Genomic DNA, 115,343 nt, shown 5'->3' with positions numbered 1-115,343 from the left:
TTGGTATCGAAACAACCTTCTATTTGGTTTAGATAAGTAAACTCAGCTTTCTTAACCAGAGATGGTTTATCTTCGCCCTCTCTTACATGCGCAAATACTGGGTGTGAAATCAGGTTTTGCTCTGTTGAAAAAATAACACCATACCCACCCAAGCCGAGCTTTAACTTTCGCAGTGAAGATGTAAGGTGATCAAGTGACACATCTGATGGGATAACTCCCAAAGCAGCTTGACCCGATTTTTTTGCTTGCTCAGATGCATAAAATGGCACCGAATACGTTGTCATTAATACATTGTTCTGAGGCTCATAATAGGGCTCGGTCCAAATTGCGCCCTCTTTAAGTGGACGATGATACCAACTAAACTCAACATCAGGTTTATCATAATCTACTAAATCAAATTTGCGTTCGACTCCGGTTAATCTTTCATAATAAGGGCTAAAGTAACGGGTATATTTATCGTATTGGTAAGGGTGAAAAGTGACATTGAGGGAAAACAACTCAGGGTTGGTATCAAACTCATATTGCAATAACTCAGGTGCATATCGTTTATCCTCAAGCGCAGTTATTTTGCTCTCAAACTCATCAACAAACGTCATGGTTAATGCCAGTTTGTCACCAATCTGCTTGGCAGCATCAAGGGTTTGCTGTTTAACTTGCTGACGAACATCTACCTTAAAACGACTATGCTTTTGATAAATTGCAAAAGTGGCATAAAGCGCACTTAGAACACTAAACAAAAGACAAAATATTAAAAGTGGTGTGTGCAGCCTATTAGAAAAGGCCTTTGCAGCTTTTACACCCGTTACAGCAGGATTATCCATGTTCAATTTTCTTTATATTAGTTGTAAAACCAGATAATGCTGATTCTACAAAGGTGAAGACACTGTTTGTAATTGCTTGAGCCTTAAATCTATCGCGCGAATTTCGTCTTTCAACTTATTTTTAAGATAGGTTAAGCCTTGCTTGATATCCTCATTTGCTCGAGATACAAAGCCTTTAATCGACGAGCCTAAGATTTCACAAAAGCGCTTGAACAGGTAAACAATACCAGCAATCAATAAGCCTACAACATTCACCAATACAATTAACGCTGCTAATACGAATTTAATTAACTTAGTTAAGATTTTTACCAAATAACTAAATGCTTTTTTGGCAACCGCTAACATTTTATCCATAAATTTACGCAGATCTGACTTAGCACCTTCTACTTTTCGTTTTAGTTCTGCATTGCCTTTTAGCGGGTCATTAAAAGTAAAATCAATTTCTTCTACACTTTTTAAACGTTTTACAAAGTTGGCTTTTACTTTAAGCAATTCTTTTTCTTTAGCGCCCTGCTCTGGTGCCTTTGTTTTATCATTATATTCTTTGATATTTTTAATGGTATTTTTAGTATCCCAAATTGCTTTACCAGTTTTATAGGTAACTTGGGTGACTGCATTCACAGAGCTACCTGTTTTTGTAACCATTTCAAACGTATCTAAACCAGCACTAAAGCCGCCTGAAAGAATGGAGACTGAGTTCATCACAATTTGGCCTGTTTTAGTGCGTGAACTTAACTTTCTAAAATCTAATTGGGTTAAGTCTACTTCTGGGTTTTGTTTTTTTGCTTTGACAAAACTATGAATTAACGTAGCAAACGACGACAAGACATCAAATACTTTTATCCAGCGAAATACGCACAAAATAATGGTTGCGCCAAATGACGCAATGGTCGCTACCGTTGCCGTTACCGCAGATAAAATACCTGTAGTCAGCTCTTGTGTATATTTTAATAGCTTGGCCCTGTTTGCTTTACCACTAAAGCCAATATCAAACGCCCCTTGTTTACGCGTTTCCTTATCTATTAAGCCAATCACTTTATAGGTGTTATAGATGTCTTTAAGTGGTGTCATCCAACCTGAGCGCTCGATGATTATTTGTTGTTGCTTTGCTCGTTGAGCAATTGGCACAAGCTGGTCGAGCTTATCCATATCGAAGTTTTCTAAATTAGCACCACCTTGCATTACCTCAAGCTGTGTTTTGGCAAAAATCAGCATCTGTTTCTTCATTATCAGACCAATTTCTCGAAAGTCTTCTTTTAATGCTTGAAGCATTTGCCATATCAATTTTTCAACACTGTCTTTTGTGTTTTCTTTCGCTAAGGGGTGGTGAACTAATGGGGCAAAAGCAACATCTTTGAAGTAATCGGTCAATTTACCGTAATCAGCAACTACTTTTTGCTCTTTATAAGTTTGTAAAAAACACTGGATCTTACTGTTATAGGGGCCTTGAACGGTATCAAATAAAAGCTGTACGTCTTTTTCTGATAATTTAGAAGTACGGTTTTGAGTGATCAATTGCTTTGTCTGTTGCCATTGAAAACAAAAGCTTTCCCATTGATTATCACTAAGATAAAACAGCCACTCGAAATTATCTAAGCTATCCATCGATTGCTTTTTGAATTCCTCAATACTGCCCACTTTAGTGGTCAGTTTGTCAATGGCTTTCAAAAACGAACGATTCTTGTTCGATCGAAATGAATTGATCTGTTTCATAATTTCATCAAGCCGACGAAGCTTGTTGTAATTCGTTTTATCAACAATATGAAATACTTTTCCGACTTTACGAGCCGCTAAATTGAGTGATCGAGATAAAGACATATTTTTATTATTAGATTAATGATTAGTTAATGAATATAACTGCTAATCGTGGAATGTCTACCCCGATCAGTAGTTCATTAAGGTGCTACAGCTAAATTATTGAACTCACAGGAAACGCATTGAGCTGACCTTTTACAACAAAAGAGTTTCCCATTAACACATCAAAATGATGCCGGTTCACTATGTCATTTTGCTTGTATTTTTTTTGTAACGCTAATCCAGTAAATATTGAATTCAGTTGTTTTTCATTTGTTGACTTAATTCGCTTAACCGCATCGATTTTTCCAAACCACCCATTAGTGCTCTTGGTATAGGATTTACTTTGCATTTTGCTAAAAAGCTGCTCTTTTGCGAGCATAATTTTATAACAACCTATGAGCTGATCTTGTGTGAGTGCATTAATGCTATTGGGTTTGAACTGGCAGCCCCAACTTAATAATGTTTTAAAGGCAAAGTCACGTGTTACATATCCAGGATTACTCAACATGGTGTGTGTTATAGGTTGCTCTTGCCCATCTTCGGCAGCATTGCCAACGAGTGTGCCATGTCGACCTGGCATAAATGTGGTGTAAAACTTTGTTTTAGCATGCAATTCAGGCATTCTCGCTTTAAAACCACTGGAGCGTTCATCTTCAGCAAAAACAGCGACAAAATGCGATACATTTGCACCGAGTTTTTTGTAATCTTTAAACGGATTAATCCCGCCTGGAACAGGATCTAATGCGAAAATATTGACCTTAATGTGATTTGTCATTGGGTGCTTGTTAAGAATGTTTGCAAACTCAAAACAACTCACTCCACCGCGGCTCCAGCCAATTAAGTTAACCTGAGTGAGTGGTGATTTTTCACGCGCCATTTTGATACGTGCCACCAATGCTTTCATATGTGCTTGTAGGTCTTGACTAAGTGCATCAACCTCTTGTTGCCATTTATTATAAGCAGAAGACTTACTGTTGGTTATCGCACCTAAACCACCTAAAGTATACTTGGCAGGCCGACTTGCTTGTAGTAATTGCTTTGCACGTTTAGTGGTCTCCTCACTTGTTTGTGCAAAGGGAAAACCAAGCACGACACTCAATGCATGTTGCATATTGCTAGCTATGCCAGAACCAAATATTGGCGCAAGTGCCCCACCATAATAACTTTTACTAAATTTAATAAATTCTGTTTCATTGCCACTACCAACACCATCAACTATTAAGTAGTCCTGATATTCAATACCTGATGCGTGCTTAGCCAGTGTACTCACCAACTCGCCTTGGTGAAAAATATGCTTTTTGTTGTAATCACGTTGATTAGACGAAGTGCCGCAAAAAAATATGGTAAATGTACTCATGCTTTACCCACCTAATAATCGGTAACTAGTATTAATTTTTTCAAGTGACATAGCCAGCTGTTGTAATGCATTTCGTTCAGACTGCGCTGCTACATTTAGCTGATTCATTGCTGGGCGCCTTGGGCTTGAACGATGGGTTGCATCAAGTTGTTGTAACCATTTATGTGTCGGATAAAGTACATCTCGTTGAATAATTTCAAGGCGCTTGGATAGATAACCAAGAATGGCATCTATCGCCTTACAATTCTTAGCTGGTTGCATGGTTTTTAAGTTGCTACCACAATACTTTCCATACGCCATGATTCCTTTATCGATCGATTTAGTAATGTCATGCCGTCTACCAAATTTAACCCAACTCGCTTTTTTCCATTGGGTTAATGTGATTGGTTGCGTATCAAGTTGGTTGAGTTGTTTACTAAAACTGTTATAGCCCAACAAGGTTTTATTCAAAATGCGCCAATCAAGGGTTTTTAGCTGCATTTCAAGCTTTCGCATTTCAACCAGAGGATCGTGCTGTTTTGTAGTAGTTTTTGAGAGCTGCGACTTACCAAACAACTCGACCTGATCCAATACACTGACACCCCGTTTAACACTCGTACTTGCTTTGTTGAGTTTGGCTTTATTAAATAATTCAACTTGGTCTAGCACACTTGTACCCGATTTAATTACAGTGTCTGAGTGTGTCAATTTTGATTTATTAAATCGTGTGATTTCGTCTAGTAAACCCAAACCACGTTTTTCTTTTGTCGTCACGTGATTTAAGGCCGATTTATTAAACTCCCTGACCTCTTCAAGCAGTGTCTTGTCCTTTTTTTGCGATACTTTTTTAAGTGAGGCAGTATCAAACTCTTGGATTTGCTGTAAAAATGGCACAGGACCAACATCTAGCGACTTTTCTTTTAAGCCTTTAAGTTTAATCTTGCGTGTTTTTAGGTATTTTTCTGCACGTTTCTTCAGTTCTTCAAATTGCGACAAATTAGTGTCGCAAACTGACAGCCATGTCGCCATATCGGTGTTATCCCTAACCATGGCAAACAAGGTAGAGTCCGTAGCATTAATAATTAAATATGCGGCAACGAGTGGATCTTTTAACAGTTCATCAGAAAGGTAGGGATTATGCTTATTTATTTGTGACAACAAGCGATTTATTTTGCGCGTGTAATAATACTCTTTTGCCAGCACAGCGATTTTTTGTACATAAAAAGCGGTGAGAGACAATACTTTGGCAACATTACCAGGGATGGTAATACTTGACGCCAATGCAAGATTGTTTTCAATTGCACTAATCAGTTGCTTGGCGGCATTTGCCATCGAAAGTAAAAATTCATTATTAATAAATGTTTTAAGTGCTAAATTAATTTGATAGCTTTTACTGGCAATGGTCATTGTTTTGCTATCTTTAAAGCGCTGATAACACGCATCAGCAGCAGTTTTAACGGCTTTGACATAACCTTCAACCGACTTTGCGGCCGCAACTAAGGCATTGATCCCCGGTAAAATAGCAATGCAAATTTCAGCAACCAAACTTATTAATAAATCACGGATACTGCGCCAACAATCCTTAACAAACTGCAAAAAGTCATTCGCAACCTTTTTGAGAAAATTAATAATAGTGATAGCAACGTCTTTTACCCATTTATATTTACTTTCTACAGAGGTTGCTTCAACACTACCCGATTTAACTTGATTAGCAATATCACTGGCAATACGGTGGATTTTACCGGACTCTTGGCGTTGTTCTTCGTTGTATTGGCTCTTTATCTCAGCATCTTGTTTCTTCTTCTCTTGCTGAGTTGACTTAATATCTTTATAGGCCTGCTTTGCAATATCTTTTACATCATCTTTATACAGAAATTTTGCCTTAGCACCATACAATATTCGCACACAGTCACGCTTAGACTCGCGTTGCAAAAGTAACGTAAAATCGTCGCAATCTTGGTCTTCAAGCTTTGGGAATAATGCATTATGTAAACGTTCTATTGGCCGATTTTTACCTTCAATATTTCGTTTACTTGAACGCCAACCATCTTGTTTATAGTACTTGTCTTCTTTACTAAGTTGCCAAATAAAGTAAGCGCTTTTTAGCGCTTTAAGATTAGGGGTATTAGGATTTGAGTTATATGTTTTTATACAGCTATCTACTTTTTTTAGCTGTTTTCCGCGCGGATACCTTACACCTATGTAGGTATCGCTTTGCCACTGGCCTAAACTAGGTATTAAAGAGGTGGGCATTATTTCTCCTCAGTAAATCAGTTTATGAATCAATCATAGCCAATAAAATAGCAGCATTAATTGCATGACCAACCATATTATCTGGTGGCAAAACGACAGGTAATTCTGGCGCAACAATCGATCCCGTACCGGACCAAAAAACAGAATAACCGAGCCAACCGGGGGCGGTATCTAAACCAATGCGCTCTGCAAGTTGTTGCGCCCTGATACGGAGTGTTTCATTGGGCGAGCTTAACCAATTAGTAACGCATTCAAGTATAGGATCATTTTTACTACCTGGATGCTGCTGAAGCACAAAAAGCCCCCAGCGAATTGCACTCATAACAGGTAAACCGTGCGCGATTAGCTGAATGGCGTCACGAGTGAGCTCAGCTTGCTGTAATTGCTCAATTGCATAAGCTGGTTGCCAATTTGGCTGTAATAGCGCATTAGCAGGCTCAGAAGGTTGGTACTTTGCCAAGATAGGCGCAATTGTAGCTTGCTTTAACTCACTAATAATTGCGTTTGTGATTATTTCCATTGTCTCAACCTAGTTTATCTTAACCAGTGCACCGGTAATTTCAGCCATCGCAGCACCACTTAATTTTGCCATTGCTGTCGAGGTGACCTGCGCTCCTGCCGTACCTTCAAGCTTAGCAATGGCTGTCGACTTAACATTTGCACCTGCTGTGCCTTCTAAATTAGCTTGCGCTGTTGCCTTGATATCAACATTCGCATTGGCACTGATTTTGGTAGATGCGTTACTTGAAGTCGTTAGATTCATCGCCGAGATTTTTGTATCTTGACTGGATTTTAACTCAATACTTGATGCATCGATTTTCACACCTGAACTGCTAATAGTAATTTTGTTACTGCCCACTTTTAGCTCTATTTGGCTATCACCCTCTAACGTGATTTTATCTGCTTTCAAGCTGTAATTATTTTTAACCGAGATGGTTTGCGAATCTTCAATGGTTGTTTTTTGCGTTTTCTTTATGGTTAATGCATCTTCAGCATTAATTAATGTTGTTGCATTATTGGCGACAGTGACTAAAAGATCTTTACCCGAAGTAAGTGATAACTTTTCTTCACCTTTCTTATCATCAAAGCAAATTTCATGAGCCGTATCTTCTGCCAGCCCCGTTTTTATTGTCGATTGTGTCGCATCTTTTTGTGCATAAGGCGGTTTTGTATTGCCATTGTAAACACTGCCAATCACTATCGGCTGGTCAATATCACCGTTAATAAAATCGACCAGAACTTCGTCGCCAATTCTTGGGATAAACTGCATTCCTGCATTAACACCCGCCGTTTGTTGCATAACACGCAAATAACAACTGGTCGACTTTGTATCACTCACATCCCATAAAAAGTGCACTTTAATACGGCCGTCTTTGTCTTGGTTAATCTCACCTTTGCTATCAAATGATCCACTATCAGCAACAACAATCGCATTCGATATGCCATTATTTTTAGGCTTTTTAGGGTATCGCGGTGTCAATGGTAGTTTAGGATCACGGCAGATTACTTTACATTCATAACTGGTGGCTAGATTTGCTTGCGTAACTTCAATCGTGTGATGGCATGCAAGCACATTGTAGTCATTTTGCCATTGTGTATTTGGGTGACTCTTGACGGATAATTTAGCCCCAACGAGAACAACATTCGCATCTGTTATCATCTCAATATTTTGCGTCTCTGCTTGGTTAGCGTCATTTAATTGCTTTACCAAGGTTGAACTATCACTGTAATCGCCTTTGTCAGTGCTTAGAGCAAAATACTCAAAGTTTTTATTATTACTTGTCGAAACAGTGGTGGAAGAGACCGTTGCAGAGCCAGACTCTGTTTTCGCTTTATCATAGTTATAGCCTGATAAAGAGATTGTCTTAGCCGTAAGCGCCTTTTGTGGCTCAAACTTACTCATTAACAAATTACTTGCTGACTTTGTTAATGCATGATCAAACTTCGCTAAATTATTAGCACTAAAAGGCGCGCTGGCATTTTGAATTACTAAGGTATGCTTACCTTCATCTTGTGTAAAATAAAATACCACACCGGCTTCAGCCATAATGCGAATCACAAAGTCATAGTCAGTTTCATTGTACTGTGTGCAGTATTCTTTTTTGGTTGAAGGCATTGCACCAAATTTATAGGCACCTTTAAACCCTGCATTATCAAAAATATCAGATAAAATATCTTTAACTGATTGTGATTGATAGATACGATAAGTGCGGCAAAATTTAAGTAGAGACAACCAAGCATTGACAGTTACTTGAAAACTACGCACCGTCTGTGCATTCGCTTCAGATTCTTTTACTTCGGTAACATACCCGTTATATTGCAATAACTTATTAGGTCGTCCTGCGACGTCTTGATACCAGCTTATTGAGAGGGTTTTACCTAGTTCATCAAACACATCTTCGCCATCAGTAACTAACTGAGCGATTACTGTAAATCCTTGATTTAAAATATCATCTACACTACAGCCACTTAACCTGTATTCTTTTCCTTGCTCCGTTTTTGCAACAAGGTAGCTTGTTTCACCTGCTATATATGTATCCATAACACTCTCTTTTAACGTTACTTATTGTAATAACGTCGATGGTATTTCTAGCTGAGCAAAAAAATGTGGATTTAAAATATTATTTTTATCATTAATACCTTTAACCGCTATATCCACACTTTGCTTATCATTGTAAGGAATACGTAATACATTGCTGTTAGTACTTGTTTGATATTCACTAATCAGGCGATAAATCCCCCAAACACCTTGGTACTCAAATTGCTTTTTCTGATTATTAAGATCGCTCAGCGTTAGCGTTAACTTACTATCTGCAAATTCTTTAGGCCAGTTAACCGTTTTGGGGATTTCAGGGCCATGAGTATAATGCAATGCGCTGTCGCCAGTTTGCAGCATAAACGCGGCTAATTCTGGTGACATGCTCTTTGCAGATAAGTTTACTGAAACCTGAAGCTCATTATTTCGTCCATAAAGGCGTTTTTGTAACTTTAAATATTGGTCAATAAACCGCTCAACATCACTGTTTAAGGTTATCACTGAGTTTTTATCGAAAATAGCCAATTGTTTAGCATTGCCGACACTCACAAAATTGCGTAATACTGTTTCATTAAATGTATTTACCGAACTCTGCGGTGCAAAATAGGTAGCCATTTCTGAGAGAGGTAAATCATTGCCTTGTCGATTAAATGGATAATAGGGGGCGACATTTTTCTGATAAGGCAATTTAACTGCATCGAGCCACGCTTGCTGTAAGTATGCAGTCACTTTATCTTGAATATGCGCAGCAGATTGCGCAAGTACCATGTCTATCAGTTGACGGACTGGCGGTTCAGAAAAGTTAGTCAGCCACAATCCAGAGAAATCATTAAAGCGAGTTTCACTGCTTAACTGATTGAAATACGTTAACCCAGGTATAACGTCATTATCTGCTTTTGCTAACCACAGCTTTAGTGCCGAGAGTTGCTTCACCAGAATTTGATATTCATTGCTAATCACTTCACGGTCACCGCTAATCAAGGTGTTCTGAGAAAATGCCTGAGCAATTTTTTCACTGATCTCATTATGCTCTTGTGCTTGCGCGATAGCGAGCGACTGTTCAGGATTGAGCAATCCACTGGCAGCGTTTGCCACTTTATCTAGCTTTTTAGCTTTAGCAGCCAACTTTTTCGGCGCTTTGGCGGCACTATCTGTTTTTTCAAAACTCGGAATATCCACCGCTGGTATAACAATATAGTTTCTTAGTGTGCTGTATAATTGCACTAGCGGCGACTTTTGTTTTTCAGTTAAAGCTGATAATACTGGGCCTAACGAAAGGTCATCAGCTAACGCTATTTGTTGGTAATATTGTCGCCAAAAGCTGATGTAGTCATTGATGTAGCGATATTTTAAATAATTTCCAATACGGGTTAACTCACGACTTGAGGGTTTCGTTTTAAAGAAACCGTGATTGTCCTTCACCAGCTTTTTCATAAAGTCTGACTCTGGTACAAAAGACAATTGTTGCATTGCTGCAGGCGTAAATAACTGAGGCACAAGAAAACTCGAACTGCTTCCGCTTACTTTAAACAAGGCTTTTTGCACTTTTTCATCGCCGAGTAACGCATTTCTAATATCGATTAATCGAGCAAAATCTGGCAGCTGTTTAACATATTTATACATCAACTGATTGGGGTCTTGTAATGCTAACTGGCTATCAACAATTGCCAATAACTCATCATTAGTTTTAATTTTACTGTAACCAAGCTGATAGTAATCATTAATTAGCGCGATAAAATTTTGCGCTTCAACTTCATCTAATACACCGCCATCATTTAAAGAATGAAGCATATAATTAATCACAACATCTTGATTTTCAGCTGCTGCAAATGACTCGTAAACATCTTTAGTGTTAATAACCTTCAAATAATCTTCCAATTCAAGGTAAACAAAAAGCTCTTCTTCTAAGTAATTCATCAGCACAGGTTCCAGCGCTAATTTTAACTGCTCTTTATACAGTGCTTGGTAGTGCGATTCCCTTTCAATGGAAGTTAAAACGGGTAAAGCAAACCATGGCTTTTTTTGTTGTTCCTTAATAAATTGAGCATAAGCAATACGCAGAACAGTTAGCGGCTCAATGATTGTGGCAGGATCGGTAATGTCATACACACTGTCGTTTAGCGACTCTCGATACTGAGCGTGAACATCACTAAATTCGGTATGTAATGATTCATTATATATAAAGGCTTTCCAACCAACCCAAGACGCGAATGCAAAGGCCGAAATACCTGTCACAAACAACATGAATTGATTCATAAAGTGCTTTATCACGCGACGCTTATTTGTGGGCGCTGAGTCGGATAATGGCAAGACTTGTGCAGCAAAGGTTTTCGTCAGTTCAACTTTGGGTTTCAAATTAGCATCTTGCAATACTGGCAGCATCGTTTGATTAATTTCAATTAAGGTATGTGCCGTTGCAAGATTAACCCGATGCTCCGTAAACTCTGATTCCACAAAATGGAAACTAGTTAATTTAAAAGGTGATTCTAGTCCATTGAAGTCCATTAAATCGGATACAAAAGACTCAATTGCAAGCTTTAAATATTGTAGCTGCATTGACCCAAGCAGTTGTTTGCGTTTGAAAGTCTCATCAATTTGCAGTGACACTTGGTGAATATTGCTAATGAAAAGTTTTTTGAATAAGGCATCACACGCTTGTGATAACGTGTTTTGAATTGTTTGCCCTTGGTCAGTCAAATCAAAGGTTAAGTCATCTAAGTCGGCTTGCAAATGCAAACTCTCAGCAAGTCCATCGAGTTTATTAATGCCACATAAAAACAAATGAAGTGGGACTTTTACCCCATTACGTATAAAAATAGTTTCGAGTTGCGATTTAAGATCCGTTAAGAAATCTTGTTTAGCTTTTTGCGAACGCTGAATCAAACTAAAGGCATCTGTTAGCAGTAATACGCCATTTAGCGCTTGCTTTGGGCGAATGTAATTAAGCCAAGCCAAAAAGTTTTCACGTGTTTGGTTTTCTGATGTTTTGAGGTGCCAAATTAACGCGCCTTTAACATGATACAACTCGATTTCAGCGGGTATATTGGCAAGACTGACACGATTAAACTGTGCAAAGTTCTCACTTACGCCATCTTCGGAAACCACCAAGTACCAAGCGGTCTTATAAAGGTTAGAGTCCAGCTTTAACTTTCGCTGCGCGCCCTGGATTAATAATGTGTACTGTTTAAACTGGTTGCGTTTATGCACGCCTCGCATCAATCGCTGATTGATACTTGGCAACAAAATAACTAAAAGACCGATAAGTGCAAAAGCAAGGCACCACACATAAAGGCCAAGTGAATATTCCATCACCGCATTTACAATAGCAACTACGATAGCGATAGTGATCAGAGTAGCCCCACTCCAGAGGCGGATTAGGGAACGATTCACTGATACTCCTTAATATAAGGGGAAACTTGGCAAATATCTGACAAAAAATCACTCGCAAGCTTTGCCTGGGTATAGCCATTTGCAATATACCCAACGCGTTGACGCTCACTATCGGCCTCAATTACCAAAGCATAGCTTTCATTACTACACTGCGTTTGCAACCTTACTGCTCGAGAAAGTTCATAAAATGCACCAATTTGAACAAAGTAACGGGTAATTGCAGTTGCTTGTTCTGGCACTATTACTTCTCTTTTGTCTATTTCAATTGGTTTTTCATCACCAACTCGTTTCTCTTGGTAACGATGCTGTTCAAGGTATTGCGTGTTTTCAATAAATACTTTCTTAGGTTGAAGTTGTTCAATGTGATTCAATGTGCTTTTAGCCATATCATCATATTCAAGGTGCTGCTTCTGATAAATTGTACCGACGTAATAATTGTAAGAAACTAAGCCAATGGCGAGTAAAACAACAATAAACAAGGAGAAAGGAACAATAGAAACGCCTTTGAATAAGCCAAAGCTGAGGTGTGAACGCAATGCTTTAGTCCGTTCTTGTTGATTGGTTTTAGGCGCTTTAAATCCTGCTAGCTCAGAAATTGCAAAATTAACATCCGCTATTATTTTGTTAAGTTGTGCGTGCTGTTGATTGTTAAACTGGCCTTTAAAGCCAAGCTGAAGAAGCAAGTAACATATTTTAATCAGCTCCAAGTGTTTTTTCGGAAACTCCATTAGTTGTTTAAGCAAACTAAAAAACGTTTCCCCACTATTTCGAATGCCAAATAGCTGACTTACAAGGGTGTTGTTCTGCCATTGAGTTGTGTCTAACGCACACTCATAACTAACGCGCTCATCAAAATAAGCGGCCCATAAGAAACATAACTTATCGAGTAAAGCTGGCGCCACATTTTCATCACGCCCACGACGTTTCAATTCTTTTAATTCGAGTACTAATTTATCGCGCAAATTATCGAGTGATTTCGCGTCATCTAACGAGCCAATCGCATCTATCATTGGCATCAATGGTAAACTTAGGCGCAATAAAGCTTCTTCCTGCCATTCAAATTCAGTCAGTAAGTCTTTAAGCGCTGTATTTTTTTCATCAACCAATGAAAACTGATTTACGGTATAACTCGCAATTTGCATATTAATTAATTAAAAATAGTTTTACGTCATCAATATAAATACGTGCATCAATATGTAATGCAAGCATCTCTTTATTTTCTAATACCTTTTGCCACAACACATCATCAATATTCACTTGAAAGTAGCTTGTAGCTGCTTGCTCTTTTAGTTCAGGGGGTGAAAAAGGTAACGCAGTGACGCTTACCCCCTGAGTGGCGTTCTTAATACATTCAACAATGCTCTTGTTACCCGCCAACTTAAAGCCCGTTTCAAACACTTCTTTGGCGATAGTCTTCTCTGAAGTGACGGCAATAATCACACGTTGCGCTTGTCTTACTTCGAGTTGCTTGATTTTTGCAAGCAACATACGACGGCTATCAAACAGAGATTTATCCCACAAATATTCGATGACATTTTGTTGTTGATTAATCGAAAGCTTATCTTTAATACGCGAAATAACTGTATGAAACTCTTTAAATAAGCTCTCAAAAGTAAGCGGAGTCCAAGGCGTACGCAGCTCAAAATCAATGCTTAACAAAGCTGCCTCGAACTGTTTTAGTTCATAGAAAAAACGGCCTAATTTGTAGTGCTGAGTTCGCTGAGTTGCTTCCAGCCAAGGTAACCAATGGTAGATAACCATCAATAGTTGCTGCTCTTTAAATAACACTGCCGCATTTTGCGTTTCGACCATTGCATTTAATCGGGTGATCAACTGATTAGCTTTCGCGTTAGCGAGGGTTTCGAGTTCTTTGATACGTTCTAATAAAATATCCGCAGCACCTAAACTGAGACAGTCAGGAATAAAAGCGCGATCAATAACCAACTCACCGTTACCGTTCACTTCCAATACTTTACCCACGGCTAATTTAACAAAGCCATCTAAGTTGTCTTGCTCTAACTGTAATGTGATATTGAGGGATGCTTGCTCAACCTCTAACTCGGCTTGCTCACTAGATGTAAAATCGAACACTTTAGTAAAGTCTGTACGATACCTAGAGGTCGCTAATTGATTATTAAAGCTATCATTGCCGATCAGCATAATTGGCACTGTGAGATAAATCATTTGGTCGATGACCCCCTCTGGGATCTCCAAGGCAATCTCACTCGCTAGTTTAAAATATTGCCCGTCAGGTAAAATGCCTTCACAGGCTTGAATTGAAAACTGACCTAGTTTTAACAATGCATCATTTATTTTTAAGCGGGTTAACCCACAATGCGGAGAAAACTCTGCCGTCGTCAAACGGCTGTAATCTTGAACAACCCCTTCTAAATGGCTATCCATTTGTTGAAAATGTTGTGGATAGAGAAATGTTCCTTCACGCCATACAATTTTATTATTCACTTTTATGATCCCCAACTGAACAGACTATCCCACCAACTCGGCTCTGATATTACATTGAAGGTTACATTAGTGCCTTGAATACCCAACCATAGAACAGTTTCTTTAGATATATCTTCAGGCAATGTGATCAACGCCGTCGCGGCACTATTTTGATAGTCAGAAAACTCAACAAGCACGGCCAAATGACGAACACCTGGTAAAAGCTCAATGGTTTTAAACTCTTCGGTAGATGGCATGACAGGATACCATCTCTGACGCTCGATTAATTGCTCAGCTAAAACAGATTTATCACTGTTAAACAAGGTAATAAAGTCGCTTTGTAAGAAGCGATCTGACTTTTCTAATTGATAAAGACGAATAGCAACAGGATTGGCCGTATTATTTGACCAATTAAGTTCACTATTTGTCTCTAGCTTTAACTGAACAGGTAACGAGAAACGTTGTAATATATCGTTACTTGAACAGCCGGTAAGCGTTAGCAATAGTATTGTAATTATTATTTTTGCATGCATTCGATTAACAGCGCTTTAAATTGTCGTTTAAAGTGGCCTTCCCTTTGCTTTCGTTGGTAATAGTTCTTATACGCAAGCCATTGCTTGTTATTCCAACGCGACGGCGGCCCAACCATATCTTCAATTATATCTGGATCGAACTCTTTAATAAATTCATCCACAATCCCATCTAACATCATAAGCAATTGTTTTTGCTGTATCCATGGATTTTGCGATACTTCTAATAGCTTATCTAATTTTTTTTCAACTGACTGTGTATTATTGCTCGATGGTATTGCAACATCTGCTTCTTGATAAGCCTGATAATCAACAAACTCATCTTCTTGTGATTGCGTGTGCTGCTCTGCAACTTGATCTAATTCACTTTCAAGATCAGCAAATATATTACTTGCATCAAACTCAACGCCAGAAACCGTGTCATAAAAGTCGGATCTCTCTTCTGTCGTCTTAGTCGGTGCAGGGCTCTGAGCTTCATCGATGGTATTATCATTTGAAAACAGCAGAGTATAACCATGAACTGCTATTACATCTCCATCATTAAGTGTCACAGAAGAGTTTGCGATTTGCGGACGCTGATTAACTGTGATCCCTTCTACCTTAATAATTAGTTTATAGCAGCTCTGTTGTTTATCTTGTTTGACACAAAAATAAACAGTGCTAATGTCCTGATTCGGTTCAACAGCCGGTAAAATAAGATCACATTCTATCGATCCCCCAAGTGCAACGCCTGACTCTCCAACGATCGCCATACGGGAAAGTAAACGAACGTCATCTGGGCACTCTGTCACTTGTAACATTGCAGAGTTCATCGCTTATTTCCTTCCATTGTGCACAATACAATTTGATGATGCAGTATTAAATGACTGTAGAAATGTTGGATGCTCATTCAAAAAAGCCTTAGAAAATAGAACCCCAAGCGCCATTTTCCCATAAAATTGGCGCGAAAACCGAGTGCTTTGCAAGTTTTGTTTTGCTAATTCATATTCGAATTCTTTTTCATCCAATAAAATTGCATCAACTTCATGGCTCACAAGCAATTTAACAAGTTCTTGAGCATTACGTGGTTTTTTTTGCACATTGTAACCACTCCGTTTAAGCGCAAGCCATTCATCAGAGCCAAAATCAGCGGCCACTTTATACTTTTGATAAAGTGGATTTGTTTGCGCTATATCTATTTTGGGACCCGTAAAATACCAATAGAGGTTTTTCGAAGCTAACGGCGTAGAAAGTTCACCAAACTCATTTCTTGATGGACTTGCCGCGACTGCAAAAATGGCGTCTAAGTTACCAGTACGAAGTCTTAACTCAACATCAACCCAATCACTAAATTCAGCGCGATAAGCTGTTTCCATTCGATTAAAAGCACATTTAATTTGACGAATTACGTCTCCTTGCACCGTGCCATTTTCAATATAGTGATAAGGAAACGCATGATGCGTTGCTAGACGGACTTTTTCCTGCCCAAATAATGTTTTTGATGATAATGCTAATAACATCAAAAACATTGAAATCAAAACTCTCTTCATTCAGGCTTATTCTACTGTAAGTTGGAAGTCCGATGCATCGGCAAGACCCGAAATGGTTACATTGCTAATTGCGTCACCATTGCTAATTCTTTCAATACACTTTTCAGCCAATAATGGCATAAGGTTGCGATTCATTATTTGTTCAATTGCACGGCCACCAATCGTTGGTTCATTCCCCTTAGCAACCACATAGTCAATAAATGATTGATCATAACTCAATGATGCACCATAAGTTTCTTCAAGCTTTTGCGCAATACGCTTTAATGAAATACCTGCAATTTGTGCCAACTCATCGGTATTTAACGCGTAATAAGGAATGATGTTGCATCGTCCGAGGAATGCTGGCTTAAAATATTCTTGCAGTGCGGGACGAATATGGTCAACTAATTCAATTAATTCGGGCCTTGATTGCTGTTCATCACAATAATCAACAATTGCACTATCTGCGGCATTGGAGGTCATAATGATTAAGGTATTGCGAAAATCAATATTTCGCCCCTCACTATCTTGGATACAGCCTTTATCAAAAATTTGATAAAAAATATCGTGCACACTTGGGTGAGCTTTTTCCATTTCATCTAGGAGTAAAACACAATATGGGTTGCGTCTAATTGCTTCAGTCAGCACACCACCTTTACCGTAGCCCACGTATCCAGCTGGAGAACCAAGCAACATAGATACTTTGTGTGCTTCTTTAAATTCAGTCATGTTAATGACTGTCATATCTTGCTCACCACCAAACAATTGATCAGCAAGGGTTAACGCTGTTTCCGATTTACCAACACCACTTGGCCCACACATAAGGAAGACACCGACAGGCTTACGTTTATCTGTAAGTCCAGCGCGCGACACTCGAATACTTTTTGCGAGTTCATGCATTGCGTGTGATTGACCAATAATACGTTGATGAAGTGAATCTTCTAAAGAAAGTAATTTTGCAACTTCATCTTTTAATAAATTACCAATTGGGATCCCTGTCCAAGCACCAATTACCTCAGCAATAGTTTGTTCATCAACAATTGCATGCACCATTGGTGACTCACCCTGCAATGCTTTTAGCTTTTCAAGTAACGCGAGGAAATCCCCTTGTTTATCACCTTTTTGAATCGCACTAAGCTCAGCCACAAGCGTTTTTTCTTGTTCCCATTGCTCTTTAATGGTTTCTAGCTCGGCTTCCAATTTTACTTTTTCAGCTTGCTTTTCACTGATTGTTGGCGATTGATTATCCAACATATCGTTTTCTTTATTTAACGAGACTAATTCGTTTTCAAGATACCTAATAGCTTGTTCTGTTTTCTCTAGCTGAGCTGGTTTTGCACTTTGGGTCAGTGCAATTCTGGCACAAGAGGTGTCTAAAATGCTGATTGCTTTGTCAGGTAATTTTCTGCTTGGAAGGTAGCGAATAGATAAATTTACTGCGGCTTCTAACGCTGCCTCAGTAATAAATACGTTATGATGCTTTTTCAGAGATTCAGCCACCCCTCTTAACATTTGCAATGCATCTGTTTCATTAGGTTCTTCAACTTTAACTACCTGGAAACGACGGGTAAGTGCAGGATCTTTCTCAAAATATTTTTTGTATTCTTCCCAAGTGGTTGCCGCAAGTGTTCTAAACTCTCCGCGCGCCAGCGCAGGTTTTAATAAGTTGGCCGCATCATTTTGACCTTCTGCACCACCTGCACCAATTAATGTATGTGCTTCATCGATAAAAACGACAATTGGCACATCCGAATTTTTAACTTCGTTAATAACGTCCTTAAGGCGATTTTCAAATTCACCTTTAACACTTGCGCCCGCTTGCAGCAGGCCCAAATCAAGCGAATGTATTTGTACACCAGCCAGTACTGGCGGTACCTCATCATTTGCAATTTTCTGCGCTAACCCTTCAACAACTGCTGTTTTACCAACGCCTGGTTCCCCGACAAAAATCGGATTATTTTGACGTTTACGGCATAAGATATCGATTGCTAAACGCACTTCATCAGAACGACCAGAAACAATGTCTAACTCACCATTTTTAGCTGCTTGGGTTAAATTAACTGTATATTTGTCTAAAGCACCATTAACCACTGAGGAAGTAACCTCAGCAGCTTGCCCTGCTGCAGGTTTATTTGCTTTGATCGATAACGATTTTATGTATTCTTTTAGACTTTCAATCGAAACGTTTGCCAACGACTTAAAGTGATGTCTGTTTAAGGATAATGGATCGGTTTGAAGTAGAGCGAGTAATAAATGTAAACCAACAACTGAGCTATGAGAAAATTCAACAGACGCAATTAACCAAGCAGACTTAATAAGCTCGATTACATCAGGGCTAATCGTTGGTTGTCCTGAATGAGTGCGTTCTAAACTCGCAAGCGCTTTATCTAATTCACTGCTTAGTGCTGCTAAATCAACTTTTTGCGATTCAAGAAACTGCTGAAGCTTTGGATCTCGACCTTGTAATAAACTTGAAAGCCAGTGCTCAACTTCGATGGCACCAACTTGTGCTTTCATCGCGTCTGCGGCAGCATACTCTAATGCATTCTTTAAGTTATTATCTAAAAAAGAAATGAGCTTTGAAATTGATATTTGTGACATAAAAATCCTTTTAGCTCTAAAGAGCCCTTACGGTTCGTTGACTGGTTCCGCGTTGAGACGCTAAGTTTGAATTAACCCCTAGCAATAACGTGTGTTGCTTATCTTTTGAAAGTGCCAAACACGATTGTTCTGAACCAGTATATTCAGCCTCAACGTTAACTACAACTTCGTGATTAACATAATGGTTACAAATTAATTTAATTGTTGATAAAACATCCACTGCAGCGCTGCTTTGCTGTTCAAGTTCAGTAAAAAATGTTGCATCATCTATCTTTACAGTAATATTCAGCTTTCGCCCAAGCTGCATAAATGACTCACCGATTATTGCCCCTTGCCCGAGTTTGCACTGACCAAGTCGCCCCCTCGCCTCTCGGGGTATGCGCTTCTTTTCCAATGTATTCAAATTAATAGCAAATTCAAATGGAAAATAATACGCAAGCAAAAGCTTCAAGTTAGCAAGGGAGTTTCCCTCTGCCCGGACGATTAATGTCGCAGGCAGCATATTTAAACCAGTATAGTGTTCGCTTAATGCTTTAAAGTAGCTTTGTTTTAATGTTTCTTGCTGCTGTAAGGTTTCGCATTGCTCGGCACGGTAAACAATAGAATTAAATGTATCGAGCTTGACTGTTTGCTTAACCAACACATCATCAAAAATTGCAATAAATCGTAAATAAGCACGGTTCGATTTAAGGTAAGCTTCTTTTAACCAATCAAGAATAAAATTAGGCAAACCACCATTGATACCAAATAACGAGGCTTGATTGGAGCGTACGACCAAGTGACTATCAGGTAGCTGAGTATATTTAATATATTTGTCGTGATACTGATTGGAAAATAAGTCTTGCTTATAGCTAATCTTCTTAACACCAAGAATACGAGCTAGACGATTAAAATGCAGTGTTGATTTTACTTTGTTAAGTGCTTTTTGCCTTAGCTGCATACTCGCTCTCCTAACTGTGCATCAAACACTTTGGTTGGCCAATTAAAACTTGTGTATGAAACCATAAGCTGGCAGCAGCGATCAAAAGCAGTTTGTGCTAAGAAGAAATCATTTAACAACTCAATAAACAAAGAGTAATCTGCATTCAACTCTGAATTATCGAGTGTAATCTCTATTTTCATACCCGGCACAAACACCATTCTACCCTCGAGTAAAAAAGGTGAATTAATCTTTTTTGCAGTCACATCATAAATAACATTTAACTCATGATGTGTTGCATTGGTATTTATAAAAAGACGTAAAAAACCTTTTAAGCTTTCCTTGGCATTCTCAACAGTAAGTAACTGAGACATATTAAAAGACAGCAGCTTCAGCATATTCCAATAATTTTGCTCATCCGTTGAGACAAGGTTCGGTTGAATCGCCACACCACCGACTGTGAATTCGCCAGCTAACGCTTCTTCCGTATTTACAATAATTTGATTGCCCACGTGGACCTTATTAGCTAAAAACGCATCAAAGCAAGTAATCTCAGAGTACGCTGTAAAACCATTTTGTAAGGTATCACTCGACTTGTTCAGAGGAAAAATAAGGTGTTTCACTTCCTGACCAGAAAGCGCTTTAATATTGCGACCTCGGCCAAGCTTAGTTGTTTGAGACCAATACAATTGTTGATTAAAATCAGTTGCTTCTTTACCTAAAATTGGCGGGATTTCAGTAGCACCCTCATTGCCAATGCGAAAAACGCGGTCAATCGAATAGACTTGAATATGAGACTGACTTGCATCGGCAATAACTGGATAAGATAGTTCTTGGTAATTAACCCGAATTGGCTCAGAAGTTTGATGAAATAAATTACTAAATAACGTCTTATTTATCTTCACTTCGAGTTTCTTTTCTTCCACTAAAGCGGAGCCAAGTTCATTCAAATAAAAGTCTAAATACACTCTCTGGCCCGGCTCAACAGCAATGTCATAAGGGTTGCGCACAATAAAAAAATGACGCTTTTCAGGAATAGAAAAGTATTCTTTTAGTTTGAAATAAATAGGAATTTCATGTTTTGCGATTGGCGAAACAATAAAGTCATTATCAATTACCAATGGTTTAAAGTTTTCACGTCCAAGTGACACAGACTGGTCTTGATTATCGATTGTAATAGCAACGTCGAGCAATGCATGGTTAATGATATCCGCAACATTTCGACCTATTGACTCATTACTAAAATGTAATTGTAAGGGTTGAGAAAGCACTTGCTTCATATCAACTTCTAAACTAATTGGATCAAGTGCAACGCGTAAACAATAAAGTGCATGCTTAGTGTCTAAATTTTCTGGGATCGCATGCTCAAAGGGGGTTTGTTCAAGTTTGAATGAGCTTATCTCAACTGGGCTAAAGGTAATTGGTAAAGAATTACACAAGGTTACTTGTGTGTTCTCATCACCTTTATTAATCACATCAATCTCAACCTCAACTTTTTTGTCAAGAAAGACGGGTTTATTAAAGTCATCTGGATTTGGTTTAAAATGCGCTTTTACAACAGTCGGCAGTGTGCGAAATAAATTGGGCGAGACTATCTGTGCAAACTCTTCGATATGCCTTGTGCGTAACGAATCAATTTGAATAGCGTTTTTAGCTGACACCCAAGCAAAACTGTCAACTAATCGTGTTACATTAGGATCTTCTTGTCCTTTGTCATTTAAATTGATGTGTTCGGCTTCTCGTCTAAAACGCTTTCGAAAACCCTCTAACCCGCTTCTGATACTCGCAAGTTCATCCTCAAAATGTTTTAACATGCGATTAATCATAATTGGTATCGTTCTCTATCATTACTGTCATTTTTGTTAGGTTGATATCAGTATCAAATTGTAATAATTCTTTTTTCCCGTTAACTGTTAACATGGCAGACACTTCAAATTTTAGCGTATTAGTTAATTTAGACTTGCTCGCCTCATCAACATAGCTGACATTAATGTCTTCTAATCGCGGTTCAAATTGCATGATTTTTGTTTTTATTCTAAGTGCAATTTGTTGCCCTGAGTTTAAACGACTAAATAGCGCCATATCTTCTAAGCCAAAACACAGGTTAGAATCGTCACTCAAACTACCATCACCTTGATGTAAACTCGCTGCTTCTGTTTTTAAAATAAGTCCAATATTGTGATGAATTGACAACACAAGTTCATCCATCGAATTTGTTTTAACTTCCTCTTGGTCGAGGTAAAAAGCACTAAAAAATGACATTTATTCAACCGCCGTAGAAAGACTAACCATACTTGCCACACGGTCGTATTGATACTGTGGTACTAAATCAATTTGGCAACTGTAGCGTTTTAATGAACCCGGTTCTTCATTTACTGTTACTTTCGCAGTGCGCAGTGGCATCCCCGCTAATGTGACTTCATCATTCACAATTGAGTTAGAACAGTATTGTTCTAACCAGTGACTGATTCTGTTTTCACAATCATGGGGTTCCATTGATGCACCAATCATTTGCCTTAGTTGTAATTTCACATAATGCGCTATGCGGCTAATCATCAGAGTAGTTTGAATAAGAAAGCGATTTTCTCCCTCTACCTCTAGTTTCACCGAATTATTAGATTGAAAAAAGTATCGATTATTTAAAGGATTGTGGAAAATAGGAATGAGCCCTAATTGGGATAAAAAAGCGGCGGTAGATGCTGATAAGTGGATTTTAAATTTTGGTGGTACCGCAGATTTTAAACCGTAATTTTTTATTGAGCTTCCACCTGATGAATCAAGTTTTCGAGATTTTAAAAAACCAAACCAACGCACGCGATTATATTCAACAATCACATTTTTTAAAAAGGTAGTTGCAGCATTACCCCATTTGTAAGTTTGCGTTTCACTCTCGTTAAACACAAACCCCGCTGGATAAAATTCATAACTTTCACGAATAGCGACTTTGTTAAACACCAAACCTAGAAAGTGGCTATTTGCGCTTTCTCTTAAGCGATGCCAAGTATCAAAATCATGATCGGTCAGTACACGGCTTACTTTTTCAAAGTCTGCAAGGTACTGCTCCCCTTGTGCTCCTAAAAAGCCATCATCCGCATCCAGAATAATTGGGCACAAACTCTTTTCACCCAATGCAGACAAGAGTTCGAGAGTGTAGAGATCATCGAACTCATTCTCATAATCAAACTCTAACGTAATATTGTGGTCAACAACAATTAAACCATAGGGCTCACCGCCTAAGGTATTAAATTCTTTATTCGCAATTAAATTGTAAAGACGGGAATGGGAGACCGAGGTTGAAATATTAAGATCTTGAGAAATTTCTTGCCACGAAATATTAAAAATACGGACTTTAATTACTTTATAGTTAACCGGCAAATTAACAAGCTCATGTAAGTTTAACCAACGTGCTTCAAGTTCTTGAAACTTTGGATTCGACATTACCTGTGAAAGCTGTTCACTAATTAAACGATCAATTTCTGCAATCAAATGACATACTAAGGCTTTTGATTGATCAATTGAGGCCGTCTGATTGCTCGGCAACACAAAGTTATCCTTGTTGTTATTCTTTTAAATCAAAAGCGAGGTACAAAATGCACCTCGCTAAATAGCAACTCACAAATGAGTTGGAGTTGCTAATAGAGTGGGTTAACCAGGTAAACTTGCAACCATACGAACTGATGTTGTAAGTTCTTCCATTTGTAACCACGGTCTTAAATGCGCTACCGCCGAGTATGCACCTGGGCGACCAGGTTGCTCAATAACAGAAATTTGCGCTTCTGCAAGCGGCGTTTTAGCACGCTCTTCATTACCCATTGCACCTGAGTTAGTGTACATAGCAATCCACTCACTCATTTGCTTTTGGATATCACTTGCTTCCATATTAGAGCCGATATTATCGCGACCCATTACTTTTAAGTAATGTGCAATTCGGCTACTTGCCATAATGTAAGGTAAACGCGCTGAAATTGCTGCATTTGCCGTTGCATCTGGGTCAGTATACTCTTTTGGCTTTTGTGTCGTTTGGCCACCAAGGAAAACGGCATAATCAGAATTTTTGTAATGAACAAGTGGTAAGAAACCTAAGTCGCTTAACTCTTTTTCACGTTCATCCGTCAGATTAACCTCTGTAGGACACTGCTGCGTAATATCGCCTGAGTCTGTTAGATAAGTCAGGTTAGGTAACGCTTCTACTTTACCGCCGTTATCCATACCACGAATTGCTGTACACCAACCATACGCTTCAAATGCGTTATTCATGTTCAACGCCATATCGTATGCAGCATTTGACCAAACAATTTCATCATTACTTGCTGGTTTTGGATTACCTGCGTTATCGTTTGCCAGCTCTTCAAAGTTAAATGACTTAATCTTTTTACCTTTAAAGCCGTACGGTAAACGAGCCATAGTACGAGGCAGTGTTAATGCGACATAACGTGCATCATCACTCTCACGGAATGAGTTCCATGACGCGTAACTTGGTGAATCAAATGCAGGTGCAATTGGTTTACCTTCACTAAACGTTGAGAAGCTGCTTAGCTCAAACATCTCTGGCGATGCTGCAGCAATGAATGGCGCATGACTTGCCGCTGCCACTTCACCCATATAACGAAGTAATGCAACGTCTTCATCAGATTGAGAAAACTCATAGTCACCTAATAGTAAACCATAAGGTTCACCACCCGCTGTACCATATTCGTGTTGGTAAAGTGAGTTAAATAGCGGGCTACGGTCAACCGCAGGTGCATCTTCAAATTGTTCTAATAACTCGTCCTTTGAGATATTAAGTAACTTCACCTTTTGAGATGTACCAAGCGCACTATTACGGATCAGTTTTTGTAAACCTAACCAAGAACCTTCCAGCTGTTGAAAGTTATCTTTTTGCATAATTTGAGATAGCTGCTCAGACATTTTTTGGTCAATGGCAGCAACCGCATTAGCGATGGTATCAGTTAGGTTTTTATCCCAAGTTACCGTTCCAGACATCGCTTCTTTGGTTAGCGATGTTAATAGCTCTTTTGTTCTATCAGGTGCAGTTTGGCTTGTTGCACTAATAGCACGGTCAAGGAATGAAAGGCTTTCACCTTCAGCTGCACCGCCTTGTTGTAATTCTTCAGACATTATTCTTCTCCCTTAACACCAAGCTCTTCCGAAAGTGAGCTAAGTGAGTCAGCACTTTGCAGAATGTCTTTTAACAATTTTTCGAAATCGCGAGAACGATCAGCCTTGCTCAGTAATTCATTTAACTGATTACGAGTTTCAAGTAATTTTTTCAGCGGCTCAATGCGTTGAACTAATGCATCTGGTTCAAAGTCTTTCATCGATTCAAATTCAAGATTCACTTCGAACTGGCTGTCATCATTTTCAATAACATTATCAACTTTTAGTGATAATTCAGGCTTGATGCGGCCAAGAACTTCATCGAAATTATCTTGATCAACTTGAATAAATTCACGATCTTCTACTTCTTTTGGATCTTCTTTATCACCTGAGAAATTACCTAATACGGCTGAAACAAAAGGAAGTTCTTTCTTCTCTGTTGCGCCATTAGTTTCTACGTCATAAGTAATACTTACTCGGTTTTTACTAACGCGCTTATGTTGCGAATTAAGTGCCATTATTAATTACCTTATTTTAAGTCTGCCGCAGAAGTTAACTGGTTGCCAGTTGCATCGTACTTAACAGAAGCTGCTTTCTCTAACTTACCACCTTCATCTTCTACGAAGAAGATTTGTTCAATTTTAGTATATGTTAGCGAGAAAGATTCGCTTGGTTGGCTGCCATCGCTGCCTGAAATACTAAAGTTAGCCATACGAGCTTCTTCTAAAGAGATTACAAAGTAAGGAACAATACCTTTACCATCACGAGATGGTTTAGTCATTACCAGCTCAACTGTTTTACCGTCTGCACCTGGTTGGAATAAGTATGTTAATAGGTATGGTGTTGCACCATCGTACCCTTTAGAAATACTGATTTCACCTAAAGCAACCATACCGTTGTCTTGGTTGTTCGCATTACCAATATCCACTGATACGCCGCGCATAGCGCCCCAAGATAGACTATCTACTGCAAACCAGCCTTTTTTGCTGTTAAGATCAGCTACAGTTGCAGCGCCTTTGATGCTATCGTTACCATCGATTCTCATGAAGATTGATGCCATCTTACATTCTCCTTAAATATTTATTATTTTGCCCTACTCTACGTAGCAGCAATCTTTACTATTTTTTACCACAGAGGTCCCGAACTAGATGTAGAATCATCTTTCGGTTCTTCCGCTTTAACTGTTTCAGCTTGAACAACCTGCTGACTAACTGTTTCTTCAGATGTTTGCTGAACTTCAGCCACTGCAACTACTGGTGTAGGCTCTGCGATGTCTTCGTTTAGCAATTCGCCTAAATCATTATCAACCCCTGTCAATTTTCTAATTTCCGCCAGCTCCGGGGATTCTTTTTTAATTAACTCTGTTAATAGTTCAGAAAATGACATATTGCCCCATCTAATTGCGCGAGCAATTAAATAAGGAATTGGTGAATGTGGTTCCGTTTTTTTGAAAAAAACAGCGATACGATTTAAGTCTTCGAGCGCTGTTTCTCTTGTGTAGGCTTGCTGCGACATGACAGGCGCCTGAACTGATGTAACAATCGTTTGAGTAGGTTGTTGTTCGCTAGCTTCGCTGACATTGCTACTAGTAGATGTCGAAGATTCAGTTGATTCAGACGAACTTGATTCAACAACGCTCTCTTCTTTTTTTGCTACATCTGGAAAGAAGTACTGATACATCAGTTTAACTTGCTTTAGATTATCTCTGATAAAACGAAAGCCAAGTAAAGAAAGACCGTTCTGGTTTCTATATCCATTGATGAATAAATCAACTGCACTTATTTTTTCGTCAAGGGCAATAATCGTATTAAAGTTGTCTATCAAACGCTGTTTATTAGATTGCAACTTAGCGACAAATTCTGACTTGGTCTTTTCGAGTTTTCCTGACTTTTGGTCTGATAAATAGTCACTAAAAGTATAATCATCTAAAAGCGGAAATTGCATTAATGGGATATTGATTAATCCAGAGTTAGGGCTATCACCCGTAAACTGCTCTAATGAACGAGTTTGATTCTCGCAATGCTTTATCGCAACTTGATCTGACTCAAGTTTTGCAACTTTCTTTTCTGGTAACTTTGGATGAATATTGTCAGTGAGTTTGTTTAGAGCAAATAAAAAATCATCTAGTCCTTCATTTAGTGCTGAAAGATTTTCTTTTTTATAGGCTAATGCGGATAACCACCAAACAAAAACCTCAATATCACGAGCGTCTTCTTTTAGTGTAACTGCACAAGCTTGCTGCAGTTTTTCCCAGTCCTCACGATTTTCCCGTTGAAGATCTAAGTCTTGTGCAGAAGTTGGTGTTTCAAATAATTTACGTAAGCTTGATTGAGCTACATTTAATAGATTTCTAAGTTCACGAAACTTAGTTCGTTCCTCTCTTAAATATATCCCAGCGTCTAACTCAGTGTCGTCGGTATAGAGCAACATAAAAGTTTAGACTCGTCCCTATTTCTTTATTATTTATTCTAAGGATTATTTTGGAGCATAATTGAATAAAGTCAAGGTTAGTTTGACCTAGTTAGCACACCTCCAACCTCTAATATTTTATTATTAAAACAAGGTTTTCACGGTTTTTATACTATTTTGAATTGGAGGAAATTTGCTCTGTTTTAAACAATTTAAAATTTAATCCCCTAATACCAATCAAGGTTAAAAATGCTTGCTACTTTAGAAATTTTGAAAGCTGACAGCTATAGTTATTACAACCAGCCAATCGCTTTTGGCTAGTTCCTTTTAAATCACCAATTTTAAAACAAAATAGGGAACCAAGTTAAAGAAAACAACCAATACTTTATAAAACGCAAAATACTGCACGTAGAGCAGATTCAAAGATTTATGTTCAACATTAAAAAGTTGACTATGAATCGTTACAATCGATTGTCTAAATAGTAATAATAACACCGCACTGACACTTAATATAATCAGATTAATAACTGTTGCCCAACCTAAAAAACTAACAATTTGCTCACTCGACATAATAGTTCTTCCCTTTTAATTCATTGTTTTAAACTAATTGTAGGTTTATTTCATCACAATACCTTACTAGCCTTTAGAGTAAAACAGTGATACTTATTTTAGAAAAATAAAATGGTAGTGATTTTAGATACTTTATTTTTTCGTAGTTACTGATATAGTACTGTATAAAACAACAGTTAAGAAGGTGCGAAATGGCCGTTGAGGTATGTTACAAAGTAGTTAGGGATGGAGTGGAACGTATGACATTTACATCAAAGAAAGATGCTGACGCATATGACAAAATGTTAGATATCGCTGAAGCACTTGAAACCATGTTAGGTGAAGTTGATGTTCCACTTAGTGAACAACAAAATGAAGCGTTAGCGCTAGAAATGGCGAAACGCAAAGACCAATTTATTGCAGCGTTGAAAGGTGGTAAACCTACCCCGCCAAATAATAAAGCAAAAGTTACTGACATTAAGAAAGTCAGTTAATAAAAAAGCCACCCAATCGGGTGGCTTTTTTATTCTCATCAATTTTACTTGATTACGGTTGCTACGGCATCTGCAAAGTAATTGATGTTTGCTTTGCTCACTCCAGCAACATTAACGCGGCTTGAACCAACGATATAAATTGAATACTCTTTTTGTAAGCGTTCGATTTGTTCCGGCGTAATACTCAAGAAAGAAAACATACCATGCTGCTTTTCAATAAATGAAAAATCCTGTGCAACACCTCGGCTATGAAGCGCTTCAACAATGGTACTACGTAATCCATTAATACGATTACGCATTTCAGCTAATTCCTGATGCCACTCCGCTGTCAGCTCTTCACTGCCAAGAATCGTATCAACAATCGTTGCACCATGTGCAGGTGGCATCGAGTAAATACTGCGAACCACACTTAACAGCACTGAGTTGGCAATATCAGCAACCGCGCTTGATTCAGAAATAATCGAACATGCACCAATACGTTCACGGTATAAACCAAAGTTTTTAGAACATGACGAACAAATAATCATTTCATCAACAGTTGCAGCAAGTAATCGAAGGCCCGCTGAATCATCTTCTAGGCTGGTACCAAAACCTTGATAAGCAATATCCACTAAAGGTGTAAAACCTACTTCTTTAGCAAGGTCAGCAACTTGTTGCCATTGCTCAGCATTTAAGTCCATGCCACTTGGATTATGACAACATGCGTGAAGTAAAACGATATCACCTTTAGGTACCGTTTTAAGTGTCGCCATCATCTCGTCAAACAATAAGCCCTTATTTTCGTAATCGTAATATGGGTATTCTTTTACCGTTAAGCCCGCAGCTGAAAATAAGCCAATGTGATTAGCCCATGTTGGTGTTGTTACCCAAACACTTGCCTGCGGGTTTGCTTTTGCAATAAATTCTGCCGCAACACGCAGTGCCCCTGTACCACCTGGTGCTTGAGCAGTTCTTACACGGTTTGCTAAAAGCGCCGGATGTTCGCCAAGCAGAAGAGACTCCATTTTTGCACAAAAACCTAAGTCACCAGCCAAACCGATATATGACTTGCTTGTTTCGTTTTCTAAGCGAAATTTTTCTGCTTTTTTTACACAGCTTAGAATTGGCGTATCACCTTCTTCGGTTTTATAAACACCTACGCCTAAGTCGATTTTATTTGGATTTGTATCTTGGCGGTATTTAGCCATCAAACCTAAAATTGGATCCGTTGGTAGTGGCTTTAAGTTTGCAAACATAATTATCTCTTAAATTGAATGTTTTTGTGGGATGAAGCCGTAGCTTACCACACTCTTAGTTTTGAAGAAGTATCTAAAGAAAATTTCATAACATGAATGTTTATAATTTTTTGCTTTAGATTATTCAGGTAAGTAATTGGGGACTACTTCACATACCGCTTGAAAAAGCGCTAATGCATCCTGATGAAATACATCGTTCTCAAATGCTTCAGCGTCAATAATACCTAACACCTCACCTGCCTGAGAAAAGTGTGGCAAACACACTTCAGACTTAACCGCAGGATCGCAAGTATAATACTCTCCACCATTTGCAATGTATTGCTCAACATTATTAATAACACGACCTTGTCCATTTAATGCAACAAACGCATTGTTACTAATACGCGCATAGTTTTCATCAACTGGAAAAAGAGGACGGCTTGGATTACCGAAATAAGCGAGTTTAAGTAATTGTGTTATTCCCTCTACTTGACGCGATTGATAAATACCAAACCAGTCGACTAAGTTTTGCTGCTCGACAAATTTAACAATGCTTGTCAAGGCAGCAAGTGAGCGTTTGTTTGCATCATTTGGCTCAACAAACTCATTTAACTTAAATGGCGCTTCTTGTAACTGCCCAAACAAACTACAGCTCCCGCCTTCGCCTAACTCAGGGATCAAATACTGCCATTCAACCAGTTCAATATTTGCACGTTTAATTTCACTTTCGATTAACTCGCGAAACTCCGTAACTTTAGCAGGATCCAACTTATAACTTGTAAAATCTATCAATTTAGCCATCCAAACATCTAAACCTCTTTGAGAGAATAGAGTTTATAGCTCTTTTATTATGTTTTGCAAGTAAAGATTAACTGTGTACTAAAGAATAAGAGACGGTTATTTGATTTCCACATTCATTGAGTTCAACAGACTCTGCAATTTCTTTTATCAAACCAAGCCCTCTGCCATGGAAGTTATCATCATCATTTACATGATGTTTGATAAACCCATCACCTGAGTCTGTTATCGTAAAACAAATTTTTGGCTGTTCGGGAAGGTAATTAATATCGAGGGTTATTTTCCCTTCTGCAAGCGCTGATAATCGCTCGGCGCGCAGTTCATAGTATTGGCAAAACCCTTCATCGCTATCTTTTAAACCTGACTCTAAACCCAAAACACCATGCTCTAAGGCATTATTAAAGGTTTCTGAGATCAGTAAGAATAAATTAGAGCGATGCTCTGAACATCCCTTCATTGCACAGATCATTTCAACAACATCTAGGACAGGATCGGTATTTTTTAAGTGATCGGCATCCAGAGTCATAGAGATATTTAATGGAGTGCTTAAGTATTCATCACTGAGTTGCGGAGTTATTGGTGATGGCTTACATTTTATCAACGCTAAGCTGAGGTCATCTTGCTGGTCCTGTTTTCCTGTGAAACGTTTAACAGAATCTACTATCGAGCCTAGCTCTGTAAAAGTAGGCGCAGATACTTTCTTTAGTAGGCGTTCTTCGCCAAAGAACTCTCCTCGATTATTTTCTGCTTCAATTACGCCATCAGTATACAGAAAAATCTTATCGTCTAATTCAGTTTCAATGTAAACAGTGTCACGTTCAAATTCAAACTCATCCAGAATACCCAACGCCATGTGCCTTGATGTCAGCTTTTGCTTAACTTGGCCATCTTTACTCAGCAAGAAGCCATCGGGCAATCCGCCCAACCAAGCCGAAAAAGATCGACCTGAGCTATTAATTTCAATGATACTTGCTGCACAAAACATGTTGCCGGGTAATAAATCATATAGGGTGTGATTAAGTTCTGCTGCAATGTCTCCTATAGACAAACCTTTTTGTGTCATCGAATAAAAGATTTTTGACGCAGGAAGTGCCCCCATTGCAGCAGCGAGGCCATGCCCTGTGAAATCCCCCATCAAGACATACACTCCGCCAGTACAACTCGGCGCCATTAAAAATATATCACCGTTAAACATCGATGCAGGAGACAGATTAAACTCAATCAGTTCTGGCAATAAAAAGCGATTTTCTAAGGCGTTATCAAAAATGTGCTCGACCAGTTCATGTTCACGTTCGGTATGAAGTTGGTAATAAGCGAGTTCACGATTTTGCTTATATGTTTTTTTGCTAAGCTCTCGTGTTCGGGCGTGAGCTTTGATTTTGGCTGATAAAATAACTTTGTCGAACGGTTTATTTAAAAAATCATCGCCACCGACTTGCAAGCACTTTTCAAGGCTGCTTTTGTCATCGAGTGCTGTGATAAAAATGATAGGCAGATATACTTCAGCGGATTTTGCTTTTAAAAGTGGCGCTACTGCAAAGCCATCCATCTTTGGCATTACAACATCAAGCAATACTAAGTCAGGGTTAAACTCATCAAATACTTGTAACGCTTTTTCCCCATCCTCGGCTAGAGCAACTTGATGTTGCTCTTGCTCAAGCATGAAACGTAAAAGATTTCGATTTAACTCTTGATCATCAACAACCAATATCTTCATTGGCTAATCAATCAATATCAAATTTCTTATCAAAACGCGAAATTTGCAAAATCTTTTTAATCTGAGGTCTGCAATTAGCAATGTGTATGCCGCTAACAGAATCCCCTAGAGACTTTTTCATGTTGAGCAGCATGCCTAGCGCAGAGCTATCCATATATTCAGTTTCTCGTAAATCGATAATCACTTTAGGTACACCGGTACCGACGTCTGCGTAAGCACTTCTAAATGATTGTACTAAGTTGAAATCAAATTTCCCCTTGATTTCAATCGTAAATAATTTGCCATCTGGCGAAAGAGCCTTATTCAAACTCATTTAATTCTCCTTGGAATGTCCAAATGCATTGCTAATTTCACGCCATTCACTTTATTTAAATTAAGTATCTAACTCGCTAATTTGCAAATAATAACTGAAAAAAATCTAAAAAAAGATAGCGCAGATAGTTTATTTAAAAAATATGATAAACTGGCATCATAAAAAATTACGTGGATTTAGTATGTCAGACTCAAATTTGGTTTACTCAACAGAAAGTGGTCGTATTAATCAGCCCAAAGAAGCGCCTGAACTCGATGTTAAGTTATTCAAAGATGGTTTTATCCGTATTGAAAAACAAACAAAGGGTAGAAAAGGCAAAGGTGTCATGCTCGTGGTAGGTATTGACCCAACAGCACATGATTTAAAAAAGCTAGCAAAGCTACTTAAATCAAAAATGGGACAAGGTGGTGCGGTTAAAGAAGGGGTTATTGAAATCCAAGGCGATGACAGAGAAAAGTTAAAAGGTCTGCTTGAACAACAAGGTTTCAAAGTAAAAATTGCCGGTGGTTAAAGCATAAGGGAGAGATGCAATATCTCTCCCTCTTAGTAAAACGACTAAAACTAAAAGCCATTCCCTTGAATTTTATCCACCATTAATGAGATTTCGTGCTCAGGTACAGGCTTACTGTAGAAATACCCTTGCACGACTTCGCAATTATTAATTTTTAAGAAATCAATCTGCTCTTCACTTTCAACACCTTCTGCAACGAGCTCTAGGTTCAGTTTTTGTGCCATTGCTATGATTGCTGCGGTGATTTCCATGTCATTACTGTCTTCAGGAATATCCTTAATAAATGAGCGATCAATTTTCAGAATATCGAGAGGGAAACGTTTTAGATAACTGAGTGATGAATAGCCAGTACCAAAGTCATCAATCGATAATGAGACACCTAATGCCTTCAATTGATGCATCTGCTTAATTGACCCTTCAACATCCCCCATAAGCATACTTTCTGTAAGTTCTAAGTGAATTCGCGCTGCATCAATGCCTGTTTTAGCGATGACTTTTTCTAACAGCGGGATAAGGCTCGTGTCTTTGAATTGACGTGCTGACAGATTAATCGAAATATTACTGCCATGGTCTTTTAATGCCATTCTCTGGGCAAAAGCACAAGACTCCCATAACACCCACTCTCCTAATTCGACAATAAGACCTGTCGCCTCAGCAATCGGTATAAACTTGTCCGGAGCTATGTAACCCAATGTTGGGTGATGCCATCGAATGAGAGCTTCAAAACCAACAATTTGTTCGTTATTGATGTTAATTTGAGGCTGATAATAAAGTTCAAATTGTTGTTCTTTAATACCAATTCGTAATTCATTCTCGATGAACAAGCGTTCTTTCGCAGCAGCATCAAGGGTATCGTTATAGAAATAATAAGTGTTCTTACCTAATGCTTTTGCTTCATACATGGCAAGATCAGCATGCTTTAACAATACATCTTCTTCAGGGCTTTGTTCAGATGCCATCGTAATACCGATACTGGCACTGACGATCACTTCATTACTGCCAAGACGAATTGGTTGACTTAAGGTGTTTTGAATCGTTAATGCCACATCTGCCGCTTGATCACGGTCATTAATGCCACTTAACAAAACAGCAAACTCATCACCACCTAGACGCGCGATAGTATCCTCAGCTCGAAGGCGTTTCTGTAGACGCTGTGCCACCTCAAGTAAAAGTTGGTCACCAGCATCATGACCTAGCGTATCGTTTATTCGTTTAAACTCATCCAAATCAAAATAAAACAGCGCAAATGAATAGTGTCCACGTGATGCAAGTGCTAATGATTTTTTTAACTGCATGCGAAATAGCGCACGATTCGCAAGGCCCGTTAGTGTATCATAGTACGCCAATTGCTCCATTTTGCGCTGGCTTTCTTTTACAAAAGAAATATCCTGTGCGGAAGCAACGTAACTGTATACTTTATGATTATCATCACGAATTGGTGAAACTGATAGCGATACCCACAACGCACGTTTGTCAGTGTTATGTAAGAGCGTATCCCCTTTCCAATGATGGCGTGCCAATAAATCCTGAACGATATCCTCAACCAAAATCATCATATCTGGCTCCATAAGAACCAGTAATGGCTGCCCAATAAAATGATCTTTTTCGAACCCTGTCATTTCAATTAATTTAGGGTTTACGTATTCGATATTTAAATGTTCATCGGTGATAACTACTGCCGAGCCAGAGAATTCAACTGCCTTAGATAAACGACGAGCACGTTGTTCCGCCACCTCTTTTTCAGCAAGTTCTTGGCGTAAGTCACCCATGGTTTTTTCAAGCTTGCCCGCCATCGCACCAAATTCAAAATTTAGTAAGCCGATTTCGTCTTTATTAACGGCAAGTTTTTGTGCCGTTTCGAATTGCCCTCTAGCCACTTCACGTGAGCTAGAAACTAATGCTTTGATGCGTTTAATAACTAGATGAGAAAGCGTCTGATGCAACAAGAGTACAACAAGTACTGCATAGAGAATAAACAAACCAAAGAATTTAACTTCTATCTCGTCAATCGCAGAAAGTGCTTCGGAATGTGTTTTATAAACACCAATATACCAATCAAAGTCGCTAAACTTTTGAATGCTGAAGATGTGTTTACTGTCATCAATCGAAAACTCACCTTGTGATTCATTTCGGTTATTCGCTAATAAACTGTCAATTTGACTACGCAGCTCAACAGGTAATTGATTTTTTGTATCGAGCTCGTCATTCATTGTGCCGCCGATACGCGTAATAATATCAGTTTTACCTTCAAACTGAATTATTTGCCCTGCGCTGTTTAATACAAATAGTTTTGCATCGCCCACTTTGTCTGGAAACATCGCTTGTAACTTTGGCAGTTCAATATCACTGCCAGTGATACCTTTAAACTCACCGCCATAGTGCAATGGCACGATTAAGCTAATAACCCAGCGCTCCCAAATATCATCGTAATAAATGGGTGTCCAAGATGCCTCTAAGTTAGGGTTAGCTTGAGGTGTACCTATCTCATAAAAAACGTCTTGCCTAAAATCATGATTTGCCGGCACATTTAAAGCCCAATTAGGGGGAGAGATTCGAATAAAGCGGTCTTGGCTTATAAAATAATAGTTGAAGAATGTTTCGTCAGTTAAAATGGGGGCGAGTTGCGACCAAACCTGCTCTGTTTGGGCAAAAATTCGTTTGTATTCGTGGCTATAGTTTTGCTGAGGTAAAAAGGCAGCTGAGCGAACACCCGCAACATTGGTACTTGAAGAACTGCGTATGCTGCCATCTTTACCAAAGACTAACTTGCTCGGCACAACTTTTTCTGCCAGTGCTTTTTCTGAATATAGCGCTTCGGTTACAATGGTGTTGGCATCAACAGCAATGCGTTTTTTCTCATCTAATAAGTTCTCAAAACGTTCGATAAACGGTTTTGAAAGCTCAGTAAGCACACCATATTCTTCGAAAAGTAATTGTTTTCGCTCAGACTTAACCATCAAGTAGGCAGCGGTTAATCCTGCAATCAAGCAAATCGCCGATATTAATATGGATAATTTAGCGCTTAAAGCATTAAGACCAAAACTCGCATCCAAATGTTTAGAGTTCACAATGTAACCTTACTTCTGCTGCAACTCGTTTTTTATTCTGATTTGAACTATAAAAGAATCTAATCAATTTCTACACCTTTTTTTAGGTTTAATAGCAAAAAGCCATAATAAATAATGATAAATTTGATTTTGAAACAAGATACCCACATTTAACGGTTGACTTTGCCATCACTTATTCCTACATTCGGGTTATGAACAGATTAATTTTTAACTTTAGCTTTTTTTTTCACCATCCGTAACTCGGGAGGCGACTTTATTGTGAAAAAGCTTAAGTCAAACTAAACCTCCCACTGGGAGGTTTTTTTTTGCAATTGGGAATGAGGAAAATAAAATGTCCAATGCGCTTGAGTCCCTTCGTAGGGATATCAATGAAATAGACTCGGAGTTGTTAGTCTTATTGGCTAAAAGACGTCGCGTCAGTCATGGAGTTGTTGAATATAAAATCGCAAACAACAAACCTATTCGTGATGAACAACGAGAACAAGCTCTGCTTGAAAAGCTAATTAGTTACGGCAGTTCACTGGGGCTTGATGGCTATTATGTAAATCGGGTTTTTCAAACCATTATTGAAGATTCGGTATTACACCAACAGGCGATGCTGCAACAAAACTTAAACCCTGAGCTGCATACAGAAACAAATCGTGTGGCTTATTTAGGGGGGCAAGGGTCTTACAGCCAACTAGCTTGTCATAAGTACTTCAGTCGTCGTCCTGGCAAGCTGGTTGAGCTTGGCTGCAGTAGCTTCAATGAAATCACAAACAAAGTTGAGACTGGTCAAGCTGACTTTGGCCTATTGCCCATCGAAAATACCTGCTCAGGCAGTATTAATGAAGTATACGATTTATTACAACACACTCAGGTGTCTATTGTTGGCGAACTAACACAAGCGGTTGAGCACTGCTTAGTGGCAAGCCCAGGTGTCGCTATTGAAGATGTGACGAAAATATACGGTCATCCTCAACCATTTGCTCAATGCAGCCAATTTATTAGTAATTTAAGCGGTGTTCAACTTGCTTATAGTGATTCAACGTCAACGGCTTTAAAACAGGCTTCTGCGGATGGTTCTGGCGCTGCAATCGCCTCTGAAGACGCGGCTCGTAAAGCAGGTCTTGCAGTATTAGAAGCCGACCTTGCAAATCAAAGTCATAACCATAGTCGTTTTATTGTTGTTGCACGTAAAGCTGTTAAGGTATCTAAACAGATCCCTACTAAAACAACATTAATTATGGCAACTAAGCAGTCTGCAGGTGCGCTTGCTGACGCGCTAATGATTTTCAAACAACATAATATCAACTTAGTTAAGCTTGAATCTCGCCCTGTTCCCGGCAATCCATGGGAAGAAGTATTTTATGTCGATTTAGAGGCAAACATTGATATGCCTGAGGTGAGAAATGCCCTTGACGCATTAAAAGAAGTGACAGCGTATATTCGTATTTTAGGCTGCTATCAAAGTGAAACCTTAAGTGCGGTAAACGTTACAACGGAATAATAAAAGGGGCTTACCGCCCCTTTTTTTAATAATCTAAGACTTTTGCGTCATTCGCTTTACTCAATAATGCTTTACTTTGACTTAAAAAAGTACTGGCAGAATCTGAAAAAAACGTTTTCGCTAATGCAAAGTCATCGATTAATCCCGCCTTATTATTTTGTTTTAATTTTTCAAATGTTTGTTGAAACACTTCACAATATTCTTTCATTAATGGTGCCACATCATCAAATTGCGCCAGCATAATGTCACTATACAATTCTGGTGATTGTGCAAATAATCGCCCTACCATCATTAATTCTAAATGATAAATAGGTGAAGAACAGGATTCTATTTCTTCCAGGCTATGACTTTGTTTTGCTAAGAACTGACCATAAACAAATGTCGTTAAGTGACGCATAACCTGCACGATTTGCATCGCTTCGTCATGCTTTTTGGCATCCATTGCCACTAAATTACACCCCCATACGGTAAGTTGTTCAAGCAATGCATTGGCTACATCGCAAGGCTTATCCTGACAAACAACAACCGTTTGTTTCACCCAGTGTGGAATGTCTGGACCAAACATTGGGTGTAATGCTAACACTGGTCCTTGATGATGTTTTTCCATCGCCTTTAGAGGCGATGATTTGACACTTGTTATGTCAACAAGCAAGCATTCAGGGTGGAGTTTAGGTAACGCGGCAATCACTGATTCAACAGCATGAATTGGCACAGAAATAATTACACAACGCGCACTGGCAAGTAAGCTTTCTTTGTCCGCTTGATTATCTGTATCTAGCACATTTACCTGATAGCCAGAGCGCTCTAATTGACGTTTAAATAACTGGCCCATTGCACCTTTACCACCGACAATCACAACTGGAGACAATTGTGGCGCCACACATGCCAGGCCAAGCTGTTGATTCTGATATGACTCGCGCATTAGCCGACGAAGTACATCTTCAATTAACTCAGGGCTAACGCCCGCTTTTGCAGCCTCTTTGCGACGAGCTTCAATTAACGCTGTTTCTCTAGCTGGCACATAAACAGGTTGACCTTGCTGTTGTTTATAAGCACCAACTTGAGCTGTAATCTGATTCCGCTTTGCAAGTAATTCAACAAGTTGCCTATCACAATCATCAATTTTCTCTCGAAGGGCTTGTAATTCGCTCATTTTGTAAACCTATATGTACAGCAAGTAAATATTTATATACACAATATTACCAAGCTTAATCACTTAGGAAAAGCCTTACATAGCGATAGTTTAGATAACTTTGCTATTAGCAATACTCAAGGAGTTTAGGTTAACACTGATTAATTCATTGGCGAGAAAAGAAGGTAAGTTAACAATTCAATAAGGAATTGCGTGCTTAGGAGTTACATTGTCAGAGCAAATAATGCATTTTGAAAAATGATAACTGAATTTTGAACTCAATTTAGCGGACTTGAAAACAAAACAGGCTGAGCAAAAGCTCAGCCTGTTTAGATTCTGAAAGTTCAGATACGTATTAGTTAAGTTTTTCTTTAATACGCGCAGACTTACCAGAACGCTCACGTAGGTAGTAAAGCTTAGCACGACGTACTGCACCGCGACGCTTGCGCTCGATGCTGTCGATTAGTGGGCTGTGTGTTTGGAAAACACGCTCTACACCTTCGCCGCTTGACATCTTACGTACTGTGAAAGAAGAGTGAAGACCACGGTTACGCTTAGCGATTACCACACCTTCAAACGCCTGTAGACGCTCTTTGTTACCTTCTTTAACACGTACTTTAACAACTACTGTATCACCAGGGCCGAACTCTGGTACGTCAGATTTAAGTTGCTCATCTTCAAGCACTTTAATAATATTTTGGTTTACTTTTGCCATTATATTTCTCACATTTCCTAGGAGTAACTGTCTTCTAGCCACAAGCATCATGTTCTTGCTGAAATTCAGCAAGTAATGTTGCTTGCTCCTCAGTCAGAGCTAGGTTTCGCAACAAGTCCGGACGTCTAAGCCAAGTTCTACCCAACTGTTGCTTTAAGCGCCAGCGGGCGATTTCTTTATGGTTGCCACTGAGTAATACAGCGGGTACCTGCTTGCCATCCAAGTTTTCTGGCCGAGTATAATGAGGACAATCTAATAAGCCGTCAGAAAATGAATCCTGCTCGGCAGACTGGTTGTGGCCTAACACACCTGGCACTAATCGAGATACTGAATCGATTAATGTCATTGCAGCGAGTTCGCCACCGGATAATATAAAATCACCAATTGACCATTCTTCGTCAATGTGTGACTCAATTAGCCGCTCATCTATACCTTCATAACGACCTGCCACTAGAATCAACTTTTTGTGGTTTGCAAGTTCTTGCGCCCCTTGTTGATCTAGCTTTCTACCTTGTGGTGATAGATAGATTACCTTAGCCCCTTCACCCGCTGAAGCTTTCGCATCATCGATGGCATCTCGCAATGGTTGTACCATCATTAGCATACCAGGGCCACCGCCATATGGGCGGTCGTCTACAGTTTTATGCTTATCATAAGCATAATCACGCGGACTCCAACAGTTAAAATCGATTAAACCGTTTTTAACTGCACGACCAGTAACACCTTGCCTTGTTACCGCATCAAACATTTCGGGGAACAGCGAAATAACACCGAACCACATGTGTGCTTGTTGCGACATTTAAAAACTAGGATCCCAGTCTACGGTAACTTCTTTTGCGTCTAAATCCACCTTTAACACTACGCTCTCGGTTAAGTATGGAATTAAACGTTCACCTTTTCCAAATCCATCATTAGGGTTAGCTTTAACCACTAAAACATCATTAGAACCTGTTTCTAGCATGTCATCGACTTTACCTAAGTCGTAACCTTTGTTGGTTACAACAGATAAACCGATGAGGTCACGCCAATAAAACTCACCATCAGGTAAGTCTGGCAATTGTTCTTCAAACACAGCGATTTCAGCATTTGTTAGTACATTTGCTTGGTCACGGTCTTCAACACTTGCCAACTTGGCGATAAAACCTTTGTTGTGACGACGCCAGTCGACCACTTCAACGGTTTGCCAGTTTCCTTGTTGCCCTATCAACCATGGGCTGAAATCAAAGATCCCTTCGGGATCATCAGTAAATGAATGAACCTTAAGCCAACCCTTAATGCCGTAAGGGGCGCCGAGTTTGCCTGCTATAAATTTGGCTTGCTCTTGACTCATGGTTACATTACGCCTATTAAGCCGCTTTACGAGCGTCTTTAACTAACTTAGCTACGCGATCTGAAAGACCTGCACCTTGACCTACCCAGTGATCAACACGAGCAAGATCTAGACGAAGTGATTCTTCTTGACCACGAGCTAGTGGGTTAAAGAAACCTACTTTCTCGATGAAACGACCATCACGCGAGAAACGGCTATCCGCAACCACGATTTGATAGAATGGACGCTTTTTAGCGCCGCCACGTTGCAAACGAATAGTTACCATACCGTCCTCTACATAGATTGATTGATTTCATTAACATAAAAACTAATTTCACTTCCCTAACGGGAAGCCCGAGAATTGTACGAATTTTTACTCTGATTGCAAGCTAAAATGCACTCTTTTGGCGAGTTTATGGCTAGTGGTGAATGACTGGTTAATAAAAAAGCACCAAATAGGTGCTTTTTTAACAAATAAATGAAGTTTAGAACTTCGGGCCACCCATCATACCCGGCGGCATCATGCCCTTCATATTGCGCATCATTTTCATCATGCCGCCTTTGCCTTTCATTTTCTTCATCATTTTTTGCATCTGAGTAAATTGCTTAAGTAGCTTATTTACGTCCTGTACCTGAGTACCTGAACCTGCGGCAATACGCTTCTTGCGAGAACCTTTAATAATATCAGGACGCTCACGCTCTTTCGGCGTCATTGAGTTGATAATCGCTTCCATCTGATTAAACGTTTTATCGCCAACTTGATCTTTTACTGCATCAGGTAAGTTTGACATGCCTGGTAGCTTATCAAGCATCCCCATCATACCGCCCATGTTTTTCATTTGGCGTAATTGATCAGCGAAGTCTTCCAGCGTGAAGCCATCACCTTTCATGACCTTCTTCGCCATTTTCTCAGCTTTCTCTTTGTCGACTTTCATTTCGACTTCTTCAATCAGAGAAAGTACATCACCCATACCTAAAATGCGTGACGCAACACGATCTGGATGGAATGGCTCCAGTGCATCGGTTTTTTCACCGACACCAATAAATTTAATTGGCTTACCTGTGATATGGCGAATAGACAGTGCAGCACCGCCTCGCGCATCACCATCTGTTTTCGTTAGTACGACACCAGTTAGCGGTAATGCTTCATCAAATGCTTTTGCCGTATTCGCTGCATCTTGACCAGTCATGGAATCAACAACAAAGAGTGTTTCGACTGGCTTAATCGCACCATGTAGCTCAATGATTTCTTCCATCATCTCATTGTCTACGTGTAAACGACCGGCTGTATCCACAATCACGACATCAATGAATTTCTTTTTGGCGTGATCAATTGCACCATTCGCAATATCAATCGGTTTCTGTGAAATATCACTTGGGAAGAATTCCACACCCACTTCGTTAGCAAGAGTTTCTAGCTGTTTAATCGCCGCTGGACGATAAACGTCAGCACTTACAACTAGCACTGATTTCTTTTTACGCTCTTTTAGGAATTTAGATAGTTTGCCTACACTGGTTGTTTTACCTGCACCTTGCAGGCCTGCCATCATAATCACTGCTGGCGGTTGCGCCGCTAGGTTAAGCTCTTCGTTTGCTTCACCCATGGCTTTTTCTAGTTCTTCACGAACAATTTTAATAAAAACCTGACCTGGGCTTAAACTCTTTATGACTTCGACACCTACAGCACGTTCTTTAACTGTTTTTACAAATTCACGCACTACCGGTAAGGCTACGTCCGCTTCAAGTAGCGCCATGCGCACTTCGCGCAGCGTATCTTTAATATTGTCTTCAGTTAATCGGCCTCGACCGCTGATATTTTTCAGGGTTTTACCAAGGCGTTCCTGTAAGTTCTGAAACATTCACGTTAATCCAAACTAGTATTTTGCGAGAATTATACCTAAGAAACAGGAATAAAAAAGGCTTACACTGCGTTACATCAGTTATTTCACACCTTGGGCTAGGCATTTACGGATTGATAAAATACAATGAGGTAAAAATTTTAATCAAAATCGATTTATAACAAGGTCATGAATTTAATTGTTTTAACTGTTATTGCGAGCCTTTTTTATAGCTTTTCAACCTTTCATGTGGTGACTAAGTTATTTGATAAGCGCGGCCCAAATCAAAAAAAGACTTTGTTACTGAGTACTGTAGCCATTTTGCTTCACCTTGCTGTACTGGTAAATTCGATTTTTACTGATAGTGGCCAAGATCTTAGTTTTGCTAACGTTGCATTATTAATATGCTGGTTGATTGTGGTCTCGGTTACAACGGTATCGTTACGCTTTCCTGCAACACTGTTACTGCCAGTAGTATATGGCTTTGCTGCTATTTTATTGATTGCCAGCTTATTTATCCCGCATCATGTCATTTTACAATCCGTCAACTTTGAATTGGGATTGGTGTCGCATATTTCACTGGCGTTCATGGCCTACTGCGTACTCATCATTGCGACTTTGTATGCGATTCAGTTTTATTTTATTAACCGCCGCTTGAAACAAAAAGACATGTCAATTGTAACAAGCCACCTACCACCACTTATGCTAGTTGAAAGACAACTCTTTCATTTAGTATCAATGGGAACATTATTACTTACATTTGCCTTAGCGTCTGGCTTTATCTTTATCGATGATGTGTTTGCAAAAGGGTATGTGCATAAAACAGTACTGTCACTTTTTGCTTGGGTATTATTCGTAGCGGTAGCTTGGGGCCATAAATACCGTGGCTGGCGAGGAAAAAGTAGTGTCATAACAACAATATGTGCAGCAACTTTACTTACCCTAGCTTATTTTGGTAGCCGCTTTGTACAAGAAGTCATCTTAGGTAAGTTCTGATACTTAATTAATCTACTAATAGATACTTGACTAATAATGTTAACTAGGGGTTAATACCCTTTCGACTGTTTTAAAAGGAACCCTCATTGGACGCCATATCGACGAGTACTTTATTCATCATTCTTGGTGTATTAATACTACTTTCAGCGTATTTTTCTAGCTCAGAAACGGGCATGATGTCGATAAATAAATATCGCCTACGCCATTTAGAAAAACAAAATCACAAAGGCGCAAAGCGCGTTAGCAAACTTATCCAGCGTCCAGACCGATTAATTGGTGTAATCCTAATTGGCAATAATTTAGTTAACATTGGTGCTGCAACTGTAGCTACCATAATTGCTAATCGCTACTTTGGAGACGTATGGGGGCCTGTAATTAATACCGTAGGTTTAACCTTCGTTATTTTAATATTTGCAGAAGTTACTCCTAAAACCCTTGCTGCACTCTACCCTGAGAAAGTCGCATTTCCAAGTTCAGTTATCTTAAAGTATTTATTGAAGCTCAGCTTGCCCTTTGTTGTTGGTCTAAATTGGATAACTAACGGAATTTTGAAACTTTTTGGTATTAGCACAGAAGAAATCGAAGAACATAGTTTAAGTAAAGAAGAATTAAAAACCGTTGTAAACGAATCAGCAGCGCTGTTGCCAGAACGCCATCAAAATATGTTGGTATCAATTTTAGACCTTGAACAAGTTAAAGTTGAAGACGTTATGGTGCCGCGTAACGATATTGTGGCAATTGATATAAATGATGACTGGAAGCTCATAATGCGCCAGCTAACTCACGCCCAACACACCCGCGTTTTACTATATCGTGAGAATATTGATGATACAGTCGGTTTTATTCATGCCCGCGATGCTCTTAGGCTTTTAACCAAAGAACAATTCACCAAAGCCACCTTGCTGCGTGCTGTGCGAGAAATTTACTATATTCCTGAAGGAACATCTTTGAATGTTCAGCTGCTTAAATTCCAACAAGCCAAGGAGCGTATTGGTATTGTGGTTGACGAGTATGGCGATATTCAAGGCCTGGTAACGCTTGAAGATATTCTTGAAGAAGTGGTCGGTGACTTTACCACCAGCATGACACCAACACTCAGTGAAAACGTTCACCCGCAACAAGATGGTTCATTCTTAGTTGATGGCAGTGCTAACGTTCGTGATCTTAATAAAGAAATGGATTGGGATTTCCCAACAGATGGCCCAAAAACGCTTAGCGGCTTAATTATCGAGTACTTAGAAGATATTCCAAGGGAGAAAGTAAGCATGCGGATTGCCGGCTACCCGATTGAAATAGTAGAAGTAAACGAAAATACCATCAAACTAGCACGCATCATGCCTGAGTTTAAGGAATAGGTTTCAGGTTTCAGGTTTCAGGTTTCAGGTTTCAGGTTTCAGGTTTCAGGTTTCAGGTTTCAGGTTTCAGGTTTCAGGTTTCAGGTTTCAGGTTTCAGCAGAAGTTTAAAACGGGAGCCAGCAAAATCTAAAACAGGCTTTAGCAATCATCTAAAACCTGTTTTCTGAACGCTGAAATCTCTTATTAACTGAATAGACGCTGTAGCCAGTTTTTATCTAATTCAGTTTCACATTTCTTTAACTGAACGCCATAGTTACCCGTGCGCACCTTTACTTTTTGCGCAGTTTTCATTAGCCAAGCTTTCTTTTTATAAGTTCCTCGACGGTAACCACCCCAGCCTTCGTGATAATTTAAATACTGGCCATAGGCATCCCATTTCGAGACACCATTAATTTTATGCGTGTTATAAACAAACCACCCCATAAAATCGATTGCATCACCAAAATCGTCTCGATCAGCTCCGCTATTACCACTTTTGTTCACATAATCATTCCAAGTGGGTGTTTTTGCCTGTGAGTAACCGTAAGCAGAGCTTGCACGGCCTGTTGGAATAAATCCAAGAAAATACTCCATCGGTGGTGCAGCATCATGCTTAAAAGAGCTTTCCTGGAACATCATGCTCATTAACAAATGTTTTGGCGCTCCCCATTTTTCTTGTGCATCTTTCGCATCGTAATACCAATCACGATGCTCAAAGAAGATATCGCAAATATTATTTGGGTTTTGTGGTGGCGGAGTGGCACAGCCCACTAGCGCACTCGCCAAAAAAATAGTCGTAATTTTTTTCATAATTAATTTGAACTTTAATGCCAAATACTTATCTGATTAAGTAAGCAAAACACATTGTTTCATCCCTGAAAGCGAAACGCGGCCATTAAGCCGCGTTTTTTATTACTTAAAGTAATCGTCTAAAAACTCAATAAAGCTCTTATCATCACTTTCTTCAATTTCTTTTTGTTTTTCATGCGACTCAACAGCATGTGCTGAAAAAACGCTTTCACCGAATACTTGGTAAGAATTAGCAAGCATCTTTTGCTTGTATTCAGTTGAAAGTTTTAACGCGTAATACCCATTATCTTCTTGGCTTTCGAGTAGTTCTGCCAAAAATTTACCTGAGTAGGTTAATTCCGGTTTTTCAACTGCTTGTGCAAATTTAGAAACAACATCACTGTATTGAGTTGTTTCAAATGCATCATCAAATAAGCTCGCTACCTTCTTAAGCTCGATAAAAATTGAGTCTGCCCAGCTTGAAAGTGTCTGTGCTTTGCCTTTATTAGACAACTCCAGACCTGGCTGACGACCTCGATTAACCACTAGGTCTAAGTTTGCTTGTGTTTCAATTTGCTCCTGCCATGCAAGATCTGGCGAAGGCTTAATTGCACAGTACAATAAAAACACATCTAAAAACTGAATTTGTTCTTTGCTGATGCCTACTTCTGAGAATGGATTTACATCCAGCGCGCGTACTTCAATATATTCAACGCCACCATCAGCAAGCGCTTCGCTTGGCGTTTGTCCTGACTGCGCATTTCGTTTAGGTCTGATTGGCGAATAAAACTCGTTTTCTATCTGTAAGATATTTTGATTAAGTTGTTTAGCAGGTTCATCTTTATAAGTACCAAATTGATGATACAAATCTGAGGTCATAGAGATGGCTTGTTTAAACCCTTCTAAATATTCTTCAAGACTATTATAGGTAACACGCAAACTTGATTGTGCACTGTTGGTATAACCTAAATCACCTAAACGTAATGATGTTGCGTAAGGCAGATAAAGGGTTCCTTTACCTAATGATTCAAATGGTAAATTTGTTTTGCGCCCACCTAAAAATGAGTTACAAAGGGCCGGTGATGCACCAAACAAATAGCTTATCAGCCATAATTCACGTTTAAAGTTTCGGATTAAAGCAAAATATTTTTCTGAAATATAATCGCCTAAAGGTGCACTATTACCGTCTATTTGTTGTAGCTTTTGCCAAAATTCTGTGGGAAAAGATAAATTAAAGTGCACTCCAGCAATAGCTTGCATCATGCTGCCGTAACGATTTTTAAGTCCTTGACGATACAGCGTTTTCATTTTACCGACATTTGAGGTGCCATAGTCAGCTAATCTAATTTCATCTTGGTCTTCGATAAAACATGGCATACTAAGTGGCCAAAGTTCTTCATTACCAATATTCGACAGCGTAAATTTATGAATATCTTCAAGTTGTGCAAGTGTTGTGTCGATATCACTACACGCAGGTGTAATAAACTCCAACAAGGATTCAGAGAAATCGGTCGTGATATAAGGATGCGTTAATGCACTTCCTAAGGCATTTTGATGAGATGTTTGTGCTAAGCGATTGCTTTCAATACGTAAACACTCTCGCTCAACACCGCGTTTGATACCTTTTAGTAGACCTGCTGAACCTTGTTCAGTCAAAGTGCTTAGTATCGAATCAATTGACGCTGTTTTCAAAAATTCAGTCCTCTTACAGCGAGACCTTACTAAGGTTTTCGCTTTTTCAATATCTTAACAATGTATGGTCAACATTGCGATACCTCAAGACTGAAGAATAAAATTAATCGTAACGAGATTTTAAGCGCCAACATTAAAGTATTTTTTAACTATCTAAAAGGACAATTAGATTAATAGCTTAGCCAAATAATCAAACAAAAAGGCAGTAGCCTTGAAGAAGAGCTTAGGCTATAGTTAAAAATACGTTCAGTTTGAGGAAATAACATTATGTACAGGTTAACTGTCATAACCCTGCTATTGGCTACAATCACCTGCTTTGCTAATAAATCGAATGCTAAACAGCTTACCGTTTATAGCTGGGTAGACGAAAAAGGGATTGCGCATTTTTCGTATGTTGAGCCAACACAAAAAACAGGTGTTCGTTCTTTCGAGCTTAAAGATCACTCTTCGTTTGGTGCAGAAAAAAGAAAACTAGAAATCGGACAAGACACTGTATCAGATGATGGCCCTGACCCTTTATTAACTCGTAAGAAAGAATATTGTGAAAACGCAAAGCATAACTTGAGTGTGTTAGAAAATTACGCTCAAGTGACACAATTTGACGAAAAAGGACAAGAAATTACCATTTCTGGTGATGAAAAAGAAAAATATAAAAAGCAAGCCAAGCAGCGTATAAAAGCGTTTTGTAATTAATTAAAAAACCACCCAATGGGTGGTTTTTTCTTGCTCGATGAATATTACTGAACCTTTATTACCATTTCGTTTTGTTGGCAATCTACAACAAATACGCTCCCTGACTTAAAATCTCCCGATAGCAATGTTTGCGCTAATGGGTTTTCAATTGTTTGCTGGATTGCACGTTTTAGTGGGCGCGCGCCAAACACAGGATCAAATCCTGCCTCTGCAATTTTATCTAAAGCTGCTTCAGTCAACTCCAACTTGAAGCCATTATCGAGTAGTCGCTGCTCAAGACGCAATAATTGGATTTGAGCAATATTCTTAATATGTTCCTGCGCTAATGGGTGGAAAACAACGGTTTCATCAATACGATTAATAAATTCCGGTCTAAAGTGCTGTCCAATAACCGACATCAACGTATTTTTAAGCCCTTGATAGTCATTATTACTCGCTTGCTCTTGAATTACATCTGAGCCTAAGTTGGAGGTCATGATAATTACAGTATTCTTGAAGTCGATTGTCCGCCCTTGACCATCCGTTAAGCGACCGTCGTCCAATACTTGAAGAAGAATATTAAATACATCAGGATGCGCTTTTTCTACTTCATCGAGTAATACTACTGAGTAAGGTTTACGACGAACTGCTTCGGTTAAATAGCCACCTTCTTCATAACCCACATAACCTGGGGGGGCACCAACAAGACGTGCTACAGAATGCTTCTCCATAAACTCCGACATATCAATGCGCACCATGGCCTCTTCCGTATCAAACATAAAGTTTGCCAGTGCCTTAGTTAATTCTGTTTTACCAACTCCAGTAGGGCCTAAGAATAAGAAAGAACCAATTGGACGATTAGGATCGGCAAGCCCTGCGCGTGATCGTCTTATGGCATTTGACACCGCAACCACAGCTTCATCTTGACCAACCACTTTTTCGTGTAGTTTACCTTCCATAGCAAGTAATTTATCGCGTTCGCCTTGCAGCATCTTGGCAACTGGAATACCAGTCCAACGAGACAAGATTTCGGCAATTTCATTTTCGCCCACTTTATTGACTAACAAGCTCATGTCCTGCATTTCAGCTTGCGACGCTAAATCCAGTTTACGTTCTAGCTCTGGTATACGGCCATATTGCAGCTCACTCATTCGCTGTAGGTCACTCGCTCGCCTTGCAACATCGAGGTCTAATCGAGCTTGCTCAAGTTCTGTTTTTATAACTTGCGTACCTTGCAACGATGCTTTTTCAGCATTCCACACCTCATCTAGCTCATTGTATTGACTATCAAGCAATTTAATCTGTGCTTGAATATCAGCTTGGCGAGACTTAGATGCCTCATCGGTTTCTTTCGCGAGTGCATTATCTTCAAGCTTAAGCTGGATAATCTTTCGTTCTAAGCGATCTAACTCTTCAGGTTTTGAATCAATTTGCATACGGATATGTGAGCCCGCTTCATCAATCAAGTCTATCGCTTTATCCGGCAATTGACGGTCACTGATATAACGATGCGATAACGTTGCTGCTGCAACAATCGCAGGATCAGTTATTTCTACCGTATGATGAAGTTCGTAGCGCTCTTTCAATCCACGCAAAATCGCTATGGTGTCCTCTACGCTTGGCTCTTCAACAAGCACTTTTTGGAAGCGACGTTCAAGTGCAGCATCTTTTTCAATATACTGGCGGTATTCATCAAGTGTTGTGGCACCAACACAATGAAGTTCGCCACGCGCTAACGCAGGCTTTAACATGTTGCCCGCATCCATGGCACCATCGGTTTTACCCGCACCCACCATTGTGTGAATTTCATCAATAAAAAGAATTACTTGCCCTTCTTCTTTGGCAAGTTCATTGAGAACTGATTTTAAACGTTCTTCAAATTCACCACGGTATTTAGCCCCCGCTACAAGCGCACCCATATCAAGTGATAAAACACGTTTATTTTTTAACCCTTCTGGTACCTCACCATTAATAATACGCTGTGCTAATCCCTCAGCAATTGCCGTCTTACCGACACCAGGTTCACCAATGAGTACAGGGTTATTTTTAGTACGGCGCTGTAATACTTGAATGGTTCTGCGAATTTCTTCATCGCGACCAATAACCGGATCAAGTTTGCCTAACTCTGCTCGCTCAGTTAAATCAATGGTAAATTTTTCCAGTGCTTGACGTGTATCTTCAGCATTAGGACTATCCACTTTTTGACCGCCACGAATTGCACTAATGGCAGTTTCTATTTTATTTTGCGTTAGCCCAAATTGTTTAAATAAAGTGCCGAGTGGGCCTTTATCTTCACAGGCAACTAAAATAAAAATTTCACTCGAGATATAGGAATCTTTTCGCTTTTGCGCATATTTATCACAAAGGTTTAATAAGTTAGCCATATTGTGAGATAGCTGAACATCGCCACCAACACCATCAACTTTGAATAACTTGTCAATTTCTGCAGACACTTTTGTCATCATTTCATCAGCATTGACACCTGCCTGCGCTAATAATGCGCGCACACTTGAACCTGTTTGCGTCAACAAACTATACATTAAATGAATTGGTTCAATAAATTGATGATCGCGGCCAAGTGCTAATGACTGTGCATCTGCAAGGGCAGCTTGAAACTTACTGGTAAATCGATCTAGACGCATGCTTGATACCCTCTAAAAATAACTTCTATTGTAGTTATAAATGGGTATAAATATTTTTAAGATCAAGAGAAAGGTGTAAATACGCCTTAATTTTGTTTTGTAAATAACATTATTTATTGCGAGATATAAATGATATGAGCATTTCGCCCAGTTTTGCCATCACGACGATAAGAAAAAAATAAGTCACTTTGTGTTACCGTGCAGTACGTGCCACCTGTTACCTTACAGATATTGCTTTTTTCAAGCACGAGCAGCGCTAATTGATAAATATCTGCCAAAAATTTATTTGGCTTTTTTACCAACGGTTTAAAACAAGAACTTGCTTCGGGGAGTTTTTCACAAAACGCATTTCGCACTTCAATCCCAACTTCAAATGCTGTGGGCCCAATTGCGGGGCCAAGGTGAGCGATTAAATTTGTTTGCTTGAAACACTTAAGCGTATTCTCAATCACCCCGTTTAACAATCCGCGCCAGCCTGCATGGACAACTGCCACTTCATCTCCTCGCTCTGAGCAAATAAACACAGGTAAGCAGTCTGCTGTCATTATTGAAAGAGGCGTATTTTTTTCGCGAGTATAAAGCGCATCTGCCTCAACTAGCTGTTCTGTATCTGAATTCGCATCGACAACAACAACCTTATTACTATGAACTTGGGATAACCAATGTGCAGACTTTGGTAATAATTTAGTTATTCGCGCTCTGTTTTCGATAACACTATTTGGGTTATCTTCTACATGAAATGCTAGATTAAGGGAGTCAAAAGGCGCTTGAGAAACGCCTTCATTTCGCGTGGTTGAAAAGGCAATTACCCTACTGGGTGCTTGCCAATCTACCTTGAGGGTTTTCATTAATAACCGATACTCGGATTAGCCTTGGTGTCCTGACGGAGCGCTTCTGTTAACAGTTGCATATCTTCAGGGATTGGCGCTTGCCAACTCATCATTTCACCTGTAATTGGATGCTCTAGTTCTAATTTTACAGCGTGTAACGCTTGACGTTTAAAGTTTCGAAGCACTTCAATAAATTCTGGAGCCGCATTTTTTGGCGGGCGAGGACGCCCATGGTAAAGAGGATCGCCAATCAGCGCATGATTTAAATGCGCCATATGCACGCGAATTTGGTGAGTACGACCAGTTTCCAAACGAAGTCGCAGTCGGGTATGCGCTCTAAATTTTTCTGCAACACGATAATGCGTTACGGCAGGTTTACCAAATTCAGTCACAGCCATATGTGTGCGTTTCGTATTATGGCGTCCAATTGGCGCATCAACCATACCACCTGCGGTCATTGTACCATTACAAATTGCTTCGTATTCACGCGTGAAGTTGCGTCTTGCCTGCAAGTTTGCGACTAAATGCGTTTGCGCAGGTACCGTTTTGGCAATCACCATAAGCCCTGTTGTGTCTTTATCCAAACGGTGGACAATACCAGCACGAGGCACTGAATCGATTCCAGGGTAATCATGTAATAGAGCGTTTAGCATTGTGCCATCTGGATTACCTGCGCCAGGGTGCACAACCAAACCTGCTGGTTTGTTAACAACCAGAATATGGTCATCTTCATAAACTTTATCGAGATCAATTTTTTGGGCTTCAAAAACGACTTCGGTTTCGAGCTCCGCATTAATTTCGATCTGCTCATAACCCATTAATTTTTCTCTTGGTACATTACGTACCTCGCCATCGACCTTTACCATATTATCGAGGATCCAGTTTTTTATTCGTGAACGCGAATAATCTGGGAACATTTGCGCTAAAACTTGGTCTAGACGTTTACCACCTAGTTCAATTGGTACTTCAGCTGTAAGTGTAATTTGCTCTGCCATTGTGCCGCTTAATTATGTAAAATCCAATGCAAGCTATTGCTTACTCGGTTAGAATCGCTAATATGCATAGTTTACTCGGTTTTGCTGACTGAGCCTAGGGTGGAATCCCAAACAAGATAATAAAAAGGTGTATTTTAATGACAAACGTAGTTGGGAAGCGTTCGCTTAGTAAACGTTCTATTGCAATGGTTTTTGCAATCTCAGTGTTATCAGCATGTTCTTCTGCACCAGATGAAGAAGAAATTCAAAGAGTTCCGAATAAATCTGCACAAGCCCTTTATCAAGACGCCAAAGAAACGCTTGATTCAGGCCTTTATGTTCGCGCTGTTGAGCTATTAAGTGCAATTGATTCACGATACCCGTTTGGTCCACTTTCTAAGCAAGTTCAAATGGATTTAGTGTATGCGTATTATCAATCTAGCAATACAGAACAAGCGATTGCGACTATTGACCGTTTTATTAAGTTAAACCCGAACCATAAAGACCTTGATTACATGTATTACATGCGCGGTTTAGTTAATATCAAAGCACATGAAAATGCGTTCCAAGAGTACTTTGGTATTGATCGCGCGGATCGTGATACAAAACGCACACGCATTGCATACGAAGATTTCTCAACATTGGTAAAAAACTACCCAGATAGTAAATATACCGATGAAGCAAAAAAACGTATGGCATGGCTATTAAATAAAATGGCTCGCTATGAGATTAAAGTTGCAAATTATTATTATGAACGTGAAGCCTACTTGGCAGCAGCTAACCGTTGCAAATATGTTGTAGAGCACTTTTCAAAAAGTAGTTATACCAAGCAAGCGCTTGAATTAATGGTTAAAAGCTACGATAAACTAGGTTTAAGCGAATTAAAAAGTAATGCGCAAGATGTGCTTGATGCGAACAAGTAAGTGACGTATTTAATAATCAAAAGGGCCAAAAGGCCCTTTTTTAATATTTATAACTAGAATAGAAAAAGTTTTTAAATAGCAGCTTCGTCTTCTTCTTGAGTTCGGATGCGTATAACACGTTCTACTTCTGAAACAAAAATCTTACCGTCACCGATTTTACCTGTTTGTGCTGTTTCAACTATCACGTCAATAGCGCGATCTACATCTTCATCTGCTAGCACGATATCAAGTTTTACTTTCGGTAAAAAATCAACCATATATTCAGCCCCCCGATAAAGCTCAGTATGCCCTTTCTGACGACCAAACCCTTTTACTTCGCACACTGTCATGCCAGTAATGCCTATTTCAGAAAGCGCTTCACGAACATCATCCAGTTTGAAGGGCTTAATGATTGCCTCTATTTTTTTCATCGATTCATTTCCAAATTGCTAGTTATCTCCATTCTATCTCGTAAACTCATCAATTCAAGGTATTTGCATATAGACAAAATAGAGGATATTAAAATCAATATAAATAACTGTTCTAAATGATTTAAATGGTCTACTAGCTTGAGCTTTTTAAAAGCGTATAATAACCAAAGGAGGTACAGGTTATGAAATATGTACAACAAGGTGTTACGCTACTTGAAGTTATAATTGCTGTAGCAATTCTAGGTATTGTTTCCGCAATTGCATTACCTAATTTAGGCCCAATGCTCGAGTCTGATCGCGCCGACAGTTTTATTGATGAATTTAGTCGGACCGTAAAGTATGCTCGTGCTAAAGCAACTACCGCTGACGAGTTCGTAGTTATTTGCCCGATAGCCGATCCAGATACGGGTGGTGCTTGCACAGCTGATTGGAAAAACAACCCAATTGTTGCTTTTGTTGACAAAGGGGAAGATTTAAATTTGAGCAGTTCGAATGATCAGATCATACGGATTATGTCATTACCAAGTTCAAGTGATAATGTAAGCCAAGATACTGGTAATACAGCAATCACTATTGATGGTCAGGGTCGAGTTAATCAAGAACATCAATTTGTTATCTGCCCAAATGGCAAAAATGACAACACGTCAGCTCTTCAAGTGAGTTTATCAGGAAACACTTGGAAATTAGGTCGTAATGTACTTACTTGCGGTACTGTTTAAATAAGCTAATATCTTACTTATGATTTAGCCTATATGAGGCTTCAAGGATGAAGCACAAAATCAACGGATTTACCCTTCTTGAATCATTAATTTCTTTAGTATTACTTGCCATAGTTTCAAGTATCGTTCTACCAAACCTTTCTCGTATTTTGGCACAAAACCGTCTTGACAACTCAATGGCGTCTGTTTTCAAGGGACTCCAATTAGCAAGAGGTTACGCTGTTTCAAATGCCACAAACATTACAGTATGCCCTTTAGTTGCGGGAAGCTGTATCAAGGAGTGGCAAAACGATATTTACGTTTTTGAAGATACAAATGGCAGTCTATCGCTCGATAATAAAGAGTTCATCATAAAAGTAATTAAGAAGATAAATAATCAAGACGAGTTAACTTACCCCCGAAAGGCAATCACCTACAGGGCGGATAGTTCAATTAATTTTATGCAATCAGGTAGCTTTATTTACTGCAATTCAACATACCCAGATCTTACTGGAAATCGAATCACAGTGAGTCAGGTGGGAAGAGTCAGGATCCTTGATTCTGATAAATGCGAAGTGCCCAACCTTTGAGGAGCTGACGCTATATATTTAACGCATAAGTTTTCTTAAAAAAATGGAGAGCATAATAGCTCTCCATTTTTGATATCTTATTATTGCATAATATTAATCGATATTTATCTATTCCAACAGGTATTATTTCCACCTGAACCGGTTGCTGTCTTCTGTCCTAGTTCATCAATTTTAAAACTAGAACATAAAGGGTCTTGTGTTGCTGGATGTGCTAACGGACTTGCAGTCACAGAAAATGTTGTGGTATTTGCTGTGAGTGAAAGTGAGAAAAGACCTGAATCACTTTTATTAGTAACACCTAAATCTGCAAGGGCTGTTGCATACTGATGATTATCAGCATAAAACTGCTCCTGCCTATTAGCGATATCTAGTAAAGAAGCCATTGCTTCAGCTCTTGATCCCTTATAGAGATAATCAACATATGACGGATATGCAATCGCCGTTAAAATGCCGATAATTGCTACCACTATCATCATTTCAATCAGTGTAAAACCAACTATTTTTTTCATTATTAGTTCACCTTATTAGTCGTTTCTCTATACATATAACTTCTGTGAGTTTTAAAACCGGCAAACTCACCTACTAGTTTAATTTCACAGTTTCCATTTTCATCACAAACTTGTTCCGGAACAGCACTATCATTAATTGATTTCGCCTTAATGATGCCTGAGTTATTCTCACCAGCGCCAATCCCGATCAATAAGAACTGGGAATTTTGGTCACTGTCCTCAGAAAAAACTAATTCTGGCGTAGGCGGGATACTATCTCCTGTACGTGTATACGCATTTTCATAGATATTTACTGCATAATGAAGGTGGAAAGCATAGAGGCGCCCTTCACCACCAGTTAATGAACAATTAGAGCTACCTGCAGCACCTGCAATAAAGGTTGGAAAATAAGCAACACCACCAATAATAGCAGGCTTTGCAAGTGCTTTTTCACCACTACCAGTAAGCGCATATTTCCAACCTTTGTAATTGGCATACTCCGCTTCTTTCTCTGTGAACTTATCAGGGCTTTTAGTTAAGCTACCAAAGGTATTTGGCGTAATTGTCATTAAATCAATCGCTTTTATTGTCTCCGGCGCACCCGATTTAAATGACTTTGTAATAACATTCTCATCTCGGATCATATACAAGCTATCACTATCAGATGTATCTAGAGGGCTTGTTCTGTCACCGCTTCCCACAACAACAGCTTCAAAAGGCACCGTCATACGCGTTGCATTCACCACCTCGCCATCTAATTTATAGGTCGTGACTTTACTGTAAAAAGTGCGAGCCACTTCTGGTTGGTAGAAAAGGTTGCCAGATAAACTTGCAAACTCAAATGCAGACCAATCAGACGTATTAGAGCCAGCTAGATCAATACGCCATATTTTGCCACCTGTATCTGCAGCATATAATCTGTCGGTGTAGCCATCATAATCTGAATCTAAAGTAGCAATTTGCCCTGTGATGCTATCGTCTCCATCAAATGAGATGTTATTAGTACTCCAAACTAGTTTTCCTGTCTCTGCATCCACTAGATACACCGCCGAACCTACAGTATTCGAAGCTCCATCTTCAAATTGGCTTTTATCATACCCACCACCAAATACTAATAATGGTTTATCTGTATAGTTGGGTATGTTTACATAGATAACCTTAGGTTGTGACCAGGTTTGTCCAAGTTTCGCATAATCTGCCGAGCCTTTTTTCCATAAAAGTTTGGGAGCACTCGGGTCAGAAATATCAAATGCATAGTAAGAGCTACCACCGCGACGCATACCAAAAAATGCCCATGCATCCTCACCCGAATTTACTTTACCATCACCATTAGTGTCATCGTGATAGATAGTCGGTGTTAAATCCATACCATAGACTTTACCTAAACCATTCTCTTTTAAACTTGCTTGAGTTGAAAAAAGCTCTGAAGGGACAAAAGCCCATTTTTCTGTCGCGGAAACATCGCCTGTATCTTCAAAAAAATGAACAAAGCCCGCATTTGTGCCAAAGATCAAGTGCGTTTTGTCGTCATTTGCTGTTTCGTAATTAATTGCCGCCGGTTTTGAATGTAGAGGATCGCCCAAAATATGCTCTCTGACAATTGCCTTATTGCTTGTATCATAGCCACTAATTCCGCGCATCCAATTAATCATTTCTTTGGCTTGTTCAGCAGTTGCACTGTTCATTGCTGTTTGCATACTAGAAACTACTGTATTATCACTTATCTCTAGCTTACCTGCACCAATATCAGTGTAAATTACACGCTTATCTGGCGCTGGTATATTATCGTCTAGGCCACCCAAAACAACATTATTGCCATCTGCACCAGGCGTTACTCCATTCTTTTCAGAAAAGTCACGCCAAAATGTTTTTGCAGTTTCTTTAATACTGCCATTTGCATCTATTGCGTTAGTAGACTCTTGATCAACTACATTGTGTCCGCTAATTTTTAATTTTTTTACATTACCATTCCACTTTGAAAAGCCGGAAGGTGAAAATAGTGAATAGTAAACATACTCACTTGTTCGTGTATTATCGCTTTGACTTGCAGCTACTGAAGGTGAAGTGAAATTGCCAACTCGATCTAAAATATCATTGATTGTTGCACTCAGTGACGCAGCTAATTGAGACGCATCTGTTGCATCCTGATATTTACCTTTACCGTAAGCATCCGACGCCATATCTTTAAGCATTTTTATCGATTCTGGCTTCATGCCATTACCAAATCCTATAGTGTAGGTATAGGCATAATTTTTTTCCGGGGTTGCAGAATAAAGGTCATTAGTAGCCATATACTTAGCCAATTCAGGCAATAGGTTCTCTGTCAAATTACTGCTATAGTATTTTTTTGTTAAGCTTTCAATACTTTGCTCAGAGCTTTCACCACCATTCGGGTCACCATCAGTCATATAAATAACATAAGCATTATTATCACATCTTAGCTTGCCATCTGTACCTCTTCTAAACGGAGAAGTATAACTACTGCCATCATCAATGCTGGTATCTCTTCCACTAGCCCCTGCAGCTTCAAACATATAACCATCACTTAAATAGCTATAAATTTCATAGCCAGTGTCCATTAATGGTGTAGCCCCAGAAGCAGGCAAACTCATCACTTTAGTTTTAAGTGCATCTTTACTTGGTGCTGAGCCAATACCATATACAATATAACCGGAACTACCGTTATAAAACCTTGCTAAACCGAAATCGACATCATCTGTCGAATCAATCAAGCCTGTAACAGCATCTTTAGCAACTTTCATTCGTGAATCCTCACAGTTACTTACATGCCAACCTTTATCATCACTATATTGGTAACATTTTCCATCAACACCCGCTGTAGTAGAGCACTCTACACCAAAAAATTGACGTTCTATAACGGTATAGGTGTCCCATTTTTTACATTCACCGTATCGTTCTCTCAGGCAGTGTTCATCAATATCTCCAGTATTTTCATCGTATTGATATTTCACTTCTACATCTCGATACTCAGCACAACTATTACCGGTCACTGAAGACCATCGCATACTACCTGATGTATCAAAAACGAGCATTACCCGTGCTTTTTCTTTTTCATTGAGCAATGACTGCACATAAATTTCAATATCTTCAGCGGCTACTTTAAAGCTTGCCGGAAGTAACCCTATAACTAGCCCCAAAATAAGCCATGAATTAAATTTTGATAATCTATTCATGTTATTGGCCTCCTATCATTTCTTGTTGAATGCCAGTATTTATTGTCATGGTGTGTTTATCGTTTTTGCCATATGCCCTTGACGTTGTTAACTTTAAAAAGTTACAGCTAATTTTTGGGGTAGGTGCAAAACGCGGAGGACAGTCCAGTAATTCATCCGGTCCACCAACTTCGTTAACCATCACAACCTTGGTACTACCTGAGAGTAAAGTAATTGAATCGTTCACATAGGCAGCATTGCTTCTTTTTAGAAGGAACTGACTATTACCTTTTTTAGCAAGTTCATCTTTAATAGATTTTTCAGTATCACCACGGGTGATAGATTCTGCTCGATATGAGTCCTGAGTAGCATTGATCATTTTACTGTCTAAAGCACTACCACTCATCACAGTAACCGCAATGCCTGATACCATTAAAATCATTAACATTGCCGCTACAAGCACGATGCCTTTTTGATTTTTTAAATTGCCCATTGATCGTTCCCCACATTCACTAAGCGCACTGTTGAAGTTAATAACTTGCGTCTGAAGCCATCGTTGAAAGTCAGTACTCGCTTATGGTCACCTTCCCCACCTAAAATAAACGTCTGGTTTGTTGCAGGGTTATTTCTATCTTCTTCAAGTGTTCTAACAAGTAAAAATATTTGTACGCTCGAAACAACCGCGCTTTGTTGATCCCAGTCAATCGCTGACATTTGTGCTGTCGTTTTGTAAGTATCTACACGCAAATCACCATTTGTATCCAAACCGAATACGAATCTGATATTTTCAATGCCTTCCATTACCGTTTCAGAGCGCATTTGCCCATTAGACAGACGCATTCTTCTGAGCGTTGGCACAACTACAGATTTACCATTAAGTGTATATGTTTGGTCTTGCACAAAATAAGCGTTGTGTGTGTATTCCCACACTTTTGCGTTAATACCCGGATTTATAACTGCACCTGTCCCTCTAATAAAACGGGCTGTTTGAGGGGTAGCAGTAAAATAAGTATTCGACGTCACCGTCGTGCCTGTTACTTCTTGCCCCAGTACACGTTTAATTTGTAAAATATCACTACCTGCTAACGGACTGCCGATGCAATTCAATTCGTTCCCAGAGGCTGCTTCTTTGGCATAAATGACTTTAAACGCACTATTGCTACCTGCGCCTGTATCTGGAAAAGTGCCATTATTAGTACCTTCTGAGCAGTCAGGTGATGGGGAAGTAGGACTGGCATTTGTTAATACAGCTGCACTTGGCGTTTCTGTAAAATTACCCCAAAAGCCTGCCAATTCAATATCACGCTTCAACACATCCATTGCCAAACGTCCCGACTCTTGTAGCTCACCAATATCCATTGTGTCTGCAGTGGTAATTTTCATGCCTAAGTAAGTAAACATAACGCCTGCAAGGATAAAAGCGCCTACGAAAAGAGAGATCATCAGTTCCAGCATGGTAAAACCAAGCTGATTAAATTTATTAAGCTTGATCATTTATGCTGACCTCATAAAAATATAGCTATCAAGTACAACTGTTTTTCTATTTGCAATCGTACCGCAAGTAACCGCCTTAGAAGCGCTAGACTCCGCGATTTTTTGTCTGCCTTGCCAAGCTACAACGACTCTCAAATTTACACCATCACCGTCAGCGGTTGGAGAAATACACACGGTGCCATTAGCCAAAGCCCCTGTATTGTCTGAGACTCTTAAGGCTTTGTTCCACTGGTATAAGTCATACTCAGCGATTTCAGAAGATGAGCAACGAGTATTTAGACATTTTTTTTCAACTGGTGTATCTAAATAACTGAAGGTCTTACTGTAATTTGCAACAATGTCAGCCGTGTCATTTGCACGAATACGTTCAACAATATCATTGGCTAGTGCCAACGCAGCACTGCGTTGATTAGCGTCATAACTTGCTTGCTTAGCATTTGATTGCAACGCAACAGTTCCCAAAAGGCCAACTGTTAACACAATAAAAGCAACCAACACCTCAATAAGTGTAAAACCCTTACTTTGAGATCTATTCTTAAAAGAGGAAAAAGTGGAATTGAGTATTCGCATTTTTCATTCATCCTTTAAACTAAAATTTTTCTAGCTTAATAGTCGCTGAACGAAAGTTGAAACTCAATTAACAAGTAATTAACGGTAAGAATTTCCGATAAACGGTATTTATTATTTAAGTAATTGCTTTAAGTTAGGCCACTCACGTCGGCTAATCTCAATTTTGTCATCCAAATCAATTAACTTTAACCAGTGCTTGTTATGATCATGACCAACTTCACTCAGGTAACTACTGTTCACAATGGTGTTGCGATGAGCGCGAACAAAAAAGAGGGGGAAATCATTTAATAATTTTTTAAGTGATCCTTCAATTAAAAAACTGCGTGTCGGTGTAACTACTCTAAGATATTTATCTTCTGTCTTTATCAACCTAATATCAGCGATTAATATCTGTTTGTGCATGCCATTTTCTAGATAATCTAGTGCTTCTTGTTGTTTTAGTGCTGTTTGTGCACGGTGAGTCAATTGCAGCCCTGATATGATCTTAGCAAGCGATGCTTCATCAATTGGTTTTACAAGGTACCCTTGCGGTAATACCGAAAACGCAGGCAGGGCTTTATCTGGGTAGGCTGTAATAAAAACAATTGCAGGTGGTGGTTCTATTTCTTTCAATTTTTGCGCGAGCTCTATGCCTGACATACCTGGCATTTCGATATCTAAAAGCGCTAAATCAGGCATTACATCGCCGCATATTTTCAAGGCTTCATTTGCATTGCAAGCTAAAGGCAATAGCGAAAAATCAGGGCGCAGTTTTTGCAATAATCTCGCAATTCTGGCTCTTGCTAAAGGCTCATCATCAACAATTAAAACATTCATAGCTATCTCGGTATAACTAATTTAGTGCGATAATTTTCATCTTGAATAAAGTGTGTAAGCTTAGCTCGCTTGCCAAAATACATAGTTAAGCGCTCTTTAATATTCTCAACTGCAATGCCGTTTGAAGGGCGTGATTTTGATGCCTGTTGCAAGTAAGGATTATCAATAATAAATGAAATAGAACTGCTACTGACCAATAACTGTATTGAGACAGTAGAGGCTGCTTCATTTGGTTCTACCCCATGACAAATAGCATTTTCCAATAGCGGCTGAATGGTTAATGCGGGTACTTTCAATTCAGGCAACTTTTCTGGCAATTGCCAGTCTATCGTTAATCTATCGCCAAAGCGCCATGACTCTACCAACATATACTGCTGCGCGAGTAAAACTTCTTTTTCTAACGGAATTGCCTCATCACAATGCATTGCTGCACGTGATAAATCAGCAAGCGCCAAAATCGTTTTTTCTGCATCTTCTGCATTATGATAAACAAGTTCAGCCGCCATATTTAAACTATTAAATAAAAAATGTGGTCTGATGCGCGCCTGTAACGAGCTTAGTTGAGCTTGTGTAGCAATTTGTTCTGAGTAGCCCCGCTCTGCATGCATAATACTAAATTGGGCATAAAGCACGGCTATAATAAGTGCAATGAGTAAGTTTCGGCTCAAAAATTCAAACAATGAAATGGAGTTTAATATCTCAAGCGTAAACACTAAATAACTAGTCGCTAATGTAAAGCTGCAAATCACTAAAATGAGCACTATCAACTGTTGCTGATAGCTTGCATTTGCAAGTTGCTTTTTTAAAAGATAGATAGAGCTTAAACTCGCTAGTGATACGAAATGAATAAACAAACTAACAGGCGCTAAAGTGAGCCAAGGATCGGATTTGATAAGCGGAGAAAACGTTAAAATAATAGCGAGTAATTGACCAACAATAATAACTGCCAGCAGTGCTCTATCATTAAGTAAGCTTGCTAATAAATCACCTTTAATTTGACTCATTGAAATCATTAGCAAGCCTTAAAATTATCTCAATTCAGCGGGTACCGCAAAAATGATATTTTCTTCTTCACCTGGGTTTTCAACTACTTCAGTTCCCCCCCAAGCTTTAAGTTGGTCAACAACTTGTTGAACTAGCACCTCTGGCGCAGAAGCTCCAGCTGTCACACCTACAGTACCAATTGTTTCAAACCAGCTTTGCTCCATCATTGTAGCGTCATCAATCAAATGTGCTGGCGTGCCTACTTTCGCACTAAGTTCGCGCAGACGATTTGAATTAGAACTGTTTTTGGCGCCAACAACTAATACTAAGTCAGCTTTATCAGCTAGATCACGTACTGCATCTTGACGATTTTGTGTTGCATAACAAATATCGTCTTTACGAGGACCGTGGATATTTGGAAATTTAGCACGGAGTGCATCAATCACATCAGCTGTGTCATCAACCGACAGTGTTGTTTGGCTGCAATAAAACAAGTTATCAGGGTCTTTTACCGATAAAGTCGCAACATCATCCGGTGTTTCAACCAGATAAATACCGCCTTCATCATTATCGTATTGCCCCATAGTACCTTCAACTTCAGGGTGACCATGGTGCCCTATAAGAACACACTCAGTGCCTTTGCGACTCGCGCGCGTTACTTCCATATGGACTTTAGTTACTAGCGGGCAAGTAGCATCAAATACTTTAAGCTCGCGACGCTTAGCTTCTTGTCTGACGGCTTGCGATACACCATGTGCACTAAAAATAACAATATTATCATCAGGCACTTGGTGAAGTTCTTCTACAAAAATGGCACCGCGGTCTTTTAAGCGATTTACCACATATTTGTTGTGTACCACTTCATGGCGTACATAAATGGGTGGTTTAAACAGGTCAAGTGCCCGTTCAACAATACTAATTGCTCTATCAACACCTGCGCAAAAGCCACGCGGATTCGCCAATAAAATATTCATTAGTTTCGCACTTCTAAAATTTCAACTTCAAACTCGACATGTTGACCTGCAAGTGGATGATTAAAATCAACCGTTACAGAGTCACCTGCTACTTCACGAATTAAACCAGGTAAATCAGTACCATCTGGCTGTGTAAACGCGATAATTGCGCCTACTTCAGCAGGTGTATCAGAACCAAATTTACTACGGTCAACATAATAAATGTTATCTGGGTTTGGCATACCAAACGCATCTTCAGGTGCTAGCTTAAAGCTTTTTTCGTCGCCTGCTGATAAACCTAATAAACACTTTTCAAAGTTTTCAGTTAAGCTACCATCACCCATAACTAATTTTGCTGGTTTGTTATGAACTTTTGTTGAATCGGCGGCAGAGCCATCTTCTAATTTGATTGAAAAGTGAAAAACAACTTCAGAATTTTCACCAATCTTTAAATCTGTCATTTATCGCTCTCTTTTTGCTCAAAAAACGCATCAAGTAACAGCAACGCTGCGCCAATGCTGATTGCTACATCAGCGATATTAAACACAGGGAAATCATATTGCTGATAATATACATGAAGAAAATCTATTACGTATCCATGTACTAAGCGATCAATCAAATTACCAATTGCACCAGCTAAAACTAATGCATACGCACTACACAGTAATTTATTAGTTGCTGGTAATTTCTTTAGCCAATAAATCAGCAGCACACTGATTGTTACTGCAATCGTACTAAAAAAGTATTTTTGCCAGCCACCGGCCTCACTTAAAAAGCTAAACGCAGCTCCATAGTTATGTACATAGGTAAAATTAAATACTGGTAAAATATCAATAGTTTGGTAGAGAGACATCTCAGTACTCACTACCCATTTAGTTATTTGGTCTAGTGCCAGCAAAACAATGCTGAGCACTAACCAAATAAGACCACTACGTCCTTTTAACACGCCTATCCCCTAAGCAAATTGACGAACTTCACCTTCGCCATCTACGTTAGTTACACAGCGGCCACAAATATCTTTGTGCTCTTCATGAGTGCCCACATCATCACAATAGTGCCAACAACGCTCACATTTTTCAGCAGATGTTGCTGAAACAGTAATGAAGAGACCTTCAATATCACTTGCAATGGCATCTTCCGGGCGATTTTCTTTGCTTTCAACAACCGCTTTAGAAGTTAATAATACAAATCGTAGTTCATCACCTAGCGCAACTAATTGCTCTTCCAGTGATTTACCTACATAAAGAGTTACTTCCGCCTGTAGCGTTGCACCAATCTTTTCTTCTTTACGAGCGGCTTCAAGTACTTTGTTTACCTCAGCGCGTACTTCAAGTAATTGCTGCCAGAAAGCGTTATCTAGCTTAGCTGAATCTGCTTTTACAAGACCCTGATACCATTCACCTGTAAAAACAAACTCATCACGCTTACCTGGTAGTACTTGCCAGATTTCTTGAGCAGTAAAGCTCATAATTGGTGCCATCCAGCGCGTCATTGCTTCAGCAATATGATAAAGCGCAGTTTGACATGAACGACGTGCAACACTGTCAGCCTTTGCTGTGTACTGACGATCTTTGATCACATCTAAGTAGAATGAACCTAATTCAACAGTACAGAAGTTCATTAACTTTTGAGTTACTACAAGCATTTGATATTCATCATACGCTGCTACAAGTTCATCTTGTAATACCGCAGCACGATCTAAAATCCAACGGTCAAGGGCAACCATTTCATCTGCTGCAATCATGTCCGTCTCTGGATTAAAACCATTTAGGTTCGCTAATAAGTAACGAGCAGTGTTACGAATACGGCGGTAACGATCTGCAGAGCGTTTGAAGATTTCATCAGAAACCGTCATTTCAGCAGTGTAATCCGTTGATGCAACCCATAAACGTAGGATATCGGCACCCATCTTGTTCATAATGTCTTGTGGTGAAATAACATTACCAAGTGACTTAGACATTTTGCGACCATTTTGATCAACGGTAAAGCCATGAGTAAGCACTTGCTTATATGGTGCGTGACCGTTAATGGCAACTGATGTCATCATTGATGACATAAACCAACCACGGTGTTGGTCAGAACCTTCAAGATATAAATCTGCAGGGCCTGTTAGTTCTTCACGTGCATCGACAACACATGCGTGTGTTACACCTGAATCAAACCAAACGTCAAGCGTATCTTGTACTTTTACGTATTGCTCAGCATCTTCAGCACTTAGTAGCTCAGTTACATCTAAGTCATACCAAGCTTGAATACCCTTTTCTTCTACCTTTACAGCAACTTGCTCGATAAGTTCAGCAGTATTCGGGTGTAGGCTACCGGTATCTTTATCAACAAATAATGCAATTGGCACACCCCACGTACGCTGACGTGAAATACACCAATCTGGACGGCCTTCAACCATGTTCGCAATGCGGCTTTCGCCCCACTCAGGTAACCACTGTGTCTTTTTAATTTCGTTTAATGAATCTTGGCGTAAGTTAGCCTGATCCATGCTAACAAACCACTGTGGTGTTGCACGGAAAATAATTGGCGTTTTGTGGCGCCAACAATGTGGGTAACTGTGATTAAGCGCATGGTGGTGCATTAACGCACCTTTTTCAGTTAATACGTCAATTACGCTCGCATTCGCTTTAAATACATGTTGGCCTGCAAATAGTTCGGTATCAGGTAAATACACACCATTTGCACCTACTGGGTTAGCTACTTCTAAGTTATATTGCTGACCCACAACAAAGTCTTCTTGACCGTGACCTGGTGCAGTATGAACAGCACCCGTACCAGAATCAGTTGTTACGTGCTCACCTAAAATCACAGGAACAGTGAAATCGTAGAATGGGTGGTTTGCTTGCAATAATTCAAGGTCTGAACCTTGGCAATAACCAAGTGCATGGAACTTATCCACGCCGTAACGATCCATTGCATCTTTAACAAGATCAGATGCTAATACTAAACGCTGTTTACCTTGTTCAGTTTCAATTTGCACTAAGCTGTACTCAAGACCTTCGTGCACTGCCACACCACGGTTCGCAGGCAGTGTCCAAGGTGTTGTTGTCCAAATAACAATGCTGATATCGCCTTCACCTTCATGACCATCAGCTAAATTAAATTTAGAGATAAGTGCTGCTTCATCAACAAAAGTAAACTTAACGTCAATTGCAGGTGATTGCTTATCTTGGTATTCAACTTCTGCTTCAGCAAGTGCCGAACCACAATCAGTACACCAATGAACTGGCTTAGAACCTTTATGTAGGTGACCATTTTTAATAATACGACCAAGCACGCGAATCGCGTTTGCTTCGAAATCGAAGTTCATTGTTAAGTAAGGTTTGTCCCAATCACCAAACACACCTAAGCGTTTAAAGTCAGCCTTTTGACCTTCAACTTGCTTTTTCGCGTAGTCGCGACATTTCTCACGGAATTCAGCAACTGATACTTTTTTACCCGGTTTGCCTACTTTCTTCTCTACTTGTAGCTCGATTGGTAAACCATGACAGTCCCAACCAGGAACGTATGGCGCATCAAAGCCTGAAAGCGTCTTAGACTTAATAATAATGTCTTTTAGAATTTTATTTACAGAGTGACCTAAGTGAATATTGCCATTTGCATACGGAGGACCATCATGCAAAATGAATGATTTCTTGCCTTTTTTAGCTTGACGAATTTGACCGTAAAGATCTTTCTCGTACCAAGATTTAAGCATTTGTGGTTCGCGTTGTGCTAAGTTACCACGCATTGGAAACTGAGTTTCCGGCAAATTTAAGGTATGTTTGTAGTCGCTCATTTAATTCTACTTTCCGTATCGGCTACTAAATTAAATCAAAATAGGCTTTTGCAGCTTCAACATCACATGAAATCTGTGTTGTTAACTCTGAAAAGCTATCAAACTTTTTTTCATCACGAAGTTTACGCATCGGCGCCACTTCGATAACTTGACCATAAAGGTCACAATTAAAATCAAATAGGTGCGCTTCTAAAAGGGTGCGCTTGCCATTAAAGGTAGGTTTAATACCTATATTAGCAACCCCATAATAACTCTTATCGGCTACTGTCACTTTTACACAGTAAACGCCACTTAACGGACTGACTTGTCGTTTAAGTGGGATATTGGCTGTCGGAAAACCAAGCTCACGCCCTTTTTTCCAACCATGAACTACTTTACCAGTTACACTATATGGTCTGCTGAGCATATCATTGGCAATTTCAATATCACCCTGATTAAGTGCATTACGTATAGCTGTGCTACTAACACGACAATCTTTTTGTCTTAAGCTAGCAGTGCTTTTTACTTTAAAGTCATAACGAGCGCCATTTGTTTGCAACATCTCGTAATTACCGGCACGACCTTTACCAAAACGGAAGTCATCACCAACGGTAAGCGCCACAATTCCTAGTTTCTCAACTAAAATACGCTGCACAAACTCATCGGCTGACTGATTTGCAAAGGTTTCATTAAATTTAATGCAGATAACACGTTCTACACCTAATTTTTCAAGCAGCGCTAATTTATCGCGTAAACGGGTGAGCCTTGCTGGCGCATCACCTTTTCTGAAGTACTCTTGAGGTTGAGGTTCAAAAATCATCACTGTACTAGGTAATTGATGCTCTTTTGCATCTTTAATTAACCCTTTAATAACAGCTTGATGACCTAAATGTACACCATCAAAGTTACCAATAGTTAACACACAGCCTCTGTGTTTTGGCCTTATGTTGTGTATACCGCGGATTAACTCCATTACGTACTAAGAAACCTCAAAAAAAGTGAATTAAATTTTAAGCGCCCGATTATAGACTTTTTTTGCTCGATGATCAGTTAATATTTTTTATTTGTCTGAATCGCACACCCATTAACAGTAATAGTGCAAAATAAATAACAACAGCAGACACAATAAATCCACTTAATAGAATTACTTGATGCATAAACCCTTGTTGCTGCCATACAAAATAATTTTGCAATTGATAAACCGCAACAAACATTAAAACACTTGAAATAAGACACTTAATAAAAAACCAAAGCGTATTTTTTGATACGTGGTAAACCTGCTGTTTTTGTAAAAAATAATAAAGCAAAATTGCGTTACACGTTGCAGAAAGCGATGTGGCAAGTGCCAACCCTAAATAACCAAAAACAGGCGCTAGTATTAAATTAAACACCATATTTAATACCATTGCCGCAACACCAATTTTGGCGGGTGTTTTGGTATTTTGTTTTGCGTAAAAAGCAGGTGCCAAAACTTTAATTAACATAAAGCTCAAGAGCCCTGTAGCATACGCGGTTACGCCCATTGCTACTTTATCAACATGATTGCCGCTCGCCATAAACTCACCATGGCCAAATAATACGTTGATAATAATAGGAGCTAACGCGATTAGACCAAAACAAGCGGGAATTCCGAGCCATATAACAAATCTCACTCCCCAATCTACAGTCGCCTGAAATTGTTGCGGGTCATCATTAACATGTAATTTTGATAAGGTTGGCAAAATAACCGTTGCGATACCAATGCCAAACAAGCCTAGTGGAAATTCAATTAAACGGTCAGAGTAGTAAAGCCAAGCCACAGAGCCGGTGACTAAAAAAGATGCAATAACGGTATCAAGCAATAAGTTAATTTGGCTGACCGATACGCCAAACATCGCAGGTAACATTAAAGTACGTACTTTTTTTACGTTTTTATCTCGCCAGGCAAACTTTGGTTTTACCAGCACTTTGTTTTTTCGTAAAAAAGGAAATTGAAACAACAGTTGCACCAGACCGCCAACAAACACACCGAGTGCCATGGCAAATGCGCCAAACTCAAATTTATCGTGAAAATAATACGCACAAATTATAATAGAAACGTTTAATAAAACGGGTGTAAATGCAGCTACCGAGAATTGGTTATATACGTTTAGCACTGCCCCAGAAAGAGCAACCAAACTAACGAAAAATAAATATGGAAATGTAAGCTTGAGCATTTGGCTGAAGAGTTCATATTTAAATCCTTCGGCACCGCCAGTAGCATATTCGTTGTACCAACCCGGTGCAAAAATCGCGGCAACCACACCAGATCCTAACACCCCAAGAATTGTGACAATTAATAACACCGTACCGAGTGTGCCTGTTGCTTGTGCTACAAATAGGCGAACACCATTATCACCGTCTTTTTCTTTCACCTCGGTCAATACAGGTACAAACGCTTGCGCAAACGCCCCTTCAGCAAATAAGCGACGCAAAAAATTGGGGATTTTATTTGCGAACAAGAAAATATCAGCAGCAGCTCCGGCGCCAAGTAAATGTGCGGTTACAGCATCACGGACTAACCCTAAGATACGCGATAAAAAGGTCATGAAGCTCACAACCATGCCAGATCGAAATAGGCCTTTCGCCACTGTTCCACCTATATTTTTAAGTCACAAAGTAAATTCAGTCGCTCAGTATGCCATAAACTTGCCACAGGGTGACATAACGCGAATCATTTTGTGGCGATAATTTATCTTGTTAAGTACTAGTATTAATAAGTGCTTATTTGATATACTCCCGCCACTTGTTCGGTTGAGGCAAGCCAGTACAGCTTTTAAGCTAAACAAAAGTGCAAAAGTAATTGACTTTTGCACTTTATATTGGCATATTCCTCGGCCTTTAAATTAAGCTTATTTTAAGATTGTTAGGAGCAAACCTTGGCTAACATCAAGTCTGCAAAAAAACGTGCTATTACGAGCGAAAAGCGTCGTCAGCACAACGCAAGCCGTCGTTCAATGATGCGTACTTTCTTCAAGAAAGTAGTTGCTGAAATCGAAGCGGGTAACAAAGAAGGCGCACAAGCAGCTTTCGAAAAAGTAGTTCCAGTTTTAGACCGTTACGCAACTAAAGGTCTAATTCACAAGAACAAAGCTGCTCGTCATAAGAGCCGTTTAGCTGCAAAAATCAAAGCACTTTAATTAGTACTTTATTTTGCAAATAAAAAAACCGGGTAACACCGGTTTTTTTATATCTAAAATTCATACTCTGACTAAATTGCAAGCTCAGGCATTAGCTTCTTCAAAATACCTGCAATCTTCTTTGGTGAAAAAGGCTTAACTACAAACCCCTTTGCACCGCGCTCTATTGCATCTTTCACATTTTCAACGGTTGAGTGCGCAGAAACCATGACGACATTCGATTCAGGAGAAATTTGATTGATTTCTTTGATTAGTTCTTTTCCATCACCATCAGGCAGCTCAATATCGAGAAAAATAACATCGTATTGCTTATCATTAATTTTCTCTATGCATTTTTGTGCTGTAGAAGCTTCATCTATGTTATTTAAACCAAAATGAATTAGTGTCTGGTGAAGAAAGTTTCTCACTGTCCCTACATCGTCTACTATCAAAATAGCATGCTCACCACTCATAAATCGTCCCGTATTTATTAATGAATTATATTGTTAAACTTATATACTTATAATTCAGATCACAAATTAATGACACTATTGTCAAACGAATTAACACATATGTCTATTAAAATTAAACGTCAGTCGCTAATGGGCGACTCAACCAGTAAGAAAAAAGTCAAAAAGCGCGAAGCACCCAAAAGTCGCGTTCAATCGCAGTCATCAAGTGCAAGCCAGTCACAAACAGCAAAATCGAGTGCGTCCTCGGCAAATAATAAACCCAAAAAAGGGCTTTGGTTCACAATTGCATTCTTTGCCCTTTTAGCAATTGTAATACCTAAACCAAAAATGATCTCCTACCAGAAGCTAAATGTAGTAGGCACAAGTATTTATTGGTCGGGTTTTTTAGGCATACCTGCAACTATTTTAGATTCTGATTTAACCTTGGCTGGAGAGATTGAACAAGGCAAGATCTACTTATGCGATGACATCAATCAAAATGTAGGATGTCAAAAATATCAAATAGTTAAAGAAGAAGGCTTTATTTCTGTTATATCTCACCTTATTTCAGATTAGTTTTTTTTATTTGAAAATGACAGATTTTCTCGTTTGAAGAAAACACTAAATGCTCCGATAATTCTCACCACTTAGAATTATCGGAGGCACCAAGTGGAACACTTAATCTTTTTATCAACAAATCTTGTTATTCTCGCTTTATGTATTGGTGCTTTTTTTATTAGTAATACTAAGGTCATTAAGCTTTTTGCTGTGATATCGCTTGTATCACTTTTCGCAATGCAAAGTATGACAACAGATCCGCAACAACATTTATCTAACATTACGCTTATTTTAATTAATGCGTTTTATCTTTTTAAAGTTTATACCCAGTATCAACTAGAACAGAACTAAGCATAGCGATACAATAATGGCATGATTTCGTAACAATCGAGAGCATGCCATGTCTCACTCAGACTCTGACTTTTTCCTTCAGCAAATGGCTGATGTTACACCGTTAAAGCAAGATGCCATTAACACCCCTAACAACAGTGCAAAAAACGCTCTGAGCAGTTTTTACAAACAACAAAGCAGTAAACAGCTGCTCCAACTGAAAGATGCATTAAAAAACACACAAGTGGAATTTGTTGCACCTGATGATTATATCAGCTTCAAGTCACCAGGTTTGCAAGCTGGGGTATTTAAAAATTTGCGGTTAGCAAAATACGATATCGATGCAAAAATAGAGCTACAAGGTCTTTCGATAAAAGAGGCGCAAGATACATTAATTAACGAGCTCTCTACTTGTCATCGCAGAAATATTCGCGTTGTGCTGATTAAGCATGGGGTTGGAAAAGAAAACACTGAGCAACCGGCTAAAATGAAAAGCTATGTTAACGCTTGGCTAGTTCACTTCCCATTTGTACTTGGTTTTCATACAGCACAAACTCAGCACGGTGGTTATGGATCAGTGTATGTGTTATTGAGTAAAAATGAACAAGCTAAGCTAGCAAACCGAGAAATTCACGCAAAAAAATAAGGCTCCATTGAGCCTTATTCTACATTTATAACTTCGGTTGTTTGGTTTACAACTTCATCAGCTTGAGTAAACCAAGCACTCACTCCTAAAAAAGCAACCAATAAAGCGACTGAGCTTAATTTGATGCCTTTAGTCATTGCGCGGTGCATAACTCCCCCAAATATATTTTTATTATTGTTTTTTAGTACATAACTTGTACTGAGAAATTATTGTAAACAATTTACAAATTTTAACAACCCATTAAAAGACTGGTTTTACAACCAGTAATTAGTATTAATTTAATAACCCAATTCTCGGTTAACAACATTGAGTAAAGGCTTACCTGCTAACATTCTTAAATAGTTTTCACTTAATTGCTCTGTCACTGTGTCGACATTACTTAAGGCTGAGCAATGAGGGGTAATAGTGATTTGTTCATGCTGCCAAAATGGGTGTTCTGCGGGTAAAGGCTCGATATTAAAGACATCCAACACTGCATGCCCAACCTGACCGGTTTCTAAAGATGCTAATAAGCTTTTTTCATCAACCGTACTGCCACGTGATACGTTGATTAATACCACACCTTTTTTAGTTTGATTCAGTAAGGATTGATTTATAATATGTGTTGTATCAGTTGTAGCTGGTAATAAACATACTATGTAATCAGCATCGTTCACAGCATCAACCAATTCATCAATGCTATAACTGTTAATACCGTCAAGTGACTTTTGTGTTCTCGACCAAACGCTCACATCGAACTCATTTAATTTAAGTAATTTGGCACAAGCTAACCCTAGTTGACCCGCACCTAAAATCGTAACCTTGTTACCAGCTCTCGCTCTTTTAGGTTTCCATTGCAGTGCATCTTGCTGCTTGAAATAACTTACTAGTCTGTGTTGGTAAGCAAGGATATGGGTCATTACATACCGACTCATATCTTTGGCTAACGTATTATCAACGATACGCGTTACCGGTATCTTTGGTAGATCTTGATAGTCTAAAATACTGTCTACCCCCGCACCAAAAGACGCGATTACTTTGCAATTAGTAAAAGGCGCAAATGATCCTTTGGGAGGTTGCCATGCAATTATATATTCAACGGCAAGTGGTTCTTTCACATTTGGCCAAACTTCAATTGGGGTATTAGGCAATAACAATTGAAATTTAGCGACGAGTTTATCGAGATTGCGATTGGGAATGACTAATAAAATACTCATAAATGCCCTTCACTTGGCCAAAAACTTAATCTAAATCAAATTCTAATGTTACTGACCACCTTTTGACTATCAAAACTTGATCTAGAACAGCTTTTAATTTTTTCAGCTACCGATAATAGCCACATCAAAACAAAAGATGATTCGGGAGATTATCGATGAAAAAATTACTAACTACAGCACTACTTACTTCAGGTCTTTTAGCAGCTCCAGCAATGGCTAAGCTTAGCGTTAACGTAGGTGCAATCCACGTAAACCCTGATAGCAGTGCAAGCCCTCTAAGCTTAGATGGCACAGGTGTAACAGTAGATAGCAATACACAGTTAGGTATTACTTTTGACTATGCTCTAAACGACAATTGGGTTGTTGAGCTAGTTGCAGCAACACCTTTTAGCCATGACATTAACGGCTCAGGCGGTTTAAATGGCGTAGCAATCGGTTCTACAAAACATCTACCACCATCACTATTTGCACAGTACCACTTTGGTAGCGCAGACAGCCAGTTCCGTCCTTTTGTAGGTCTTGGCGCAAACTACACTATTTTCTTCAGCGAAGAGGTTGATAGTGAACTTAAAGCGGCACTTGGTACAGATGACGTTGAACTTAAACTTGATGATTCATTCGGTTTAGCAGCGCAGGTAGGTGCAAACTATTCAATTAATGATAAATGGGGCATTCACGTAATGGCATCATACATTGACATCAATACGGATGCAGAAGTGTGGGCTAACGGTCAAAAAGCGGTTACTTCAGACGTAGCAATCGACCCATTCGTATTTATGCTTGGTGCTAAATACAAATTCTAATCAGAATTAAATACATAAAAAATCCGGCAGTTGCCGGATTTTTTATATCTATTGAAAGCTGCCATAAAGACAGCTCAACGAGTTTGACTTATAGGTCGCCTTCGTTTTCAGATAGGAAAGCTGCAACGCCAGCTGGGCTTGCATCCATACCTTTTTTGCCTTCTTCCCAACCTGCTGGACACACTTCACCGTGCTCTGAGTGGAACGCTAGTGCGTCAACCATGCGAAGCATTTCGTCGATGTTACGACCTAGTGGTAAGTCGTTAACTACTTGGTGACGTACGTTACCTTCTTCATCGATTAGGAAAGAACCACGGAAAGCAACGCCAGCTTCTGGGTGCTCAACGTCGTATGCTTGACAGATTTCGTGCTTAACGTCAGCAACTAGTGCGTATTTAACTGGACCAATACCGCCTTCGTTAACTGGCGTGTTACGCCATGCGTTGTGTGAGAATTGAGAATCGATTGAAACACCGATAACTTCTACGCCACGCTTTTGGAATTCTTCGAAACGCTTGTCAAAAGCGATAAGCTCTGAAGGACATACGAAAGTAAAGTCTAATGGGTAAAAGAAAACAACTGCTTTTTTACCTTTAATTGCTTCGTGTAAGTTGTAGCTATCTACGATTTCACCGTTGCCTAAAACTGCTGCAGCTGTAAAGTCTGGTGCCTTGCGGCCTACTAATACGCCCATTATTTTCTCCAATTATTTATAATGAAATATCCAGTTGCGATGATTTATCATCATCTCTGGCAATAAATATAATGCCTAAATAAAAAAAACCAAGAGTGCTTGGCTTTTATTTTTAACTTAAGAAAGTGTAACGAATCGATGTAGTTAAAGATAATCAATTAAAACGATAAGGCCGTTCGATAAAAGCGATTATGATACAAATCACGCGATAGTGAGTTTTGATTTATTGATAGGTTTTGTTTTTGCACAAGCCCTTTCCTTAGGATAGATGAAAGGCGTTACTTGCTTTGCTATTTCAGCCATAAAAAACAAAAAAACCAGCAGATATGCTGGCTTTCGTTGGCTAAGCGAGAAGTTAGTTATGCATCTTGCTCCATAATATCTTCTGGCATCGTTTCTCTAATTTCTTGCCATAATGCGCCTGACTCTAAACCATATTTACGCACTAAGAAAATAGACTCATCAAATTTGTTTTGCTCTGCTAATGCTTTTAATTCTGCAAAAAACTTAAGCGCCAACTTACGCGTGCGAGCATCAGCGAAGTAATGACGTGCAATACGCGCATAAAAGCCTTTAAAGCCATTAAGCGTTAAAACATAAATTGGATTACCACACGCAAATGCAAGTTCATGATGCATGCGATAGTCATAATCCGCAAACGCTTCTGCTGTATCGGCTAAATCATCAGCTCGAGTCAAGGTTTCAATTACTTTATCAGGGTTCGTTTTGATCGCTGAACGTGTGTAAATCGCACTGATGTTTGTTCGTGCAGAAAGCAACTGGTCAATAAGTTCAGGTACTTTACCTGAATCTAACTTGGCTAATGTCTCGAGAATATTAAGACCAGACGTTTCCCAGTAATTATTAACACGTGTTGGTTTACCGTGTTGAATAGTCAACCAACCATCACGTGCCAAACGCTGTAGCACTTCACGTAGCGTTGTACGTGTTACACCAATAAGCTCTGATAACTCTCGCTCTGCTGGTAGAATTGAACCTGGTGCGAACTCACCGTTCCAAATTGATTCAACTATGTATTCCTCAGCAAATCCCGCAGGGCTTTTGGCTTTAAAAATTCTCATGAAGTGTCCAGTCGTTCTTGTAATGCTTTTTTAGTCAAACTGATTGTACCAGATGCGATTGTTTGCACAAGCAAATAAATGCATAAGATAAAATAGTCTGTAAACTGTTTTTACCACAGCTCTGTTAATGTTTGTAACGCAATTCACAATTTAAAAATCACGTCAATCATCTGATTTACGCCATTTTACAAATTTCCATCGAAAATTCGTGCGAACCAGCCACGTTTTTTTTATAGTGTGCCCCAATACCAACGAACAAATAGTAACGTCTATGTTTTCAAAACTTGCCCATTGGCCAGAACAACGCTTACCTTGGCTTTTATTAGCTGGCATTGCGTTTATTCTTGAAGCTGCAGCACTTTTCTTCCAATATGCAATGGATTTAGGGCCATGCGTAATGTGTATTTACCAGCGTACGGCAATGTTGGGGCTGTTGTTCGCAGGTATTGCAGGTGCGATTAAACCGCAAAATGTCTTTGCTCGTGTTATCGGATTTACGCTTTGGGCTATCTCAGCAATCTGGGGCTATTTAATTGCTGCCGAACATATTGCTATGCAAAATAATACTGACCCATTTGCTTTTGCGGGTTGTGCATTTGAACCGAATTTCCCTGCATTTTTGCCACTGCATCAATTGGTGCCATGGTTTTTTGAAGTCACAGGCGACTGTGGCAACATCAGCTGGCAATTTCTTGGCCTAAGCATGCCAGGTTGGATGCAAGTGATCTTTGCAATTGCGAGTACTGTATTATTTATCGTACTAGTCACACGCCTTGTTTTTGCTAAAAAGATTTAATATGTATTTTTCAACAAAAAATATCCCAGAATTAGATGGATTATCAGTCCGAGAGAGACAAGAGGTTATCCACTTAGCAGTTGCAAGCTTGCCTGCAGGGAAAAAAATCACCTTGAATGTCATCAAGATTGCCTGCCTAACACCAATATTTTTATTGCTAGCAAATATTGAATCTTGGTGGCTACTTTTATACCTACTCATTGTAGGCTTATGTTACCCGCTAATTACCACACCGATAACATTGACGTTTATTAAGCCCCTGTTGGCAAACGCAAGAAAAGAATACGAAAATAAAAAAGATAAAGGGGCTAATTAGCCCCTTTCTTTGCGCTTATAAATATCTTAAAAGGCGACCTTGCCTTTTAATTTTGCGAGTGAGCGTTCTCCAAACCCTTTAATTTCACCTAATTGCTCCAGCGATTTTATCTGCCCATTTTGCTCACGATAATTAATAATTCGAAGTGCCCGCGATTCACCAATACCTGGTAAGGTTGCCAACTCCTTGGCATTTGCAGTGTTTAAATTAACGAGGGCTAATTTAGTCACTTCAGACACTTTATCATGATCAGGCTTTGTCTCATTCGGACTTGCTAAAACAGAACATGTGATCGAAGAAAATAATAAAGCCAATGCGCCTAGGATTGGCAAGGTTAGAATTTTCATAACGCGCTCCTTTGCGTAAGTGTTCAAACCATTTGAACGTTTGTGAGAGATATAAAGCATTTGCCTTACACTTTTAGGTATAGGCTAAAAATTCTTATTGTCAAAACCCTTCCGCCTCAAGCGATGAGTGATATAATTTTGTCAGATTTAAGAAGGGTACAGTATGATCTCTAAAAACCAGCTAAAACAATTACGTGCGTTATCTCAAAAAAAGCAACGTAAGTTACAAAATTTATTTTTAGTGCAAGGTGAAAAAAACGTACTCGAATTACTCGACAGCAATTTAGTTATTGAACAGCTTTTTGCAACCCAAATTTTTTGCGAAAAGCACGCTTCACGATTAACTGACCTCAACATCATCACTTGTGAAGAAGAGGAACTTGCTAAAGCTAGCACTTTAGTAAGTAATAATGCCGCCATTGCGATTGTTAAAACGCCAAAACAAGGTGAGTCAAACAGCCAAGGTATTTCCATTGTGCTTGATGGCGTTGCCGATCCAGGCAATTTAGGCACCATCATTCGCGTGGCCGACTGGTATGGCATTAATGAGCTGATTTTAAGCCCTGACTGTGCAGACCCTTATAATCCAAAAGTGATCAGCGCGACAATGGGAAGCTTTACTCGCGTCAATATTATTCAAACTGAATTAACTGACTACTTTAGTAAGCAAACTCGTCCTGTTTACGGCGCATACTTAGGCGGCGAAAGCATTCACTCAACCCAGTTTGAAAGCGACTTAATATTAGTGATGGGTAGCGAATCTCACGGTATTCGCGAGCATATTGCCAGTGCGATTAGCAAAAAAATAACTATACCTGCCTTTGGTCAGGCTGAATCACTCAATGTTGCTATGGCTAGCGGCATTATTCTCGATAACATTAAGCGCTGCCAAGGATAAACCATGAAACTCAATTGCGATTTAGGGGAAAGTTTTGGCCAATACTCGCTAGGTTGTGATGAACAAGCCATGCCAGTCATTGATATGGCAAACATTGCGTGTGGTTTTCATGCAAGTGACCCAAATGTAATGGCGCAAACACTGAGTCTAGCGAAACTTCATAATGTTGAGATAGGTGCTCACCCAAGTTACCCAGATAGGCAAGGTTTCGGCAGGCGCAGCATGCATCTATCAAATACCGAGCTGACCAATTTGTTGCACTTTCAAATCGCAACGCTTGAAGGCATGGCAAAAGTACAAGGGCTTAGCCTTAGCTATGTAAAGCCACACGGCGCACTTTATAACGATATGATGGCAAACTCCGAGTTACTTAACACCATTGCACAGGCAATCGCAAGTTACCCCTGTGAGTTAAAGCTAATGGTACTAAGTAGAGTTAATAACAGCCAAGCAATTCAAATCGCACAGAAAGCCGGCATTGAATTACTGTTTGAAGTCTTCGCTGATAGGCAATACACCCCTGATGGTTCCTTGGTTTCACGTAATCTTGCAGGTGCTGTGCACGATGAAACCAAGCTACTTGAGCAAGTGAGTGAGTTAAAGCAATTTGGCACGATCACCACCCGCGATGGCAGCAAGTTAACACTGCAATGCGACTCGCTATGTGTACACGGTGATAATCCTAGTGCAGTTGCTCAAATAGCAAAAATCAAACAGATTATTGGTAGCAATGAGTAACCCTAGCTATCGCATTTTTGATGCGAGCGAAAATGCCGTAATAGTTTACTTTAGTGATATTGTTTCAAGCGAGCAAACACAAAAAATCGCTGCCTTTTCACACGCTTTAAAGACGTCACTAGGTGAATTAATTGTTGATGTGACCCTTTCCTACACCAGTGCGTTAGTTACTTATCAAAGCCTTAGTATTGATCACTTCTCAATAAAGCAAAAAATTAAAAGCATACTTACCCAGCTAAACGATATTACATTTTCAGTAAAGCAAATCGAGTTACCCGCCTATTACCATAGCGAAGTGGGTGCTGATCTAAACACCATGGCAAAAGCAAAAAATCTGACTGTATCCGATATTATCAAATTCCACAGCGAGCAAATTTACAGTGTATTTGCCATTGGTTTTGCTCCTGGTTTTGCGTTTTTAGGTGAAGTAAACCCAATACTTGCCACTCCTCGCCTTGCGACTCCTCGTAAAAAAGTAGCCAAGGGTTCAATCGCCATCGCGGATAAGCAAACTGCGGTTTATCCAGCTGTATCTCCAGGTGGCTGGAATCTTATTGGTAATTGCCCTGTTTCACTATTTGATGCTGCGAATACCCCACCTTTGCCTTTTAATATTGGTGATAGCGTGAAGTTTGTACCTATTGAGCGAAACGAATTTATTCGTTTAGGAGGTCACATTGACTAGCATACTCAAAGTGATAAATCCTGGGCTTTATAGCTGCGTGCAAGATTTGGGGCGGTTCGGGCAAAACCATTTAGGCCTTACCACCGGGGGTTGTCACGATGCTTACGCCTTTAAAATTGCTAATGCCCTTGTCGGCAACCCAATTAATAGCCCAGCACTTGAGTTAACGCTAGGCGGCTTTCGTGCGGAAGTACTAGCACCAATAACAATTGCACTCACAGGGCTAAATGTCGGGTTTACGATTAACAATAAAAACCAAGCGCTTTGGCAAAGTATTCAAGTAGCACGTGGCGATGTAATTGAAATTGCAACGCCCCACATTGGTTTGAGGCACACGCTTGCAATCTCGGGTGGGGTCAAAGCACAGTCACACTTTACAAGTGTTAGTACTGTCATGCGTGAAGGACTTGGCTGCAAAATTGAAGCTAACACACTGATAAAACAGCAAGCACCTCGTTTTAGCAAGCAAAAGAGGTTACCTGCTAACTTAATACCTAATTTTTGCCAAAACACACCGCTTAATATGGTGCTTGCACTGCAACATCATGAATTTTCAGCGGCTGATTTGAACCGCTTTCTAAGTTCAAGTTATACCGTAACTGGGCAAAGTGACCGCATGGGTTATCGTATACAAGGTGCTGCATTAGAAAGCCCAACCGGTGCACGATTTTCTGAGGGTATTAACCTAGGTGCAATACAAGTCCCTGCCGATGGCCAACCCATCGTACTTTTAAATGATCGCCAAACCATTGGCGGCTATCCGAAACTTGGCTCAGTCACTGCATTAGATTGTGCAAACTTATTACAAAAGCGCGCAGGTGATGAAGTGGCGTTTAATGCGATTAGCATTGAAAAAGCGCAAAACCTTAATCACCTCGCCCAAGTCAAATTACAGCGCGCGCTCGACGCCTTAAACTAAAAAAGCACCTTGCGGCGCTTTTTGTGGTTGGAAAATCTGTTTTAAAGTTTATGCTTCTTCAAGTAACTCTTGCGTTGAGTTAATGGCAATTTTACGTGGCTTATGCGCTTCTGGAATTTCGCGAAGCAAAGTAATGTTCAATAAACCGTTTTCTAAATTTGCGCCTACAACTTTAACATGATCACCTAACTGGAATTTGTGCTCAAAGTTTCGCTCAGCAATGCCTTGGTGAATAAATTTACGCTCAGCTTGCGACTCTTTTTCTGCTTTAACGCCAGATACTTTTAGCGTGTTTTTCTCTGTTTCAATGGTTAACTCAGATTCTAAAAAGCCTGCAACAGCCATGGTGATTTGATAGTCATTTTCACCTAAAAGCTCAATATTGTACGGTGGAAAGTTTGATTGCTTGGTATTGCGACTCGCGTTATCCATCATTTGAGCTAAGTGATCAAAACCGATGAAAGAACGATAAAGTGGAGATAGATCTAAATTACGCATAGTATATATCCTCATAAAGCGATAATTGTCTTAAAAACGACTCTCCTAAAGCGGACAAGTCTTAAATAAAGTCAGGAAATTCAAATTGTTACCTGAGTAGAAAACCCTTATGGCGTCTTCATAACTAGATATGTGGTGGCTAAATTCTTTTTCAAGGTATTCATTTAAATTTTTTACTTATCCACCTAAATCACATCGTTAGGGAGCACTTTAAATATATGAAATTAAAGATAAAAGATATCATTAAAAATATTTTATTTTTTTCTGTGATTTTTTTCGTAATCACCTCTTTTCAGCAAAGAAACTTACTGAGTAACGACGAACCAGCACCTTATTTTAATTTAGAAACACTGCAAACCGGCGAGCGAATATCCATTAAATCGCTACAAAACCAACAAACGGTGGTTTACTTTTTTGCCCCTTGGTGCACCGTATGTAAACTCAGCATGCCAAACCTCGATAAACTGGCTAAGAATGGCAGTATCAATGCTATAGCCATTGCCGCTGACTATGAGAGCAAACAACAGGTTGAAGCATTTGTAGACGACTTATCCCTCAGAATGCAGGTGTTATTAGCCGATAGCCACACCGCTAGTAATTATAAAATTTCTGCGTTTCCCACTTATTATGTGATTTCAGAAGATTTAAAAATTATTGCCAAGTCGATGGGCTATTCCACAGAATTAGGCTTAAGAGCCCGTAGCTTTTAGACAAAATAGCCACAAGCCATTAAAATACGCGAATCTTAATTTGCATTCGAGAATCCAATGCCTAAAGCATGCGCGTACCACATCTTAGTTAATACTGAAAAACTCTGTTTAGAGTTAAAAGAAAAGCTTAAAAAAGGAGCTGACTTTAACAAGCTTGCAAAACAACATTCAACATGCCCGTCGCGCAAGCGCGGTGGCGATTTGGGCGAGTTTAATAAAGGCGATATGGTAAAAGCATTTGATGATGTGGTTTTTAAAAAGCCATTATTTGAAGTGCACGGCCCTGTAAAAACCAAATTTGGTTATCACCTAATTAAAACGGTATACCGCACTTAATTCTCTAAAAATAGTTTATTTAAAACCACCCATCGTTATTTGCGAATGATGCGATTGAGTTAATCAATTTCACAAATACGTTTTTCGCTGACACAATGGGCTTATTAAATTTAAAGAGGAAAGAATAATGTTTACAGTAATTTTTGGCCGTGATGGCTGCCCATTTTGTGTTCGTGCAAAAGAACTAGCAGAACGTTTAACTGAAGAACGTGATGATTTTAAATTCCGTTACGTAGATATTATTAAAGAAGGCGTATCAAAAGCGGATTTAGAAAAATCAGCTGGCAAGCCTTGTGAAACAGTACCTCAAATCTTCTTAGATCAAAAACACATTGGCGGCTTCACCGATTTCGAAGCATACGCAAAAGAGCACTTAGGCTTATACTCTGAGTAATACCAATTCAGTTATGTGTATAAAAAGTAAAAAAGCAGCCATTGGCTGCTTTTTTTGATTTTGAAAATGCGCAAAATACTTAAACAAGTTCTTTTACTTTTTCCCAAATCGCAACTACATGATCACGGTCTTCATCGGTTAGTTCACCATTGCGATACGCTTTAACCAGTGATTTTTCAATTTTTTCATTTAATTCATCACTACTTAAATCATCACCTTCAACTTGCGCGTAACCTACTTGCAAATCAAAGTGGCCACGTAAGTAACCACTTGCAAACAATTCATCATCGGTTGCTGTTTCAACCAGTTTATCAAAGAACTCATTGGCCTTATCAACATATCCTAAAAATTGCATTTATTTTTCCTCTTCAAGGCCCACTGCATACATCACATGATCGTTGTATCCAGTTACCACTTTTATAAAACCTGATAGTTCGTCATCTAACACGCTGTCGCCTGTGTCACAAATAAGCGGACGGCCATTTAGTGCTTGCAGTTTGCGTTTAGTAGCAACCACAATAATATTTTCTTTACCTACTTGGCGAATAAGTTCAGGGCTAAGCTGCTGATTGCCGCGACCAAAAATATGGCCTTGCCCACCAATTAAGGTAATCACAATTTTAGTCGGCTTGCCCTTGGTTAAATCAATTAGCTGCTGTGCGGTACAATCTGCGGCAATAACATCTTGGTCGAGCACTACATCAACACCGAGTAAGGTGTTTTCAAGCCCCATTTCATCCATAATTGCAGCAACGGTAGAGCCCGAGCCCATTACATAATATTCGTCATCTTCCATTTCTGACACAACATAGGCCGATAAGTCAGCAAGTACTAACTCATCCGTCTCTTTGCCACCGCTTTTAACGGCTTGCACATAGCGTAATTCACTTGGCACTTGCATTTCACCATAGCGTTTGGCCTTAACTACCCCTTCACGAAATGCCGATTCATCAATATCCATTACATCCGCATCTGAAAGCGTAACTAGCTCGCCGTTTATCAGCATTTCAACAACACGTCCTGCTGCTTTTGGGGTAATCGCATAAACGCCAGAATGGATTTTACAACCAGCAGGAATACCGAGTACGGTTGTATTATCGCTTACTGCACTGCACACATTACGCGCTGTACCATCACCACCAGCAAATAAAATTAAATCAACGCCTTGTTCAATTAAGGTTTTAACCGTGAGCTCAGTATCAGCAGGCGATGTATTCTCACCTACCGTCAATACAACCTCGGTACTAAACCCCATTTCTTCAGCAAGGGTTTGCCCCATTTTGCCACTTGGGGTAAATATTTGAATCTGTTCTTTATACGGCAAAAGCACTTCAAGTGCCGCTTGGGTGCGTTTATGCGATTTAGGCTCTGCACCAAGGGCAAGCGCCTCTTCAGTAACATTATCACTGCCTTTTAGGCCAACACTGCCACCTAAACCAGCAACAGGGTTAATAATAAGGCCTAGTTTAAACTGCTTCGTCATTGATTAATTCATCCTGCCAAGTAAATTGTGCGCGTGTTAACGGGTATGGTGTGTCATAAAAATCGCATAACGCCTTGATTAAGGTTTCCGTACGCTTATTAAACCCGCTCTCAAGTAACTCACATACCTTTTTGTAAACCTTACGCTGAAATGCAAAGCGACACGTTTGTGCGCCGTTTAAGTTATCTGCTGATACATTAAAATTAAAGCCAGCTGCTACACTGAGCGCCCATTCAATGGCTTGTGGATGCACTTCCACTTTTTCAAATTCAGCTTGCTGCGCTTCATCACGCCCATCAGGGCAATACCAGTAACCGTAATCTTCTAATAAACGTCTAGCCTCACCTGCCACTAACCAATGCGCCACTTCATGCAGGCCACTGGCATAATAGCCATGGGCAAATTCAATGCGATGGAATGGTGTATTGTCATCAGCTGGCAGGTAAATCGGCTCGCCATCGCCTTTCACTAAACGTGTGTTTAGTGTGCGCTCAAAACAGCTATTAAAGATGGTAATTAAATCTTGATAACGATGCATAACGATAGGTACAGCAAAAAATTGCTGGCATTTTAGCAAAAATAAAAAGGGGCTGAAATAGCCCCTTTTTTAAATATCGACAGTAATTATTCAGCTTGCCCTGGAATTGGGCCAGGCTGCACATTAACATGCTTGTTTTGCCCTTGATGACGCAATAAGTGGTCCATCAAGGTAATTGCCAACATGGCCTCGGCAATTGGAATTGCACGAATGCCCACACACGGATCATGACGCCCTTTGGTAATCATCTCAACCGCTTCGTTTTGTGTATTAATGCTTTTACCTGGCACTGTTATGCTCGATGTTGGTTTAAGCGCTATAGATGCGACAATATCTTGCCCGGTTGAAATGCCCGCAAGTACACCACCTGCGTGATTTGAAGTAAAACCTTCAGGGGTGATGGTGTCGCGATGCTCTGATCCTTTTTGCTCAATCACTTCAAAGCCGTCACCAATTTCAACGCCTTTTACCGCGTTAATGCTCATCAGTGAATGGGCAATTTCAGCATCTAAACGATCAAACACTGGCTCACCTAAACCCACCGGTACATTTTTCGCAACCACAGTAACTTTTGCGCCAATTGAATCACCTTCTTTTTTCAGCGCGCGCATATATTCATCAAGCGCATCTAGCTTAGTGCTATCTGGAAAAAAGAATGGGTTTTGTTCAACCACAGACCAATCAAATTGCTCTGCTTTAATTGGCCCAAGTTGCGATAAACACGCATTAATTTCAACACCATGAAATTGTTTTAAATACTTTTTAGCAATTGCGCCTGCTGCAACACGAATGGCTGTTTCGCGTGCTGACGAGCGACCGCCACCACGGTAATCGCGAATACCGTATTTATGCCAGTAAGTATAATCACCGTGACCTGGACGATATACATCGGCAATTTTTGAATAATCTTTTGAGCGCTGATCGCCATTTTCGATAAGCAGGCCAATGCTGGTGCCTGTCGTTTTACCTTCAAAAATACCCGATAAAATTTGAACAGCATCTTCTTCGCGGCGCTGCGTAGTGTAACGACTTTGTCCAGGCTTTCGTCTGTCTAAATCGATTTGCAAATCAGCTTCACAAATTTCTAACCCCGGCGGGCAACCATCGACCACCCCACCCAGTGCAATACCATGGCTTTCGCCAAAGGTACTCACCTTAAATAATTGACCTATACTATTTCCGGCCATAACGTCTCATTTCCTCATTCCCAAATGGCAGCGTTGGTAGATACAGTGCCGCCAAACTGCGTTTTTTACTTAGTGATTACCCTAAATGCGCAATTAAATCTTGTTTATTAATTGCAAACACGCCTAAGCCGCCGTGTTTAAATTCAATCCACTCAAATGGCACGCCAGGATAAAGCGCTTCCATATGTACCATAGAATTACCCACTTCAACAAATAACCAACCGTTATCAGTTAGATGCTCCGCCGCTTCATTTAATAATGTACGAGTAACATCAAGGCCGTCTTCACCTGACGCAAGGCCAAGTTCAGGCTCGTGATGGAATTCATCTGGCAGGTCGCCCATGTCTTCTGCATCAACATACGGTGGATTTGCCACAATTAAATCGTATTTTTGGCCAGGCACACCCGAAAACACATCCGATTGAATTGGGAAAACACGATGGTTTAACTGGTAATTTGAGATATTAATATCCGCGACTTCTAATGCATCAAACGAAATATCAACCGCATCTACTTCGGCATTTTCAAACGCCTGTGCCAGTGCAATAGCAATACATGCCGAACCAGTACACATATCTAAAATTCGGGTAACTTCTTGTTCTGGGTCGAGCCAAGTATCAAACTTTTTATTGATAAGCTCAGCAAACGGTGAACGTGGCACTAATACGCGCTCATCAACATAAAATGGTAGGCCTGCGAAATAAGCTTGATTGGTTAAGTAAGCAACTGGAACACGCTCATTAATGCGCGCAGCAATTAACGCCACCAGCGTTTCTTTTTCAGAGGTGGTCAGTTTGCTGGTTGCAAGCTCTTTTGGCGCATCAATCGGTAAACTCAATGCCGGCATAATTAATTGTACTGCTTCATCCCACGGGTTATCTGAACCGTGACCAAAGAAAATACCTGACGCAGCAAACTGACTGGTCGTCCAACGTAACCAATCATTAATTGTATTAAGCTCTGTAACGGCTTCTGTTTGCATTGCCGAATCTAAAAATGCCTGTTCCATAATCAAGTTTCACTAGTGTTTAAAAGCACTATTGTAACGGTTTAAAGGCGCAATACTCTAGGTTTTTTACATATTTTTGGATACAATCGCGCCATGAAAAAAGATCACTCACTTTCCGATGATGACATTGCCCTTTTTCGCAGTGAAATGTCTGGCTCAAAGAAAATAAGCCAAGACACTGTTCATTTTAAAAAAGCGCAAAAAGCACCGGAGCAAACTACCAACACTAAAGTAAAACAGCTCGATGCTGAGTTTTATTTTTCGGATGAATATATTCCTGACATAGACACATCGAGTACTGTTAACTTTGTTAAACCCGGTGCGGATAGCTATTTAGCAAAACAACTGCGCCGTGGTGACTTTGCTCCTGAGCTTATTTTAGATATGCATGGCATGAATAAAGAGACAGCAAAACTGGAGTTAGCAGGCCTTATCAGCGCCTGTAAAAAGCGTCATTTACGCTGTGCATGTATCGTGACGGGTGTGGGTGAACGTGTATTAAAACACAAAGTGCCGCATTATTTAGTACAGCACCCTGATGTGCTGGCTATTCATCAGGCGCCGCTTGAATATGGTGGGCGTGGCGCGTTACTGATTTTGGTGGATATTCCAGAAGATCCGTTTTTCCGCTAATGTGTTTCACCTAATAAAAAATGACTCAACTGAGTCATTTTTTGTTTTAAGAAGCTTTTTCACCAACATCAGGTAAATGCATGGCTACTAACTCAGCCAAACCTGACTCTTCATTATAGTGAATCTCGGCAACTGCCGCTGTTGCAAAAATTGGCATATTATCAGGACAAAATTGCTCAACGATATAACTCACAATTGGCATATGAGCGACCAAAAGCCAATTATTTAAATTAGGTTTGTAGCTTACCATTGCTTTAATTAATTCAGCAGCATTTTCTGCATCACCACTTGGAATAAAGTCGTCAAAACTGTCTTGATAGCGAATGCTTTCTTGCTTTGCAGCAACAATTTCTGCTGTTTGTTTAGCACGTACATAAGTGCTTGTTAAAATTGCATCAATTTTGCAATCTTGCTGCAGTTTATTGGCCATCGACTGAGCTTCCAGGCGACCAAAATCTGTCAACATTCTGCTTTCATCAGTCACACTCAAAGACTGTGCTTGACCATGACGCATAATAAAAATTTTTTTCATAACACTGCTCGTTGAAACAAAATCTGAAATCTACAAAAAATAACGACTTTGCTATAGCCAAATCTATGATGTGTCCGCTATATTAGCTTTAAAGCAATAAAAACTCAGGTAGTTTTTTAGTTAAGCTGTGTTGCTTCATAGTCCTTTCCAATCGCCTTAAACGCGATAACGCTTTCTTTTAGATACGGAGCAAACATTGATAACCAGCAGCAATGATAGCAGAATTTATCAGTCCCTCAAACTGGACAATGGTCTTAAAATACTTGTTATAGAAGACCACTCTAGCGATAAATCAGCAGCATCTCTTACTGTTAATTGTGGCCATTTTGACGATCCCATAAATCGCCAAGGATTAGCGCATTTTTTAGAGCATATGTTATTTTTAGGCTCTGAAAATTTTCCTGAACCCGGATCTTTTTCACAATTTTTATCTCACCATGGCGGTAACTGTAATGCGTGGACAGGTACTGAACATTCAAGTTACTTCTTTGAAGTACTTAACGACCACTTCTCACAGGCGTTAACCCAATTTGCAGATATTTTTCATGCACCGCTTATTTTACCGTCTGCTTGCGAAAAAGAGCGCAATGCCATTGATGCAGAATTTAAATTAAAACTCAAAGATGACTCGCGTCGCATTTACCAAGTACACAAAGAAACGTGCAACAGTGCGCACCCGTTTGCTAAATTTTCAGTAGGCAATCATCAAACACTGAGTAATCTAAGTGAGTGTATTAGTGAGGAGATCCGCGCCTTTTTCACTCAGCAATATCAAGCTCAAAATATGACCTTGGTGGTTTCAAGCAATATGCCTTGCGAACTAATGCAAGTTAGAATTAAGCAGCTGTTTAGTTGTTTAAATGGCGACCCAAACAGTTTAAAACCTGCCATTAGTGAGCAACTGTATTTGCCTGAACATATGCAAAAATCGATTTTTATCGAGCCACATAAGCATATGCAAAAGCTCATTGTGTCGTTTGCACTGCCCAGTATTGATAATTTTTACCGCGAAAAAACGGTGAGTTTCATTGCTCATTTGATTGGTTATGAAGGTAAAGGGTCACTTTATTCCATTCTTAAAAAAGCAGGATGGATCAATGGACTAAGTGCCGGTGGTGGCATTAATGGTAGTAATTTTAAAGATTTCAACATCAGTATTGCGCTCACGGATGAAGGTGAAAAACACAAGACTGCAATAGTAGAGTACGTGTTTTGTTACTTAAAGTTACTTGCACAAGCTGAAACCGACTTGTTAGTTCAACTTTATCAAGATAAGAAAACCTTGATGGAGATAGCTTTTAATAATCAAGAAAAATCGCGTGTATTGGATTGGGTAAATAGTTTAAGTGTCAATATGCATCATTACCCAGATGATCACCTCATCTATGGTGATTACATAATGACAGGCTTTAATAAAGTGCAATTTGATGAAGTGTTAGCGCTTTTCAATGCCAAAAACATGCGCTTAATTCATATCCATCCGAATGTCCCCACTGACACCCATGCAAAATGGTATTCAACGCCTTACAGTATTAGTGAAATTTCAGCTCCTTGGCTAGAATCCCTCGAAAAGGTGGACGCTAGTGCAATCGAATTAACCTTGCCGTCAACGAACCCCTACCTTGCTAAACCGGTTGTGTTGCATGAGATTGCACATAAACACAAAACACCTGAAAAGCGTGTATCCAGTAACACCTTTGAGTTTTGGTTTAAACAAGACACGACTTTCCGAGTCGCAAAAGGACATTTTTATTTAGCTCTTGATAGTAAAAAAACTGTCGAAAGCATAAAGAACATGGCAATGACGCGTCTTTTCGCTGATCTATTTATGGATAAAGTAGCTGAACAGTTTTACCCTGCAGAGTTAGCAGGCATAAACTATCAATTATCTGCACACCAAGGTGGCTTAACATTACACACCTGGGGGCTAAGTGGTAATCAAATTGAGCTAATAAATGAAATTATCGAAGAACTGCTAACCTGTAAATTTGATTCTATTCGTTTTTATGAGTACCAACGCCAACTAGTAAGGCACTGGCAAAATGGCAATCAGAGCAAACCGGTTAGTCTCTTATTCTCAGAGCTAAGCGCTACTCTTTTACCGTGGAATCCGACACCGCTAAAACTCGCCGAAGCCATTGAGCAAGTTAGCTTTTGTGAGTTCAATGAGTTTAGAAGCGGACTTTTCGATAGCCTACATTGCCAAACACTAATGCACGGCAATTGGACGCCTGAGGAAGGTGATAATTGTGTCGCTATGTTACAAAAAGCCTTGTCAGGTAAAACCACCAGTGCAGACTTGAATCGTCCAATAGTGACACTAAATGAACCTGCAATTCAAACGCATACTGTGCCTCATCCTGACCATGCTATGGTAAGTTACTTCCAGGCAAGTAATGACTCTATTAGTGAAAAAATTCGTCTGATGGCACTTAATCACCTTATAAGCCAAGATTATTTTCATGATATGCGTACTGAAAAACAACTTGGCTATCTGGTTGGTTCAGGGTTTGCCCCACTTAACAACCGAGCTGGTATTGCATTTTACATCCAATCTCCCGAAGTATGTTCAGATATTCTGGTGGAGCACAGCAATCGGTTTTTAGCTGACTATCATCTAAAACTTAGTGCTATGGATGCCATTGATTGGGAGCAAGCAAAACAAGCATTGATGATGCAAATCGTTGAAAAAGATAAAAACTTGCGTTTAAAGTCACAGCGTTTTTGGTTAGCAATTGGCAACGGAGATGGCCAGTTTGATATGCAAGCACAGCTCAAAACAGCGTTATTGCAACTCAGTAAAGCGCAATTAGTAAGCTACGCCAAACGCTTATTTGCTGAAAATAGCACACGTCTTGAGCTGAAAACTGAAAAAAAGACGACAAAACAAGCAACTACTTCTCAAGTTGATAAACAAGTTTTGACACATTAGAGACAATCCCTTAGTGTAAGGGGGTTGTACTCTTTGTGTTAAGCCGATGCCCAAAAAAATAATAAAAATAATCGCTGGGTTTACTGGTTTGTTTACTGCTTTTGCATGCTATGCACACCAACCCACATTGTTAGATTCTGATTTATTGATTCCACTAACACTTGCATCTTTGAGCTTGATGGTTGCCCTTGTCGCTGTGCTGCGTTTAAGAAAGTCGCAAGTCGCTTTAAAACGTTCCGAGCATCGTTTTAAAAATAGCATTTTAGCAAGTGGGGATGCTGTTTGGGATTGGCACATTAATGAACAACGTCTTGAGCGCATTAATGATGGACTGTTTAATGCCATTGACCACACTCAAGACTTTCCACCTAATAGGTCCAATATTCACCCATCTGATATCGAATTTGTTGAACATTCTTTAAAAAAACACCTCTCAGGTGAAACAACCCACTTTGAAGCAAGCTATCGCGCTAAAGATGCAACTGGAAATTGGCGCTGGGTATTAGATAAAGGCCGTGTAATCGAGACCGATAGTCAACTCAAGCCAATGCGTATGATGGGCACAGTCAAAGACATAGGTTCAATAAAACAAACCCAAGAGCGCTTAAATTTATTAGCAAATTGCATTGAAAACTTATCCGATCCCATTGTCATTTTTGATTCAAACTTCACCATTGTTGAGGTAAACAAAACATTTTTAGACTACTTTGGCGGCAATGCAACTAATCACATTGGTATGTTATATAAATTACCTGGTCACGATAAACGTCAAACGCAGCAATTTTACCAATCCATACGAAAAGCATCACATTGGCACAAAGAACTGACCCTCAATAAAGAAAAACAAAATACGTTTTTTTCACTCTCAATTGACCGCATTGATGATACGAAAAACAACTTGCGTCATTACATCGCTGTATATAACGACATCACAGATAACAAGCAAACTGAACTAGCACTGCAAAAGCTCACCAACCGTGACCGCCTAACAGGCCTGCCAAACCGTAATCAATTTTTTACCAATATGAAATCCTTGGTTAGCAGCAAAAATCGTCATGCGTTGTTGGTGTTTGATTTAGATAATTTCAAAAAAATTAATGATAGCTTAGGTCACCATGCGGGTGATATTTTGTTATGTCGTTTGGCATCTCGGTTATCTAAACGCACCCGTGAAAGAGATCAATTCTATCGTTTAGGTGGCGATGAATTTGCACTGGTTATGCAAAATACCAATGATATTCATACAATCACACAAGCGGCAAAAAATTTCTTAGCATTAATTGAAGCGCCATTTCATATGTCTGGACATGAACTGGTTATTACTTCAAGTGTCGGTATTGTTCTCTTCCCTGAAGATGGTAACACGCCAGAGTTACTACTTAAAAACGCCGATACTGCCATGTATCATGCTAAACAGCACGGCAACCGATACCTCTTTTTCAACGATGCAATGAACCGCCAAGCTGTAAAACGTCTGCAAATCGAAAACTTAATTCGTTATGGATTAAAAGAAGATCATTTCAAGGTGTTTTATCAGCCCAAAATGGATATTAATAGTGGTGAGCTGGTTGGTATGGAAGCGCTGGTGCGTTTTATTACACCAAATAAGGGACTGATCAGCCCAGCACAATTTATCCCAATTGCGGAAGAAACCGGTCAAATTGTAGAAGTCGGTGAAGTAGTACTTGAAAAAGCATGCCGAGACGTTAAAGACTGGATAAACCGTGGTTTATTCGATGGTCGTGTGGCAGTAAACCTTTCTGCAAAGCAATTTATGCAGCCCGACCTTATTGGCAGCATTGATAAAATACTGAAACGTGAAGGGCTTGCGTCATACTACTTAGAACTCGAGATCACCGAAGGCACTATCATGGAAGATCCGAAAGACGCCATTCGCATTATGAATACACTCAGTGCCCGTGGTATTCACCTTGCCATTGATGATTTTGGCACGGGTTATTCATCGCTTGCCTACCTTAAGCAATTCCCGCTCAACACCCTCAAGGTAGATAAAGCCTTTATTGATGATATGGGCAATGAAAAAGGTAAAAATATGGTCGACTCAATCGTGACTATCGCGCATAACCTTGGTTTATCTGTGGTAGCTGAAGGCGTCGAGTATGCAGATCAGGTAGAACAATTAAAAGAACTAAATTGTGCGACGGTACAAGGCTACTTCTACTCTAAACCCCTCTCTCATGAACAATTTGAACAGTTCTTATTAGCGCATTGTAAAAAAGCACATCAGCCACACCGCGAAATAGAAAAAGAAGTCAAACTTAGCCTAGTGCAATAAATTTTAGTACTAGGCAGTTTATTTATGCGCTAATTCGGGTAAATACGAACCCTAACGACTTTCTTAGTAACATTCGCTGCTTTACATTAATTACACTGTATACCGCAGGCCCAGTTAATAGCCCTGCAATTGCCCAACGTTTACCAACTAAACCAAAACGCCCCGCAACAACTGCACTTATGTAACCATTTATGACCAATAAAGCGAGCAAATACCACAACATCATTTTTCTCATTGAACAAAAGGAGCGCTATAGTATAAAAAAAAGCTCAAATAATCGATGATTAATTGAGCTTTTGGGGTGAAATTTATACTAAATAATTACTGCAAAATAAACTTTAACTTGCGCTTGCTTGCTCCGTATAAAACGCTTCTTTTGCTTCAGCCATAGCAACCAATGGCTCACACGGTGTGAAATGCTTATTTTGTTCGGCAAACGTTGCTAAACGTGATGCGAGATGACCTGCACCTAACGAATCCATATAACTGAATGGGCCGCCTAAGAATGGTGGGAATCCAATACCGAATATTGCACCAATATCACCATCTCGTGCACTTGCAATAATGCCTTCATCTAAACAACGAGCCGCTTCATTTAGCATTTGTGACACACAACGCTCGGCAATTTCTTCTTTGTTTAAACGCGGGTTCTTGCTGATACCAAGTAAATCGTAAATTGACTCATCCACTTTCTTGTCTTTCTTATCGTAAACAAAAAAGCCTCGGCCACTTTTACGGCCTAAACGACCTGCATCGATTAAACGCGAGAATGCATCTGGCGCTTTAAAACGTTCACCCAGTTCTTTTTCAAGAATTGGGGCAATCTTAGAGCCGATATCAATGCCAACTTCATCCAGTAATGTCATTGGACCTACCGGAAAGCCAAACTCAACTAAGGCTTCGTCAATCTTTTCAATTGGCTCACCAGCAAGTAATAAGTTAGCCGCTTCGTTAACGTAAGGCGCTAAAATTCGGTTTACATAAAAGCCCGCTTTGTCTTTTACAACAATTGGTGTTTTACCTTGCTTGCGAGCAAAGTTTACAACGCGTGCAATGGTCTCTTTCGCGGTTGTCTCATGAGGAATAATTTCTACTAGCGGCATTTTTTCAACCGGTGAGAAATAGTGAAGACCAATCACATTTTCAGGACGTGCTGCATTTTCAGCAATTTGACCAATTGGTAGCGAAGAGGTATTCGACGCGAAAATGGTATTTTCATTACAATTTTCTTCGATATCAGCAACCATACTTTGCTTTAGTTTTAAATCTTCAAATACTGCTTCAATGGCAATATCTGTATTTTCAAAGCCTGCGTAATCTGTACCACCAGTGATGCGCGCCATCTGTAGCTGTAGTTCAGCTTTAGATAAAATACGGCGTTTTTGCTTTTTGTTAAGAATTTTAAAACTGTAGTTAAGTGCACCAGAAATGCCTTTTTGTGCAATGTCTTTCACACGTACACGGGCACCAGCTTTGCATGCGCTAACATGAGCAATGCCCGCGCCCATTAATCCACCACCTAACACAGCAACATTCTCTGTTGGTTGCGATTGCTCGTTCCACTCTTTTTTCATTTCAGTGGTAGCGAAGAAAATGCCACGTAACGCTTTTGACTCTTTACTCATTACCAGATCAGCAAAGCCTTGTGCTTCAATTTCATAGCCTTTAGCGGGTGCCATTTCTGCTGCAGCGCGGATTGCTTTAATAATGGCAAATGGCGCTGGGTAATGACCACCTGTTTTCTTCTCAACATTCTCAGTTGCTTTTTTGAAGATAATATTGCGGCCAAATGGGTTTGACTCAAGCATTTGAGAGACTTTGCCTAGCTTAGGCTTAATACTCTTTCGTTTGCCTTTAACAGCAAATTTAAGCGCTACATCAAGCAGCACACTATTAGGCACGACATCATCAACTAACCCAGCTTTTTTAGCCTGTTTAGGACGCACTTGCTTACCAGTTAAGGTCCATTCAAGTGCTTTTTGAATACCCACAAGTTTAGGTAAACGTTGCGTACCACCGCCGCCTGGCAATAGGCCTAACTGTACTTCAGGCAGACCTAACTTAGTATTGCTTGCATCGCTCGCAACACGATAATCACACGCCAGCGCAAACTCTAAACCACCACCTAATGTTGCGCCATTCATTGCCGCAACCGTTGGGAAAGGTAGTTTTACTAAATCAGCAAATACGCTGTGACACGTTTGTGATAAATACAGCGCATCATCACGAGTTTTCGCGTTATCCAGCATTTTAATATCAGCGCCCGCGATAAAATTATCCGGCTTACCACTGATAAATACCATGCCTTTAATATTTTGCTCTACGCCCTGCTTAATCACTGCATTAAGGTCATCAACAAAGCTGTCGCGCAGAGTATTCATTTTTTCCCCTGCTACGTCAATGGTAACAATCGCGATATTGTCATCATTCACTTTAAAATCAAAAACTGAGTTCGCTTGTTCAGCTGTCATACTATGCTCCCTCTAAAACGAATGCCGCGCCTAAACCACCTGCAGCACATGCAGTAGTTAATGCAAGGCCACCACCACGACGATTTAATTCATTTAAACTTTGTGTAATTAAACGTGCGCCTGTTGCCGCAAATGGGTGACCATAAGCGAGTGAGCCACCGTTTACATTAAACTTGTCCATATCGATTTCACCAATCGCTTTTGAACGACCTAGTTTCTCTTTTGCAAATTTATCACATCCGAACATCTTCATGTTGGCAAGTGCTTGTGCTGCAAATGCTTCGTGCATTTCAATCAGGTCAAGATCTTGTAATGTAATGCCCGCTCTATCAAGCGCCATTGGCGTTGAGTGCGCAGGGCCCATTAACATATCTTCATGTACATCAATGGCACTAAATGCAAAGCTACGGATATAACCTAAAATCGGGTAGCCTAACGCCTTTGCTTTAGACTCACTCATCATTAATACTGCAGCTGCGCCATCTGTCAAAGGTGTTGCATTAGCCGCAGTTACTGAACCGTGTTGGCGATCAAATACCGGACGAAGTTTTGCGTAACTTTCAACATTTGAGTTTTCACGAATATTATTATCACGGTCTAAAAAGCCTTTATAAGGCGGCACGTGCGCTGTCATTACTTCATTAGCAAGTAAACCATCATTCCACGCTTTTGCTGCAAGCGTATGTGAACGATGCGCCATTGCATCTTGATCAGTACGGCTGATGTTGTGGGTTTTTGCCATCTGCTCAGCAGTTTGGCCCATCGAAAGGCCCGTTGAGTATTCAGCAACCGCTGGCGGTACAGGCATTAAATCTTTTAGGCGTAACTTTGATAGAATTTTAAAACGCTGACCGAACGTGCGCGCTTTGTTTAAATCAACAAGGCTGCCTGCTAACTTTTTACTCACACCAATAGGCAGAACAGACGATGAATCTGCGCCACCTGCAATACCTACGTTAACTGAACCGGCAATAATCGATTCAGCAACATTGGCAACTGCTTGGAAACTCGTCGCACATGCACGAGATACGGAATACGCATCCACCGACACTGGCATCCCCGTGCCAAGGACAATCTCACGTGCAATATTAGGTGCTTCTGGCATTTGAACAACCTGTCCGAAAACCAGCTGATCGATTTCATTTTTATCAAGATTCATGCGTTCAAGCATTTCATTTACAACCATTTTACCCATATCTAATGCAGGTACATGGTGGAAGTAAGTGGCTTGTTTAGCAAATGGAGTTCTCAATCCGCTGACAACGGCAATTCGGTCGCCTTTTGTTGTTTTTAGTATATTTTGTTCAGACATAGGTTGTTCCTCTGGTTACAGGTCTGACCTGTTATCAAGTTTATTGATTCTAAACAAGGTATCTGTGTTTGCCAATAGCAAAGCGCAAGTTTTTCAAATGCCATCCACGCCCCAATAAATGCTTCAGCGCAACATCAAGCCTAAGTGTAGTCCAATCCTTTAACAGCATCTCACCCTGAATAACATTTAATCACATTTTAAAACAAAGGATTACGCTGACCACCTACTTTTTAACCTGGAAAGAAGTAACAATTTCCACATCAAATCACGTTAGATGGAGAACACTATGAAGCTAACTCAATACATTAAAACGGAGCTAGGCACGCAATGGACCGCTAACACTATTTCTGACCAAACCCAAGGGGCGCTGAGTAAACGGACCGCTAACAATTGGTATAATGGTGAGAAACGCCCAATTCTTGAGCTTTTAATTGATGGTTTAAAATACCGTAAGTTGCTACAGGAACAAGACGCGAGCAAAGGTGCTTAAGTGCTTTTGTTGTTTAGTCTAGCCAATCACTTTTGAAAGCTGCACCTAATGTGCAGCTTTTTTTTGAACTTTTTACTGCTATCACCATCCTAGCTACACACGATTTCCCGGATACATTTATTAACTTAAGCGCTTGGCTTACAAGGTAGCTTGAGTATAATCTAGCGGTTAAGAACTATTTAAGCCAATTAAAACAATAAGGATAGCGACTAACATGGCGGTATCAGCGTTTGTTCAGCTACAAAATTATTTAGACAGCCAAATCATTGGCCAACCTCAGCTTACCCAAGCATTATTATTAGCACTTTTAGCCGATGGCCATTTATTGGTGGAAGGTCCACCAGGACTTGCAAAAACACGTGCAGTGAATGCCTTAGCAAAAGGTGTCGAAGGTAATTTCCAACGCGTGCAATTTACCCCTGATTTATTGCCAGCGGATATTACAGGTACGGATATTTATCGCCAGCAAACGAGCGAGTTTGTGTTTGAAGCAGGTCCGTTATTCCATAACCTTGTGCTTGCTGACGAAATTAACCGTGCACCTGCTAAAGTGCAATCAGCACTGTTAGAAGCGATGGCTGAAAGACAAATTACCGTGGGTAAAAATACCTACCCATTACCGGAACTGTTTTTAGTTATGGCTACGCAAAACCCACTAGAGCAAGAAGGGACTTACCCACTGCCTGAAGCACAACTCGATCGCTTCTTGCTTCACCTCAATATTGATTATCCAGACGCACAAAATGAATTAGCCATTCTGCGTTTAACTCGCGGTGAAGCACTTGCTGAAGAACAGGTAAAAGCACCGCAAATATCTCAAGAAACCTTATTTGAGTCACGCAAGCAAGTATTGTCTTTGCATTTATCTGAGCCGCTTGAGCGCTATCTTGTACAACTGATTATTGCAACACGGCAGGCAGAAAAATTCAGCCCAGAGTTAGGACGTTGGATTGAATATGGCGCCAGCCCACGCGCAACAATTGCACTTGATCGCTGTGCCCGCGCCCATGCATGGCTTGCAGGCCGAGATTTTGTTGCACCCGAAGATATTCAAAGCGTATTTGCTAATGTACTTCGTCACCGCATTATTTTGTCTTATGAAGCGCAAGCCGATGGCGTAAGTAAAGACGATGTTTTAGCAGAAATTATTGCACGTGTGGTAGCACCTTAATATTTATTATGAACACACACTCTGCACAACTCGCTGAATTAAAAAGCAATGGTGTGGCACTTTCACTCAATGAGTTAATGGCTTACCACAACAAAACGACCTTGCTTGAGTTATCGCCAAAGCGCAAAGTTAAACACCCAAATGCGGGGCAATATTTAGCTCCGCATAAAGGCCGCGGAATGGAATTTGCCGAGGTAAGGCACTACCAACCAGGTGATGATGTGCGCGCAATTGATTGGCGAGTTACTGCACGCACAGGTATTGCACATACCAAGCTTTTTCAGGAAGAAAAAGAGCGCCCAGTTTTTATCTTAACCGACTTTAGTGACAGTATGCTCTTTGGCTCGCAACTGCTGCTAAAGTCTGTACAGGCTGCGCATTTAAGCGCACTAATCGCTTGGAGTGCGATTCAACGAGGCGATCGAATAGGTGGCCTGGTGTTCAATCACAATGCACACTGGGAGCTCAAGCCAGCATCGAGGCAAAGTGCCGTGCTTAAACTGTTTCATAACTTGCAGCTCGCTCACCAAGCAGCCCTTGAGAGTAAACTTGACGGCGAATCACAAACACTAAACGATCAATTAAATCGTTTAGTGCATTTAGCAAAACCAGGTTCGTTAGTGTACTTGATTTCTGATTTTCACCATCTAAGCGAGGATATGGCAAAGCAGTTAATGTACCTCACACGTCATTGTGAACTCATCGCCTGCCCTATATTCGACCCCATGGAACTCTCACTACCTAATGTGGGTGAGCAACTCACATTAAAATCCGGCGATCGCCAAGCAAGTTTACCCCTTGCCAATGCAAAGTTTCGTGAGAGCTATGCCGCACAAGCAAGTACACAGCAAACATCTTTATTTCAATTATTACAAAAATCTGGCCTAGCGCTGATGCCATTTAGTGCAGCGCAGCCGATTGAACAGCAATTAAAGGGATAATGGTTAAATGGCAAACCCAACATCTCCGCTCGACAATTTGCATGATGTTATCGCACCAGCGACGGTATCATGGTGGCCACTTTCAGTGCCTGCTTTTACGCTCATCGCTATCCTGATTACATTAATTATTGCCGCGATTTATGTGTGTTATAAACGTTACCAATTAGCGAAAGCAAAACGCCAAGCACTGTTAGAAAGCAAAGCTTATTTAACGAGCAATTATGCCAATACCCAAGCATTACATTTAATTTTAAAGCGCCTTGTAAAACACTATTACGGTATTGAGGCTGCAAATCAATTTGGTGAGAAATGGCAAGAGGTTGTGCTTAAAACAACAAAGACAAAGTTAACCAATGAGGAGCTTTCGCGCCTTTACCAAGGTGAATCAGAACAGCCAATTAGCAGTTTTCATCAAAAACTCGTCAAAGCAATTAAGCAATTTAAGGTAAAAGGAGCGTTAAATGTTTGAGTTTGCTTGGCCATTCGCATTTCTATTGTTACCACTGCCACTATTGCTAACCAAGTTACAAAAAAGTCAGCAAACAGCCATTGTTCGCACAACCGCGCTTTACCACAACCCAATGGTGCAAACAGGTAGCATCAGTCAGCCAGCACGTTTTTCAATCTGGCCTTGGATTATTTGGCTTTGTTTATGCGTCGCCCTCGCTCACCCCAAATATTATGGCGAACCCATTCAGCTGCCAAATGAAGGACGAGAAATCATGCTGGCAGTTGATTTATCAACCTCAATGCGCGAACAAGATATGCAGTATCAAGGGCAGTACATTGACAGGCTATCAGTTGTAAAAGCCGTACTTAATGAGTTTATTACTGCTCGCACAGGCGATAGATTAGGACTCATTTTATTTGCTGATACCGCATTTTTACAAACCCCACTCACCCGAGACCTCACCACAGTCGCTAAAATGTTAGAAGAAGCGCAAATTGGCTTAGTTGGTCAAGCGACTGCTATTGGCGATGCACTTGGCCTTGCAGTTAAACGCTTTGCCTTGAAGGATGATAGTAACCGCATACTAATTTTATTAACTGACGGTCAAAATACTGCGGGCAACCTTGCCCCAGAAGAAGCTCTCATTCTTGCAAAAGATGCAGGCATAAAAGTGTATACCGTGGGTGTAGGCGCTGATAGTCAGTCAAACTTTTTTGGCTTTCAAATGCAACGAGGCAGCGCACTTGATGAAAGCTTATTAACCGAAATTGCCAGAGAAACTGGCGGCCAATACTTTCGTGCCACGGATGTTGAAAGCTTACAACGTATTTACCAAATGCTAGACCAACTTGAGCCGATAAGCGACAACAGCGAAACCGTTCGTCCACAAACAGCATTATTTTATATTCCATTATTTATCATTGTGTTATTACTGTTTACTCAGACCTTAGTGAATAGCCTTAAAACGTTACGATTAAGGAGTGGCGCATGACTATTGAATTTATTCGTCCCGAAGCATTTTATTTAATACCCTTGGTTGCATGCGTTATCGTTTTGCAACTATTAAAAAAGCGCAAACATCTTGGTAGCAGCCCAATTGCACCTCACCTTGCCCAGTTTCTTCTTGATGGTGAAAGTAAACAAACGAAAATCAATTCATTGTGGTTAAGTTTGTTTTTAATTGTCAGTGTATGTGCCCTCGCAGGTCCGAGTTGGCAATCACAGCCTTTGCCAATTTATAAGAGTAAACATGCCAGAGTTATTGTTATGGATATGTCGCGCTCAATGTACAGCCAAGATATTAAGCCAAACCGTTTAACGCAAGCGCGTTTTAAAGCGCTTACGCTTGCCGATATTTTAAAAGAAAGCGACTTGGCTTTAGTTGCCTATAGTAATGATGCTTATACAATTTCACCGCTCACTTCAGACCATCAAACGCTGGCTAATTTAATTCCAAGCCTAAGCCCTGAAATTATGCCAGTTCCCGGCAGTAATGCCTACGCAGGCATTTCTTTAGCGGTTGACCTACTCAACCAAGCGAAGGTAAGCAATGGTGAAATTTATTGGATTACTGATGGCATTGATGATTTTGACGAAAGCCGTGATATCGAAAAACTCGTCAAACAACACAAAATGAAGTTGCATATTTATTCTGTCGCAACTGAGCAAGGTGCGCCTATTCAATTGCCAGATGAAGGTTTTTTAAAAGATAACTATGGGCAAATTGTCATTCCAAAAGCTAATTTAAGCTTGTTACAGCAACTCGCGTCCAATAGTGGCGGGAAATTTAGCTTTTATCAGGTTAATGATTCTGATTTGGCCTTATTCAAACCATCCTCATCCAACGCGGATGATGTTATTAAACACGAACAAACAAGCGAGCAACCGATTGATGGCGGTATTTACCTAGTATTCTTATTAATTCCACTAGGTTTTATGATGTTAAAGCAACAGCCTAAATTTTTACTGGGATTATGCTGTGTAGTCTTATTTAAACCTGAGTTAAGTTACGCATTTTCCCTGCCTAATTGGCTATTAAATGATGAACAACGTGCGCACCAAGCTTATCAACAACAAAATTACGAGGCGGCAGCACAGTCAAATACTGCAAACCTTTCAGGCTCGGCACTCTACCAGCAAGGCGATTTTGAAAATGCCTTAAGTAAATTCCAACAAGATAGCAGTGCCCAAGGGCTATATAATCAAGGCAATGCACTGGCAAAACTCAACCGCTTTGATGAAGCTATTGCAGCATATGAAAAAGCTCTAAAACAACAGCCTGAGTTTGAAGAAGCTCAGGAAAATAAGGCTTTGTTGGAAGATTTGAAGCAACAGCAACAAAATCAACAACAGCAAAATGGTGATGATCAACAACAAAGTGATGAGCAGCAACAAAGCGATCAAAACCAACAGCAAGGTGAGCAATCGGGTGAACAATCGCAGCAGCAAAACCAGCAGGAACAAAATCAATCGCAACAACAGGGTCAGCAAGAGAACAACAGCGAGGAAAGTAAGAACAGCAGTGATTCTACGCAGCAAAACAATAACCAACCTGAGATGAAAGCTGACTCAGAAGAAGCTAAAAGTGATGAGCCAAAGCAAGCACCCGAAACAAAACCTGAGCCCAATGAAAAGTCAGATGAAGCGCATGAACAACCGCCACAGCAGCCTCTTTCTCAGCAAGCAGCAAATCAAGCACCTGAATTAACGCCGGAAGAAAAAGAACAAGTTCAAATTATTAACCAATTATTAAGAAAGGTACCGGATGATCCGGCCATTTTGTTACGCAATAAAATGAAATTAGAAAGTCAAAAAAGATACCGTCAGCGCATCCAGCAGCAAGGAGTTGAGAAGTCATGGTAAGTCGCATTGTTGTTTTAATTTGCCTTGTTTTACTGCCATTACAAGCTGTTGCAGCTCTAAGCGCCAGTGTTGATCGTAACCCTGTACTCGCAGGTGAGTTTTTTAATTTAACCATTCGTGCAGAGCAAAATGTCAAAGGTGAACAACCCGATACCACAGCACTACTTAAACACTTTGTGGTTGGCCCTACATCAGTGCGCAGCAATACAAGTATTATTAACGGCCAAGTAAACCACACAACACAGTGGCAAGTTGAGTTGATGGCACGAAATCCTGGTGACTACACCATACCCAGCTTTACAGTCGCTAACATGCAATCAAGTCCAATCACAGTGAAAGTGGTTGCAGCCTCCAATGCCGATAGCAAAAGCAAAGATGTGTATATTGAAACGAGCATGGAAAATAATGAGCTCTATGTTCAACAAGCTGGTGTTTATACGGTTAAACTATTTTTAGCGAATGATCTTACTGAAGGGCAGCTTGGCTCGCCAGAATTAGAAAACGCCAATGTTTCTCAACTTGGAAAACAAAAAGAGAGTTATGAAATTATTGATGGTATTCGCTATTTGGTGATTGAGCGTAACTATCTTATTCAACCGCAAAAAAGTGGTCAATACACGGTTAAATCACCTTATTTTAAAGGCCGTATTCGCGATAATTACCGCACCCGAGCAGCAAGCGCTATTGGCCGAGATATTCAATTAACCATTAAACCGATCCCGAACAATATTTCTGGGAACTGGTTACCTAGTGAACTAGTCACCTTGAATGAAGAATGGCAACCTGAAAAACAAAGTTACCAGATTGGTGAACCTATTACTCGTACTATTACTATCACAGCACTAGGTATAACCAAAGAGCAACTACCAGAAATCAATCTACCTAGCATCACGGGTGTGCGCAGCTATTCAGACCAAGCTGACACAAACAATTTAGTACGTAATGGTAAAGTCATTTCGCAAAAAGTTGAATCATTTGCACTGATGCCACAAACGCCAGGAGACTTTACCCTACCAGAAGTACGTGTGCCTTGGTTTAACGTAATAACCAATCGGGTTGAATATGCAACTTTGCCTGCAAGAGCACTGACCGTTGTCGGTGACCCAAACTTTATTCAACCAACAACTACGCCCATTCAAACTAATAGCTCCCCTGCCGATGAGCTCACAATTAAGCAAACAGCAAAGGCCTTTGAGCAACCTATTTATTACTGGCCGCTCGTTATACTAGGTTATGTACTTTGGCTAGTGACACTTTTTATTTGGTGGCTAAAGCGCGAAACGAATTCGCCTGTGAACACAAATCAAGATCATTTGTTAACTGTCAATCCATTATCAGGGTTACAAGCTGCACTCAAAGAAAATAACCAACGCAGCTTCTACCATCAGCTGATTAAACTCTGTAAATCGCATACAGGTAGCGCAGATTTAACTAAACTTAGCAAAGCACTTAATAACACCGACTTTGATAATGCAGTTAGTCATTTACAAGCTAACCTCTATGCAGGTAAAAACCATGCTGTTGACCTTAACGACATCTATCAACAGATAAAAAGTTTAAATAAAAAACCTAAAGGTGAGAATGAGTTAAGCCAACTCTATTAAAATAGTTTCAATGTTCGGAAAGAAAAAACAGCAACGTCAGGTCTTAATTGACATGGCTGATAAACAAAAACGATATGAAGCGTTAGTCAATGTGTATCACAAAGAACTATATCGCTTCGCATACTGGTTGGCAGGTGACCCTACGGTGGCAGAAGACCTAGTGCAAGAAACATTTTTAAGGGCTTGGCGCTCGCTTGATTCTCTGCTGGATCAGCAAGCTGCAAAAGCATGGTTAATTACGATTTTACGCCGGGAAAATGCCCGCCGTTTTGAGCGCAAACAGTTTGACTACAGTGATGTGGAACAAGACACACTGTGTGATACCGAAACGCTCGATATGGAGCAAAATGCAGAGCGTTCACAACTGCAAAAACGCATCATGCAACTGGAAGAAGAGTATCGTGAACCACTGCTATTACAAGTCGTTATGGGTTTTAGTGGTGATGAGATTGCATCCATTTTGTCACTCAATAAAAACACGGTAATGACACGCTTATTTCGGGCTCGCAACCAGCTAAAAGATACCTTACAACCAAATTTACAAAGGGGGATCAACAATGGATGAATTAGAACTACGTCGTCGTTTATATGCTGATCCGAATACCAGCGATAAAGACATACTTGAGGCGCTTGAAGCAGACCCAGATGCGAATGCATTTAGTAAAGAACTAAAAACTCTCGACAGCGACATTGAACAAGCACTTAACGTTCCGGTGCCAGAAAACCTTGCTGAGCGATTAGTGTTAAATCAGTCTTTACACGCATTTAAAACACAGCGTAAAAAGTCTCGTATCCATTTAGCATTAGCTGCATCAGTCGCGTTTTTATTTGGTGTGTCTTTCACTTATTTAAATATGGGCGCTCCACTTAATTTAGAGCAACATGCACTTGCACATATCTACCATGAGCCAAGTTCGTTGACCAATGTGAAGCACGACTTTAGTTTACAAGAGGTGAATGCAAAGCTCGCCAGCTTTGGTGGTAATTTTAGTGAACTGCCCAACCAAGTAAGCTACCTTACTTTTTGTGATTTTAAAGGGCAGAAGAGTCTTCATTTAGTGTTTCAAACTGAACAAGGCCCAATGACGTTATTCATTGTGCCAAGTAACAACCAATATCGCACTGAATCGTATTTCTCAGATGAATCCTTTGATGGTGCGACTTATCAAGGTCATAAAGCTAATTTAATTTTACTTGGTGAGAAAGGCCAAGCACTTTCGCCATATAATGATAAATTGCAAAATTCGTTGCAATGGCGCATTTAATTAATGCTTTAGATATAGTGTAACAATGAGCCATCATCTCAAACAAAAACAGCAGGATAATACCTGCTGTTTTTATTTCTACCTCTAGAGTTAATAGTTAACCATAGGTGTAACTTGCCTGTAATCCAAGCTGAATACCTAAACCCCAATAAGCCAATAAGAACAAGGTCCAGCCAATCATAAAGGCAATTGAATACGGGATCATAAGCGCGATTAATGTACCAATACCGGTATTTTTAACATACTTTTGACAGTAAACCACCACCAGCGGGAAGTAAGGCATTAACGGCGTAATAATATTAGAGCTTGAATCACCAATACGATAAGCCGCCTGTGTTAAGTCAGGTGAAATCCCTAGCTGCATTAGCATAGGTACAAAAATTGGCCCTAATAACGCCCATTTTGCACTACTTGAACCAACAAATAGATTGACAAAACCAGTTAAGAAAATAATGCCAACGACTGTAACAGCGCTTGGTAATTGCATTGCTTTAAGTACTTCCGCACCCTCAATTGCTAATAGCGCTCCCAAGTTTGATTGAGAGAAAGCCGCAATAAACAATGCACAGAAGAATGCCATAACCACATAATATGCCATACCATGCATTGCTTTGGTCATTGCATCAATCATGTCTTTACTTGATTTAAAGGTACCCACAACAAAGCCATAAACGGCACCAGGTATCCAAAAAACTAAAAAGATAATCGGCACAATAGATTGCATTAGTGGCGCTTTAAAATCGGTGAGCGAGCCCTCTTTGCTTCTTAATGGTGAACTTTCTCCCCAAGCAGCATAAGCAAGTAGTGCAAGACCAGCAAGCATCACCGCTGAAGCAATATAGAAGCCCTTTCGCTCAGTATCAGTGATTTGGTCAAAACTTGGTAAGTCATCAGTATCGCCATCAAGCGCAACCTTATTTAAACGAGGTTCAATAATCTTGTCAGTAATGTACCAGCCTAATAACACAATAAATAAGCTTGATGCCGAAGTGAAATACCAGTTATTTAATGGATTTACCTCAATCGTTGGATCAATAATTTGTGCAGCACTTTGCGTGAAACTTTGCAGTAAAGGATCGATACCCGAAGGAATGAAGTTAGCACTAAAACCACCACTTACACCAGCAAATGCGGCTGCAATACCAACTAGTGGATGACGACCCATGGCGTAAAAAATTACACCTGCTAATGGGATTACTAGCACATAGCCCGCATCTGTTGCTGTGTGGCTGACAATCGCAATTAAGATGACACACGGCGTTAAAAGTGCTTTTGGTGTGCGTTTTAGCATTAACTTCAGGCCAGTATTAATATAGCCAGAGTGCTCTGCTACACCTACACCCAACATAGCCACTAGCACAACGCCCAGTGGCGCGAAACCAGTGAATGTTTTAACCATATTAGCTAAAAAGGCGGCAAGGCTATCGCCTGTCAGTAAATTATTAACAACTATTGCTTCGCCTGTGCGAGGATCAATTGCTGAAAACGTATAATTTGAAAAAATCGCAGAAAGTACCCAAATTAATAACATTGAGAATAAAAAAATCATTGCCGGATCTGGCAATTTATTTCCAACGTACTCAATACCATTTAGAAATTTATCTATGGGTTTTACTTTTTGCGTCTGTGCATCAGTGTTACTCGATGACATGGTATTTCCCTAATAGTTATAATTCTTGCTAATTTATCATAAACGATGTCGCGATAAAGGAAACTTATTTTGTTTTAACCAGCCTTTTATTTTGCTTTTAATTTACATTTTGGCAGGCTACTATTCGCATCTTTTGACAAAGCAGGTTGTGTTATGCAAGTAATTAAAGAGTTCCATTTTGTTGATGACTTTGCCCTCAATAATCATCAACATATCTTACGCCCTGCTACGCGCGCAATTGTCACTAGAGGACAGCAAGTTTTACTACTTCATACTGAGCGTTATCGTGATTACTCATTACCAGGTGGCGGGGTAGACCACGGTGAGAGCCTCCAGCAAGCACTAATAAGAGAATTAAAAGAAGAAACCGGTGCACGCGAAATCGACAACATTACCCCCTACGGGCTCATTCGTGAATTTCGTGCTAACTACAAGCAAGACGGTCAAATAATTGAAATGCTATCTTATTGCTTTACATGCGAAATCGATAATGAATTTGATCAGCAGAACTTAGAAGATTACGAAATTGCCAATGGTATGACGGTACACTGGGTCGACATTGAAAAAGCCATTGCCTACAACAAGCAAACAATGGCTGAGTCAGAAAAAAAAGGTATCAGCATTGTGCGTGAAACCTTTTTACTTGAGCATATTGCAAAAAATTTGCTTAATCTAACGCTAGACTAAGCAAAAGTGCTAGTGAAGCGCCGCTGTGTGCGGCAGCTTGGCACAAATTTCCGCTTCCGCTTCTAAAATTTCTTCTAATCGCGCATCTACCACTGCCTTATCAAAATATTCGTATGCTAATTCAACAAATAAAAAAGCGTGTTTTTCTTCTGATTTTGCTATGGTGACGTAAAAGTCTTTCTCTTTACCTTCTTCAAGGGCTTCAGCAACTAACGAAAAACGCTCATAGCCTCTAGCTTCTATAACCGCTGCAACAATTAGACGGTCTAATAAAAATACATCCTTACCTTGACGGAAAAGCGCACGTAAATCTTTCACATAAGTGTCTTTGGTGTCTTTGCCCAGCGTAATATTTCGTTCAAGCAAGATTTTAACCACTTGTTTAAAGTGGATCATTTCTTCCAATGCTAAGTCTGTCATTGCACGGACTAATTTACGACGGTCAGGATAATGCGACAGCATTGATAGCGCCATACCCGATGCCTTTTTTTCAGCAGCGGCATGGTCTTGTAAAAAGGTATCAAAATCGGCCATTACCGCTTCTGTCCAAGAAAATGGCGTTTTGTATTTTAGTTCAAACATACTTAGCTAATTGTCTTCAATTTAAATTAGCCGCAGTTTAAAGGTCAGCATGCAAGATGTCTATTTTAAATCCGCTTTACCATTGCGTGTTGAATCAAGTTTCAGCGGACTTTTAATTTGCTTCCACGCAGTCACTTTGCCATTAACATTCAGCTGCTCGAATCCACCTTTTGGCGCTTTTTCTAAAAAATGACAAAAATGCTGATAGCTTTGAGGATCTGATAAATTAATGATGAGGCGAGGGTTATCTATGCGTTCAAAAAAGGCAAGTACTGCATCACGGTGTGCAAAATAGCGCGCTGTTAAGTGATTATCATCTAACATGCTTTCTGTTGTTAACGGATAAAAAACCTCGCCATAGCAGCGCTTTAAACTTGGGAAAAAACCACCATGCTCTGTTAATAGCCGTTCAGCCATCCGACTTAATAACACTTTAATTGAGGGCAACCAATTAGCTAAATCCCGCTCTAGGTATATAAATTTCGCATTAGGAAACCTTGCAAGCAGCGTGTCATAGTCATGAAACACAGGGGTATCAGCGATAAACTCAGCTGCTTCTAACGTCTCTTGAATATACACCGTATGTGCGGTTTTAAATCCCAGTTCTAATGCTGCTGCGCACACACTTGTAGTGCCCGTTCTCGGTAAACCAAGCACAAAGATTTTTTGACTACTAATAACACACCTCTTGAGTGGTCAGATGAGTTGCGATAAGCTGAATATATCGCATGAAAATTATCAGCTTATTATGCAACTACATACCTTAAATGGACACATACAATCTATTTATTTAGTCGAATACCCCGATAAACTTATGTTATTGGATGGGTGCTGCCGAGCTGATTGCGACTTAGTTGCGCATTTTGTTACAACTACATTAAATCGCCCACTTTCTGATTTAAAACTCATTGTGGTAACTCATATGCACCCTGACCATGCCGGTGGAGCACATAAACTTCGTGATATCACAGGTGCAAAAATAGCAACATCAAACGCGCCCGGCCATTGGTATCAGGGGTTTGATGGTATTATGATGCATCTTACAGATATCTTATTAGCACGTTGGGTAGCCAGCCGAAAGGGAAAGAAACAGGGGTTTATGTGGTATCCACGAAAGCTTAGAGCAGATATATTTTTAGCTGATGGCGTTACTATACCTGGATACGATGAATGGCAAATACACCATAGCCCCGGTCATACTGACAGAGATATTTGCCTACACCATTTACCAAGCAATACACTTTATGTGGCTGATTTAATGGTAAAAGTGAAAGGCAAGCTGATCCCACCCTTCCCTGTCTTCTACCCTAAACGCTATCTTAATTCGCTGTTAATGCTCAAAACATTAAAACCAGAGTTTTTACTTTTGGCTCATGATGGCAAGATCGAGTTTTCTAGTATCGACTTTAATTACTTGTTAAAAAAAGCGCCAAGTATTCCGATGACACATTGGCGTTCTGTCAAAAGTAAATTAAAGCAAATTTTTAAAAAAGGCTAAGGGTTGTTAACCGCACAACTACTGTAGAGTGTCATCCATTGTTCATAACTGAGCGAAGATGCCGTTTGGCATGTCTGGGCTTTAATTTCTTTCAACTTACTAGACACGCAGCCAGGCCTGAATTCATGGCGCATTGCAAAACGTTCTACTTCATATTGCTGCATTTCACTCATGTAAGTAACAGGATACCGCTCGCCATTGCACTCAATCTGGTTCGTACTTCTTGGCGCAGTGCTGCATGCGCTTAACACTATCAAAATACACAATAAGCCCGAATTTTTAATCATTTTCATTTATGGTCCCTGCAGGTTATCAATCACTGCTCCAAGTTTTTCAATGCGTTGACTCATGCCCAAAATAATTCGATCTTTAATCTTGTCACGAATGGCATAAGGTAATTTCTGCATTGCTGTATGTGAGATAGCAAGCACAATGGTCTCCGAGTGTGCTTGTGCGTTAATACTGCGAGTATGGGTCTCAACAAACGACCCCTCACCAACAAAATCACCTGGCTCAATATGCACAAGTGATGGCTTATGTTGCTGTTTAAATAGCACTAATTCACCTGAAAGTACGATATAAAGGTGGTTATCATGCTCGTTTTGGCGAAAAACCATTTTGCCTTGTTTAAATAAATGGAGCTCGGAGAATGATTCAACAACCATTTGCCGCTCAGCCAATGTCAGCGTTTTAAAAAAGGGTAAGCGATTCACTAACTCCATTTTCTTAATGAGTGGAATTTGCGTTATGAGTGCCACTTATACGCTCCGCTAACGTACTGTAAGGTAATCTAGACCACCACAAATGACTGCAACTTGTGCATCAATGCAGTTTTGTTCATTTGCCGTTGGGCTATCAGGATACACTTCCGTAGTCGTTACATATGTTGCATCTGTAATACCTGCGCACAGTGAAAGCCCTTTGCAGTCATAATTACATACACCAAACTGTTCAATAGTAACGCCAATCAATTCACCATTTTCATCCGCTGGCGCAATATGAGTTACTTTCTCAACTGATTCAATCATCGCTTTTTGAAAATCTGCTTCAGGACGTTTTGAATCTCCAACCAAATAAAAACCATCTGGGATATTCCAATTGGTATGCTCTACCCCATCGCGGGCAGCAAGTGCTGGACGAAACTCCGAATTATCAGTATCGGTCGTTTCATGAAGATCAATGTGCATCAAAAAGTCACATTTAAGTTTTGCTAAGTAATCTAATACTGCTTTTGACTCAGGTGCAGGCGAGTCATTATAAAACGAACGATTTGGATCAATCGCATACGCATTCCAGCGATTAATCGTCTCAAAGCCCCACGGGCTAATACAAGGCAGAATCACGAAATTAAATGCATCTTGATAGTCTTTAGCCTTGCCTTTTGCAAATGCCAGTGCCCCCATTACGCCGCTTGTTTCATAACCATGAACACCGCCAGTAATTAAAATAGCTGGCTTATCTTGCTGCCAAGATTTAGAGCGCATAGCAAATAGCACAAGGTTTTCACCATAAGGTAGCTCACCATATTGCTCAATCTGAAAATCCGCTTCTAACGCATTAATCTGAGAAACAACTAATTGATGATAATCACGTTTTTTATTCTGAAGAGTTAACCACTGTGATTTTTCGCTTTCATTCCATTTTTGACCAGGAATACCAATTGGGTAATGTGAACTCAAACTACACCTACGATAATAAACAACAAAAAACGTATGATAGCAACTGACTAAATAAATGACATAAAAAAAGCAGCTAACGCTGCTTTTTTTAAAGTATCCCGATATTGGGAGTCGCACGATACATATCTTTTTTCAAAGACATCATCAACGCATTAAGTTGGTCATTTGGTTTAAGTGCTACTTTTTCGACTGTCTCGGAATAGTTATACCGCTCTTTCAGTTCTTCAGTCACTGAAGCTAATTTATTGCGTGCGATACGTGATTTAGCAGCAAAGTTTGAAAACTCGTCCGGTTCAATCGTGTAACCTTCATATGCTTTTAGTAATCGGTGACAATCTTTGGCTATGCCATAGTCACGAATTTTTTCATCAAGCACCATACATGTGTTGTTAACTAATTCATAACGCCACAGGTTCTTTTGCTGCCATGCATACATATCCGGTTTTAACATTTGTCTTGCTTTTTCAGCTCTTACACCAGCAAGTATTCGGTCAGCATCTTGTTCAATTTGCTTTTTATCAGCGTAAAAGACTTCTTTCTCTGTTTCACTGGCTTGCACCAGAATATACACAATTTCTTGTAGTTCTTGGTATTGGCGGGCGATTGTTTTATCGAGCCATTTTCTTAGTTCTGGATTATTGTTTTTATTCTTAACATTTTCCCCTTCATTTACTGCATGTAATACTTGAGCGTTATATTTAACTTGCTGTATTACAGAATAAATGTCCCAAGTATCAGCTGTTGTTGTGTAAATGAAATCCGCTGCTTTCTCAGTTTTAAAATAAGGTTCAATACGGCGATATAAGCCTGTTACATCTTCCAGCTTCTTTGCACTTACAACTGCTTGGTAATCAGCTTCGTCGGTGTAATAAGCACTACGCGCCAAAAATCCATTATGATAAGAAGAAAATCGGTCTTTTTCTTTTTTGCTTTGTTCAAGCAAGTTGTAGCTCGAGCTGATTTGCTGGTAAAGCGCTTTGTGTTTTTCTGATAGGTCTTTGCTCTGCTCGATAGTCAGCAGTTTTTCATGCAAATTTTTATTTTCAAGATTGCGTTTTACAAACTCAATATTGTCTAGGCTATCGGGATCACCGCAACCAACCAAAGACAATCCGACTAATGCCGTCAATGCAAATTGTTTCATACCACCAACCTTATCATTATTATTTTCTCGACTACGATACAAAAAATTAACAATTATTACAGTTGAATTCAATAAAATTTATCTTAGGTACAAAAAATATAGAGTTTTCACTCTATATTTGTGCAAGGTTCATTTTCAATAAGTGTGAAATGATGGCTAGCTTTAAGCTATATAATTAACTATAAGCTAAGCCTTTAAAGATGTGCTATTTAATTGTTTAAATTATACTTTTTCATCTTTTCAACGAGCGTTGTGCGTCTCACCCCTAAAACTTCGGCAGCTCTTGCGACTACATTGTCACTTCGTTCTAGTGCTTGCTCAATTAAACAAATTTCAAGTTCAGCCAAGTAGCTTTTAAGTTCAATGCCTTCAGCTGGTAACACCGCCGGCTTGCTTGAATCAAATACTTGCTCATGAGAATCTTCATCTTCTTCAAACTCAGCAAATCCAGAACTGAATATGTCGTTTAATGCCTGACGTTCAAGAATCTCTTCCGGGTACTCTGGAATGTATTCTTCCACATCAATGTGTTGATATTTTTTTGGTAAATCAGACACATCAACAACCTTCTCAGGAAACATAATTTGCATGCGTTCAACTAAGTTAGATAGCTCCCTGACATTACCAGGCCAGTTATGCTCTTTTAAACTCTCAAGGGCACGCTCTGTAAACTTTACATGCGCACCACCAACTGCCACATTGCGCTTTATGAGCTCTTGCAGTAACAAAGGTACATCTTCTTTACGCTCACGTAAGGAAGGGTTTTCAATCGGAAATACATTTAAGCGATAGTATAAATCTTCGCGGAATGAATCTTCCTCAATCATGGTTTCTAAGTTGCGATGTGTCGCTGCAATAATGCGTACATCTGCTTTTATTGGCTTGCCACCACCAACGCGTTCATACACACGTTCTTGTAGTACACGCAGTAGCTTAACTTGCATTTGACTTGGCATATCACCAATTTCATCGAGAAATAAGGTCCCACCTTGTGCCATTTCAAATCGCCCTTTTCGCGTTGAAATAGCGCCAGTAAAGGCTCCTTTTTCATGACCGAATAGTTCACTTTCCAGTAAATCCCCTGGTATAGCGCCACAATTTACAGGGATAAATGGACCAGCGTTACGGTTTGATAAAAGATGAATATTGCGAGCGACAACTTCTTTGCCCGTACCTGACTCACCCAAAATAAGCACATTCGCGTTTGTGGTGGCTACTTGCTTGATCAAGAAGCGAATATGCTCAATCTCTGATGTTGCACCAATTAAGCCATCAAAGCGCTTTTCTTGAGTATTATTATCGCCACTTGGTAAGTGCCTTTTATATTCTTGGCAGTCACGTAAAAGTTCTGTGGTAGGTGCGTATGAAAAAGGTTCAGCTAAAATACCAATCACATTAGGTAATGCGAGCAATGGTCTTAATGTTTCGCCGATTAAAATAAAAGGTGTTTCTGGCTGATTTTTTATAATCTGTTCGTGATCAGAGCCAACCAATGCACCTAAAAAAACTGTTTCCACATGATGAAGAGCTGATTCTTGAATTTCTGACACTGTTGCAAGTTTGGCATGTTCACCAATGAAACACAGTGATGCAACCAACTTATTTGCACGATTCTCGTTTTCGTCAATAACCCAAGTGTAATTGGTAAGGCTCATAATTAGGGCACAGCAATATATTATTTTAATTATTGTTTTATTGTAACGGCTTAACTTGAGGTTGCAAGGTACAAGTGGCGGGATTTTGGCGTCAATTCAAAAAATTGACGCCAAAATTGATTTATCACAACGATTTAAAGAAGCCCTAACACCTGAT

General features: G+C 39.8%; 114 protein-coding genes and 1 other annotated feature (2 of these 115 cut by a window edge). Of the genes, 37 read left to right on the top strand and 77 right to left on the bottom strand.

Annotation, left to right across the window (positions count from 1 at the left end):
- From OM33_RS07770 to OM33_RS22955, 22 genes are all read right to left on the bottom strand, one after another.
- A protein-coding gene (locus OM33_RS07770) for a PDC sensor domain-containing protein (protein WP_052140937.1) crosses the window boundary here: on the bottom strand, positions 1–821 show its 5' end (the start). 1,306 nt of this gene lie to the left of the window's left edge; 821 of the gene's 2,127 nt are visible here — the first part of the coding sequence; the start codon lies at positions 819–821; its stop codon lies beyond the left edge, outside the window.
- Positions 822–866: 45 nt separating this feature from the next.
- A complete protein-coding gene (locus OM33_RS07765; RefSeq protein WP_038640599.1) occupies positions 867–2,639 on the bottom strand; it encodes a hypothetical protein in 1,773 nt (590 codons plus the stop codon).
- A gap of 91 nt (positions 2,640–2,730) precedes the next feature.
- On the bottom strand, positions 2,731–3,975 hold the full coding sequence (locus tag OM33_RS07760) for a hypothetical protein (protein WP_038640597.1): 1,245 nt from the start codon (positions 3,973–3,975) through the stop codon (positions 2,731–2,733).
- 3 nt (positions 3,976–3,978) lie between these two features.
- Positions 3,979–6,207 (bottom strand): hypothetical protein, encoded by a 2,229-nt coding sequence (locus OM33_RS07755; protein WP_038640595.1) that lies wholly within the window; start codon positions 6,205–6,207, stop codon positions 3,979–3,981.
- A 22-nt stretch (positions 6,208–6,229) separates the two neighbouring features.
- A complete protein-coding gene (locus OM33_RS07750) occupies positions 6,230–6,727 on the bottom strand; it encodes a DUF6931 family protein (RefSeq protein ID WP_052140936.1) in 498 nt (165 codons plus the stop codon).
- Positions 6,728–6,736: 9 nt separating this feature from the next.
- On the bottom strand, positions 6,737–8,749 hold the full coding sequence (locus OM33_RS07745; protein ID WP_038640593.1) for a type VI secretion system Vgr family protein: 2,013 nt from the start codon (positions 8,747–8,749) through the stop codon (positions 6,737–6,739).
- Positions 8,750–8,770: 21 nt separating this feature from the next.
- Positions 8,771–12,133, bottom strand: coding sequence for a type VI secretion protein IcmF/TssM N-terminal domain-containing protein (locus tag OM33_RS07740; protein WP_038640592.1), 3,363 nt, complete (start codon positions 12,131–12,133; stop codon positions 8,771–8,773).
- Entirely contained in the window at positions 12,130–13,275 is a 1,146-nt protein-coding gene (locus OM33_RS07735) for a DotU family type IV/VI secretion system protein (protein WP_038640590.1), read from the bottom strand. The genes OM33_RS07740 and OM33_RS07735 overlap by 4 nt, the downstream gene beginning before the upstream one ends.
- Position 13,276: 1 nt before the next feature.
- Complete coding sequence (gene tssK, locus OM33_RS07730; RefSeq protein ID WP_038640588.1) at positions 13,277–14,596, bottom strand: type VI secretion system baseplate subunit TssK; 1,320 nt, start codon at positions 14,594–14,596, stop codon at positions 13,277–13,279.
- Positions 14,597–14,598: 2 nt separating this feature from the next.
- The gene (tssJ, locus tag OM33_RS07725) at positions 14,599–15,108 is read right to left on the bottom strand and encodes a type VI secretion system lipoprotein TssJ (protein WP_038640586.1); all 510 of its coding nucleotides are present in this window, start codon (positions 15,106–15,108) and stop codon (positions 14,599–14,601) included.
- Positions 15,093–15,917: an FHA domain-containing protein gene (locus OM33_RS07720; protein WP_038640584.1), complete on the bottom strand. Its 825-nt coding sequence runs from the start codon at positions 15,915–15,917 to the stop codon at positions 15,093–15,095. Before OM33_RS07720 ends, tssJ begins: the two co-directional genes overlap by 16 nt.
- Positions 15,918–15,920: 3 nt before the next feature.
- Positions 15,921–16,634 (bottom strand): substrate-binding periplasmic protein, encoded by a 714-nt coding sequence (locus tag OM33_RS07715; protein ID WP_038640583.1) that lies wholly within the window; start codon positions 16,632–16,634, stop codon positions 15,921–15,923.
- 6 nt (positions 16,635–16,640) lie between these two features.
- Positions 16,641–19,214, bottom strand: a complete 2,574-nt coding sequence (tssH, locus tag OM33_RS07710; RefSeq protein ID WP_038640581.1) for a type VI secretion system ATPase TssH — start codon at positions 19,212–19,214, stop codon at positions 16,641–16,643.
- Positions 19,215–19,230: 16 nt separating this feature from the next.
- Positions 19,231–20,154 (bottom strand): type VI secretion system baseplate subunit TssG, encoded by a 924-nt coding sequence (locus OM33_RS07705; RefSeq protein ID WP_038640579.1) that lies wholly within the window; start codon positions 20,152–20,154, stop codon positions 19,231–19,233.
- Positions 20,145–21,947, bottom strand: a complete 1,803-nt coding sequence (locus OM33_RS07700; RefSeq protein WP_234402687.1) for a type VI secretion system baseplate subunit TssF — start codon at positions 21,945–21,947, stop codon at positions 20,145–20,147. The genes OM33_RS07705 and OM33_RS07700 overlap by 10 nt, the downstream gene beginning before the upstream one ends.
- A gap of 4 nt (positions 21,948–21,951) precedes the next feature.
- Entirely contained in the window at positions 21,952–22,395 is a 444-nt protein-coding gene (gene tssE / locus OM33_RS07695) for a type VI secretion system baseplate subunit TssE (RefSeq protein ID WP_038640575.1), read from the bottom strand.
- Complete coding sequence (locus OM33_RS07690) at positions 22,396–23,676, bottom strand: type VI secretion system contractile sheath domain-containing protein (RefSeq protein WP_052140934.1); 1,281 nt, start codon at positions 23,674–23,676, stop codon at positions 22,396–22,398.
- Positions 23,677–23,778: 102 nt separating this feature from the next.
- Complete coding sequence (gene tssC / locus OM33_RS07685; RefSeq protein ID WP_038640573.1) at positions 23,779–25,251, bottom strand: type VI secretion system contractile sheath large subunit; 1,473 nt, start codon at positions 25,249–25,251, stop codon at positions 23,779–23,781.
- The gene (gene tssB, locus OM33_RS07680) at positions 25,251–25,748 is read right to left on the bottom strand and encodes a type VI secretion system contractile sheath small subunit (RefSeq protein WP_010560612.1); all 498 of its coding nucleotides are present in this window, start codon (positions 25,746–25,748) and stop codon (positions 25,251–25,253) included. The genes tssC and tssB overlap by 1 nt, the downstream gene beginning before the upstream one ends.
- Before the next feature lie 11 nt (positions 25,749–25,759).
- Complete coding sequence (locus OM33_RS07675) at positions 25,760–26,290, bottom strand: Hcp family type VI secretion system effector (protein WP_010560613.1); 531 nt, start codon at positions 26,288–26,290, stop codon at positions 25,760–25,762.
- A 65-nt stretch (positions 26,291–26,355) separates the two neighbouring features.
- A complete protein-coding gene (locus OM33_RS07670; RefSeq protein ID WP_038640571.1) occupies positions 26,356–27,660 on the bottom strand; it encodes a type VI secretion system protein TssA in 1,305 nt (434 codons plus the stop codon).
- A 306-nt stretch (positions 27,661–27,966) separates the two neighbouring features.
- Positions 27,967–28,209 (bottom strand): DUF6868 family protein, encoded by a 243-nt coding sequence (locus OM33_RS22955; protein WP_038640569.1) that lies wholly within the window; start codon positions 28,207–28,209, stop codon positions 27,967–27,969.
- A gap of 191 nt (positions 28,210–28,400) precedes the next feature.
- Here OM33_RS22955 and OM33_RS07660 point away from each other — a divergent pair, with 191 nt between their 5' ends.
- A complete protein-coding gene (locus OM33_RS07660) occupies positions 28,401–28,682 on the top strand; it encodes a YebG family protein (protein ID WP_038640567.1) in 282 nt (93 codons plus the stop codon).
- Between the two features lie 44 nt (positions 28,683–28,726).
- Here the strand turns inward: OM33_RS07660 and OM33_RS07655 are convergent, their stop codons facing one another.
- The 4 genes from OM33_RS07655 to OM33_RS07640 form a co-directional block, all read right to left on the bottom strand.
- A complete protein-coding gene (locus OM33_RS07655) occupies positions 28,727–29,917 on the bottom strand; it encodes an amino acid aminotransferase (protein ID WP_038640565.1) in 1,191 nt (396 codons plus the stop codon).
- Positions 29,918–30,037: 120 nt separating this feature from the next.
- Positions 30,038–30,697, bottom strand: a complete 660-nt coding sequence (locus tag OM33_RS07650) for a GAF domain-containing protein (RefSeq protein ID WP_038640563.1) — start codon at positions 30,695–30,697, stop codon at positions 30,038–30,040.
- A 67-nt stretch (positions 30,698–30,764) separates the two neighbouring features.
- Positions 30,765–32,411 carry an ATP-binding SpoIIE family protein phosphatase gene (locus OM33_RS07645; RefSeq protein WP_038640561.1) on the bottom strand — a complete coding sequence of 549 codons (1,647 nt, stop codon included), beginning with the start codon at positions 32,409–32,411 and terminating at the stop codon, positions 30,765–30,767.
- 7 nt (positions 32,412–32,418) lie between these two features.
- Complete coding sequence (locus OM33_RS07640; RefSeq protein ID WP_038640559.1) at positions 32,419–32,724, bottom strand: STAS domain-containing protein; 306 nt, start codon at positions 32,722–32,724, stop codon at positions 32,419–32,421.
- 181 nt (positions 32,725–32,905) lie between these two features.
- Between OM33_RS07640 and OM33_RS07635 the strand changes: the two genes are divergently transcribed.
- A complete protein-coding gene (locus OM33_RS07635; RefSeq protein WP_038643148.1) occupies positions 32,906–33,235 on the top strand; it encodes an SUI1 family translation initiation factor in 330 nt (109 codons plus the stop codon).
- Between the two features lie 50 nt (positions 33,236–33,285).
- Here OM33_RS07635 and OM33_RS07630 read toward each other — a convergent pair whose 3' ends face one another.
- Positions 33,286–36,303: a bifunctional diguanylate cyclase/phosphodiesterase gene (locus OM33_RS07630; RefSeq protein WP_038640557.1), complete on the bottom strand. Its 3,018-nt coding sequence runs from the start codon at positions 36,301–36,303 to the stop codon at positions 33,286–33,288.
- A gap of 190 nt (positions 36,304–36,493) precedes the next feature.
- Positions 36,494–36,610: a sequence feature (Phe leader region), on the top strand.
- A gap of 24 nt (positions 36,611–36,634) precedes the next feature.
- On the opposite strand from OM33_RS07630, the gene OM33_RS07625 reads away from it, so the two are divergent.
- Complete coding sequence (locus tag OM33_RS07625; RefSeq protein ID WP_038640555.1) at positions 36,635–37,792, top strand: chorismate mutase; 1,158 nt, start codon at positions 36,635–36,637, stop codon at positions 37,790–37,792.
- A gap of 25 nt (positions 37,793–37,817) precedes the next feature.
- On the opposite strand, the gene tyrA is transcribed toward OM33_RS07625, so the two are convergent.
- The 6 genes from tyrA to ffh all read right to left on the bottom strand — a co-directional run bounded on the left by tyrA (position 37,818) and on the right by ffh (position 42,807).
- Positions 37,818–38,945, bottom strand: a complete 1,128-nt coding sequence (gene tyrA / locus OM33_RS07620; protein WP_038640553.1) for a bifunctional chorismate mutase/prephenate dehydrogenase — start codon at positions 38,943–38,945, stop codon at positions 37,818–37,820.
- 334 nt (positions 38,946–39,279) lie between these two features.
- Positions 39,280–39,639: a 50S ribosomal protein L19 gene (gene rplS, locus OM33_RS07615; protein WP_038640551.1), complete on the bottom strand. Its 360-nt coding sequence runs from the start codon at positions 39,637–39,639 to the stop codon at positions 39,280–39,282.
- 34 nt (positions 39,640–39,673) lie between these two features.
- Complete coding sequence (trmD, locus tag OM33_RS07610) at positions 39,674–40,420, bottom strand: tRNA (guanosine(37)-N1)-methyltransferase TrmD (RefSeq protein ID WP_407681050.1); 747 nt, start codon at positions 40,418–40,420, stop codon at positions 39,674–39,676.
- A gap of 18 nt (positions 40,421–40,438) precedes the next feature.
- The gene (gene rimM, locus OM33_RS07605; protein WP_038640547.1) at positions 40,439–40,969 is read right to left on the bottom strand and encodes a ribosome maturation factor RimM; all 531 of its coding nucleotides are present in this window, start codon (positions 40,967–40,969) and stop codon (positions 40,439–40,441) included.
- Between the two features lie 16 nt (positions 40,970–40,985).
- On the bottom strand, positions 40,986–41,234 hold the full coding sequence (rpsP, locus tag OM33_RS07600; protein ID WP_038640545.1) for a 30S ribosomal protein S16: 249 nt from the start codon (positions 41,232–41,234) through the stop codon (positions 40,986–40,988).
- A 199-nt stretch (positions 41,235–41,433) separates the two neighbouring features.
- Entirely contained in the window at positions 41,434–42,807 is a 1,374-nt protein-coding gene (gene ffh / locus OM33_RS07595; RefSeq protein ID WP_038640543.1) for a signal recognition particle protein, read from the bottom strand.
- A 168-nt stretch (positions 42,808–42,975) separates the two neighbouring features.
- On the opposite strand from ffh, the gene OM33_RS07590 reads away from it, so the two are divergent.
- Positions 42,976–43,782: a cytochrome C assembly family protein gene (locus tag OM33_RS07590; protein WP_038640541.1), complete on the top strand. Its 807-nt coding sequence runs from the start codon at positions 42,976–42,978 to the stop codon at positions 43,780–43,782.
- An 86-nt stretch (positions 43,783–43,868) separates the two neighbouring features.
- The gene (locus tag OM33_RS07585; protein ID WP_081991029.1) at positions 43,869–45,137 is read left to right on the top strand and encodes an HlyC/CorC family transporter; all 1,269 of its coding nucleotides are present in this window, start codon (positions 43,869–43,871) and stop codon (positions 45,135–45,137) included.
- A gap of 184 nt (positions 45,138–45,321) precedes the next feature.
- Here the strand turns inward: OM33_RS07585 and OM33_RS07580 are convergent, their stop codons facing one another.
- The gene (locus OM33_RS07580) at positions 45,322–45,927 is read right to left on the bottom strand and encodes a transglycosylase SLT domain-containing protein (RefSeq protein ID WP_081991028.1); all 606 of its coding nucleotides are present in this window, start codon (positions 45,925–45,927) and stop codon (positions 45,322–45,324) included.
- A gap of 102 nt (positions 45,928–46,029) precedes the next feature.
- Positions 46,030–47,598 carry a glutamate--cysteine ligase gene (gshA, locus tag OM33_RS07575; RefSeq protein ID WP_038640538.1) on the bottom strand — a complete coding sequence of 523 codons (1,569 nt, stop codon included), beginning with the start codon at positions 47,596–47,598 and terminating at the stop codon, positions 46,030–46,032.
- Positions 47,599–47,865: 267 nt separating this feature from the next.
- On the opposite strand from gshA, the gene OM33_RS07570 reads away from it, so the two are divergent.
- Positions 47,866–48,291 carry a hypothetical protein gene (locus OM33_RS07570; RefSeq protein WP_038640536.1) on the top strand — a complete coding sequence of 142 codons (426 nt, stop codon included), beginning with the start codon at positions 47,866–47,868 and terminating at the stop codon, positions 48,289–48,291.
- Between the two features lie 44 nt (positions 48,292–48,335).
- On the opposite strand, the gene clpB is transcribed toward OM33_RS07570, so the two are convergent.
- The 3 genes from clpB to rluD form a co-directional block, all read right to left on the bottom strand.
- A complete protein-coding gene (gene clpB, locus OM33_RS07565; RefSeq protein ID WP_038640535.1) occupies positions 48,336–50,912 on the bottom strand; it encodes an ATP-dependent chaperone ClpB in 2,577 nt (858 codons plus the stop codon).
- A 113-nt stretch (positions 50,913–51,025) separates the two neighbouring features.
- Positions 51,026–51,760 (bottom strand): peptidoglycan editing factor PgeF, encoded by a 735-nt coding sequence (gene pgeF / locus OM33_RS07560; RefSeq protein WP_038640533.1) that lies wholly within the window; start codon positions 51,758–51,760, stop codon positions 51,026–51,028.
- Positions 51,760–52,737: a 23S rRNA pseudouridine(1911/1915/1917) synthase RluD gene (rluD, locus tag OM33_RS07555; RefSeq protein ID WP_038640531.1), complete on the bottom strand. Its 978-nt coding sequence runs from the start codon at positions 52,735–52,737 to the stop codon at positions 51,760–51,762. Before rluD ends, pgeF begins: the two co-directional genes overlap by 1 nt.
- Before the next feature lie 137 nt (positions 52,738–52,874).
- On the opposite strand from rluD, the gene OM33_RS07550 reads away from it, so the two are divergent.
- Positions 52,875–53,639, top strand: a complete 765-nt coding sequence (locus OM33_RS07550; protein WP_038640529.1) for an outer membrane protein assembly factor BamD — start codon at positions 52,875–52,877, stop codon at positions 53,637–53,639.
- A gap of 71 nt (positions 53,640–53,710) precedes the next feature.
- Here OM33_RS07550 and OM33_RS07545 read toward each other — a convergent pair whose 3' ends face one another.
- The gene (locus OM33_RS07545; protein ID WP_038640527.1) at positions 53,711–54,049 is read right to left on the bottom strand and encodes a P-II family nitrogen regulator; all 339 of its coding nucleotides are present in this window, start codon (positions 54,047–54,049) and stop codon (positions 53,711–53,713) included.
- A 182-nt stretch (positions 54,050–54,231) separates the two neighbouring features.
- Here OM33_RS07545 and OM33_RS07540 point away from each other — a divergent pair, with 182 nt between their 5' ends.
- Both OM33_RS07540 and OM33_RS07535 read left to right on the top strand, forming a co-directional pair.
- Complete coding sequence (locus OM33_RS07540) at positions 54,232–54,768, top strand: GspH/FimT family pseudopilin (RefSeq protein WP_038640525.1); 537 nt, start codon at positions 54,232–54,234, stop codon at positions 54,766–54,768.
- A gap of 47 nt (positions 54,769–54,815) precedes the next feature.
- Entirely contained in the window at positions 54,816–55,337 is a 522-nt protein-coding gene (locus OM33_RS07535; RefSeq protein WP_038640523.1) for a GspH/FimT family pseudopilin, read from the top strand.
- A gap of 104 nt (positions 55,338–55,441) precedes the next feature.
- On the opposite strand, the gene OM33_RS07530 is transcribed toward OM33_RS07535, so the two are convergent.
- From OM33_RS07530 to murJ, 13 genes are all read right to left on the bottom strand, one after another.
- Positions 55,442–55,846 (bottom strand): type IV pilin protein, encoded by a 405-nt coding sequence (locus OM33_RS07530; RefSeq protein ID WP_038640522.1) that lies wholly within the window; start codon positions 55,844–55,846, stop codon positions 55,442–55,444.
- A gap of 2 nt (positions 55,847–55,848) precedes the next feature.
- A complete protein-coding gene (locus tag OM33_RS07525; protein ID WP_038640520.1) occupies positions 55,849–59,019 on the bottom strand; it encodes a pilus assembly protein in 3,171 nt (1,056 codons plus the stop codon).
- A gap of 1 nt (position 59,020) precedes the next feature.
- On the bottom strand, positions 59,021–59,491 hold the full coding sequence (locus OM33_RS07520) for a pilus assembly PilX family protein (RefSeq protein WP_038640518.1): 471 nt from the start codon (positions 59,489–59,491) through the stop codon (positions 59,021–59,023).
- Positions 59,479–60,492 (bottom strand): PilW family protein, encoded by a 1,014-nt coding sequence (locus OM33_RS07515; RefSeq protein WP_038640516.1) that lies wholly within the window; start codon positions 60,490–60,492, stop codon positions 59,479–59,481. Before OM33_RS07515 ends, OM33_RS07520 begins: the two co-directional genes overlap by 13 nt.
- Complete coding sequence (pilV, locus tag OM33_RS07510; RefSeq protein ID WP_038640514.1) at positions 60,493–61,062, bottom strand: type IV pilus modification protein PilV; 570 nt, start codon at positions 61,060–61,062, stop codon at positions 60,493–60,495.
- Positions 61,063–61,173: 111 nt separating this feature from the next.
- Positions 61,174–61,878, bottom strand: a complete 705-nt coding sequence (locus OM33_RS07505; RefSeq protein ID WP_038640512.1) for a LytR/AlgR family response regulator transcription factor — start codon at positions 61,876–61,878, stop codon at positions 61,174–61,176.
- A 2-nt stretch (positions 61,879–61,880) separates the two neighbouring features.
- The gene (locus OM33_RS07500; protein ID WP_038643142.1) at positions 61,881–62,882 is read right to left on the bottom strand and encodes a sensor histidine kinase; all 1,002 of its coding nucleotides are present in this window, start codon (positions 62,880–62,882) and stop codon (positions 61,881–61,883) included.
- A gap of 24 nt (positions 62,883–62,906) precedes the next feature.
- On the bottom strand, positions 62,907–63,836 hold the full coding sequence (gene ispH, locus OM33_RS07495; RefSeq protein WP_038640510.1) for a 4-hydroxy-3-methylbut-2-enyl diphosphate reductase: 930 nt from the start codon (positions 63,834–63,836) through the stop codon (positions 62,907–62,909).
- A complete protein-coding gene (fkpB, locus tag OM33_RS07490; RefSeq protein ID WP_038640508.1) occupies positions 63,836–64,276 on the bottom strand; it encodes an FKBP-type peptidyl-prolyl cis-trans isomerase in 441 nt (146 codons plus the stop codon). The genes ispH and fkpB overlap by 1 nt, the downstream gene beginning before the upstream one ends.
- Positions 64,273–64,761: a signal peptidase II gene (lspA, locus tag OM33_RS07485; protein ID WP_081991027.1), complete on the bottom strand. Its 489-nt coding sequence runs from the start codon at positions 64,759–64,761 to the stop codon at positions 64,273–64,275. The genes fkpB and lspA overlap by 4 nt, the downstream gene beginning before the upstream one ends.
- Before the next feature lie 9 nt (positions 64,762–64,770).
- Positions 64,771–67,599, bottom strand: coding sequence for an isoleucine--tRNA ligase (gene ileS, locus OM33_RS07480; protein ID WP_038640504.1), 2,829 nt, complete (start codon positions 67,597–67,599; stop codon positions 64,771–64,773).
- 25 nt (positions 67,600–67,624) lie between these two features.
- Complete coding sequence (gene ribF / locus OM33_RS07475; RefSeq protein ID WP_038640502.1) at positions 67,625–68,551, bottom strand: bifunctional riboflavin kinase/FAD synthetase; 927 nt, start codon at positions 68,549–68,551, stop codon at positions 67,625–67,627.
- A 73-nt stretch (positions 68,552–68,624) separates the two neighbouring features.
- Positions 68,625–70,187, bottom strand: coding sequence for a murein biosynthesis integral membrane protein MurJ (gene murJ, locus OM33_RS07470; protein WP_267884424.1), 1,563 nt, complete (start codon positions 70,185–70,187; stop codon positions 68,625–68,627).
- A 288-nt stretch (positions 70,188–70,475) separates the two neighbouring features.
- Between murJ and rpsT the strand changes: the two genes are divergently transcribed.
- Entirely contained in the window at positions 70,476–70,736 is a 261-nt protein-coding gene (gene rpsT, locus OM33_RS07465) for a 30S ribosomal protein S20 (protein ID WP_010560657.1), read from the top strand.
- A gap of 71 nt (positions 70,737–70,807) precedes the next feature.
- Here the strand turns inward: rpsT and OM33_RS07460 are convergent, their stop codons facing one another.
- On the bottom strand, positions 70,808–71,188 hold the full coding sequence (locus OM33_RS07460) for a response regulator (RefSeq protein WP_038640500.1): 381 nt from the start codon (positions 71,186–71,188) through the stop codon (positions 70,808–70,810).
- Between the two features lie 99 nt (positions 71,189–71,287).
- Between OM33_RS07460 and OM33_RS07455 the strand changes: the two genes are divergently transcribed.
- The 3 genes from OM33_RS07455 to smrA all read left to right on the top strand — a co-directional run bounded on the left by OM33_RS07455 (position 71,288) and on the right by smrA (position 72,701).
- Entirely contained in the window at positions 71,288–71,743 is a 456-nt protein-coding gene (locus OM33_RS07455) for a hypothetical protein (protein WP_199922422.1), read from the top strand.
- A 93-nt stretch (positions 71,744–71,836) separates the two neighbouring features.
- Positions 71,837–72,076 carry a hypothetical protein gene (locus OM33_RS07450; protein WP_038640496.1) on the top strand — a complete coding sequence of 80 codons (240 nt, stop codon included), beginning with the start codon at positions 71,837–71,839 and terminating at the stop codon, positions 72,074–72,076.
- A gap of 49 nt (positions 72,077–72,125) precedes the next feature.
- Positions 72,126–72,701, top strand: coding sequence for a DNA endonuclease SmrA (gene smrA, locus OM33_RS07445; protein ID WP_038640494.1), 576 nt, complete (start codon positions 72,126–72,128; stop codon positions 72,699–72,701).
- A gap of 14 nt (positions 72,702–72,715) precedes the next feature.
- On the opposite strand, the gene OM33_RS22915 is transcribed toward smrA, so the two are convergent.
- Positions 72,716–72,850 carry a hypothetical protein gene (locus OM33_RS22915; RefSeq protein WP_267884423.1) on the bottom strand — a complete coding sequence of 45 codons (135 nt, stop codon included), beginning with the start codon at positions 72,848–72,850 and terminating at the stop codon, positions 72,716–72,718.
- A 129-nt stretch (positions 72,851–72,979) separates the two neighbouring features.
- Positions 72,980–73,897: a 2-hydroxyacid dehydrogenase gene (locus OM33_RS07440; RefSeq protein WP_038640492.1), complete on the bottom strand. Its 918-nt coding sequence runs from the start codon at positions 73,895–73,897 to the stop codon at positions 72,980–72,982.
- A gap of 155 nt (positions 73,898–74,052) precedes the next feature.
- On the opposite strand from OM33_RS07440, the gene OM33_RS07435 reads away from it, so the two are divergent.
- Entirely contained in the window at positions 74,053–74,700 is a 648-nt protein-coding gene (locus OM33_RS07435) for an OmpW/AlkL family protein (RefSeq protein ID WP_038640490.1), read from the top strand.
- 88 nt (positions 74,701–74,788) lie between these two features.
- On the opposite strand, the gene OM33_RS07430 is transcribed toward OM33_RS07435, so the two are convergent.
- Both OM33_RS07430 and fadR read right to left on the bottom strand, forming a co-directional pair.
- A complete protein-coding gene (locus OM33_RS07430) occupies positions 74,789–75,394 on the bottom strand; it encodes a peroxiredoxin C (protein WP_010560664.1) in 606 nt (201 codons plus the stop codon).
- Positions 75,395–75,753: 359 nt separating this feature from the next.
- A complete protein-coding gene (gene fadR, locus OM33_RS07425; protein ID WP_038640488.1) occupies positions 75,754–76,476 on the bottom strand; it encodes a fatty acid metabolism transcriptional regulator FadR in 723 nt (240 codons plus the stop codon).
- Positions 76,477–76,747: 271 nt separating this feature from the next.
- Here fadR and dsbB point away from each other — a divergent pair, with 271 nt between their 5' ends.
- Positions 76,748–77,272, top strand: a complete 525-nt coding sequence (gene dsbB / locus OM33_RS07420) for a disulfide bond formation protein DsbB (protein WP_038640486.1) — start codon at positions 76,748–76,750, stop codon at positions 77,270–77,272.
- A 1-nt stretch (position 77,273) separates the two neighbouring features.
- Positions 77,274–77,588, top strand: coding sequence for a DUF6170 family protein (locus OM33_RS07415; RefSeq protein WP_038640485.1), 315 nt, complete (start codon positions 77,274–77,276; stop codon positions 77,586–77,588).
- Between the two features lie 26 nt (positions 77,589–77,614).
- Here the strand turns inward: OM33_RS07415 and OM33_RS07410 are convergent, their stop codons facing one another.
- On the bottom strand, positions 77,615–77,935 hold the full coding sequence (locus OM33_RS07410; protein ID WP_038640483.1) for a ComEA family DNA-binding protein: 321 nt from the start codon (positions 77,933–77,935) through the stop codon (positions 77,615–77,617).
- 163 nt (positions 77,936–78,098) lie between these two features.
- On the opposite strand from OM33_RS07410, the gene OM33_RS07405 reads away from it, so the two are divergent.
- From OM33_RS07405 to OM33_RS07390, 4 genes are read left to right on the top strand one after another with little or no spacing between them, the layout of a single operon-like run.
- Entirely contained in the window at positions 78,099–78,833 is a 735-nt protein-coding gene (locus OM33_RS07405) for a TrmH family RNA methyltransferase (RefSeq protein WP_038640480.1), read from the top strand.
- A 3-nt stretch (positions 78,834–78,836) separates the two neighbouring features.
- Positions 78,837–79,571, top strand: a complete 735-nt coding sequence (locus tag OM33_RS07400) for a 5-oxoprolinase subunit PxpA (protein ID WP_038640478.1) — start codon at positions 78,837–78,839, stop codon at positions 79,569–79,571.
- On the top strand, positions 79,564–80,256 hold the full coding sequence (gene pxpB, locus OM33_RS07395; protein WP_038640475.1) for a 5-oxoprolinase subunit PxpB: 693 nt from the start codon (positions 79,564–79,566) through the stop codon (positions 80,254–80,256). Before OM33_RS07400 ends, pxpB begins: the two co-directional genes overlap by 8 nt.
- Positions 80,249–81,175 carry a 5-oxoprolinase subunit C family protein gene (locus tag OM33_RS07390; protein WP_038640473.1) on the top strand — a complete coding sequence of 309 codons (927 nt, stop codon included), beginning with the start codon at positions 80,249–80,251 and terminating at the stop codon, positions 81,173–81,175. Before pxpB ends, OM33_RS07390 begins: the two co-directional genes overlap by 8 nt.
- Positions 81,176–81,223: 48 nt before the next feature.
- Here OM33_RS07390 and OM33_RS07385 read toward each other — a convergent pair whose 3' ends face one another.
- Positions 81,224–81,673 carry an Hsp20 family protein gene (locus OM33_RS07385; protein WP_010560673.1) on the bottom strand — a complete coding sequence of 150 codons (450 nt, stop codon included), beginning with the start codon at positions 81,671–81,673 and terminating at the stop codon, positions 81,224–81,226.
- Positions 81,674–81,891: 218 nt separating this feature from the next.
- Between OM33_RS07385 and OM33_RS07380 the strand changes: the two genes are divergently transcribed.
- From OM33_RS07380 to OM33_RS07370, 3 genes are all read left to right on the top strand, one after another.
- Complete coding sequence (locus OM33_RS07380; RefSeq protein WP_052140932.1) at positions 81,892–82,383, top strand: TlpA family protein disulfide reductase; 492 nt, start codon at positions 81,892–81,894, stop codon at positions 82,381–82,383.
- A gap of 57 nt (positions 82,384–82,440) precedes the next feature.
- Positions 82,441–82,719 (top strand): peptidylprolyl isomerase PpiC, encoded by a 279-nt coding sequence (ppiC, locus tag OM33_RS07375; RefSeq protein ID WP_010560675.1) that lies wholly within the window; start codon positions 82,441–82,443, stop codon positions 82,717–82,719.
- A 127-nt stretch (positions 82,720–82,846) separates the two neighbouring features.
- Complete coding sequence (locus tag OM33_RS07370) at positions 82,847–83,113, top strand: GrxA family glutaredoxin (protein WP_038640471.1); 267 nt, start codon at positions 82,847–82,849, stop codon at positions 83,111–83,113.
- A gap of 79 nt (positions 83,114–83,192) precedes the next feature.
- On the opposite strand, the gene OM33_RS07365 is transcribed toward OM33_RS07370, so the two are convergent.
- The 5 genes from OM33_RS07365 to prmB all read right to left on the bottom strand — a co-directional run bounded on the left by OM33_RS07365 (position 83,193) and on the right by prmB (position 87,330).
- Positions 83,193–83,468, bottom strand: a complete 276-nt coding sequence (locus OM33_RS07365; protein ID WP_038640469.1) for a YfcL family protein — start codon at positions 83,466–83,468, stop codon at positions 83,193–83,195.
- On the bottom strand, positions 83,469–84,596 hold the full coding sequence (locus OM33_RS07360) for an ATP-NAD kinase family protein (RefSeq protein ID WP_038640467.1): 1,128 nt from the start codon (positions 84,594–84,596) through the stop codon (positions 83,469–83,471).
- Complete coding sequence (locus OM33_RS07355) at positions 84,580–85,134, bottom strand: elongation factor P hydroxylase (protein ID WP_038643137.1); 555 nt, start codon at positions 85,132–85,134, stop codon at positions 84,580–84,582. Before OM33_RS07355 ends, OM33_RS07360 begins: the two co-directional genes overlap by 17 nt.
- Positions 85,135–85,220: 86 nt before the next feature.
- Positions 85,221–86,321: a chorismate synthase gene (gene aroC / locus OM33_RS07350; protein WP_038640465.1), complete on the bottom strand. Its 1,101-nt coding sequence runs from the start codon at positions 86,319–86,321 to the stop codon at positions 85,221–85,223.
- Positions 86,322–86,397: 76 nt separating this feature from the next.
- Positions 86,398–87,330: a 50S ribosomal protein L3 N(5)-glutamine methyltransferase gene (gene prmB, locus OM33_RS07345; protein ID WP_010560681.1), complete on the bottom strand. Its 933-nt coding sequence runs from the start codon at positions 87,328–87,330 to the stop codon at positions 86,398–86,400.
- A 93-nt stretch (positions 87,331–87,423) separates the two neighbouring features.
- Here prmB and smrB point away from each other — a divergent pair, with 93 nt between their 5' ends.
- Complete coding sequence (smrB, locus tag OM33_RS07340; RefSeq protein WP_038640463.1) at positions 87,424–87,963, top strand: endonuclease SmrB; 540 nt, start codon at positions 87,424–87,426, stop codon at positions 87,961–87,963.
- A gap of 46 nt (positions 87,964–88,009) precedes the next feature.
- Here the strand turns inward: smrB and sixA are convergent, their stop codons facing one another.
- A complete protein-coding gene (gene sixA / locus OM33_RS07335) occupies positions 88,010–88,495 on the bottom strand; it encodes a phosphohistidine phosphatase SixA (protein WP_038640461.1) in 486 nt (161 codons plus the stop codon).
- Between the two features lie 196 nt (positions 88,496–88,691).
- Between sixA and OM33_RS07330 the strand changes: the two genes are divergently transcribed.
- The gene (locus tag OM33_RS07330; RefSeq protein WP_038640458.1) at positions 88,692–91,427 is read left to right on the top strand and encodes an insulinase family protein; all 2,736 of its coding nucleotides are present in this window, start codon (positions 88,692–88,694) and stop codon (positions 91,425–91,427) included.
- Between the two features lie 46 nt (positions 91,428–91,473).
- On the top strand, positions 91,474–93,723 hold the full coding sequence (locus OM33_RS07325) for a sensor domain-containing protein (protein WP_038640456.1): 2,250 nt from the start codon (positions 91,474–91,476) through the stop codon (positions 93,721–93,723).
- 22 nt (positions 93,724–93,745) lie between these two features.
- Here the strand turns inward: OM33_RS07325 and OM33_RS07320 are convergent, their stop codons facing one another.
- From OM33_RS07320 to fadI, 3 genes are all read right to left on the bottom strand, one after another.
- Positions 93,746–93,949 (bottom strand): hypothetical protein, encoded by a 204-nt coding sequence (locus tag OM33_RS07320; RefSeq protein WP_199922421.1) that lies wholly within the window; start codon positions 93,947–93,949, stop codon positions 93,746–93,748.
- Between the two features lie 112 nt (positions 93,950–94,061).
- Positions 94,062–96,194, bottom strand: a complete 2,133-nt coding sequence (fadJ, locus tag OM33_RS07315; RefSeq protein WP_038640453.1) for a fatty acid oxidation complex subunit alpha FadJ — start codon at positions 96,192–96,194, stop codon at positions 94,062–94,064.
- A 1-nt stretch (position 96,195) separates the two neighbouring features.
- Positions 96,196–97,506: an acetyl-CoA C-acyltransferase FadI gene (gene fadI / locus OM33_RS07310; RefSeq protein WP_038640451.1), complete on the bottom strand. Its 1,311-nt coding sequence runs from the start codon at positions 97,504–97,506 to the stop codon at positions 96,196–96,198.
- A 286-nt stretch (positions 97,507–97,792) separates the two neighbouring features.
- Between fadI and OM33_RS07305 the strand changes: the two genes are divergently transcribed.
- The 9 genes from OM33_RS07305 to OM33_RS07265 all read left to right on the top strand — a co-directional run bounded on the left by OM33_RS07305 (position 97,793) and on the right by OM33_RS07265 (position 106,290).
- The gene (locus OM33_RS07305; RefSeq protein ID WP_038640449.1) at positions 97,793–97,996 is read left to right on the top strand and encodes a hypothetical protein; all 204 of its coding nucleotides are present in this window, start codon (positions 97,793–97,795) and stop codon (positions 97,994–97,996) included.
- A gap of 214 nt (positions 97,997–98,210) precedes the next feature.
- Entirely contained in the window at positions 98,211–99,167 is a 957-nt protein-coding gene (locus OM33_RS07300; protein ID WP_038640447.1) for an AAA family ATPase, read from the top strand.
- A gap of 8 nt (positions 99,168–99,175) precedes the next feature.
- A complete protein-coding gene (locus tag OM33_RS07295) occupies positions 99,176–100,108 on the top strand; it encodes a DUF58 domain-containing protein (protein ID WP_038640445.1) in 933 nt (310 codons plus the stop codon).
- Between the two features lie 7 nt (positions 100,109–100,115).
- Positions 100,116–100,577: a DUF4381 domain-containing protein gene (locus tag OM33_RS07290; protein WP_038640444.1), complete on the top strand. Its 462-nt coding sequence runs from the start codon at positions 100,116–100,118 to the stop codon at positions 100,575–100,577.
- Positions 100,570–101,550: a vWA domain-containing protein gene (locus tag OM33_RS07285; protein WP_038640442.1), complete on the top strand. Its 981-nt coding sequence runs from the start codon at positions 100,570–100,572 to the stop codon at positions 101,548–101,550. Before OM33_RS07290 ends, OM33_RS07285 begins: the two co-directional genes overlap by 8 nt.
- The gene (locus tag OM33_RS07280) at positions 101,547–103,421 is read left to right on the top strand and encodes a vWA domain-containing protein (RefSeq protein ID WP_038640440.1); all 1,875 of its coding nucleotides are present in this window, start codon (positions 101,547–101,549) and stop codon (positions 103,419–103,421) included. The genes OM33_RS07285 and OM33_RS07280 overlap by 4 nt, the downstream gene beginning before the upstream one ends.
- On the top strand, positions 103,415–105,025 hold the full coding sequence (locus OM33_RS07275; RefSeq protein WP_038640438.1) for a BatD family protein: 1,611 nt from the start codon (positions 103,415–103,417) through the stop codon (positions 105,023–105,025). Before OM33_RS07280 ends, OM33_RS07275 begins: the two co-directional genes overlap by 7 nt.
- Before the next feature lie 10 nt (positions 105,026–105,035).
- Positions 105,036–105,590: a sigma-70 family RNA polymerase sigma factor gene (locus OM33_RS07270; RefSeq protein ID WP_038640436.1), complete on the top strand. Its 555-nt coding sequence runs from the start codon at positions 105,036–105,038 to the stop codon at positions 105,588–105,590.
- On the top strand, positions 105,583–106,290 hold the full coding sequence (locus OM33_RS07265; RefSeq protein WP_038640434.1) for a DUF3379 domain-containing protein: 708 nt from the start codon (positions 105,583–105,585) through the stop codon (positions 106,288–106,290). The genes OM33_RS07270 and OM33_RS07265 overlap by 8 nt, the downstream gene beginning before the upstream one ends.
- 97 nt (positions 106,291–106,387) lie before the next feature.
- Here the strand turns inward: OM33_RS07265 and OM33_RS07260 are convergent, their stop codons facing one another.
- Complete coding sequence (locus OM33_RS07260; RefSeq protein ID WP_038640432.1) at positions 106,388–107,941, bottom strand: AbgT family transporter; 1,554 nt, start codon at positions 107,939–107,941, stop codon at positions 106,388–106,390.
- Positions 107,942–108,094: 153 nt separating this feature from the next.
- Between OM33_RS07260 and OM33_RS07255 the strand changes: the two genes are divergently transcribed.
- Positions 108,095–108,628: an NUDIX hydrolase gene (locus OM33_RS07255; protein WP_038640430.1), complete on the top strand. Its 534-nt coding sequence runs from the start codon at positions 108,095–108,097 to the stop codon at positions 108,626–108,628.
- Positions 108,629–108,637: 9 nt separating this feature from the next.
- Here the strand turns inward: OM33_RS07255 and miaE are convergent, their stop codons facing one another.
- Both miaE and OM33_RS07245 read right to left on the bottom strand, forming a co-directional pair.
- A complete protein-coding gene (gene miaE, locus OM33_RS07250; protein WP_038640428.1) occupies positions 108,638–109,210 on the bottom strand; it encodes a tRNA-(ms[2]io[6]A)-hydroxylase in 573 nt (190 codons plus the stop codon).
- Between the two features lie 60 nt (positions 109,211–109,270).
- The gene (locus OM33_RS07245) at positions 109,271–109,867 is read right to left on the bottom strand and encodes a sulfotransferase (protein WP_234402728.1); all 597 of its coding nucleotides are present in this window, start codon (positions 109,865–109,867) and stop codon (positions 109,271–109,273) included.
- 91 nt (positions 109,868–109,958) lie between these two features.
- On the opposite strand from OM33_RS07245, the gene OM33_RS07240 reads away from it, so the two are divergent.
- Positions 109,959–110,708 (top strand): MBL fold metallo-hydrolase, encoded by a 750-nt coding sequence (locus OM33_RS07240; protein ID WP_038643136.1) that lies wholly within the window; start codon positions 109,959–109,961, stop codon positions 110,706–110,708.
- On the opposite strand, the gene OM33_RS07235 is transcribed toward OM33_RS07240, so the two are convergent.
- The 6 genes from OM33_RS07235 to OM33_RS07210 form a co-directional block, all read right to left on the bottom strand.
- Complete coding sequence (locus tag OM33_RS07235; RefSeq protein WP_038640425.1) at positions 110,705–111,001, bottom strand: hypothetical protein; 297 nt, start codon at positions 110,999–111,001, stop codon at positions 110,705–110,707. The genes OM33_RS07240 and OM33_RS07235 overlap by 4 nt on opposite strands.
- Positions 111,002–111,466, bottom strand: a complete 465-nt coding sequence (locus OM33_RS07230; protein ID WP_038640424.1) for a Crp/Fnr family transcriptional regulator — start codon at positions 111,464–111,466, stop codon at positions 111,002–111,004. It lies immediately after the preceding gene.
- 12 nt (positions 111,467–111,478) lie between these two features.
- Positions 111,479–112,387: a M14 family metallopeptidase gene (locus tag OM33_RS07225; RefSeq protein WP_038640422.1), complete on the bottom strand. Its 909-nt coding sequence runs from the start codon at positions 112,385–112,387 to the stop codon at positions 111,479–111,481.
- 88 nt (positions 112,388–112,475) lie between these two features.
- On the bottom strand, positions 112,476–113,531 hold the full coding sequence (locus OM33_RS07220; protein ID WP_199922523.1) for a hypothetical protein: 1,056 nt from the start codon (positions 113,529–113,531) through the stop codon (positions 112,476–112,478).
- A 209-nt stretch (positions 113,532–113,740) separates the two neighbouring features.
- Complete coding sequence (locus OM33_RS07215) at positions 113,741–115,186, bottom strand: sigma-54 dependent transcriptional regulator (RefSeq protein ID WP_038640419.1); 1,446 nt, start codon at positions 115,184–115,186, stop codon at positions 113,741–113,743.
- 134 nt (positions 115,187–115,320) lie between these two features.
- On the bottom strand, positions 115,321–115,343 hold the end of the coding sequence (locus OM33_RS07210; protein WP_038640417.1) for a flagellin N-terminal helical domain-containing protein. 763 nt of this gene lie beyond the right edge of the window; the window shows 23 of its 786 coding nt (coding positions 764–786); the start codon falls outside the window, past its right edge — the gene reads right to left on this strand; the stop codon is at positions 115,321–115,323.

The sequence above is a fragment of the Pseudoalteromonas piratica genome (genome assembly GCF_000788395.1).
Classification (GTDB): Bacteria; Pseudomonadota; Gammaproteobacteria; order Enterobacterales; family Alteromonadaceae; genus Pseudoalteromonas; species Pseudoalteromonas piratica.
This window is presented reverse-complemented; position numbering and strand designations above follow the sequence as displayed.

Coding starts and splice junctions, on each gene's coding strand:
- OM33_RS07355 (WP_038643137.1), bottom strand. CDS start 85,134: ATGCATCGTTATCAAGATTTAATTACCATCTTTAATAGCTGTTTTGAG.
- OM33_RS07215 (WP_038640419.1), bottom strand. CDS start 115,186: ATGAGCCTTACCAATTACACTTGGGTTATTGACGAAAACGAGAATCGT.
- fadI (WP_038640451.1), bottom strand. CDS start 97,506: ATGTCTGAACAAAATATACTAAAAACAACAAAAGGCGACCGAATTGCC.
- tssJ (WP_038640586.1), bottom strand. CDS start 15,108: ATGCATGCAAAAATAATAATTACAATACTATTGCTAACGCTTACCGGC.
- OM33_RS07520 (WP_038640518.1), bottom strand. CDS start 59,491: ATGGGCAATTTAAAAAATCAAAAAGGCATCGTGCTTGTAGCGGCAATG.
- fadR (WP_038640488.1), bottom strand. CDS start 76,476: ATGAGAATTTTTAAAGCCAAAAGCCCTGCGGGATTTGCTGAGGAATAC.
- OM33_RS07220 (WP_199922523.1), bottom strand. CDS start 113,531: ATGAAACAATTTGCATTGACGGCATTAGTCGGATTGTCTTTGGTTGGT.
- OM33_RS07750 (WP_052140936.1), bottom strand. CDS start 6,727: ATGGAAATAATCACAAACGCAATTATTAGTGAGTTAAAGCAAGCTACA.
- OM33_RS07765 (WP_038640599.1), bottom strand. CDS start 2,639: ATGTCTTTATCTCGATCACTCAATTTAGCGGCTCGTAAAGTCGGAAAA.
- OM33_RS07545 (WP_038640527.1), bottom strand. CDS start 54,049: ATGAAAAAAATAGAGGCAATCATTAAGCCCTTCAAACTGGATGATGTT.
- OM33_RS07305 (WP_038640449.1), top strand. CDS start 97,793: ATGAAGCTAACTCAATACATTAAAACGGAGCTAGGCACGCAATGGACC.
- OM33_RS07325 (WP_038640456.1), top strand. CDS start 91,474: ATGCCCAAAAAAATAATAAAAATAATCGCTGGGTTTACTGGTTTGTTT.
- OM33_RS07430 (WP_010560664.1), bottom strand. CDS start 75,394: ATGGGCGTATTAGTAGGCCGCAAGGCACCAGACTTTACAGCTGCAGCA.
- smrB (WP_038640463.1), top strand. CDS start 87,424: ATGAAAAAAGATCACTCACTTTCCGATGATGACATTGCCCTTTTTCGC.
- OM33_RS07530 (WP_038640522.1), bottom strand. CDS start 55,846: ATGAAAAAAATAGTTGGTTTTACACTGATTGAAATGATGATAGTGGTA.
- fkpB (WP_038640508.1), bottom strand. CDS start 64,276: ATGACAGATTTAAAGATTGGTGAAAATTCTGAAGTTGTTTTTCACTTT.
- OM33_RS07535 (WP_038640523.1), top strand. CDS start 54,816: ATGAAGCACAAAATCAACGGATTTACCCTTCTTGAATCATTAATTTCT.
- rimM (WP_038640547.1), bottom strand. CDS start 40,969: ATGAGTCAAGAGCAAGCCAAATTTATAGCAGGCAAACTCGGCGCCCCT.
- OM33_RS07270 (WP_038640436.1), top strand. CDS start 105,036: ATGTTCGGAAAGAAAAAACAGCAACGTCAGGTCTTAATTGACATGGCT.
- OM33_RS07745 (WP_038640593.1), bottom strand. CDS start 8,749: ATGGATACATATATAGCAGGTGAAACAAGCTACCTTGTTGCAAAAACG.
- OM33_RS07440 (WP_038640492.1), bottom strand. CDS start 73,897: ATGAGTATTTTATTAGTCATTCCCAATCGCAATCTCGATAAACTCGTC.
- rplS (WP_038640551.1), bottom strand. CDS start 39,639: ATGGCAAAAGTAAACCAAAATATTATTAAAGTGCTTGAAGATGAGCAA.
- tyrA (WP_038640553.1), bottom strand. CDS start 38,945: ATGAGCGAATTACAAGCCCTTCGAGAGAAAATTGATGATTGTGATAGG.
- OM33_RS07365 (WP_038640469.1), bottom strand. CDS start 83,468: ATGCAATTTTTAGGATATGTTGATAAGGCCAATGAGTTCTTTGATAAA.
- OM33_RS07415 (WP_038640485.1), top strand. CDS start 77,274: ATGTATTTTTCAACAAAAAATATCCCAGAATTAGATGGATTATCAGTC.
- OM33_RS07265 (WP_038640434.1), top strand. CDS start 105,583: ATGGATGAATTAGAACTACGTCGTCGTTTATATGCTGATCCGAATACC.
- OM33_RS07525 (WP_038640520.1), bottom strand. CDS start 59,019: ATGAATAGATTATCAAAATTTAATTCATGGCTTATTTTGGGGCTAGTT.
- OM33_RS07660 (WP_038640567.1), top strand. CDS start 28,401: ATGGCCGTTGAGGTATGTTACAAAGTAGTTAGGGATGGAGTGGAACGT.
- OM33_RS07580 (WP_081991028.1), bottom strand. CDS start 45,927: ATGAAAAAAATTACGACTATTTTTTTGGCGAGTGCGCTAGTGGGCTGT.
- fadJ (WP_038640453.1), bottom strand. CDS start 96,194: ATGACAGCTGAACAAGCGAACTCAGTTTTTGATTTTAAAGTGAATGAT.
- OM33_RS07720 (WP_038640584.1), bottom strand. CDS start 15,917: ATGAACTCTGCAATGTTACAAGTGACAGAGTGCCCAGATGACGTTCGT.
- OM33_RS07405 (WP_038640480.1), top strand. CDS start 78,099: ATGATCTCTAAAAACCAGCTAAAACAATTACGTGCGTTATCTCAAAAA.
- aroC (WP_038640465.1), bottom strand. CDS start 86,321: ATGGCCGGAAATAGTATAGGTCAATTATTTAAGGTGAGTACCTTTGGC.
- OM33_RS07360 (WP_038640467.1), bottom strand. CDS start 84,596: ATGACGAAGCAGTTTAAACTAGGCCTTATTATTAACCCTGTTGCTGGT.
- OM33_RS07455 (WP_199922422.1), top strand. CDS start 71,288: ATGTCTATTAAAATTAAACGTCAGTCGCTAATGGGCGACTCAACCAGT.
- OM33_RS07280 (WP_038640440.1), top strand. CDS start 101,547: ATGACTATTGAATTTATTCGTCCCGAAGCATTTTATTTAATACCCTTG.
- OM33_RS07635 (WP_038643148.1), top strand. CDS start 32,906: ATGTCAGACTCAAATTTGGTTTACTCAACAGAAAGTGGTCGTATTAAT.
- ileS (WP_038640504.1), bottom strand. CDS start 67,599: ATGAGCGACTACAAACATACCTTAAATTTGCCGGAAACTCAGTTTCCA.
- ribF (WP_038640502.1), bottom strand. CDS start 68,551: ATGGAGTTAATCCGCGGTATACACAACATAAGGCCAAAACACAGAGGC.
- OM33_RS22955 (WP_038640569.1), bottom strand. CDS start 28,209: ATGTCGAGTGAGCAAATTGTTAGTTTTTTAGGTTGGGCAACAGTTATT.
- OM33_RS07385 (WP_010560673.1), bottom strand. CDS start 81,673: ATGCGTAATTTAGATCTATCTCCACTTTATCGTTCTTTCATCGGTTTT.
- OM33_RS07590 (WP_038640541.1), top strand. CDS start 42,976: ATGAATTTAATTGTTTTAACTGTTATTGCGAGCCTTTTTTATAGCTTT.
- OM33_RS07380 (WP_052140932.1), top strand. CDS start 81,892: ATGAAATTAAAGATAAAAGATATCATTAAAAATATTTTATTTTTTTCT.
- OM33_RS07460 (WP_038640500.1), bottom strand. CDS start 71,188: ATGAGTGGTGAGCATGCTATTTTGATAGTAGACGATGTAGGGACAGTG.
- ffh (WP_038640543.1), bottom strand. CDS start 42,807: ATGTTTCAGAACTTACAGGAACGCCTTGGTAAAACCCTGAAAAATATC.
- OM33_RS07650 (WP_038640563.1), bottom strand. CDS start 30,697: ATGGCTAAATTGATAGATTTTACAAGTTATAAGTTGGATCCTGCTAAA.
- OM33_RS07755 (WP_038640595.1), bottom strand. CDS start 6,207: ATGCCCACCTCTTTAATACCTAGTTTAGGCCAGTGGCAAAGCGATACC.
- rluD (WP_038640531.1), bottom strand. CDS start 52,737: ATGGCAGAGCAAATTACACTTACAGCTGAAGTACCAATTGAACTAGGT.
- OM33_RS07670 (WP_038640571.1), bottom strand. CDS start 27,660: ATGTTGCTCTATACCGACGACACTGAGTTAGACGCTGGGATATATTTA.
- tssC (WP_038640573.1), bottom strand. CDS start 25,251: ATGTCTGAAGAATTACAACAAGGCGGTGCAGCTGAAGGTGAAAGCCTT.
- OM33_RS07370 (WP_038640471.1), top strand. CDS start 82,847: ATGTTTACAGTAATTTTTGGCCGTGATGGCTGCCCATTTTGTGTTCGT.
- OM33_RS07240 (WP_038643136.1), top strand. CDS start 109,959: ATGCAACTACATACCTTAAATGGACACATACAATCTATTTATTTAGTC.
- pilV (WP_038640514.1), bottom strand. CDS start 61,062: ATGCGAATACTCAATTCCACTTTTTCCTCTTTTAAGAATAGATCTCAA.
- OM33_RS07410 (WP_038640483.1), bottom strand. CDS start 77,935: ATGAAAATTCTAACCTTGCCAATCCTAGGCGCATTGGCTTTATTATTT.
- OM33_RS07735 (WP_038640590.1), bottom strand. CDS start 13,275: ATGCAAATTGCGAGTTATACCGTAAATCAGTTTTCATTGGTTGATGAA.
- prmB (WP_010560681.1), bottom strand. CDS start 87,330: ATGGAACAGGCATTTTTAGATTCGGCAATGCAAACAGAAGCCGTTACA.
- OM33_RS07435 (WP_038640490.1), top strand. CDS start 74,053: ATGAAAAAATTACTAACTACAGCACTACTTACTTCAGGTCTTTTAGCA.
- tssH (WP_038640581.1), bottom strand. CDS start 19,214: ATGTCACAAATATCAATTTCAAAGCTCATTTCTTTTTTAGATAATAAC.
- ispH (WP_038640510.1), bottom strand. CDS start 63,836: ATGAATATTTTATTGGCGAATCCGCGTGGCTTTTGCGCAGGTGTTGAT.
- OM33_RS07255 (WP_038640430.1), top strand. CDS start 108,095: ATGCAAGTAATTAAAGAGTTCCATTTTGTTGATGACTTTGCCCTCAAT.
- OM33_RS07645 (WP_038640561.1), bottom strand. CDS start 32,411: ATGAAGATATTGGTTGTTGATGATCAAGAGTTAAATCGAAATCTTTTA.
- sixA (WP_038640461.1), bottom strand. CDS start 88,495: ATGAAAAAAATTTTTATTATGCGTCATGGTCAAGCACAGTCTTTGAGT.
- OM33_RS07515 (WP_038640516.1), bottom strand. CDS start 60,492: ATGATCAAGCTTAATAAATTTAATCAGCTTGGTTTTACCATGCTGGAA.
- OM33_RS07540 (WP_038640525.1), top strand. CDS start 54,232: ATGAAATATGTACAACAAGGTGTTACGCTACTTGAAGTTATAATTGCT.
- OM33_RS07715 (WP_038640583.1), bottom strand. CDS start 16,634: ATGAAGAGAGTTTTGATTTCAATGTTTTTGATGTTATTAGCATTATCA.
- OM33_RS07260 (WP_038640432.1), bottom strand. CDS start 107,941: ATGTCATCGAGTAACACTGATGCACAGACGCAAAAAGTAAAACCCATA.
- OM33_RS07700 (WP_234402687.1), bottom strand. CDS start 21,947: ATGTTAAAACATTTTGAGGATGAACTTGCGAGTATCAGAAGCGGGTTA.
- tssB (WP_010560612.1), bottom strand. CDS start 25,748: ATGGCACTTAATTCGCAACATAAGCGCGTTAGTAAAAACCGAGTAAGT.
- dsbB (WP_038640486.1), top strand. CDS start 76,748: ATGTTTTCAAAACTTGCCCATTGGCCAGAACAACGCTTACCTTGGCTT.
- OM33_RS07500 (WP_038643142.1), bottom strand. CDS start 62,882: ATGAGTCAAATTAAAGGTGATTTATTAGCAAGCTTACTTAATGATAGA.
- ppiC (WP_010560675.1), top strand. CDS start 82,441: ATGCCTAAAGCATGCGCGTACCACATCTTAGTTAATACTGAAAAACTC.
- tssE (WP_038640575.1), bottom strand. CDS start 22,395: ATGTCATTTTTTAGTGCTTTTTACCTCGACCAAGAGGAAGTTAAAACA.
- OM33_RS07655 (WP_038640565.1), bottom strand. CDS start 29,917: ATGTTTGCAAACTTAAAGCCACTACCAACGGATCCAATTTTAGGTTTG.
- OM33_RS07625 (WP_038640555.1), top strand. CDS start 36,635: ATGTCCAATGCGCTTGAGTCCCTTCGTAGGGATATCAATGAAATAGAC.
- clpB (WP_038640535.1), bottom strand. CDS start 50,912: ATGCGTCTAGATCGATTTACCAGTAAGTTTCAAGCTGCCCTTGCAGAT.
- OM33_RS07295 (WP_038640445.1), top strand. CDS start 99,176: ATGAACACACACTCTGCACAACTCGCTGAATTAAAAAGCAATGGTGTG.
- OM33_RS07675 (WP_010560613.1), bottom strand. CDS start 26,290: ATGGCATCAATCTTCATGAGAATCGATGGTAACGATAGCATCAAAGGC.
- OM33_RS07285 (WP_038640442.1), top strand. CDS start 100,570: ATGTTTGAGTTTGCTTGGCCATTCGCATTTCTATTGTTACCACTGCCA.
- OM33_RS07705 (WP_038640579.1), bottom strand. CDS start 20,154: ATGCAGCTAAGGCAAAAAGCACTTAACAAAGTAAAATCAACACTGCAT.
- OM33_RS07235 (WP_038640425.1), bottom strand. CDS start 111,001: ATGAAAATGATTAAAAATTCGGGCTTATTGTGTATTTTGATAGTGTTA.
- miaE (WP_038640428.1), bottom strand. CDS start 109,210: ATGTTTGAACTAAAATACAAAACGCCATTTTCTTGGACAGAAGCGGTA.
- pgeF (WP_038640533.1), bottom strand. CDS start 51,760: ATGAAAACCCTCAAGGTAGATTGGCAAGCACCCAGTAGGGTAATTGCC.
- OM33_RS07505 (WP_038640512.1), bottom strand. CDS start 61,878: ATGAATGTTTTAATTGTTGATGATGAGCCTTTAGCAAGAGCCAGAATT.
- OM33_RS07640 (WP_038640559.1), bottom strand. CDS start 32,724: ATGAGTTTGAATAAGGCTCTTTCGCCAGATGGCAAATTATTTACGATT.
- OM33_RS07400 (WP_038640478.1), top strand. CDS start 78,837: ATGAAACTCAATTGCGATTTAGGGGAAAGTTTTGGCCAATACTCGCTA.
- OM33_RS22915 (WP_267884423.1), bottom strand. CDS start 72,850: ATGCACCGCGCAATGACTAAAGGCATCAAATTAAGCTCAGTCGCTTTA.
- OM33_RS07760 (WP_038640597.1), bottom strand. CDS start 3,975: ATGAGTACATTTACCATATTTTTTTGCGGCACTTCGTCTAATCAACGT.
- trmD (WP_407681050.1), bottom strand. CDS start 40,420: ATGTGGTTCGGTGTTATTTCGCTGTTCCCCGAAATGTTTGATGCGGTA.
- OM33_RS07570 (WP_038640536.1), top strand. CDS start 47,866: ATGTACAGGTTAACTGTCATAACCCTGCTATTGGCTACAATCACCTGC.
- OM33_RS07320 (WP_199922421.1), bottom strand. CDS start 93,949: ATGATGTTGTGGTATTTGCTCGCTTTATTGGTCATAAATGGTTACATA.
- OM33_RS07290 (WP_038640444.1), top strand. CDS start 100,116: ATGGCAAACCCAACATCTCCGCTCGACAATTTGCATGATGTTATCGCA.
- smrA (WP_038640494.1), top strand. CDS start 72,126: ATGTCTCACTCAGACTCTGACTTTTTCCTTCAGCAAATGGCTGATGTT.
- OM33_RS07275 (WP_038640438.1), top strand. CDS start 103,415: ATGGTAAGTCGCATTGTTGTTTTAATTTGCCTTGTTTTACTGCCATTA.
- OM33_RS07550 (WP_038640529.1), top strand. CDS start 52,875: ATGACAAACGTAGTTGGGAAGCGTTCGCTTAGTAAACGTTCTATTGCA.
- OM33_RS07300 (WP_038640447.1), top strand. CDS start 98,211: ATGGCGGTATCAGCGTTTGTTCAGCTACAAAATTATTTAGACAGCCAA.
- pxpB (WP_038640475.1), top strand. CDS start 79,564: ATGAGTAACCCTAGCTATCGCATTTTTGATGCGAGCGAAAATGCCGTA.
- rpsP (WP_038640545.1), bottom strand. CDS start 41,234: ATGGTAACTATTCGTTTGCAACGTGGCGGCGCTAAAAAGCGTCCATTC.